This window comes from Agrobacterium sp. NPDC090283, from assembly GCF_044769685.1.
GTDB lineage: Bacteria > Pseudomonadota > Alphaproteobacteria > Rhizobiales > Rhizobiaceae > Agrobacterium.
In genome coordinates this window covers 57162-172159 of the sequence record NZ_JBIVYG010000009.1, presented here as the reverse complement: position 1 = coordinate 172159, position 114998 = coordinate 57162, and the positions used below count along the sequence as shown (strand labels likewise).

Below are 114998 nucleotides of genomic sequence, written 5' to 3'. Positions count from 1 at the left end.
TCGCCTCCGGCACCTCATCCGCTGCCACCAAGCTCATCCACGGCGGTTTGCGTTATCTCGAACATTATGAATTTCGTCTGGTGCGCGAAGCGCTGATGGAGCGTGAGGTGCTGTGGGCCATGGCGCCGCACATCATCTGGCCCATGCGTTTCGTACTGCCGTTTCAGAAGGGTGGCGTGCGCCCGGCCTGGCTCGTGCGCCTCGGACTATTTCTCTATGATCATCTCGGCGGCCGCAAGCTTCTGCCCGCGACACGCTCGCTCGATCTGCGCCGCGATCCCGCCGGGAAGCCTTTGAAACCGATTTTTGCCCGCGCCTTCGAATATTCGGATGGCTGGGTGGACGATGCCCGCCTTGTGGTGCTGAATGCCCGCGATGCCGCCAATCGCGGCGCGCTCATCCTCAACCGCACGCAGGTGGTTTCGGCCCGGCGCGAAGGCGCTTTCTGGCGGGTCGAAACGAGAAATGCGGACGGAGACGCCAAGACCTACCGGGCGCGCATGCTGGTGAATGCTGCGGGTCCCTGGGTGGACAAGGTGCTGTCTTCGGCATTCGGCAAAAACAATGTCCATAATGTCCGCCTCGTGCAGGGCAGCCACATCATCGTGCGCAAGAAATTTTCCGATCCGCGAGCCTATTTTTTCCAGAATCCGGACGGGCGGATCATCTTCGCCATTCCCTATGAACAGGACTTTACGCTGATCGGCACGACGGATCGCGACTATACCGCCGACCCCCGGGCTGTTAAGATCAGCGACGAGGAGATCAGCTATCTTTGCAATGCGGCAAGCGAATATTTCGCTGAACCGGTGGAGCCGGCCGATATCGTCTGGACCTATTCCGGCGTGCGCCCGCTGTTCGATGACGGGGCGTCAAAAGCGCAGGAAGCGACCCGCGATTATGTGCTGAAAACCGAGGGGGAGGAGGGCGAAGCGCCGCTTCTCAATATTTTCGGCGGCAAGCTCACCACCTATCGGCGGCTTGCCGAACATGCTCTTGAAAAAATCGGCGATGCGCTGGGTGAAAAGGGCGCGCCATGGACGGCGGGCTCACATTTGCCGGGTGGAAATTTCGGTGCCGAGGCCTACACCGCGGAAGTTTCGGCGCTGCGGTCGCGTTACCCCTTTCTCGAAGAGCGTCATGCGAAGCGGCTTGTGCGCTGCTACGGAACGGATGCCGCGGCGCTGATCGGCAATGCGACGGATGCGGCGGCGCTGGGGCGGTATTTCGGCGGTACGCTCTACGAGGCTGAGGTTCGCTGGCTGATGGCGCGGGAATGGGCGCTGACGGCGGAGGATATTCTGTGGCGCCGCACCAAGCAGGGGCTCTTTTTTACCCCGGAGGAGGTGCGTGCGTTGGAGGACTATATCGGAGACATTGCAGGTGGACGCTTAAGGGCAATCTGACGATCCGGATAAAAGCGGAGGAGGCTTTGGATCACCATGCTTGAATTGCGAAACGTCTCGAAGATGGTTGGCGGTGAATATCATATTCACCCGACCGATCTGACGTTGCAGCGCGGAAGCCTGAACGTCCTGCTTGGACCGACACTTTCGGGCAAGACGACGCTGATGCGGCTGATGGCCGGGCTGGACAAGCCGAGCGCCGGCTCGATCTTTTTCAATGGCGAAGACGTGACGGGCTTTCCGGTGCAGAAGCGTAACGTCGCCATGGTCTATCAGCAGTTCATCAACTATCCGGCGCTGAGCGTCTACGAAAACATCGCTTCGCCCATGCGGGTTGCCGGCAAGGATCAGTCGACCATCGACCGGGAAGTGAGGAAGGCCGCCGAGCTTTTGAAGCTGACGCCCTATCTCGACCGTACGCCGCTCAATCTTTCGGGCGGCCAGCAGCAGCGCACGGCGCTTGCCCGCGCCATCGTCAAGAACGCCAATCTGGTGCTGCTCGATGAGCCGCTCGCCAATCTCGATTACAAGCTGCGCGAGGAATTGCGCGAGGAACTGCCGCGCATCTTCGCCGAGTCAGGTGCGATCTTCGTTTATGCCACCACCGAACCATCAGAGGCGCTGCTTTTGGGCGGCAATACCGCAACGCTCAACGAGGGCAGGGTAACGCAGTTCAGCCGCACCATCGAGGTTTACCGGCGTCCGGTGGATATCGTCACCGCGGAAATTTTTGCAGACCCGCCGCTCAACACCATCGAGGTCATCAAGGCGGGCGGCGCATTCACCCGTGCCGACCAGGCGGTGATTGCGGTGCCGGCGCATCTTGCCGCCGTGCCGGATGGACCTTTAACCATCGCCTTCCAGCCGCATCATCTTTTCCCGCATGCGAAGGGCGAGGCCCGGCAGTCGATCCGGGCGCGGACGCTGATTTCGGAAATCGCCGGATCGGAAAGCTTCGTGCATGTGGAATTTTCCGGCCGGCGCTGGGTCATGCTGGCGCATGGCATTCACGACATCGAGCCGGACAGGGACATAGAGCTGTTTCTCGATACAAAACACCTGATGGCCTTTGACGCGAATGGCCGCGCCATCGGCGAAGCGGCTTGAGGGAGATCGGTCATGGCACGCATCACGCTCGATCACATCCGACACGCCTATAACGCAAAGGCGCAGGCCGCCGGCGACTATGCGCTGAAGGAAGTCCATCACGAATGGGAAGATGGCGGCGCCTATGCGCTGCTCGGCCCTTCCGGCTGTGGCAAGACCACATTGCTCAACATCATTTCCGGGCTGCTGCGGCCGTCCGAAGGTCACATTGCCTTCGATGGAACCGACGTGACCGATTTCGCCACGGAAGACCGCAATATCGCACAGGTATTCCAGTTCCCGGTCGTCTACGACACGATGACGGTTTACGACAATCTGGCCTTTCCGTTGCGCAACCGGCATGTGCCGGAAGCCGAGGTAGACCGTCGGGTGCGGGAAATCCTCGAAATGACCGATCTTTCCGGCATGGCCAAACGTCATGCGCGTGGTCTGACGGCGGATCAGAAACAGAAGATCTCGCTGGCGCGCGGGCTGGTGCGGTCCGATGTCAACGCCATCCTGTTCGACGAGCCGCTGACGGTGATCGATCCGCATATGAAATGGGTGCTGCGCTCGCAGTTGAAGCGGCTGCACCGGCAGTCCGGTTTCACCATGGTTTATGTCACCCATGACCAGACCGAGGCGCTGACCTTCGCCGACAAGGTTGTGGTCATGTATGACGGGCAGATCGTCCAGATCGGCACGCCTGCCGAGCTTTTCGAACGACCGGGACATACATTCGTCGGTTATTTCATCGGCTCGCCGGGCATGAATGTTTTGCCCGCCAGTATCGATGGCGCGACCGCAATGGTCGGCGGCCTTGGCGTGCCGCTGGCCGGTGCGCCAAAGGTTGACGGAGCGCAACGCATCGAGATCGGCATCCGCCCGGAATTTGTCCGGCTGGAACGGGGCGGCATGCCCATCACGGTCGACAAGGTCGAGGATATCGGCCGACAGAAGATCGTGCGTGCCCGGTTCGCCGGCCAGAAACTCGCGATCGTCGTTGCCGAAGACGAGGAAATCCCGGCGGAAGCGGGTGTTCGCTTCGATCCGGCCGCCATCGGCGTTTTCGCCGATTCATGGCGTGTAAAGATGGGGGCCTGACCATGGAAAAGAGCTGGAACAACAAGGCATGGTTCATGGTGCTGCCGGTGCTGGTGCTGGTCGCCTTTTCCGCCGTCATTCCGCTGATGACCGTCGTGAATTATTCGGTGCAGGATACGTTCGGCAATAACCAGTTCTTCTGGGCGGGAACACAATGGTTCGAGGAAATTCTCGCCTCGGACCGTTTCTGGGATGCGCTGGGGCGCAACCTGCTGTTTTCCGGCATCATTCTGGCGATTGAAATTCCGCTCGGCATCTTCATCGCGCTCAAGATGCCGAAATCCGGCATTGGCGTGCCGATCTGCCTCGTCACCATGGCGTTGCCGCTGTTGGTGCCGTGGAACGTCGTCGGCACCATCTGGCAGGTTTTCGGCCGCAGCGATATCGGCCTGCTCGGTTATTACGCCAATCAGCTCGGGCTCGACTACAACTATGTCAATGATCCGATCGATGCGTGGATCACCGTCGTCATCATGGATGTCTGGCACTGGACGAGCCTTGTGGTGCTCCTGTGCTATGCCAGCCTCGTCTCCATTCCGGATGCCTATTATCAGGCAGCCAGGATCGATGGCGCGTCGCGTTTTGCGGTGTTCCGTTACATCCAGCTGCCGAAAATGAAGCGGGTGCTGCTGATCGCTTTCCTGCTGCGCTTCATGGACAGTTTCATGATCTATACCGAGCCTTTCGTCGTCACAGGCGGCGGCCCGGGCAATTCCACCACCTTCCTGTCCATCGATCTCGTGAAGATGGCGCTCGGCCAGTTCGACCTCGGGCCGGCGGCGGCCATGTCGCTGATCTACTTCCTCATCATCCTGCTGCTGTCCTGGGTGTTCTACACCGTCATGACCAGCCACGACGCGGAGACTTGAGACATGAGCGCCTCTGATGTCACCACAAGCGTGGAGCGCAACGGCATCGGCAATTCGCCGGTGAGAGCCGGGGCGGCGGGACGATCCGGCCTTGCCGTCAATGCGCGGCGCCGCCATCACGGGCCGTCGCGTTTTTCCTGGCTGGTGCCGACGATCTATATCCTGCTGCTGCTGGTGCCGATCTACTGGCTCGTCAATATGAGCTTCAAGACGAACACGGAAATCGTGTCATCCATGACGCTTTATCCGCATCAGCCGACGCTGCAGAACTACCGGACGATCTTCACCGATTCATCCTGGTATTCGGGCTACATCAATTCGATCATCTATGTCGTCATGAACATGGTGATCTCGGTGGCGGCAGCGCTGCCGGCGGCCTATGCTTTCTCGCGTTATCGCTTTTTGGGCGACAAGCACCTGTTCTTCTGGCTTTTGACCAACCGCATGGCCCCGCCCGCCGTCTTCGCTCTGCCCTTCTTTCAGCTTTATTCGGCTTTCGGGCTGATCGACACGCATATCGCGGTGGCGCTGGCGCATTGCCTGTTCAACGTGCCGCTGGCGGTGTGGATTCTCGAAGGCTTCATGTCCGGCGTGCCGAAGGAAATCGACGAAACCGCTTATATTGACGGCTATTCCTTCCCGAAATTCTTCGTGAAGATCTTCATGCCGCTCATCGCTTCCGGCATCGGAGTCGCCTGCTTCTTCAGCTTCATGTTCTCGTGGGTCGAACTTCTGATCGCCCGCACGCTGACGACCACGGACGCCAAGCCGATTGCCGCCACGATGACGCGCACCGTTTCGGCCGCCGGCATGGACTGGGGCCTGCTTGCCGCCGCCGGCGTGCTGACCTTGATCCCCGGTGCGCTGGTGATCTGGTTCGTACGCAATTACATCGCCAAGGGCTTCGCGCTGGGGAGGGTTTGACCATGATGCACATGCCCGATTTTTCATGGATGGCGTGGACCTGGCAGACGGCGGCCTTTTTTGGCGCCATCGCGCTGCTGCTCGTCGGCATGTGGTTCTGGGAATATCTCTCGCCCGGCGGCAATCCCCGTTTCGGCCTTCTGCGCTTCGAGACCACGCGCGGCGACAGGCTGTTCATCTCGCTGCTCGGCAGCGCCTTCATTCATCTCGCATGGCTCGGGCTGGTTGGCCCGAACCTGTGGTGGGCTCTCGCTCTATCCTTGGTCTACGCCATCGGCGTTTTCCGTTTTGTCTAGAGCAGGAAAATGGTGCGGCGGAGGAAAACCGCACCCGCAGACTTCATGCAATCGCAAACCCCTGGGAGGACTGATATGCGACGGCATCTGATGACGACGATGGCGGCCATGCTGCTGGCAATGACGGGTTCCGCTTTCGCCGGAATGGAGGAAGCAAAGCAGTTTCTGGACAAGGAAATCGGCGATCTCTCGTCGCTTTCGCGTGGCGATCAGGAAAAGGAGCTGCAATGGTTTGTCGATGCCGCGAAACCCTTCGCGGGCATGGAAATCAAGGTCGTTTCCGAATCTCTGACGACCCATGAATATGAATCCAAGGTTCTGGCTCCGGCCTTCACCGCCATTACCGGCATCAAGGTCACGCACGACCTGATCCAGGAAGGTGACGTCGTCGAAAAAATCCAGACCCAGATGCAGACCGGCCAGAACCTTTATGACGGCTGGGTCAACGATAGCGACCTCATCGGCACGCATTGGCGCTACCAGCAGGTGCGCAACCTCACAGACTTCATGGCCAATGAGGGCAAGGACGTCACCAATCCCGGCCTCGATCTCAAGGACTTCATCGGCAGCGCCTTTACAACCGCGCCGGACAAGAAGCTCTACCAGCTTCCCGACCAGCAGTTCGCGAACCTCTACTGGTTCCGTTACGACTGGTTCAACAACGAAAAGAACAAGGCCGATTTCAAGGCAAAATACGGTTATGACCTCGGCGTGCCGGTCAACTGGTCGGCCTATGAGGATATTGCCGAATTCTTCACCGGTCGCGATGTCGACGGCAAGAAGGTCTTCGGCCATATGGACTACGGCAAGAAGGATCCGTCGCTCGGCTGGCGCTTTACCGATGCCTGGCTCTCCATGGCCGGCAACGGCGACAAGGGCCTGCCGAACGGTCTGCCGGTCGATGAATGGGGCATCAAGGTCAACGACAAGTCGCAGCCGGTCGGCTCCTGCGTGGCGCGCGGCGGCGATACCAACGGCCCGGCTTCGGTGTATTCCATCGAGAAATATCTCGAATGGCTGAAGAAATATGCGCCGCCGGAAGCGCAGGGCATGACCTTCTCCGAATCCGGTCCGGTGCCGGCGCAGGGCAATATCGCCCAGCAGATCTTCTGGTACACGGCCTTTACCGCCGATATGGCCAAGCCCGGCCTGCCTGTTGTGAACGAGGACGGTTCGCCGAAATGGCGCGTCGCACCTTCGCCGCACGGCGTCTACTGGAAGGACGGCATGAAGCTCGGTTATCAGGACGTGGGTTCGTGGACGTTGATGAAATCCACCCCCGACGACCGCGCCAAGGCCGCCTGGCTCTACGCACAGTTCGTGACCTCCAAGACCGTGGATGTGAAGAAGAGCCATGTGGGTCTCACCTTCATTCGCGACACCACCATCCACCATAAGAGCTTCACGGATCGGGCGTCCAAACTCGGCGGTCTCATCGAGTTCTATCGTTCACCGGCCCGCGTGCAATGGTCGCCGACCGGCACCAACGTTCCTGATTATCCGAAGCTGGCGCAGCTGTGGTGGCAGGCGATCGGCGATGCTTCATCGGGTGCAAAAACCGCGCAAGCCGCGATGGACTCCCTTTGCGCCGAGCAGGAAAAGGTCATGAGCCGTCTGGAACGCGCCGGCGTTCAGGGTGATATCGGCCCGAAACTGGCGGAAGAGCACGATATCGAATACTGGAACAAGGATGCCGTTTCGAAGGGCAATTTGGCGCCGCAGCTGAAGATTGCCAACGAAAAGGAAAAGCCGGTCACCGTCAATTACGACGAACTGGTCAAAAGCTGGCAGAAGTGATGTCTGCGTAAAATCTGAAACCGGGGCGGCTTGCCGCCCCGGTCATTGCGTCTGAAAGGGAGTGGCATGATGGGCGGTTATATTCTGGCGATCGATCAGGGAACGACGTCGACACGGTCGATGGTCTTTGATCGCGACATGCGGGTTATCGGTGTCGGTCAGCGAGAATTTCCGCAACATTTCCCGGCCTCCGGCTGGGTCGAACACGATGCCGAGGATATCTGGAAAAGCGTGCTCGAAACCATCCGGCTGGCACTTGCCGATGCCGGCATCGCCGCCTCCGATATCGAGGCCATCGGCATCACCAATCAGCGCGAAACGACTGTGTTGTGGGACCGCAACACGGGCGAGGCGGTGCACCGCGCCGTTGTCTGGCAGGATCGGCGCGCCGCGCCGATTTGCGAGGATTTGAAAAGAAGGGGGCTCGAGCCGCTTTTTTCGAAAAAGACCGGACTGCTGCTCGATCCCTACTTTTCCGGCACGAAGCTGAAATGGCTTCTCGATAGCGTCAGCGGCCTTCGCGAAAAGGCGGTGAAGGGAGACATCTGCTTCGGCACCGTCGACAGTTTCCTGATCTACCGCCTCACCGGCGGCCGGCGCCATGTGACCGATGCCACCAACGCCTCGCGCACGTTGATCTACAATATCGAAGACAATGCCTGGGATGACGAACTCCTGTCCATCCTCGACATTCCCCGCGCCATGTTGCCGGAAGTGCTGGATTGCGCCGCCGATTTCGGCGTGACGGACAAATCGCTGCTGGGCGCGGAAATTCCGATCCTTGGTGTTGCCGGCGACCAGCAGGCGGCGGTGATCGGCAATGCCTGCTTCGAGCCGGGCATGATGAAATCCACCTATGGCACCGGTTGTTTTGCCCTGCTCAACACCGGCACCGACCGGGTGGCCTCCACCAACCGGCTGCTGACGACAATTGCTTATCGTCTCGATGGCGTGACGACCTATGCGCTCGAAGGCTCGATCTTCATTGCCGGCGCCGCCGTGCAATGGCTGCGTGACGAGCTTGGTTTCATCTCGGTTGCGTCCGAAGTCAGCGCGCTTGCCGAAAAGGCCGATCCCAGGCAGCGTGTTTATCTCGTGCCGGCCTTTACCGGTCTTGGCGCGCCCTATTGGGATGCCGAGGCGCGCGGCGCGATCTTCGGCCTGACGCGCGGCACCGGCCCTGCGGAATTCGCGCGCGCGGCGCTGGAAAGCGTTGCCTACCAGACCTTCGATCTTCTGGATGCCATGCGCAAGGACTGGGCGGGTGACAATGGCAAGACGGTGCTGAGGGTGGATGGTGGCATGGTCGCTTCCGATTGGACCATGCAGCGACTGGCGGACATTCTCGCGGCACCGGTCGACCGGCCGGTCTTTCTGGAAACGACTATTCTCGGTGCGGCCTGGCTTGCGGCTTCCCGCGCCGGCATCTGGCCGGACCGCAAGGCCTTTGCCGACCATTGGCGGCGTGACCGCCGCTTCAGCCCGGAGATGGAAGAGGGCGAGCGAAAGAACGCCATCGCCGGCTGGCGCGACAGTGTCGGCCGCTGCCTCTCGAAGCGGGAAAACTGAGCATTTCCAGTAAAACTGCGTAGCGGTTTTACGTCCGGACAATGCGCAGGGAAATCTATACGAAGCTGCCGGGTGCGATGCTCTTGCTCGATACGAGATCGGAAAGGGCGCGCACCAGCTTCGTATCCGTACCCTTGCTCGGCTGAAGCACGAATTCCACATCTTCCAGAGCTGGCAGCACATCCGCTGCAATTTCCTTGAGACCGGCGGGTGCCATGCTGCGGGGTTGCACCAGAATGCCCATGCCCGCCCTTGCCGCAGCGGTAAGTCCACTCAGGCTGCCGCAGGTGCAGACGATCCGCCATGCGAGACCGGCCCGATCCAGTGCTTCCTGCGCCGCCTTTCTGGTAATGCTCGGCGGCGGAAAGGCAATCAGCGGCAGGGCATCTGGCTGATTGAGCATGCGTTCGGGGTCGCGCGCCAGCCAGACGAGCGGTTCGCGGTAGAGGAAATGGCCGAGCTTGTCGCCAAGACGGCGTTTGGCCAGCACCACGTCCAGCTCGCCATTATCCTGCATCTGGTAAAGCACGCCGCTCAGCGAAACGGTCAGTTCAAGGTCCACCAGGGGATAGAGGCGGATGAATTCCTCCAGAATGGCCGTCAGCCGGCTGGCGACGAAATCTTCCGACACGCCGAGCCGCAGTCGGCCACGCAGACGGTTTTCGCTGAAGAGCGATGAAACCTTGCTGTCGATGTCAAGCATGTTGCGGGCGTAACCCAAAAGCGCCTCACCCTCACCGGTCAGTTTTACCTGATGGGTGCTGCGTGCGATCAGTCGACGGCCAAGGGCTGCCTCAAGCCTTTGAATATGCTGGCTGACAGTGGATTGGCCAATGCCCAGCCGTTCGGCAGCCAGCGTGAAGCTGCCGGTCTGCTGAAGCATCACGAAGCTGGCAAGATGTTGAAGGTTCAGCATTATCTCAAATCATGATAACTGTTAATCTTTGCATCCGAAATCATGATGAGCGATAGTAGCGCGCGTTTCAAGCAAAACCGATGCCGGAAAGACCTCCCATGACCCGTTTCCTACCTGATCGCTTCACCATGATGCTGGTGGCCACCGTGATTTTGGCCTCCATTTTGCCGATCAGCGGTCAGCCGGCGGAGTATTTCGGGCTGGCGACAAAACTCGCGATCGCTTTGCTGTTCTTCCTGCACGGCGCGCGGCTTTCGCGGGATGTGGTGATTGCCGGTATCCTGCACTGGCGCCTGCATCTGGCGATCCTTCTCGTCACCTTCGGCCTGTTCCCTCTGCTCGGCGTGGCGATTGGTTTCATTCCCGAGAATATTCTGCCTGCCCCGCTTTATATGGGTGTGTTGTTTCTCTGCGTGCTACCATCCACCGTGCAGTCCTCCATCGCCTTCACCTCGATGGCGGGCGGAAATGTGCCGGCTGCGATCTGTTCGGCCTCCGCATCGAATATTTTCGGCATGTTCCTGACCCCGCTTCTGGTCGGCCTGCTGTTCACGGTGGGAGGTCATGGCGGTGGATTTTCGCTGGATGCTTTCCTGCAGATATTCCTGCAGCTGCTTCTGCCCTTCATCGTCGGTCAGGTGCTGCAGCCGTGGATCGGTGACTGGATCAGGGCGCGCAAGAAATTGCTGGCCCCGGTCGATCGCGGCTCCATCCTGATGGTCGTTTATCTCGCTTTTTCCGATGCGGTCATCGAAGGCATCTGGCACACGTTTTCGCTCAGGGATATCGGCGTGGTCATCGTCATCAATATCCTGCTGCTGGCGCTCGTTCTGTGCGTGACGATGTTCGGCAGCCGCTTGCTGGGTTTCGACAAGGCCGATGAAATCACCATCACCTTCTGCGGCTCGAAAAAGAGCCTTGCCAGCGGCGTGCCTATGGCGGGCGCCATCTTCGCGGGCCAGAGCATCGGCGCAATCGTCCTGCCGATCATGCTTTTCCATCAGATTCAGCTGATGGTCTGTGCGGTTCTGGCCCAGCGTTACGCCCGCAAGGCTCATGAAAAGGCAGCAACAGCGGAAACGGCCGCCGCAGAAGGCGCGGCGGTTTCGACGCGCTGACGCACGCAGGTCCCCAAATAAAAACGGCCCCGCAAGGGGGCCGTTCGTTTTGCATGTGAGAAAAGTTTAGTTGACCTGTGCCGGCGCAATCTGGGCTTCAATGGTCTTCGGCGCTTCGGCGCTGTCAGACGAGATCGCAATTCGGCGTGGCTTCATGGCTTCCGGAATATTGCGGACGAGATCGATGTGAAGCAGGCCGTTCTTCAGCGAAGCGGTCTGGACTTCGACATGATCGGCAAGCTGGAAGCGGCGTTCAAAGGCGCGCGTGGCGATACCGCGATACAGGAATTCGCCTTCGGTCGTTTTTTCGTCCGTGGCCTTCTCGGCCTTCACCGTCAGCGCATTGGCGCGGGATTCGATGCTGAGTTCGGTTTCATCGAAACCGGCAACGGCCATGGTGATCCGATAGGTGTTTTCACCTGTTCGTTCGATATTGTAGGGCGGATAGGACTGGGCCTGTTCGGGCTGGCCGAGGCCGTCGAGCATCGAAAAAAGACGGTCGAAGCCGACGGTGGAACGATAGAGGGGGGAAAAATCAACGTGACGCATGGTGTCCTCCTTAAGAAGCGACTGTTTGCGGTTAAGCCCGGCGTCCCGTTCTGGCGACGGCCGGACATATGGCGCGGTCCCGTTCTGGCGACCGCATGAATGAGATGGGAATGGCTTGCCGCCGCGTCAAGGGGCGCGAAAAGGCGAAAGCAACATGAACCATGGCTGAACGTCAGGTTCCGGCATCGTTCAGTTTGCGAGCCATAAAACATCGGTCATCGGAGATATTCTCCGTGGACAGAAGCAATAACGTCCCTTCTTCTTCTGTCTTATTCGCCGGAACCGCGACTGCTTTAACCGACGGTTCCGGCAATTTTTTCTTTGACCTTCCCGCGCCGCCGACCTATCCCGAAAAGGCAGAAAAGCCGGAAAAGACCGATGATCGAAGCCACATTGCGCGCCAGCGAAGACAACCCGGTTCCCGGCAACCATACCGTCGGATATTTTACCGGCGATCGCGGTAAACAGCTTCGATACGCTATCTTTCGTTCCAGCCGCCAGGTGGCCCGCGGAACGGTGGTTCTGCTGCATGGCAGGAACGAATGTATCGAGAAATATTTCGAAACGGTCGGTGACCTTACCGCCATGGGTTTCTGGGTTGCGACCTTCGATACGCGCGGGCAGGGCGGCTCCGAAAGATTGCTGAAAAAACCGGGTGCCGGGCATGTGCGACGGTTTTCCGACTATCAGCATGATATCAGCCTTTTTCTTGAGCAGGTGGTGTTGCCGGATACGCGGCTGCCATTCTTCATGATCGCGCATTCCACCGGCGCGCTTGCAGCCCTTGCCGCCGCCCCCGGCCTGTCGAACCGGATCGACCGTCTGGCGCTTTGTTCGCCCTTTATCGAGCTGGACAGCCAGCAATCCGTCCCCTCATCCGTCATCCGGCTGGTGGCCACGGCTCTAAGCCTCGTTGGCCTTGGACGGGTTCAGCTCGGCAAGGATCAGCGGGAGCGGGATTTCGACGGCAATCCGCTCACCTCGGATGCCAAGCGTTTTGCAAGAAATCTCTCACTGCACAGGCAATTTCCGGAACTTTTCATCGGTGCGCCGACGGCGCGCTGGGTCTATGAGGCGCTGAAGACCATGGGGCGGGTAGTCCGTCAGGACCATCTGACTGATATCACCATTCCGACCCTCATTCTGGCGCCGATGCTGGATACCATCACGCCCTATAAGGCGCAGGAAGAACTCTCACGCAATTTCCGGGCAGCGCAACTTCTTCCGATCACCGGAGCGCGCCATGAATTGCTGCATGAGCGTGATGTTTTCCGCAAACAGGCGCTGGCGGCCATCGACGCTTTTTTTGCGCCGGAGTGATGGCCACTCAAGCGGGTTGCCTAGAGCTTCGAGAGAATGGCGAGGGCCTGTTCGTGTACCGCCTTTGAGCCGGCCGCGAGAATGCGGCCACCATTTTCCGGACGTCCGCCATCCCAGGTGGTCATGATGCCGCCAGCCTGTTCGATCACGGGAATCAATGCGCCAACATCATAGGGCTTCAGGCCGGATTCAATCACCAGATCGACATGGCCAGCCGCAAGCAGGCAATAGGCGTAACAATCCACGCCGTAGCGGAAAAGGCGGACCTGATCCTGCACTTTTTCGTAACAGGGCTTTTCCTCCGCAGTGAAGATGTGGGGGCTGGTGGTGAACATCACGGCATCCGATAACGAAGCACAGTCGCGCGTGCGTATTTTCCGCTCGCCATCCGGCCCGAAATACCAGGCTGCTTCGCCATCGGCGAAATAACGCTCTTTGGTGAAGGGCTGGTCCATGATGCCCATAGTGGCCCGGCCGGCCGACTGAAAACCAATCAGCGTGCCCCAGACCGGCACGCCGGAAATGAAGGCGCGGGTGCCGTCAATCGGGTCTATGACCCAGATATGGTCACGGTCGAGGCCGATATTGCCGTGTTCTTCGCCCAGAATGCCATGCTGCGGAAAACGTTCTTCGATAAGCGCGCGAATGGCGGTTTCCGCTGCCTGATCGCCTTCCGTCACCGGATCGTAGCCACCATCCTGTTTATTGGTGACGGCAATACCCGTGCGGAAGCGGGGAAGCGTTTCAGCGCTGGCGGCATCGGCAAGTTTGAAGAAGAAATCCCGGTCGGGCAGCATGCGAAACCTCATTGCCTGAATATTGGGTCTGAATTCTGTGGCGCAATGCATAGACCGGAATCACATCCGCCGTCCACTCATACGGTTAAGGGGGTCGGCGTTTCCATATTTTCAGCATAAGCCTAAAAAATATGCATAAAATAAAATGATTGACAATTGTGCACTTACTGCGTAGCGTGATTCTACAGTCTTTGACTGTAAATACCCTCCTTGGGTGTTTCCTCCCTAGACTTGACCGCGCCAAGGCGCGGTTTTTTTTGTCCGGCGGGCCGCCAGATGATCTTGGGTAAAGGTTGAAAGAGCGGGTAATTCGAGCCGTTATTCGGCAGCGAGCGACGTTTCTATCGCGTATTCGGAAACGAAGGCGCCGAGCTGGCGCATGAAGATTTCAAGCGATGCCTGTATGGCGGGAAAATCGGCTTTTTTCAAAAGCGTCTTTTCATCCACGTAAAGCGCCCGGTTGACTTCGATCTGCAGCGCATGGAGAGAGCGGATGGGCCGGCCATAATGTTCGGTGATGAAGCCGCCGGCATAGGGTTTGTTGCAGACCGCGATGAAACCCAGTTCCTCAAGAAAATGCAGGGCGGCGCGGGAGACTTCCTGGGATGCGCTGGTGCCATAGCGATCACCGATAATCACATCCGGCCGCAGATTAGAGCCGGCAACGCGGATATTGCCCGGCATGGAATGGCAATCGATCAGCACCGCCATTCCGAAATTGGCGTGGGTGCGGGATAAAAGGCGGCGCAGGCAGGCATGATAGGGCTTGTAGATCGTCTCGATCCGCGAAAGCGCCTCGTCGACCGGCAGACGGTGGGCATAGATATCCATATTCTCGGCGACGATGCGCGGCACGGTTCCGAGACCGCCGGCGACCCGCATGGAGCCGATATTGGCATAAGGCGGAAGCGTGCCTTCGAACATGCGGGGATCGAGTTCGTAGGGCTCGCGATTGACGTCCAGATAGGCGCGCGGAAAATTCGCTTTCAGAAGCGGCGCGCCGATCTCCGGTGCTGCCGCGAACAGCTCGTCGACGAAGTGATCTTCCGAGCGGCGAATCTCATGCGAATCGAGTCGCGCCGATTCCAGGAAGGAAATGGGGTAGCAGCGGCCGCTATGGGGGGAATTATAGACGAATGGCAGGGTTTGAACGGCAGGTTCCGTTACTTCAAACAGCTCATATTCACCCGTTACCCAGTCCATTCAGTGCCATTTACCATGTCGCAAACAATCGGGATGTTCATGTTGCCAGTTACGGTGCGGCAAGTCCATACTATCGCCCAAGCAGCGCTATACCGATTCACACGTTCACAGGATATTTACCGTGAAAATCCTATAATCGGGCTAGGGTATTCCAAACATTGAGCAGTTACGGTCACTTATGATGAATCAGAAAATTCTTCTCGCTGAAGACGACAACGATATGCGCCGCTTCCTCGTCAAGGCGCTGGAAAAAGCCGGTTACAAGGTTTCTTCCTTCGATAATGGCGCAAGCGCCTATGACCGGCTTCGCGAAGAACCATTTTCGCTGCTGCTGACCGATATTGTCATGCCCGAAATGGATGGCATCGAACTTGCGCGGCGCGCGACCGAACTCGATCCCGACCTCAAGGTGATGTTCATCACCGGCTTTGCAGCCGTTGCACTGAACGCCGATTCGAAGGCTCCGAAGGACGCCAAGGTGCTTTCCAAGCCGTTCCATCTGCGCGATCTGGTGGATGAGGTCAACAAACTCCTTGTGGCGTAAGGCCTCTCAAAAAACCTTCACAAAACCGAAAAAAAGCAGTTGACGCATGAACCGGTTTTGTGGTCTATCCGCCGCCACGGAGGGCGTGTAGCTCAGCGGGAGAGCACTACGTTGACATCGTAGGGGTCACAGGTTCAATCCCTGTCACGCCCACCATCCGAATTTTGAGTATCAAGGCCTTGCAAGATATTGCAGGGCCTTTTTACATTTTGGCCTTTGGATTTGGCGGGTCTGCCGAAAATGTTTTCCCGAACATGCGATCCAGCACCTGCGTGACTTGCCACCATCAAGCCGTCCCGAATATTTCGCTTATGGCCGGATGAAGCATGGCTATCCATGTCACTGCGGTGCGGCCTGCGAGCCGGATACAATTCCCCAAAAACCGGAAAAGTTCTGAGATAAAGGGCGATCTAAATGCCGGTTATGCAACAATAAATTACAAAATCCTCATTGCCTGTCACGCCTTCCGAAGCTTAGATTTTATCGGGGGGGGGGGGTAGAAATGAGAGAGCAATGTCGAACCTGGGTAGCCTCATATCCCTTGTTGTCCTCGCAATGGGAATTTTCGTCTTTTATCGGTGGATGTCGGATGACGTCAGCAGGGAAGACAGCAACTCGGAGTCGAGATGGTGAGTTTTTCGGTCACGACAGATACCGCAATATCCGAGATAAGAAACCGGGTGACAAAAATCATCGGCGAGCAGCTCGGAATAGCGGATGATAAAATAATCGATACGGCGAATTTTTCCGAAGATCTGAATGCGGATTCGCTTGAGGTCGTTCAGATCGTCATGGAGATCGAAGAGGAATTTGGCATCGAAATTCCCGATGCCGCCGCAGACAGTCTTTCCACTGTCGGTGATGCCATTCGCTTCATTCAGCTGGCAACGACTTAGTCCGATCTCGAAAAAGTGCGTTCGATATGGCGATAGTCCATCCCTTCATCTATTTCGTCCCCGCCATTGCCGGCGCTTATGTCCTCCACAAATTCATCCTTTATTTGCTCGATGCCGATTAGGCGCTGTTCACCGCTGCCGCTTCTGGGCCGGTTCCCACCTGATATCCCTTCTTCTCTGAATAGGTCGCAATAAATTTCACGTTATAAAATAAAATTCAAAGGCATTGACGGCTGCTCGGTTTCCGGCTATCCCAATTGACATGCAATAAATTACATCCAATAAAATTTATTGCGGACTAAGTCATTGTCCTTGGGAGGGGAATATGTTGGCTTTTCTGAAATCGACCGCTGCCGCGGGTGTTTTAGCCGTGGCGATTTCCGCTGGTGCCGGTTCACAGGCCGTTGCTGCGGGCAAGTTTGCCTGCGAGCCGGGTGAGACCTATGTGATGAACGTCATGGTTTCCAGCCACCCCTATTGGGTGCCGGTCTTCGAGGGGTTCAAGCAGGCCGCAAAGGCGCTCGGCTGCGAGGCCGTTTTCACCGGCACCCCGGAATATGACATCACCAAGCAGATCGCATCTTTCGAGCAGGAACTGGTGAAGAAGCCGAAAGGCATTCTGCTGCACCCGATGCAGGCCGATCCCTTTATCGAACCGATCAACAAGGCGATCGGCTCCGGCGTTTCGGTGACGACTTTTGCGGCGGATTCTCCGAAGTCGAAGCGCACCGCTTATATCACCTCTGACAATGTTGCCGAGGCGAAATTCGCGGCTGACGAAATCGTCAAGAAACTCGGCGAAAAAGGTGAATATGCCGTTCTGGAAAATCCGGGACAGAGCAACCACGATCTGCGCGTCACGGCCCTCATCGACTATATGGGGCGCACCTATCCGCAGATGAAGCTGGTCGGCCGTCAGGCGACCAATCAGGATTCGAACCTTGCCTACCAGGCGGTCGGCGCATTGCTGCAGGCCAACCCCAATCTGGGTGCCCTGTGGATTCCCGAAGCCGGTTCGGCCGAAGGCGCGACGGCTGCGGTCCTTGAGGCGAAGAAGAAGGTCCTGATCCTGCATGCGGATATCACCCCGGCCACGCTGGAGCATATCAAGCAGGGCAATATCTACATGTCCATCAATCCCAATCAGGGGGTTCAGGGCTTCATGGGCTTCATGAACACGTTTCTCGGCGCCCATTCGGATCTGATCGACCCGTTCAACGACTACAAGGTTTCCGGCTTCAACCCGATGCAGGTTCCTTCGATGGACAATGGTTTCGCCGTCATCACCAAGGCGAACGCCGCCTCCTTCGATCTCAACGACTATATGAAGGGGCGCTGACGCGTCGCTCTGGACCCGGCGAGGTTTGCGCCTCGCCGGCCACAAGGGGAAGCAGGTTCGGGAGGGCGTTATGGGTGAGGTCATCCTCAGCATGACGAATATTCACAAGGCGTTTGGCCCCGTGCGGGCGCTGCGCAATGCGGCGCTGGAGCTGCGGCGCGGCGAAATCCACGCGCTGGCGGGTGAAAACGGTGCCGGCAAGTCGACGCTGATGCATATCATCGACGGCATTCTGCAGCCGGATGGCGGGGAAATCGTGCTGGATGGCAAAACGGTCAAGATATCCTCGCCCAATGCGGCGAACCGGCTCGGCATCGGTTTCGTGCATCAGGAGATCGCGCTCTGCCCGGAGATTTCGGTCGCCGAAAACATGTTCATGTCGCAGACCGGCCAAAGCCGTTCCTGGTTCATGAATTATCGCGATCTGGAAAAGCGGGCGGCAAAGGTGCTGCGGGAGATCGGCGATATAGATCCCGCCCGAAGGGCCGGCGACCTGTCGATTTCGCAGCAGCAGATCGTCGAGATCGCCAAGGCACTGACGCTCGATTGCCGTATCCTGATCCTCGACGAGCCGACGGCGGCACTCACCGAGACCGAGGCGCAGACGCTTTTCAAGATCATGCACCGGCTGGCGGCGCGCGGTATCGCCATCATCTATATTTCTCACCGCATGGCGGAGATTTTCGAGCATTGCGACCGCATCACCGTCATGCGCGACGGCTGCCATATCAGGACGGAGAATATTGCCGATATTTCCCCGGAAGAAGTCGTCAACAGCATGGTCGGGCGGGTTCTCGACAAGCTCTATCCGCCAAAGCTTTCGGACGATGAAAAATCGGACGACGTCATTCTCTCGGTTCGGGGCCTGAATGAAGGAAGGCGCGTTTTCGATGTCGATTTCGACCTGCGCCGGGGCGAAATTCTTGGGCTCGCCGGGCTGATCGGCGCGGGCCGCAGCGAGATTGCGCGGGCCGTCTGTCGGCTGGAGGGAAAACCGAGAGGCGAGGTTACGCTGCGTGGCCGGCCGCTGAAGCTGAAAGACTATCGGGACAGCATCCGCGAGGGGCTGGTCTATCTCTCCGAGGATCGCAAGGGTGACGGACTGTTCCTCAACATGTCCATCGCTTCCAATGTTTCCGCACTCGATATCGGCAGGATATCGAACGGCATGGGCTTCATCGAGCGGCGCAAGGAGATGAAGCGCGCCGACGAACTCGGGCGCCGGCTGAAATTGCGCGCAAACAGCGTTGGTGATGCCGTCTCGACCTTGAGCGGCGGCAACCAGCAGAAGGTGGCGCTGGCCAAGATGCTGTCGGTGGAGCCGGAGGTCATCTTTCTGGACGAGCCGACACGCGGGGTGGATGTGGGCGCCAAAGCGGAAATCCACCGCCAGATACGGGAACTGGCGCGTGAAGGGGTCGGCGTGGTCGTCATCTCCTCGGAATTGCCGGAACTCATCGGCGTCAGCGACCGCGTGCTGGTCGTGCGCGAGGGGCGGATCACGGGTGAGGTCGAGGGCGACGACATGACGGAGGAAAAGATCATGCAGCTCGCATCGATCAATATTGTGCATAGCCCGGAAAGGGCCTGAGGGAGCGGGAAAATGGCAACATCGGAAACACCTTCAAGCCTTGCCGAGACGGCGGTTCGCCGCGCGGCCTGGTGGGAGCCGGCGCTCAAGGCGCGGGAAACCGGGCTGATCGTTATCATCCTCGCGCTTTTTGCGGTGATGTCGTTCATATCGCCGTATTTTCTGACCGTGGACAATCTACGGGCCATGGCCATGGTCTTCGCCATCGAAAGCATCGTCGTGGTGGGCATGACGATCCTGCTGATCTCCGGCGGCATCGATCTTTCCGTCGGCTCCGTGACGGCGCTTGCGATGGTGGCGGCCGGCTGGCTCTTCCTCAACGGCATCGACCCATGGGTGGCGGCGGGCCTCGCAATCTGCCTCACGACGCTGATCGGCATGGCCATGGGATTCCTGACCACCGTCATCGGCCTGCATCATTTCATCGTATCGCTCGGCGTCATGGTGATTGCGCGCGGTGTATGCCTGCTGGCAACGGGCGGGCGGCCGCTTGGGCTCTATTCCCTGCCGCCGGAATTCAAGTTCATCGGTCAGGGCGCGCTTGGCGGCATTCCGCTGGTTCTCATCATCTTCGCGGTGGTGGTTGTCGCTTTCGATCTGCTGCTGCGACGCACGACAGCCTTCCGCAAGGTGTTCTATACCGGCAGCAATCCGAAGGCCGCGGCTTATTCCGGCATCCGCGTCGGCCGGGTGGTGTTTGCCACCACCACGCTCTGCTCGATGCTGTGCGGTGTTGCAGGCGTTATCTATATGGCCCGTTTCGGCTCTGCCCAGCCAAGCTTCGGCGTCGGTATGGAACTTAACGTGATTGCGGCGGCGGTCATCGGCGGCGCGAGCCTTTCGGGCGGCTCGGGCACCATTCTCGGCGCGATCCTTGGGGCGATCCTTCTTTCGGTGGTTTCCAGCTCGCTTGCCTTGCTCAATGTGTCTGTCTACTGGCAGGACATCATCAGGGGCAGCATATTGCTGACTGCGGTCCTGTTCGACCACTATCTGGTCAGGCGCCGCCGTTGAGCGCGCGTCGCTCGCCCGAGGGTAACTGGAGAAAGACGACCATGCTGGATATCAAGGACGATTTCGATCAACAGAGGCAGATGTATTCCGTCCTGGTGCTGCATTTCATCGAGGGTGTGAAGCAGTCGGAAATCGCCGAACGGCTCAATCTTTCCCATACCAAGGTGAACCGCATGATTGCAGCCGGCCGCAAGGCGGGCATGGTGAAGATCACCATCGCCAGCCCCTATCAGAGGCTGGTGGACCTCGAAAACGAGATCACCCGCCGTTTCGACCTCAGGCAGTCGGTCGTAACGCCAACGGTCTCCGATAATTCGGAAACCGTCTTGCAGATGGTCGGGCGGGTGGCTGCCAACCATTTGCTGGAGACCATTCGTGATGGTGACGTGATTGCGATTACCGGCGGCAAGGCGGTAAGTGCCGTTGTCGATAACCTGGAAACGGAGCGCCGTTTCGATGTGCGGGTGGTGCCGCTGACCGGCGGCGTGCAGGGCAAGCACTACACGGACGTCAATCATCTCGCCACGCAACTGGCGGAGAAACTCGGCGGCAGCGCGTCGCTCGTGCATGCACCGCTGTTTGCCGAGGATGAGGAACAGCGCGACCTCCTGATGAATGTCGCATCGATCCGCGAGGTGTTCGATCTGGCGCGGCAGGCGCAGGTGGCGCTGGTCGGCATCGGCTCGGTGGAGGCACCCGGTTCCGGCTATTACGATCTTCTGCCGGATGCGGCCCGTGGCGGGCAGGCGCTGGTGGATGCGGGCATTGCCGGCGAGTTTCTCGCCCATCTCACAATGGCGGACGGACAGCTGGCGCGCATCGATCTCAACTCACGTGTGGTGGCGCTGGACCCCGGGCAACTTGCCCGGTGCCCGAATATCATCGGTGTGGCGGCAGGCGCCATCAAGGCCGGACCTGTAGCGGCCACGCTTGCCGGTCGCTATCTGACCTCGCTCGTCGTGGATGAGGCGATAGCCGGCTATTTACTGGATCATGAAGGAGGGGAAACCTCGTGACGGACAATGCAATATTGACCCGGACGATCGGCGGCAGCGGCATCAGCGCTTCCGTGGTGGGGCTTGGCACCTGGGCCATTGGCGGCTGGATGTGGGGCGGCACAGACGAACGGCAATCCATCGCCGCCATTCAGGCCTCCATCGATGCGGGTATTTCCCTCATCGACACCGCGCCGGCCTATGGCATGGGGCTTGCGGAAACCATCGTCGGCAAGGCGATAGCCGGCAGGCGCGACAAGGTGGTGCTGGTCACGAAATGCGGGCTCGTCTGGCATGTGAATGAGGGTGCCTATTTTTTCCATCAGGACGGCAAACCGGTTCACCGTTATCTCGGCGCCGCTTCCATTCGTTACGAGGTCGAAGAAAGCCTGAAGCGGCTCGGAACTGACTATATCGATCACTACGTGACCCATTGGCAGGATGCCACGACGCCGATTGCCGAAACGGTCGGGGCTTTGGTGCGGCTGAAGGAGGAGGGGAAGATCCGCTCCATCGGAGCAAGCAACGTCTCGCCCGGCGATCTCGAGGCCTATATCGCCACCGGCGCGCTGGATGGCATTCAGGAAGAATATTCCATGGTGAAGCGGGATATCGAGACGACGCTGCTGCCGCTTTGCCGGAAGAATGCCGTCTCGGTTCTCAGCTATTCATCGCTGGCGCTCGGTCTCCTGTCGGGCAAGGTCGGGCCTGAGCGGGTCTTTGCAGAAGACGACCAGCGCCACGGCAACCCGCGCTTCAGCCAGGCGAACCGTCAGAAAATCGCGCGGTTGATGGGCGTGCTGGAACCGGTGGCGGCCGCCCACGGGGCCTCGGTCGCGCAGGTGGTGATTGCCTGGACGATTGCCCAGCCGGGCATAACATTTTCGCTGTGCGGCGCACGCGATCCGGATCAGGCGGTTGAAAACGCCGCCGCGGCGCGTCTTCGTCTCACGGAGAGTGAGCTGGCGCTCATCCGTGCCGGTGTCGCGGAGCATCTTGGGGGGGCTCGATACCTGATTATGTAGCTGGGACGGGATTTCAGGCGAGCAGCGCATAATTTTCGTCCCGTCTCTCACGTCGCTTTAAACGGTCAACAACATTGGGACGCTGGTCATCCGCCAGCGAACGGTATTTCTATGCCCAGTTTTCGCGAGGACGCTCTGCGCCGCATCCGGCTCGATGGTGATTTTGATGCCGTCGTTATCGGCGGCGGCATCAACGGAATTGCCGCCTATCGCGATCTCGCCTTGCAGGGGCTGCGGGTGCTGTTGGTCGAGCGCAACGATTTCTCCTCCGGTTGCAGCGCCGCACCCTCGCGCATGATCCATGGCGGCCTGCGTTATCTCGAAAATGGTGAATTCGGCCTCGTGGCAGAGTCTTTGCGGGAGCGGGATGCACTTTTGAGGCTCGCGCCGCATATGGTTCATCCGCTGCCGACCACGATCCCGATCTTTTCGACTTTCAGCGGCCTGTTCAATGCGGCGGCAACCTTTGCCGGCTCCGGCGGAAAACCCGCAAGCCGGGGCGCTCTCGCCATCAAGGCGGGTCTGATGCTCTATGATTTCGTCACCCGCAAAAACCGTATCCTGCCCCGTCACACATTTCGCGGCGCACCGGCGACCTTGCAGCATTGGCCGGATCTGACGCCGGACATCAGATATTCCGCTACCTATTACGATGCGTGGATCAGCCAGCCCGAACGGCTTGCACTGGAGCTTCTGATCGACACCTGTGCCGATGCGCCGCAAAGCATTGCGCTCAATTATGCGGAGCTTGTCCGTTTTGACGATGAATATCGTCTTCGGCTGGAGGACAAGGATGAAACCTTCACCGTGCGCCCAAGGATCATTGTCAATGCGACCGGCGCCTGGATCGACGAGACGATTGGCGCGCTGACCGTTGCCCCGGCGGCGGAGACAGTAAAAGCAACGGTTTCCGGAACCAAGGGTTCACATCTGATCATCGCCAACGAGGCACTTTTGAAGGCCCTGAATGGCCATATGATCTTCTTCGAGAATGACGATAATCGCGTCTGTATCCTCTTTCCCTATCTCGGCCGGGTTCTCGCAGGCTCCACCGATATCAAGGTGGATCGCCCCGAGCGGGTGCGCTGCGAGCCCGAGGAACGGGATTATATTCTGGACGCGATCCGCCAGGTCTTTCCGCAGATTACCATCGCCCATTCCGACATCGTCTTCAGTTTCAGCGGCATACGCCCGTTGCCGCGCAGCGACGCCGCCTTCACCGGAAGAATATCCCGCAGTCATTTCATCCACCGCGTTGCGGGTGATCCGCCGCAGCTCTGCATGATCGGCGGCAAGTGGACCACTTTCAGAGCTTTTGGCGAACAGGTGACCGACGAGGCTCTGGCCTTTCTCGGACGCAGACGGCTGACCGGCACCATGGATCGCCCGATCGGCGGCGGCAGGAATTTTCCCATTGACGCCGGTAGCCTGCCCGCCTTGCTGATGGAAGAGTTTTCGATTGCCAGAGACCGGGCGGAGCATCTGGCTCTGGCTTACGGTTCCCGCGCCTTCGATCTGATGGGCTTTTGCCAGGACCGTGCGGATGATGCGCCGCTTTCAGAAAAATCGCCGATCACGGCCGCGGAGGTGGCCTGGCTGATCCGCTTCGAACACGTGCGACACCTGACTGATCTCGTCCTGCGGCGCACGACGCTCGCCATCACCGGCGTCATCGATGCCGATCTTATCGACGCGATCCTCGCCGTTGCGGCCCGCGAGCTGGGCTGGCCGCCCGCCCAGGCGGCGGCGGAACGGCAGCGGCTTATCCATGAGCTGGAGACTTTTTATGGGGTCACGCCGGCAATGCTTCAACACAGATGCAAGGAGAATGCATGATGATGCGGATTTCGAAAAAGGCGCGCATGAACCGGCTGTTCCGTAATGGCGGCTGCCTGGATGTGGCCATTGATCACGGGGTTTGCAACGAGCCGAGCTTCCTCGTCGGGCTGGAGGATATGGCGCAGACCGTGGACAGGCTGGTCGAGGCTGGTCCCGATGCCATCCAGATGGCCTATGGGCAGGCGGATCTGCTGCAGCAGAGGCCGGAGCGCGACAAGCCGGCTCTCGTCATGCGTATCGATATGGGCAATCCCTATAATTCCACGCGCCACAGAACCATGTGGTCGCAGCTCCAGAACCATCATGATCCGATCATCGGTGCGTTGGAAATGGATGCCGCCTGCGTTGTCGTGAACCTGTTCATGCTGCCGGACGAGCCGGACCTGTTTCGTCAATGCGTCGAAAACATCAGTCGTGTGCGGGCCGATTGCCATCGTTTCGGCATGCCGCTGATGATCGAGCCGCTGGTGATGCTGCCCAACGATGTGCGCGGCGGTTATCAGGTGGATGGCGACGCGGAAAAGATCGTGACGCTGGTACGCCTTGCCTCGGAAATGGGAGCCGATATCATCAAGGCCGATCCGACCAGCGATCCGCGTGATTTTCACAGGGTGATCGAAGCGGCGCGGTGCCCGGTGCTGGTGCGGGGCGGGGGACGTGAGGACTTGCGTAATGTGCTGGCGAAATCGGCGGCTCTGGTGGCCGAGGGTGCGAACGGAATGGTTTACGGGCGCAATATCTACCAGCACGACAATCCCAAGGCCGTCGTTGCGGCGTTGATGGCCATCATCCATCAGGGTGCGGGTGGTGAGGAAGCATGGGATATCTATAATCGTGGCTGATAAAAATCACATATTGGGTCTCGATGTCGGCAACACGGTTATCAAGGCGGTGTTGTTCAACACGGCAGGCCGGCAGGTTGCGCAACACGCCATCGATGGACAGTCGACATTCCCCCAGCCCGGCTATGTCGAGCGCGATCTCGAGGAATTGTGGCGGAACGGCTGCGAGGCGATCCGCCAGCTTCTGGTGAAATCGTCCGTCGATCCCCGCAGCATCCTGGCTGTGGGCTGCGCCGGCCACGGCAATGGCCTTTACCTTCTGGACAGGGACCGGCAGCCTCTGATCGGCATCCAGTCGCTCGACAGCCGCGCTGCCGATGTGGCAGCCGAGCTTGACCAGAAAAGCGGAGCACAATTGCAGGCCCGTTGCCTGCAGCGGCCATGGCCCGCGCAAACACCCAGCCTTCTGGCTTGGGTGAAGCGACATGCACCCGATCTCTATGCCCAGACCGGCACGGTCCTGTTCTGCAAGGATTTCGTCAATTTCCGTCTGACGGGGTGCCTTGCCAATGATATTTCCGATCTCAGCGGGGCGGGGCTGCTTGCCTTGCCGGAAGCGCAGCTCGACCGCGCGCTTCTGTCGCTTTACGATCTTGAGGACGCGTTCGCGTTTTTCCCCCGTCACGTGGAATCGGCTGACATTGTCGGCCATGTCACGAGCGAGGCTGCGGCTATGACGGGGCTGTCCGAAGGCACGCCCGTCATCGGCGGTTTCTTCGATGTGGTCTCCAGCGCCATGGGGTCGGGCGTCATCAATGCCGGGGAAGCCTCCATCATCGCCGGCACCTGGAGCATCAACCAGGTTTTCGCGGATAAGCCGGTCATCAGTCCCGATGTCTTCATGGTCACGACCTTTGGCTGTAACCGCTATGTCAATATCGAATCCAGCGCCACTTCCGCCGCCAATCTGGAATGGTACGTGCACCGTGTTCGCGGTGACCATGGCGACCACGCCTTTGAGCGCTGCAACGAATTGGTCGGCTCCGTCACGCCGCGCGCTGACGATCCGTTCTTTCATCCGTTCATTTTCGGCTCGCGACTGGGTGCGGAATTCCGTGGCGGCTTTTACGGTTTGGCGGGGTGGCATGGCGAAGGCCATATGTTGCGCGCCCTGTTTGAAGGCGTGTGTTTCGAACACCGCCGCCATATCGGTGTCCTGCGCGACGCGGGAGTGCCGGTTGAAAGCGCCGTGATGTCCGGCGGCGGTTCGCGCAGCCAGCATTGGCCGCAGATCATGGCGGACGTTCTGGAAATTCCGCTGCGCGTCGCGGAGGCCCGCGAGACGGGCGCGCTCGGGGCGGCCATTGGTGCGGCTGTGGCGATTGGGCTTTATCCTGATTATGAGGAGGCGGTTGCGGCGATGACACGGGTCGCAAATGCTTACCGGCCGGATGCCGCGCAAGTCTCGCACTATCGGCGACGCTACGGTCTCTATCAGGAATTGACCGGACAGTTGCGTGGCTTCTGGAGCGCTTTGCGGTTACCGCAATAGTTCCCGGCTTCGGTAGGGCGCAATCGCGTGCGCCCGCATCAAGCAGAGCCCTGCGCAGAGAGCAAATATCTGCGCAGGACAAGAAAAAATCGCGCAATAGTTTGTATATACTCTAATATTACAACTTTATAAAGTATTGATGCTTTCTGTGCCGATTAAAAGATAAAATAGAAAGTAATTTTTAAACATAACTTCATAATCTTATCCTCCAGCCCGGTCGCCAACAGTTGCGTACGCACCCGTAACTCTCGCTACCGTCGCGGCACAGTTTTTGGGGGATGGGGCATGCTTTTTAAATCGACAACAGGGCGGAATATTTTTGCGGTCGCCGCATGCGGTGTCTTTGCTACGATCGCGGCCTCGGCCGTGCTGTTTTATCGGTCGCTTGAGGATACGAGGGCCAACAGTCTCGAGCGTATGCGGCAGATCGCCCATACTGAAGCTCTGGTGACCGAAAAGAATATCGGCGGCACCATTCATATCGTCAACAGCCTTGCCTCGGTTCTGGAATCGATGAAACAGTCAGGTGATGCCGACCGGGGTAAGGCCGATCGGATCATTCACCACATGCTGGCAAATAACCCCGATATCCTGGGTCTCTGGACGGGATGGGAGCCAAATGCGTTTGACGGCAAGGATGCGGATTTCGCCAACAGGGAAGGGCATGATGCGACCGGTCGGTATATACCCTATTGGGTGCGCAGCGGAGGTAAAATAGGCAATACCGCATTGACCGACTATGCCACTGCAGGCCCGGGCGATTATTATCAATTGCCCTTCACCCTGAAGAAAACGGTGGTCGTGGAACCCTATCCTTACGCAATCGACGGCAAGGAGGTTCTGATTACTTCGATTGCCAAGCCGGTTATGGTCGACGGCAAGCCTGTGGGGGTTGCCGGCCTCGACCTGTCGCTCGATGAAACGAGCAAGGCGCTTTCGACCGTGCGGCCCATGGGAACGGGTTTCGTCAGTCTGGTCAGCGGCGGCGGCAAGATCATCAGCCATCCGGATGCGGCGATCATGGGGAAAAGCCTCGCGGATGGCGGTGCGCAGACCGCTGACTGGGACCAGTTGATTGCCAATCCCGGTGCGGAGCGTGAGGTCGCTGCACCGGACGGAACGGCGTCCTTTGCCATCGCCTTGCCCGTCATGCTTACCCAGGACATGAAATGGTACGCAATCATCTCGGTGCCGGAAGAAACGGTGTTTGCGCAGCTGCATGCCATGATGCGTGACGCTGCGGTCACGATCGTCACGGCCACCGTGCTGTTGGCGCTGGCGGGATGGTTCATTGCGCGGCGGTTCATCGCGCGCATCGCCAATATCATCGATGAGACCGCCCAGATTGCACAGGGAAATCTTCAGCTGACGTTGAAGGATATCGGGACAAGGGACGAAATCGGCGATCTTGCCCGCTCGCTTGATGTTCTGCGCGAAAACAATCGGCAAAAGGCCTCGCTGGAGCAGCAGGCCGAAACCAACCGCACGCTTGGCGAAGAAGAACGTGCGGCCAGGGAACGCAAGGCTGCCGATGAGGCGGGCAGCATCCGCTTTGCCGTCGACAGCCTGGCTTATGCTCTGGCGAAGCTTGCCGACGGCGATGTGTCCTGTCGGATCGACGATCCCTTTGTCGAGCAGCTCGACGCGGTGCGGAGCGATTTTAACGGCTCGGCCGGAAAATTGCAGGATGCGCTTCTGCGGGTATCGGAAAATGCCTCCGGCATCGACGCCGGCGCCAATGAAATCAAGGCGGCGTCCGATGATCTGGCGCGGCGAACCGAGCAGCAGGCGGCGGCCGTTGAAGAAACCGCCGCGGCCCTCGAGGAGATTACGACAACGGTAAAGGATGCCGCGAACCGCGCACATGAGGCGGGCCGGCTCGTTTCCCGCACACGCATCGGGGCGGAACGGTCGGGCGAGGTCGTGCGTCAGGCCGTGCTGGCGATGGAGCGGATCGAGAAATCGTCGAGCGAGATTTCCAGCATCATCGGCGTGATCGACGAGATCGCCTTCCAGACGAATTTGCTGGCGCTCAATGCCGGGGTGGAAGCGGCGCGTGCCGGCGAGGCGGGCAAGGGTTTTGCCGTGGTGGCGCAGGAGGTGCGTGAACTTGCCCAACGCTCCGCCGCTGCGGCGAAGGAAATCAAGTCGCTGATTACCAAGTCGAACCAGCAGGTCGAAGAGGGCGTGCATCTCGTCGGCGATACCGGCAAGGCGCTCGACGTCATCGTCGCGGAAGTGCGGGAGATCAACCAGCATGTCGCCGCGATCGTGGAATCCGCGCAGGAACAGTCGTCCGGCCTTCAGCAGATCAACGTCGCCGTCAACCATATGGATCAGGACACGCAGAAAAATGCCGCGATGGTCGAGGAGATGACTGCCGCAAGCCACACGCTGGCAACGGAGGTTGACGCGCTGAACCGGTTGCTCGGCCAGTTCGAGCTCGGTCAGCGAATAGATACCCATCGGGGTTCTCTGAGGGCGGCCTGATTGGCCGCCTTGTGCGGTTCTCACGGCCGGCGCGCTGGTGGGGATGACAGGGAAATGGAAGATGGACTTTGTCTGCAAATTGAGCATCTTATTCCTGCAAGCAGTAATGGGATGATCAACAGCAGATGGATATCAGGCGCCTGAAATCGTTTATCACGATTGTCGACATGGGTAGCATCACAAGAGCGGCCGATGTGCTGCATATTGCCCAGCCGGCGCTTAGCCAGCAGCTGGCGAGCATCGAGGAGCATTTCCGCCAGAAACTGCTGACCCGAAGCCAGCAGGGTGTCGTCATGACCGATGCCGGCAAGGTCGTGTACCGGCACGCGCAGGTGATTTTGCGGCAGATGGAGCAGGCGCAGGCGGAGGCGCTGGAAGCGGGCGCCGTGCTTTCCGGCAAGGTATCGGTGGGCCTTGCGCCCTTCAGCAGCGCCGCCACGCTTTCGCTGCGTCTGATGGAGGAAACCAAGCGGCTTCATCCCGGCATTCTGCTGCATATCACGGAAAGCGTCAGCCAGCCCTATAGCCAGATGATCATGAACGGGCGTCTGGAAATGGGCTTGATCCACGGCACCGGGCCGATCCGGGGCGTCAAGTTCACGCCGCTATTGCGGGAGGAATTTGTGTTGGTCGTGCATCGCAGCTTCGGTGTGGAACCGGGCGATGCGCCGATCACGGTCGCCGATCTGGCGTTTTTGCCCTTCCTTCTACCGCCGACCTATAATTTCGTGCGTCGCGCCATCAATCTCGCCTTCACCCGCAGCCGCAAGGATCTGATCGTCATGGCGGAGCTGGAATCGGTCAGGACCATCGCACGCGGCGTGGATGCCGGGCTCGGCGCGACCATAACGCCCAAGGCCATTGCCGACCGTATCGTGGCGGAATCCAATGAGGAAATCGTCGTCAGGCAGATCGCCAGCCCAATGATCGAGGAAACGCTGTCCTTCTGCGTATCGGACAATACGCCGCTCTCCGAGCCTGCGCTTGCCGTGAAGGAGATATTGCTGCAACTGGCGGAGACCCTGAAATAAAAGGGTCCGGTCCGGCTTTCAAACCACGCGCGGGACCAGTCGCTTGGTCCCGCGCATGGAAAAGATCAAAGCATTGATTCCTTGCGGCAGTTCACCAGCAATTCGGCCACCGAAAGGTTGTTCGGCAGGCGAAGCAGGGTTTCCACCATTTCGGCGAGATCTTCCGGCTGGGTCATGTCCTCGCGGCTGACTTCCGTTTCGCCTGCTGTCATGTCTGTTGCGATATAGCCGGGGCAGAGGGCGGTGGCGCGCACGCCGCTGTCCCACAATTCCTGGCGGATGCCATGGGTGAGGGCGACGACGGCGAATTTCGTCATCGCATAACCGACATTGGAGCCAACGCGGCGTCCCGCCAGCGAAGCGACATTGATGACCCTGCCTTGCCCTGCCCGGACCAGGTGTGGGATGGCGGCGCGGGTGACCCTGAGCGGGCCCTTGACGTTGATGCGCCACATCTGGTCGAGGCTTTCTTCGCCCGCATCCATCACCCGCACCTTGGGGTTTATGCCGGCACAATTGACCAGCCCGTCGATCCTGCCATATCTGGCCGCAACGGCGTCAACCCAAGCCTCCGCCGATCCCGCCTCTTCCGCATCGTAGCGATCGGCCGAGAGCCGGTCCTTCACCGCAACGGCGGCAGGATTTCGCGCTCCCGCCGCGACGGTGAAACCGGCTTCGTGAAGCCTTTTGGCGATCGCGAGACCAAGACCCCGCGATGCGCCTGAAACCATGATGACACGGCCACTTCCTCCCAACATGCTGTTCTCCCTATTTCATTCCATTGCAGAATTCGGCGATACGGGCGCAGCCTTCGGCAAGATTTTCCATGCTGGTGGCATAAGAAAGCCGGAAGAAGGGGCTCAGGCCATAAGCCGCGCCCTGCACCGTCGCAACGTGATGTTCGGCGAGGAGCGCCATGACGAAATCGGTATCGTTCTCGATCTTCGTGCCGCCCTTCGTCGTCTTGCCGATCAGCGCTGCGATGTTCGGGAAGATATAGAAGGCGCCTTCCGGCTTATGGCAGCGGAGCCCCTCGATTTCCGAAAGCTTGCCGAGCACGAAGTCGCGGCGCGTCTTGTAGATATCGGCGCGCTCCTTCAGCAGATCCTGCGGACCGTCGAGAACCGCGACGGCGGCAGCCTGCACGATGGTCGCGACGCCGCCGCTGTTCTGGGTGTTGACGTTGCTGATGGCCTTGATGAGATCCTTCGGGCCGCCGCAGAAGCCGAGGCGCCAGCCGGTCATGGCATAGGCCTTCGATGCGCCGTTGACGGTCAGGACGCGGTCATAGAGGCGCGGCTCGACTTCGGCGATGGTGCAGAATTCGAAGTCGTCATAGATCAGGTGCTCATACATGTCGTCAGTCATGATCCAGACATGCGGATGCCGCAGCATGACCTCGGCAATTTCCTTCATTTCCTCGCGCGAGCAGGCGGCGCCTGTGGGGTTATTGGGGAAGTTGAAAAGCAGCCATTTGGTTTTCGGGGTGATGGCGGCTTCGAGATCTTCGGCGCGCAGGCGGAAACCGTTATTCTCCGGGCAAACCACCGGCACCGGCACGCCGCCCGCGAACTTCACGATATCCGCATAGCTGATCCAGGACGGTGCCGGGATGACAACCTCGTCACCCGGGTCGCAGGTGGCCATGATGGCGTTGAAGATGATCTGCTTGCCGCCGCCCGCCACCAGAATCTGGCTCGGATCGTAGTCGAGATTATTGTCGCGCTTGAACTTCCGCTGGATCGCGGCTCGCAAAGCGGGTGTTCCATCGGCCGGCGGATATTTCGTATCGCCGGCAAGGGCCGCCGCATGCGCCGCCTCGACCGCGTGGGCGGGGGTCGCAAAATCCGGCTCGCCGGACGACAGGCTGATGACCTTGATGCCCTGGGCTGCGAGGTCGCGGGCTTTCTGGGTCATGGCGAGCGAAGCTGACACGGTGACGTTGTTGAGGCGTTGGGCGATAGTGGGCATGGATTATTTCCGATTGTAACGGTGAAGGCAGGCATCGTCGCGACGCCAGTGCATGCAAAGAGGTTACGGGAATTTTCCGCCATTTCCCCAATACGACTTCGATGTGAGGTCATACGGGATTTTGATGCATCGCCGTCAAAATGGGGCGGGCAGTCCATATGCGTATGCGATGACCTCAGAGGAATAAAATATTATGCAGCCCGTCGGCTTAGCCCCTAAGCTCGGCGTAACAACAAGGGAACGACGCGTCGGGCAATGTTACCCAGAGAGGTAACCGGCGCGAAAATGCAGAAATATGCGACGGGTGCCGGCATAAGACCGAGTACCTCGACAGGGAGAACACCCAGCAAATTCTAGTCATAGGGCTTGGACGATCTCGTTCGGCTCAACGCGATGCCTCGTGCCGTATTCAACGCGACGGGAGTATAGATGTCGGATATTGCGATCATGGAACCACATGCCCCGCCACGCCGTGGAGTTTCCGGCTGGAAAGCCCTCGAGCGCCGGCTGTTTTCGCCCGGCATCCTCATCCTGCCGCTGCTGATCTTTCTCACGATCTTTTTCTTCTGGCCGGCCGTCCGGTTGATGACCTTCAGCGTCATGACGCAGAATTCGCAAGGGTTGATCGGCGCCCCCTTCACGCTTGCCCACTATGTCAGGTTCTTTGAGGTCGATCTTTACCAGAAGGTACTCTGGGCGACGATCCGCATCAGCCTCATCACCTCGGTTCTTGCGGCGATACTGGCCTATCCGGTTGCGACCGTTCTCGTGCGCGGCAATATCGTCACGACCCGCATCATCACGCTGATCGTGATTGCACCGCTGGCCGTCAGCGTCGTGGTTCGCGCTTACGGCTGGCAGCTCATTCTCGGCAATGGTCCGACCGGCCTTCTGAACTACGTCCTAATGAATCTCGGCATCATCGATAGTCCGCTGACGCTGCTGTTCTCGGACGCCGCCGTCATCATCGGCTCCCTGCACATTTTCTTCCCGATGATGGTGCTGCCGCTGTCGTCCGCGCTTGGCAAGATCGATCCAAATCTGCAGCAGGCCGCGCGCACGCTCGGCGCGCCGGCCTGGAAAGTGTTCCTGCGGATTACCTTTCCCCTCAGCCTTCCCGGCCTGGTGGCGGGTTTCACGCTGGTGTTTTCGCTCGCTTCCGCATCCTATGTCATTCCCGCTTTGATCGGCGGTCCCGGCTCGCAAATGCTCGGCAATATGGTCGAACAGCAGGTTCTCGCGGTCTATGACTGGCCGTTCGGCGCCACCATCGCCACCATCCTCGTCTTCATCGTCATTCTGATCAACGCCGTCTCGATGCGGCTGCTCGGCGGGCGTCGTATCAAGGCAAGCGCGTCATGAACAACAAGCTGACAGGCACGTCCGCCATCGTCCTCTACGCGATCACCGCCGCCATGATGGTCTTCATCCTGGCTCCGATCGTCCTCGTCGTCGCCATCTCGTTTTCCGACAGCTACTTCGTCACCTTCCCGCCGCAGGGTTTCACCTTCCGCTGGTATGCGGCGGTAATGCAGAACGAGGAATTCACCGCCGGCCTGACCTTCAGCGCGGCGCTGGCTGTCGCTACCACCATTCTTTCATTGGCGCTCGGTGTTCCCGCAGCCTTTGCGCTCTCACGAGGAAAATTCATCGGCCGCTCGCTGATGAAAGGGCTGCTGCTTTCGCCGCTGATCTTTCCCGTGCTGGTGACCGGCCTTGCGCTGCTGCAGCTCTTTTCCGGCTATGGCTGGATGGATACCAAGCTGAAGCTTCTGATCGCCCATACCGTCGTGACGTCGCCCTATGTGATCCGCACGGTGCTGACCAGCCTCCAGCTCGTCAATGTCAGCCTCGAGGAGGCGGCCCGCACGCTTGGCGCCACCCGCTGGAAAACCTTCACGCGGGTGATCTTTCCGCAGATCGCGCCCGGCGTCGCCTCCGGCTCGATCTTCTGCTTCATGGTTTCTTTCGACAATTATCCCGTTTCGATGTGGCTGGCCGATTCCGCGAACCTGCCCGTGCCCATCGTTCTCTATCGCCAGATCGGCACGGTCTTCGATCCTTCGGTCGCGACCATGTCCACCATCATCATCCTTCTGGCGGTGACCGTTGTGCTCGTCCTCGACAGGCTGGTGGGTCTGCGCCGGGCAATGGCTATGTAAATCAACAACAAGAGGGGTACCGGAAATGACAGACAAGACCATCATCATGAAACGGCGCAGTTTCCTGACAGTCACCGCAGGCGCGCTCGCCACACCCTATTTCTACACCGCGGCCTCCGCACAGGACCGCACCATGTATGTCGGCGTCTATAATTCGGCGCAGGGAGGGCTGATCAAGAAGGAAGTGATCCCGGCTTTCGAAAAGGAATATAAGTGCCGGGTGCTGACGACCGAGGGTGCGACGCTCGCCAATATCGCCACGCTGCGCGCCACTCGCGAAAATCCGCAATATAGCGTGATGTCTATGGACGATGTCGGTGTTCCGCAGGCCAAGGAGGAAGGTCTGATCGAACAATTGCCGATGGACGAAATCCCCAACCTCAAAAATGTCTATTCGCGCTATCTCTTCGAAGACAATTTCGGCGTCGGTTTTGCGATTTCGATTGCCGGCCTGTTCTACAATCCGACGACGGGCAAGCCCTTCGAAAGCTACGAACAGATGTTCGACAAGAAATATGCCCGCCGCATGCTGCTCAACACACCGAAGAACACCCAGAGCGTTCTGATGCTGATGGTGGCGGCCGCCCTTGCAACCGGCAAGCCGCTGAAAGAAGCGCAATACGACACGGATGCGGGTTGGGCGAAACTCGCCGAGCTGAAGCCGAACGTGCTCTCGATCTATGACGCGGAAGCGCAGACGATGATGGTGGCGCAGGGCCAGGCGGATTTCGGCGGCATCGAATATTCCAAGGCGGTTTATCCGCATACCAAGAAGGGCGTGCCGCTGGACATGACCTTCCCGAAGGAAGGTGCTTTCACCGGCATCAATTCCATCGCGCTGGTGAAGGGCGGGCCGCACCGCGATCTCGCGCTTGCCTATATCAACCGCATTCTCGATCCGGGCGTGCAGAAAATGCTTTCGGAAGCGACGCTGAGCGCGCCTTCCGTCAAGGGCATCGAGTTCGGCGCAGATACGGCGAAGTTCCTCGCTTATCCGGAAGCGAAGATGGAATCGCTCAACCTCTTCACGCCGGACTGGAAATACATCATTCCGCGTCGCGCTCAGTGGCTCGAAAAATACAACCAGACCTTTAACGGCTGAGGAACGCTGATGAAATCCGTAGAAGTCCGCCTGGAAAGACTGACCAAACATTACAGCGGTCAGGTCGTTGCCGTCGATGATGTTTCGCTTACCGTCAAGGCAGGGGAAATCCTGGCGCTTCTCGGTCCGAGCGGATGCGGGAAAACGACGTGCCTGCGCATGATTGCGGGGCTTGTCGATCCCACTTCGGGTGAAATCGTGGTCGGCGGCAAGCCGACCACGCGCACCCCGGTTCACCGCCGCAATGTCGGCATGCTCTTCCAGAACTACGCCCTGTTTCCCCATATGACGGTTGCCGAAAATGTCGCCTTCGGTCTGGAGATGCGGGGTATCTCGAAGGCTGATCGAGAAGGGCGCGTGAAGCAGGCGCTCGATCTCGTTCAGCTGCACGCCTTCGGTGACCGGCTGCCGGTGCAGCTTTCCGGCGGCCAGCAGCAGCGTGTGGCGCTGGCGCGCGCGCTGGTGATCGAGCCTTCCATGCTGCTTCTCGACGAGCCGCTCGGCGCACTCGACAAGGGCCTGAGGGAAAGCATGCAGGTCGAAATCCGCAGCCTGCAGCAGCGGCTAGGGCTCACCACCATCATGGTGACGCATGATCAGGACGAGGCTTTGACCATGGCGGACCAGATCGCCGTGATGCGGGATGGAAATCTCGAGCAGATCGCACCGGCCGGCGAAATCTACCAGAAACCGCTGACGCGCTTCGTTGCCGGCTTCATCGGCGCCTCGAATTTCTTCGAGGCGACGGTGGAGGAACGTCGGGGCCGCTCCGCGCGGCTGGTGACCGGTTCCGGCGTTCGGCTCGATGTGGATGACATGGGTGCGGTCAAGGGCGACAAGGTTGTCGTCACGGTCCGTCCCGAGGCCGTTTCGGTTTCACCACTAGCGGCCGATGCCGCTGAAAACCCCGGCAATTCCACCACGGCGCGGGTGGAGCAGGTCGTCTATCGCGGTTTCATGCTGCATTATTATCTGCGGCTGGACAATGGTGAGCCGATGATCGCCTACCGGCAGACCCAGACGGAAGGTTTCACCAATGCCGTCAGCGCCGCCGGTGACCGGGTGAGACTGAGCTGGACGAGCGACAGCAATCACGTGATCCAGCTGAATTGACGCTTCCGCAGCCGGGTCGCTCAGGCGGCCCGGCTGGCGACGGATCGTATTCCATAGCCGGCAAAATTTCGGCACCGCGCTCCTGATGTGGAGTGCGGTGCCGTGCTTTTTTGTTTCAGGATATGACAGCGCGCCCCGCTTCAGGCGACCACTTCACGTGCCGGCACGACGCTGCCGCCACAGGCTTCCACTTCGCTGCGCACCGTGCGGGCAAGCTCCAGCGAGCCGGGTGTGTCGCTGTGAACGAGGATCGATCTGGCGCGAACGGGAATGATCTCGCCTTCGATCGTCGTGACGGTGCCTTTTTCCAGAAACTGGCGCACCCGCGCGCGCACTTTCGCCTCTTCCTTGATGACGGAATTGGGTAACTTGCGTGGCACGAGCTGGCCTTTCACATCATAGGCGCGGTCAGCGAGAAAGAGGTTCAGCACCTTCAGACCGCAATCCAGCGCGGCCTTTTCAATCAGCATGTCCTGCATCGAAAAGACGATGAGATCGGGATCGACCGCCCTGATCTTTTTCATGATCCGTTCGGCGAGCGCCGCATCGCGGTTGATCATGTTGCCCATGGCGGCATGGAAACTGATATGGGAGAGCGCGACATCCTGCGCCTTCGCAATCGCCGAAAGCGCGCCGAGCTGGTAGAGAACCTGCTGTTCCATCTCTTCCGCATCGACGGGAATTTCGCGGCGGCCGAAGCCGAGACGGTCGGCAAGGCCCGGATGGGCGCCGACGCCGACACCGTTCTGTTTGGCCTGACGCACCATGCGCGCCATCATTTCCGGATCGCCGGCATGGAATCCGCAGGCGATATTCGCCGAAGAGACGACTTCCATAAGCTTCTCGTCGTCGCAGACCTTATAGACGCCGAAACCTTCGCCCATATCGGAATTAACATCGATCTTCATGGTCCCTCTCCTTGTTTTTTTGGATTATCGTTTTGTCAGCGTGCCGAGTGCGGCGGTAACCAGCGGCAAGGTCTTGCGGATATCCGCGAAGTAGGCATCAATCGCCTGTTCGACCTCCAGCGCCTCCTGAACGGTTGCCTGCACGAAGCGGATGCGGCTGCCGATGCGGGCCTGGCCGAGCCGCCATAGATCGCTGTCGATGATGCCGGCCATCTTGGGATAACCGCCGGCCGTGTTGGCGTCGCTCATCTGGATGATCGGCTCGCCGCTCGGCGGCACCTGAACCACGCCAGGGATGACGCCATAGGAACGTAGTTCCACGGGAGCCGAAAGCGTCAGCGGTGTTCCGGCCAGCCGGTAACCGGTGCGGTCGCTTTGTGAGGTGATTTTCCAGGCTTCCGACCAGAAACGTTCGGCGCTGTCGCCGAAAAGATCATGTTCGGCGGCTGGGATGGCCCTCAGCAGCAATTCGCCGGTGTCGGACACCGGAAACATGTCCGGCATCGCCTCGGCAAGCGGCATAAGGCCAAAACCGCTTGCAGGCAGAGCGAGTGACTCGGATGGCAGAACGGGCAGCCTGTCGCCGGTGGTGAGATGCCGTCCTTCGTGACCGCCGAAGGAGCCGCGAAGAGAGGTGCTGCGCGATCCCATCACCAACGGAACATCGACGCCGCCCTGAAGGCAGAGATAGGCCCGCGCATTTTTCAGCGGGGTCGAAAGCTTGAGGATTTGACCCTTCTCGGCCCGCACACACCAGTAAGGCGGCAGATCTGCGCCATCGAGCCGTGCGGCGCAATCCGCACCGGTTACCGCGAAGGTCAGCGCTTCTTCGAATTCGATGCGGAACGGAAAGGTCTGGATTTCAATCGCCGCGGCATCTTCGCCGTTGCCGGCGAGAAGATTGCCGACCCTCAGGGCAATCGGGTCCATCGCGCCCGTGGCGGTGATGCCGATATTGCGGTAACCCGCGCGGCCGAGATCCTGCACGGTGTTCAGCGGTCCGCAGGCAAGAATATGGATCATAGTTCGATCCTTTCGGGAAGGAAGCGAACCCGGTCGCCGGGCGCCAGCACCGCCGGTTGCTCGGCTGTGGCGTCGAACATGGTGATTTCGGTGAAACCCAGCGAGTTCCAGCCATTTGGCCCGGTCAGAACCGAGATGCCGGACTGCATGCCGCCGATCGTCACCATGCCCTTCAGCATGCGGAGCGAAGGGACTTTCTTGCGCGGCATGAAAATGCGCGGATCGAGACCGCCGAGATAACCGAAACCCGGCGCGCTGCCGACGGCGAAAACCGTATAGGTACGCTCGAAGTGAAGGCGCACGACCTCCTTATCGGGTAGGCCGGAATAATCGCAGATCGCGGCAAGGTCGATGGCGTGTTCGCCGCCATAGGTGGTCGGCACCTCGATGGTCTTGCCGAGAAGATCGAGTTCCGCGGTCCTTTGCCAGATGTCGAGAAGCTCGTCCTGCAAGCGCCCGGCATCTTCAGGCGTGCCGCGCAGCACGATCAGCAGATTGGTCATGCCGGGTATCAGTTCCAGTACCTCCGGGCGATCTTTCAGCGCGCGCGTCAGCGCCCAGATGCGCCGCTGGGCGGGAAGATCCAGCTCGCCGGGCGCTTCGATCAGGAAGGTCCTGTTGCCGATCATCGAGATTTTCGGCAGGCCCAGATGGGCGGGGGTGAGGTGGGGCGTTTTCAGCGGGAGGTTGCTCATCGACGTCACCATCATGTTTCGGTCTTGAGAAGGGTGGAGCCATAGCCGACCAGCGCGCCGGCTTCCGCCACGATTTCGCTGACGGTGCCGGTTTTTTCGGCGATGATCGGAACGATCACGGGCCATGCCGCCACGAAGGCGACGATCTCGCCTTTTGTTACAGATTGTCCTGTCTGGACCGCCCGGTCGGAGCGCTGCGGATGGGCGGGTGTGAAGATGCCGGCCATTGGTGCGCGGGCGAGAATATCCCCCGCCTTTACCTGCACTTTGGCCGCTTCAATCGGCCGCTCGCCGGCAGGGGCCTGCCCGCCTGCCATGGCAACGATCTTCAATGACCCATCGGGGGTCTCTATCTCGATGGCGGAGACGTTGTTGCGCTCGAGGTGAGCGGCAAGATCGGCAATCGTGCCGGGCTCGCTATAGCGGGATATGGAAACAGGCTGTCGCTTCACTTTGCACTCCGCGCTGCAAGCCAATGTTCGAGGTAATGAATATCCGTGCCGCCCTCGGAGAAGGCCGGGTCCTGCAATATTTCCCGATGCAGCGGCAGGTTGGTGGAAACACCTTCGATGCGCATTTCGCCAAGCGCGCGCCGCATGCGCAGGATCGCCTGTTCGCGCGTCGGCGCATGGACGATGAGCTTGGCGATCAGCGAATCGTAATGGGCGGAAACCCGATAACCCGCCGTCACATGGGTATCGACCCGCACGCCGGGGCCGCCCGGCAGGTGAAGGGCCGTGATCAGACCGGGGCAGGGAATGAAGCTATAGGGGTCTTCGGCATTGATGCGGCACTCGATCGAATGGCCTTCGCAGACGATATCTTCCTGCGAAATCTCGAGCGGATGGCCGAGGGCGACGAGAAGCTGCTGGCGCACCAGATCCACCCCTGATGTCATCTCGGTGACCGGATGTTCGACCTGCAGGCGGGTATTCATTTCGATGAAGTAGAACTCGCCGTTTTCATACAGAAACTCGAAGGTGCCGACGCCGCGATAACCGATCTGGCGGCAGGCCTCGACGCAGCGATTGCCGACGAAAGCCGCGACATCGGGCGGGATGCCGATGGCCGGGCCTTCTTCGACGACCTTCTGGTGCCGGCGCTGCATCGAGCAGTCGCGCAGCCCCACCCAGACCCCGCCGCCCTGACCATCGCAGAGAACCTGAATTTCGACATGGCGTGGATGTTCGAGGAATTTCTCGATGTAAAGTTCCGGCGTGCCGAAGGCCCGGCTCGCTTCTTCACGCGTGACGAGAACGGCATCCTGAAGGGTGGAAGCCTCGCGCACAACGCGCATGCCGCGCCCGCCGCCGCCGCCGGCCGCCTTGACGATGACGGGATAACCGATTTCGGCGGCAATTTTCGAAACCTCCGCCATATCGTCCGGCAGGGCGGAATCGGGGCCGGGCACACAGGGCACGCCGGCCTCCATCATCGCGCGCTTCGCCGCGATCTTGTCACCCATGGTGCGGATGGCGTCGGCGCGTGGGCCGATGAAGACCGCTCCCGCCGCCTCCACGGCTTCCGAAAAAGACGCTCTTTCGGACAGGAAACCATAACCTGGGTGAACCGCGCCGGCGCCGGTCAGCTCCATCGCGAGCAATATGGCTGGCGCGTTGAGATAGCTCTGGCCGGGAGAGGCCGGGCCGATGCAGATGGCGGTATCGGCCGCCTTCAGGTAGTCAGCATCCTTGTCGGCTTCCGAATGGATCATGACGGTCTTCAGACCGAGTTCACGGCAGGCGCGCTGTACGCGCAGCGCGATCTCGCCGCGATTGGCGATAAGGACACTGTCGAATGCCCTTTGTTCGTCCGATCCGGCCTTTTTGGTGAGTGATGCATCCATCATTCGAACTCCAGCACCGGCTGTCCGAGTTCGACGTCTTCGCCGTCATTGGCGATAAATCTGGCGATCCTGCCGCTTCTCTCGGCCCTCACGGTGTTGAACACCTTCATCGCTTCGATGATGAAGAGTTCCTGCCCTTCCTTAACCGCGTCGCCGGCCTCGGCGAAAGGGGCGGCACCCGGGCTCGGGGCGCGATGGAAAAGGCCGAATGAGGGTGCTGCGACGATGCCGGATGGCGCCGGCGCCACTGCGGCGGATGCCGGCGCCTGTTCTTCGGCACGGATTATCTCGGATGCCGTTTCCGCCCCCGAAACAGCGCGTGGTTGCGGCGATAGAGATTGCGGCAAAACGGCATTGTTTTCACGGATGATCCGGACCGTGGTTCCCTCCTGGCTCACGGTCAATTCGGACACTCGCGAAGAGCCGACAAACTCGATCAGTTTCTTGATCTTTTCCAGATCCATATTGGTTTCCAACGTCTTTTTTGTCCCCACGGCGGCGGGCAAGCGGAGCGGATTCCGCACCCTGTCCATCAGCAATAGCTACCATGGAGGCGCGATTGATGGGGTCAGACGAAGTTCCTATGGACACGGGTTTGAGGTTTGATATCCCGCCGCCGCGTGGTGAAACGGTTCGAAGACGTCCGAAGGAACGAACCATGGATTCCCGCAAAGGCATTCTCCTCAAAATCTCCGCAGCGCTCGCTCTGGTGCTGATGGGCGCCTGCATCAGCGGCCTCAGGGGCGAAATACCCATCGGGCAGGTCGTTTTCTTCAGATCGGCGGTGGCCATGCTGCCGCTCTGTCTGTGGATGGCGTCGCAGGGCGGTTTGCGAAGGCAGGTGGCCACAAGTCACATTGGCGGCCATCTGGTGAGGAGTTTTTCCGGCACCGGCGGCATGGTTTTCAGCTATCTGGCGCTGGCCTATATCCCGCTCGCCGACGCGACGGCCATCAGCTATGCCACGCCGCTCTTCACCGTCATTCTGGCGGTCCTTCTTCTCAAGGAGGTCGTCAGGATTTATCGCTGGACGGCGGTGGTTGTCGGGCTCTGCGGCATCGTGCTGATCCTGTCACCGCATTTTTCCTTCGATGTTGCCGACATTACTTCCGGCACGAGCGTTGCCATGCTCGGTGGCCTGTTTGGTCTGGCGGCCGCTTTTTTCTCCGCCATATCGATGATCCAGATCCGGCATTTGACGCAGACGGAGAATACCGGCGCGATCATCTTCTATTTTACCCTGCTTACAACGGTCATTGGTTTCGCGAGTATCGCCATGGGCTGGAAAATGCCGACCGCGTGGCAATGGACCCTGCTGATCGGCACCGGTCTCATTGGCGGAACTGCGCAGATATTGGTGACGCTCAGCCTGCGTCATGCCGAGGCTTCGCTGCTGGCGCCCTTCGATTACACCACGATGATCTGGGCGTTGTTGATCGGGTATGCTTTCATGGATCAGGTGCCCGCGCTGACAACTCTTCTCGGAGCCTCGATCGTGGTTGCCGCCGGGCTGTTCACGCTGTGGCGGGAAAGGCGGCTGCACAAGAAACGCGTCACCGATGAGCTTACTTTATCGGCTCCCTGAGGGCCTGCTTCGCCAACCGGTTTTCGCGCCACATGGCAAAAAGCCCGGCGGCGATGACCGTGAGCGCGCCCGCAATCGTGGCAGCCGTTGGCACTTCGGCCATGAAGAGGTAGCCCAGCGCTATCGCCCATATCATCGTGGTATAATCAAAAGGTGCGAGCAGCGAGGCTTGCGCATGTCGCAGGCTGAGCGTCATGGCGATCTGGCCGATGCCGCCGGCAAGACCCCCTCCGGCGAGCAACAGGAATTGGTTGAAATCCGGCATCTTCCATCCGAACCCGAGCGTGGCGAAGCCGGCGACGACGCCCGTCAATGTATAGATGAGCACGATTCGCGATGGTTTTTCGATACTGTTCAGATGGCGGACGGCGATGGAGGAAAACGCCGCGCACAGCGCACCGGTCAGAGCCAGTGCGGTTCCGATCATGGCGATGCTGTCTATTTGGGCGGGACCTGACGCGGCGTCAAAGACCAATTTGGGCGAGAGCGTGATGAAGACGCCGATGAAGCCGGTCAGCACGGCGGACCAGCGATATATCCGCACTTTTTCGCCAAGCAGCAGCGCCGCCAGCATGATGGTGAAAAGCGGTGTCGTGTAGCTCAGCACCGTGACATTCACCAGCGGCAGATAAGCGAGCGCCAGAAAGCCGAAGAACATGCCGCCCAGCCCAGCCGAGCTGCCCGCGAGCAGGCTGCCAATGTTCTTCGCGGCCGGCACGGTTATCCGCTCCGAGGAGGCGATAAACCAGAGACAGAGGGGAATGAGGGCAAAAAATCCCCGGCAGAAGACGACTTCGCCGACGGGTATCGCCCCGTCCAGGCCCTTCACGCAGGCGGACATGACTGTGAATGCCAGCATGGCCGTCAGCTTGAGCAAAATTCCGGTCCTAGGATTCATCCCGCTCCCCATCGCCGCCAGACCGTGTCATGGGCAAGACGTTGAGAAAAGCCTTAGCCGGCTGTCATAAGAATCTTGTCTTACCCCATCACTCCCTTGAAGACCGGCAGGACCGGCGGACGGCGCTTTTCCCCTAGGCCCCTGCGGTGATTTGGTGTCATGATCGCATCTCGAACCGGTGGGAGGTTTATGCGGGCATGTTGGATTTGCGCAGGCTGCGATATCTGGTCGCGATTGCCGATTGCGGCTCCATGTCGGCGGCGGCGCGGCAATTGGGGATAGCCCAGCCGGCGCTTAGTCACCACATCACGGAACTGGAAAGGCTGGTGGGGTTCCCCGTGCTACACAGGCTGGCGCGCGGCGTGAAGGCGACGGAGAAGGGGGAAGTGCTTCTCGCCCATGCTCGGGAGATCACCGAGAAGGTCAGGCAGGCGGAGGCGGAAATCCGGGCCATGGCCTATCTGGATGAACGGGTGATCCGGCTGAGCCTCATCCCCTCCTGGGCGACTGCCTTTGCGCCGAGCATCATCAGCGAGGTTGCCGCTTCGATGCCCAAGGTCTCGCTGCGGCTGATAGAGGCGCGCAATGACGAATCGCTGCGGCTCATCCGTCTCGGCAAGGTGGATATGGCCGTCGCGCTGGTCGGCGCGGAGGAGAAGGCCGACGATCTTATCGTCAAGGAGAGCCTGTTTGCGGTGTCTTCAAGGTCTGTCGCCCGGTCGATGTCCCTGGAAGCGGTGGCGAAGCTCGATCTCATCCTGCCGCCCAAGGACAATCCGCTGCGCGTATCGATCGACAAGGCGGCCACTCGCGCCGGCATCACATTGAATGTGACTATGGAGATCGACGGCCAGGATACGATCAAACGCGCCGTCAGTGCCGGTATCGGTGCGACGATCCTGTCATGGAATTCGGTGCAGCAGGAGCAGGAGGCCGGGCACCTTCACGCTGCCCATATCACCCACCCCGTCATTTATCGTTCCATCCATCTGCTCAAAAGCAGGGAGGCGGATGAGCGGACGTTCAGGTTGTTCCGCGACCTGTTGCGGGCCGTCGCGCGACGTGAGCCGGCGCTCAACCCATAAATGATTTGTATGGGTAAGTTGAAAACTCGGTATTTGTGTTATTGATGGCTTCTTTCTAGCCTCCCCTTTGAAAGCGTATCGGGGAGGAAAAGATATGCGTTTGAAGACATCTCTGTTTGGCGTGCTGGCGGCTGCCGCAATATTGGCTGCGGGAGGGGCCGCGGCGGAATATCCGGAGCGGCCGGTGACGCTCGTCATCGGGTATCCGGCCGGCGGCGGTACCGATATCCAGTCGCGGGCGCTGGTGCCCTATCTCGAAAAATATCTCGGCACATCCGTCGTGGTGGAAAACCGCGAAGGCGCCGGGGGGTTGATCGGCGCGACTTATATCGCCAATGCCAAGCCTGACGGTTACACGATCGGAGCGCTGAATTTCCCGTCCATGTATTCGCCAATCGTGCAGGGCAATGCCAGCTATAAGGAGGACGCCTTCACGCCGCTCGCCAACCAGATCGGCGGCGATCTGGCGCTGACCGTCAACAAGGTGTCGCCGATCAAGACCGCCAAGGAGTTTGCCGAGGCGGCCAAGGCGAACCCGGTCGTCGTCGGCGTGACGGGCATCGGCCATCCGAGCCAGATCACCGCCCTGCTGTTTGAAGACGCAGCGGGCGTGAAACTCAATTTTGTTCCCTTCAATGGCGGCGGTCCAGCAAGGCTCGCCATGCTCGGCAACCACGTCACGCTCGGTTTTATGAACTTGAACGAGGTCTTCGCCGACAATCGCTCAGGCGCGCTTCGTGTGCTCGCGACGTCAGGTGCCGAGCGTTCGCCGCTCTCGCCTGACGTGCCGACCTTCAAGGAAGCCGGCTACAATGTTCAGTTCAGCCTGCTTGCGGGTTTCGGCGCACCGAAGGGTTTGCCGGCGGATGTCGAGGCGAAGCTGGTCGATGCCTTCCAGAAGGCGCTGAAGGACCCGGATTATCTTGCCGACGCCAAAAAGCGCGAACTGACGACGCTGCCGCTGACCCAGGCCGAGTTTGCCGAGGCGCTCAAGAAGGGCAACGCCAATCTGGCCGAGCTCTGGAAGAGCAGACCCTGGACGAAATAAGCGGCCGGCAACGACCGCTTCTCTCACCCCTAACCAAAATGACGCTTGGGCCCGCGCGTGGCCCAGGCATGACCCACTGTTGAAAGGAATCCGGCCAATGGCCCATGTCATCCGCAATTTCCAGCGTCCTGCCAGGGCCGATATCGAGGCGATCAGCAAGTTCAGCCCCGCCACCATTCACGAGGCGCAGGGCAAGCTTGGTGCGCTCGACTATCGTATCAAGCCGATCAAGCCCGGCCTGAAAATCTGCGGTCCCGCGATCACCGCGAAATGCCATATCGGCGATAATCTGATGATTTTCGAAGCCATCAATCTGGCAAAGCCCGGCGATGTGCTGGTCATCGATGGCGGCGACAATCCCAATCAGGGCGGCTTTGGCGATGTGCTGGCCGCCGCCTGCATCGGCAAGGGCATCGTCGGTTTCGTGGTCAGCGCCGCCGTGCGTGACGGCAAGGGGCTGCGCGAGATCGGTTTCCCGGTATTCTCGCTCGGGCTTTGCATGAAGGGCACCTCCAAGGACACGCTCGGTACCATCAATCATCCGGTCGTGGTGGGCGGTGAACTGATCAGCCCCGGCGATATCGTCTGCGGCGATGATGACGGCGTTGTCGTCGTTCGTGAGAAGGATATCGCAAAACTCGTCAAGGCCTGCCAGGAGCGCGACGATCACGAGAACCACATGATGGACCTGCACCGTCAGGGCAAGATGGATATCGAGGATCGTTATGAAATGATGCGCTCGAAGGGATGCGTCTGGGCCGATTGAGCCATCAATTCGGCATCTGAATACGCCGTGTCGGGAGGCGCGGCGTATTCCGTAATGAGGAGGGGAGATAATCATGGCCGGACACGGCTCGAAACTGACGGCGAATATTCTGTCCGGGGCCTTTTTTCTGGTGGCCGCCGCGGGGCTTTATTACGGCGCGCGACCGCTGAGCATGGGCACCAATTTCCAGCCCGGTCCGGGTTATATGCCGACGGTCATTGCGGCATTGATGTTCGCGCTCGGCATCGCGCTGCTTTTGCAGGATTTGCTGGGAAAGACACCGTCCGAAGTTTGGGTGGCGCCGAAAATGCGTCCGTTTCTGGCGGTGGCCGGCATTGCCGGATTTGCACTGCTGATCGAGCCGCTGGGCTTCATCGCGGCGGCCTTCGTGCTGATCCTGCTCGCCTGCATCGCCTATGGCAGGATCCGGCCGGTTGAGGTGCTGCTGCTTTCCGCCGCGCTCATCCTCGCCTGCATCCTCATTTTCGTTGTAGGCCTCGGACAGAGGATACCGCTGCTGCCATGACCGATCTTCTTTCCAATATCGTCCTCGGTTTCGGTGTGGCCGTCACGCCCGTCAATCTTTTCTATTGCCTGCTGGGTGTCACGCTCGGCACGATGATCGGCATCCTGCCGGGCATTGGCCCTTCCGCCACCGTCGCGCTGCTTCTACCCATCACCTATACGATGCCGGATACGGCCGCACTGATCATGCTGGCGGGCATTTTCTACGGTGCGCAATATGGTGGCTCGACAACGGCGATCCTCGTCAACCTGCCGGGCGAATCCTCGTCCGTCGTCACCTGCATCGATGGTTATGCCATGGCTCGCCAAGGCAGGGCGGGTGTGGCGCTGGCCACGGCGGCGCTCGGCTCGTTTTTTGCCGGCACGGTGGCGACGATCCTCATCGTGGTTGTCGCAAAGCCGCTGTCGGCCATAGCGCTTGCCTTCGGGCCGGCCGATTATTTCAGTCTGGTGATCTTCGGGCTATTGTTTGCCGTGTTCCTGTCGAGCGGATCGCCGGTCAAGGCGGTCGGCATGGTCGCCTTCGGCATTGCCCTCAGTCTGGTCGGCATCGATCCGACATCCGGGGAGCAGCGTTTCACCTTTGGCATGGCCGAACTGTTTGATGGCATCGATTTTGTCGTGCTGGCCATCGGACTTCTCGGCGTCAGCGAAATCCTCTTTAATCTGCAGCAGGGTGTCGAGCGCGATGCGGGCACGGCAAAGACCGGATCGCTGATGCCGACGAAAGAAGATTTCAGGCAGGCCTTTCCGGCCGTGCTGCGCGGCACGGCGCTCGGCTCTTTCCTTGGCGTGCTGCCCGGCGGTGGCGCGATCATGAGTTCTTTCGCGAGCTATGCGCTGGAGCGCAAGATCGCCAAGGATCCATCCCGGTTCGGCAGGGGCGCGATCGAAGGGCTGGCAGGCCCGGAAAGCGCCAATAATGCCGGGGCGCAGACTTCCTTCATTCCGCTTCTGACGCTTGGCATTCCCGCCAACGGCCTGATGGCGCTGATGGTCGGGGCGATGATGATCCAGGGCATCACCCCGGGACCGGAAGTCATGCAGTCGCGGCCCGATCTCTTCTGGGGGCTGATCGCCAGCATGTGGGTGGGCAATCTGCTGCTTCTGGTGCTGAACCTGCCGCTGATCGGCATCTGGGTTCGTCTTCTCGGCATTCCCTACCGCTATTTGTGCCCCGCCATCCTGATGTTCTGCGCCATCGGTGCCTACGGGCTCTCCTATAGCGTCGTGGATGTTCTGTTCTGCGCGGTTTTCGGGATTGTCGGCTTCTTTCTGCGCAAGATCGGCTGTGAACCGGCGCCCCTGGTTCTGGGCTTCGTGCTGGGTCCGCTTCTGGAGCAGAACATGCGCCTCGGGCTGCTGATCTCACAGGGAAGTTTCTCGACATTCATCACCCATCCGATCAGCGCCACCCTGCTCGCTTTGTCCGGCATGGTCGTCATCATGATGGCGATGCCGGCGATCATGCGCCGCCGCGAGGTGGTGTTTCAGGGTGACGACGACTGACAATCAATCGAGCCGGCGCCGCCGGCCAAACAAAGGTGAAATAATGCATATTCTGATAATCGGCGCGGCCGGAATGATCGGTCGCAAATTGACCCAACGTCTTGCTTCTGACGGAACGCTTGGCGGCGAAAAGATCACCGATATGACACTGACGGATGTTTTCGAGCCGGTTGCACCGAAGGGATTCGGCGGCGCAGTGACCATCGAGCGCAGCGATCTGTCGAATGCCGGCGTCGCCGAAAAGCTGATCGCAAAACGGCCCGATGTGATCTTCAACCTCGCCGCCGTGGTTTCGGGTGAGGCGGAGGCCGATTTCGAGAAAGGCTATCGCATCAACCTCGACGGCGGGCGTTCGCTGTTCGAGGCCATTCGTCTGGAACATCAGAAGAACGGATACCGGCCGCGTGTGGTCTTCTGCTCGTCGCTTGCCGTGTTCGGATCGCCATTTCCAAAGGTCATCGGCGACGAGTTCCTGACCGCGCCGCTGACCAGCTACGGCACGCAGAAGGCGATCGTGGAGCTGTTGCTCGCGGATTATAGTCGCCGTGGTTTGTTTGATGGCGTCAGCATTCGTCTGCCCACCATCTGCATCCGTCCCGGCAAGCCGAATGCGGCGGCTTCCGGCTTCTTCTCCAATATTCTGCGCGAACCCCTGGTGGGCCAGGAAGCGGTGTTGCCGGTTGCCGATACGGTGCGCCACTGGTTCGCCAGCCCACGCTCGGCCGTTGCCTTCCTGCTGCGCGCCGCGACTGTCGATCTCTCCGGGCTTGGCGTTCGTCGCAATCTCATCATGCCGGGGCTTTCGGCCACGGTGGCTGACGAGATCGAAGCCCTGCGCGCCTTTGCCGGGGAAAAGGCCGTGGCGCTTATCAAACGCGTTCCCGATGAGCGGATCATCCGGATCGTCGACGGTTGGGCGGAGGATTATGATCCGCAGCTCGCGCTGTCACTTGGCTTCCGGGCGGAAACATCCTTCGCCGAAATTATTCAGGCGCATGTGGAAGATGAGCTGGAGGGGAAAGCAGCATGAGTGCCGGAAAGATCGCGCTCGTCACGGGCGGAGGAACAGGAGTCGGCAAGGCGATTGCCAAAGCGCTTCTGGAAGATGGGTACAGTGTCGCGGTAACGGGCCGGCGGCGGGAGGTTCTCGATGTTGCTGTCGCCGAATGGCGCGAACATGGAGACCGTGTTCTGGCCGTCGCGGCCGATATTTCCGTTCCAGCCGATGTCGAACGGCTGTTTGCGGAGGTGATCGGGCGTTTCGGCCGCCTTGACCTTCTGGTCAACAATGCCGGCATGTCGGCACCGGCGGTCCACATCGAAGATGTGCCGTTCGAAACCTGGAATGCGGTGGTCGGGGCCAATCTCACGGGCGCTTTTCTCTGCACCCAGGCGGCGTTTCGCCAGATGAAGGCGCAGTCGCCGCAGGGCGGACGCATCATCAATAATGGCTCGATTTCGGCCACCACGCCGCGACCGCGATCCGCGCCTTACACCGCGACCAAACACGCGATCACCGGGCTTACGAAATCGGCCGCACTGGATGGCCGGCCGTTCAACATTGCCTGCGGGCAGATCGATATCGGCAATGCCAGCACTGAGATGACGCGGGCCATGGCGACCGGCGTGCTGCAGGCCGATGGCAGCACGGCCATCGAACCGACGATCGATGCCGGCATCGTCGCCAAGGCCGTGGTGCACATGGCCTCGCTGCCTCTGGAAGCAAATGTGCTGACCATGACCGTCATGGCAAGCGGCATGCCTTTCGTCGGTCGCGGATAAGGAGCGCGCATGAAGCCCGATCTTTTGCAAACCTACCCGCTTCAGCCGCAGATCGAAGCCGAACTGCAAAAGCGCTTCCGGGTCCATCGCTGGCATGAAATATCCGACAAGCAGGCATTTCTGCAGGCCGAGGCGGCGTCGATAAAGGCCGTCGTTACCGGCGGCCATATCGGTGTCGCACCTGAACTCGCCGCCTGTCTGCCCGCTCTCGAAATCGTCGCCATCAACGGTGTCGGCTTCGACAAGGTCGATCTCGATCAGGCCCGCGCACGCAGCTTCCGGGTGACGAATACGCCGGATGTTCTGACCGAGGATGTGGCCGATCTGGCCATTGGTCTCTCCGTCATGCTGCTGCGCCAGCTTGTGCGCGCCGATCATCACGTTCGGTCCGGGGAGTGGAAAAAAGCCGAGATGCCGCTGGGCAACAAGGCCTCGCGGCGGCGCTACGGCATTTTCGGGCTTGGCCGCATCGGTCGCGCCATCGCGGCCCGGCTTGAGGCGTTTAATGCGGAGATTTCCTATTTCAGCCGGCAGAAACAGGATGTGGCCTATGAATATCATTCGACCGCCGTGTCGCTCGCGAGCGCCTGCGACGTCCTGATCGTCGCGGCCGCGGCAACGCCGGAGACGAAACATGCCATCAACCGTGAGGTGCTGGAGGCGCTCGGGCCGGACGGGGTTCTGGTCAATGTCGCCAGAGGGTCGCTTGTCGATGAAAAGGCGCTGGTCGATATTCTTATGGCGGGCGGGTTGAAAGGCGCGGCGCTCGATGTCTTCGAGAACGAACCGCATGTTCCCGAGGCGCTGATCGGCATGCGCAATGTGGTTCTCGCGCCGCATATCGGTGCTGCGACCCATGAGACGCGGCTGGAAATGGGCGCTCTGGTTCTTGCCAATCTGGATGCGCATTTTGCCGGGAAAGATTTGCCAACGCCGGTTGTCTAAACGGCTCCGCTACTCCGGCCGGTGGCGGGGCGGTGGATATCGCCGCAAGTCGGACCGCCACATCACCGAAAGCGATGCCTGCATTTGCCATCCATACAAGTTGCTTATTACTCCAAAAAAAATCGGTCTTAGGCAAGCGATGAAAGCTTCACTAATGTTTGCTCAACGATAGGGGACAAACATGCCATTCTCAGACTACAAGACCGCACTCGTAACCGGCGCATCTTCCGGAATTGGCGCCGCCGTCGTTGAGCGCCTTTGCCGCGAAGGGCTGGAAGTGCATGCGGTTGCCAGAAGTGCGGATGCTCTTAATCAGCTGGCGAAGCGCACGGGTTGCTTCGCACATGCCATCGACGTGACGGACCGGCCGGCGCTCGCGAAACTGACCGGCGAGGTTGCTTTCGATGTCCTCGTCAACAATGCCGGTGTCGACCGCCCGAAGAAATTTCTGGAAGCGGATGAGAGCGACATCGATCTGCTGATCGACGTCAACCTGCGCGCCGTGCTGCATCTGTGCCGCATGGTGGTGCCGGGCATGGTGGCGCGCGATCGCGGCCATGTCATCAACATCTCCTCCATTGCCGGCAATTATAATTTCGGCGGCAACTCCACCTATCACGCCAGCAAGGCGGGCGTGGCGATGCTGTCCAACCAGTTGCGCATCGATGCTTTCGGCAAACGCGTGCGGGTGACGGAAATCTGCCCCGGCCGCGTCGCGACCGATATCTTCAACCATGTTCACGGCGATGATCCAAGCATTCGCGAACGTTTCATTGATGGTTTCGAGCTGCCGCAGGCTTCCGATATCGCCGATGCGATCGCTTTCGCCATCGCCGCACCCGTGGCCATGAATATCGGCCACATGGAAATCACCCCGACGCTTCAGGTCATGGGCGGGCTGCAGACGGCCAAGCCCCAAACGGCTGAAAAGCAGAGCGCGGCGGGCGGAGCCGGAGGAAAAGTCGCGTGAGCGGTTTTGACCTCGGCGCAATTTTGAACAATGCGGACTATGTCTCGATGCTTTTGCATGGCATCCAGATGACGTTCATCATCTATGCCGGCTCATGGCTGCTCGCCATGTCGCTCGCCATCGTGCTGCTTGCCATTCGCCTCTCGCCCTTCCGCTTCGGCGATCCGCTGGTGGCGGCCTATGTGTCCTATCACCGCAACGTTCCGACGCTGGTGCAGCTCATGCTCTGGTATTTCGGCGTGTTCACGCTGCTGCCGAGCGGGCTTGCCAGCTGGCTTTCCAGCCACAATGCGGAAGCGATCTTCGCCATTATCGGCCTCGGCCTCTGTCAGGCAGCCTATTTCAGCGAGGATCTGCGTTCGGGCGTTCGTTCCATCAATCCCGGCCAGATGGAGGCCGCACGTGCGCTCGGGCATAGCTATGTCTCGGCCATGCGGTTCGTCATCATGCCGCAGGGCGTCCGCAACGCGCTGCCGCCGCTGATCAATCACAGCACCTCACTGTTCAAGAACAGCAGTCTCGGCGTTCTGATCGGCGCACCGGAACTCACCCATGCGGTCAAGGAAGTCGAGAATCTGAGTTTCCGGACGTTTGAGGTCTATCTGGTCGCCACCGTGCTTTATCTGTTCTTCTCGCTGCTGATCATGGGTCTCGGGGCCTATATCTCCATGCGTGCCAATCCTCTCCGGAGGGCACGGGCATGATCCACGACATGATCGCAATCATAAAGGATTATTGGCTGCTGCTCCTCATCGGCCAATATCCCAACGGGCCGCTCGGTGGCCTTGCCAATACGCTCATCCTGTCGGCGCTCAGCATCGCGCTCGCCTTTCCCGTCAGCATCCTGATGGCGCTGGCGCGGCTGTCGAAATGGCGGGCCCTGCGCTGGCCGGTGACCGCGGTGGTGTATTTCACCCGCGGCGTGCCGCTTCTGATGCTCATCCTCTGGAGCTATTTTCTCGTTCCGCTCTGGACCGGCGCCGACGTGCCGAGCTTCGTCACCATGCTCACCACGCTCGTCATCTATCAGGGCGCCTTCATGAGCGAAGTCGTCCGCGCCGGCATCGTATCGTTGGGCACGGGGCAGATGGACGCGGCACGGGCACTCGGCCACGGTTATTTCGGCGCGATGCGTTATGTTATTCTGCCGCAGGCGCTCTACAACATGATCCCGAGCCTGATCTCGACCTTCGTATCCACCATCAAGGATACGACCCTCGGCTACGTCATCAATGTGCCTGATCTGACCTTCGCGGCAAACCAGGTGAACAACCAGCTTTTGACCCAGCCCTTCCAGGTCTTCCTCATTCTGGCGCTGGTTTATTACATCATCTGCTGGTCGCTCACCCATGTCGCCAATCTTCTCGAGCGGCGTATCGCCCGCCGCCGGGCCGGCCCGCGTGGCAAGCTTGCCGCTGACACGGCACCGGCCCCAGCCAATATCGTTACGGAGCAGCTATGACCGCGCCAGTTTCCGCCACTCAGGATTATACCATCACGCTTTCGCAGGTCTGCAAAAGCTATGGTGATTATCAGGTGCTCAAGGATGTCAATGAAAACGTCACCCGTGGCGAAGTCGTTGTCATCTGCGGGCCATCGGGCTCCGGCAAGTCCACCCTCATCCGCACGATCAACCGCCTTGAGGAGATCAGCAGCGGCTCGATCACGCTGGATGGCAGGAATATCCATGCCCAGATGCGCGCAAAAGAGCTGAACGCGCTGCGCAGCCGGGTGGGTTTCGTCTTCCAGAGCTTCAACCTCTTCCCGCATCTTTCGGTGGTCGAGAATGTCTCCATGTCGCCGATCCGGGTGAAGGGCGTTTCTCCGGCCGTTGCCCATGACAAGGCGCTGAAGCTTCTCGATCGCGTCGGCCTTGCCGACAAGGCCGGTTCCTATCCCGCCCAGCTTTCCGGTGGCCAGCAGCAGCGCGTCGCCATCGCGCGGGCGCTTGCCATGGAGCCGCCGGTCATGTTGTTCGACGAGCCCACCTCAGCGCTTGATCCGGAAATGGTCGGCGAAGTGCTCGCCGTCATGAAGAGCCTCGCCGCCGAAGGCATGACCATGCTCTGCGTTACCCACGAAATGGGCTTTGCCCGTGAAGTGGCCGACCGCATCTGGTTCATCGATGCCGGTCGCATTCTCGAAACGGCAAAACCGGACGAGTTTTTCAAAAATCCGCAACATCCCCGTGCCCAGCGGTTTCTTGCCGATCTGAGACACTAGGACCAACCTCTATAATAACAGGGAGAACTGAAATGAACTGGAAGTGCATTACTCTTACCGCCGTATTGGCCACCTCGGCTGCGGTCCTGCCGGCCAAGGCTGACCAGCTCGATACGATCATTGCGAACAAGACGCTGCGTTGCGCGACATTCGCAGACGTGCCGCCTTTCGCCTCGCCGGATCCGAAGACGCGCGAGATGGCCGGTTTCGACGTCGATCTCTGCGGCGCCATCGCCAAGGAACTGGGCGTCAAGGCCGAGATCAAGCCGGTGTCGGTCGAAGCACGCGTTCCCGAAGTCAAGCTCGGCCGCGTCGACCTCTCGGTCGCCAACCTCGCCTATACCCAGAGCCGCGCCGAACAGATCCAGTTCAGCGATCCATATTATCTGGCTAAGGAAATGCTGATCGTTCCGGTCGATGACCCCGGCACCAAGAAGTCCGATTTCATCGGCCAGCGCATCGCGTCCAGCAAGGGCTCGACATCGGAACTCTCCGTCAAGCTCAACAAGTCCGAGCCGCTGACGTTCCAGGACACGGCGTCCGCCTATCTCGCCGTGCAGCAGGGCAAGGCGCGCGGCATCGTCGGCAACACCATGACGATGACGAAGTTCGTCAACGAATCCAAGACCAAGGGCAAGCAGATGCGGATGATCGAAGAGCCGATGCTCTTCCAGCCCATCGGCATCGGCATGGCCAAGGACAATCCGGCGCTGACCGCCAAGATCAACGAAATTCTCCGCAAGCTCGATGCGGATGGCGAGATCAACCGCATCTGGGACAAGTGGCTTGGCCCGAACACCGAATACAAGATGACGCGCACCGATAAGGTCGTGCCTCTGTCCGAACTGAAGTTCGACCCGATCCCCTGAGCTCCGGCTCAGCCTCGGCCATTATTCCATCCATTCAACACCATCATCGGTCGGCGAGACGTTCTCGCCGACGGTTTCAACGTGGGAGGTTTTCATGATCCACATTAAAGATATCGCTCAGCGTCCGGCCAAGGCGGATGTCGACGCCCTTGCCAAATTCTCTCCCGCCACGATCCATGAGGCGCAGGGACGTCGCGGCGCATTGTCTTCGCGGCTGAAGCCGGTCGATTATCGCATGAAGCTCTGCGGCCCGGCCTTTACGGTCAAATGCGCGCCGCGCGACAACATCATGCTGCAGCTGGCCATCAACTATGCCAAGCCGGGTGACATCATTGTCGTTTCCGCCGGCGAATATGAAGAAGCCGGTTCCTTCGGCGATGTGCTCGCCAATGCCTGCCTCGCAAAGGGTATCGGCGGTCTGGTAACGGATACCGGCGTGCGCGACACGCTGCAGCTGCGCGACCTCGGCTTCCCGGTCTTTTCGCTCAGCGTCTGCATCAAGGGCACGGTCAAGGAGACCATTGCCGCGGTCAACGATCAGGTGATCGTCGGCGGTGAGATCATCAATCCAGGCGATATTATTGTCGGTGATGCCGATGGTCTTGTCGTCGTCAGACGCGATGAAGCGCAGGAAGCGGCCAAGCTTTCGCAGGCGCGTGAAGATGCCGAAGCCGGTTACATCGAAGCCTACAAACAGGGCAAGTCGGTGATTGAGGTCAGCAAGCTTGAGGCTGTGCTGAAAGCCAAGGGCCTCGTGGTCGATATCTGAGACAAGTCCGGACAATGGGCAACGGCGGCGACTGCCGCCGTGTGAGCCTTATGGGAGGAGAGATTATGAAAGCGGTTGTCATCCACGCGGCGAAGGATCTGCGGATCGAGGAACGGGAGACCGAGCAACTCGGCCCGGGGCAGGTCGAGGTGGCCATCGAGGCGGGTGGCATCTGCGGCTCCGACCTGCATTATTACAATCATGGCGGCTTCGGCACCGTGCGCGTACGTGAGCCGATGACCCTTGGCCACGAGGTGGCCGGCACCATCAAGGCTCTTGGGGAGGGTGTCTCCCACCTTGCAGTCGGCGACCGCGTTGCCGTATCGCCGAGCCGGCCCTGCAACCATTGCGAATTTTGCCTGAAAGGCCAGCAGAACCAGTGCCTGAACATGCGCTTTTATGGCTCCGCCATGCCCATGCCGCATATTCAGGGTGCATTCCGGCAGCGCCTCGTTGCCGAGGCCTATCAGTGCCACAAGGTGCGGGATGGTGTCTCCATCCATGAAGCGGCAATGGCCGAACCTTTCGCGGTAACGCTGCATGGCGTCAACCGCGCCGGCGCATTAACCGACAAACGCGTTCTGGTCACCGGCTGCGGGCCAATCGGCGCGTTGGCCATCATCGCCGCCCGCGCCCATGGCGCCCGGGAAATCGTCGCGACCGATGTCATGGATGCGGTTCTGCAAAAGGCGCTCGCCATCGGTGCTGATCGCGTCATCAATGTCGCCAGCGATCCGGATGCGCTCTCCGCTTATTCGGTGAACAAGGGTTATTTCGATGTGCAATTCGAGGCATCCGGAAATGAAAGAGCCGTCCGCTCGGGCCTCGAGGCGCTGAAACCGCGCTCCACCGTGGTTCAGCTCGGTCTCGGCGGCGATGTGTCCATTCCGCAGAACATGGTGGTGGCCAAGGAAATCGAGATGAAGGGCACCTTCCGGTTCCATGAGGAATTTGGACTTGCCGTCGATTTCATCAACCAGCGCCGCGTTGATTTAAAGCCGCTGCTGACCGGCACCTTCCCGCTGGAGGAGGCGGTTGCGGCATTTGAAGCCGCCGGTGACAGAAGCAGGTCGATGAAGGTTCAGCTCGCCTTTTAACGGGTGCCGATCCCTTGATTTGGAAACGGCCGCAGGAAGATTCCGGTGGCGGCCGTTTAGGCGTCACGGTTGAAGGATCATTCGGGCCGCGGCCGGACAAAGCGCTGTTCCAGAACCTCGCTTCCCCATTGGCTGCCCGGATGTTCCTCGACGCATGTGAAACCATGGGCTTCGTAAAGGTGCCGTGCGGCCAAAAGGCCGTTGAATGTCCACAGATGGGTTTCGGCAAACCCTTTTTCATCGGCGAAGGCCAGCGCGGTCGCCAGAAGCCTGCGTCCGACACCGCCGCCGCGCACGCCGTCATCAACGATGAACCAGCGCAGATGCGCAATATCCGCTCCGAGATCCTCGCCATCGATAGCGACGGAGCCGATGATCTCCTGTCCGCGCATGGCTACCCAGATCGCATTTTTCGGGCTTTCGAGCCGGTTACAAAAAACGGCGAGGCCTTCGGCCACGACGGATTCGAAACGCTGTCCGAAACCGGATGTCCGGGCGTAATAAAGCGCATGCATCTGCGTGATCCGGGCAATGATGCCAGGTCTGTATCCCTCCCTGATCTCTACGGAGGGAGCAGCAGCATTGCCCTTCTCTCCCAGCGCATCGGCGTAAAGACGAAGCCCTTCGAGGATCGTTTGGGCATCCGCTGACGTAAGTTGCGTCAGGGCACCGGAGACCTGCCGGTTCGCGAAGCCGTGAATGGCACTCGCCTTTTCCAGCCCTTTTTCCGTGAGACGCAGCCGCTTGATGCGACTGTCCACTTCATCCGTTTCTTCGCGAACATCGCCCGACAGCACGAGTTTGCGCAGCATGCGGCTGACACTCGATTTTTCAAGCCGCAGAAGCTTTCCCAGATCCCGTGCCGTGATGCCGGGGCATGCCTCGATCTCGATCAGGGCATGCACAGCGGAGGGTGGCAGATCGGTGCCGGCAAAATCTCCGCCCATGAAGCCGAGTTCGCGGACAAGCCGACGCGAGGTGGAACGGATGTCATTTATGGGGAAAGCTTGTTGGGGCACGTTCAATCCATTATAGTTGCATCGTGCAACCATAATCACATTCTGCTTTGTTTGCCAAGATTGCCGTCGGCGTAAAATGCTGGCTTTCTCAGCAAAAGCGGGCAATCTGCTCTTACGGTTGCCGACAATGGTGGCTGAACCAATATCATCGGCAAGATGGATATTCGCTGGGACCGCACGGTGGAATCTGCCTGCGGCATTTGCGATAGTTGATTATCCGGCTATGGAGCAGGAATGCCAGACACGCCCCGATTTTTCCGCTATGCGGTTTTAGCCGCCATGTTTCCCGTGGCCGTGCTCGGTCTGGTGGCAACCCCGAACGAATATCGGGCCATCGGCATCGAGGCCGTCGATTGCGATGGCCCGATATCCGTTCTGATTGCCGCCGTACCGGCGCTTGCGGTTTATGCAATCATCGGCTGGATGTTTATGTCTGGAGCCAAGCGCCATCGGTCATTGATTTCAGCCTGCTTTTGCGGACTTGTCTGCTTGGCGCTCGTCTGGAATATCGGCATGGCGCTTCAGGAGCAGCGACGAAACGCGGCTGAAATGGCATGCGGTTTCAGTGGCCGATTGTGACCGGACTTCGCCCAAGTTCTTCTATAACCGCCCCACCTGCTCAACGGAACCGAAGGTTCCGGCGTGTGAGCTGATCGACGGAGGTGCAACCCATCAGCTTCATGCCGCGTTCGAGTTCGATACGCATCAGTTCCAGCGCCCGTTCCACGCCCGGCTGCCCGGCGGCGGCAAGGGGGAAAAGGTAATAGCGGCCCAGCCCCACGGCTTTCGCACCGAGGGACAGTGCCTTCAGAACATGGGTGCCGCGCTGCACGCCGCCATCCATCATCACATCGATCCGGTCGCCGACCGCATCGACGATCTCGGCCAGCTGATCGAAGGCGCTGCGGGAGCCATCCAGCTGGCGGCCGCCGTGATTGGAAAGCACGATGCCGCTGCAGCCGATTTCCACGGCGCGTCTGGCGTCATCCACTGACATAATGCCTTTAAGGCAGAATGGCCCGCCCCATTCACGCACCATCTGCGCCACGTCGTCCCAGTTCATCGAAGGGTCGAGCATGTCGGTGAAATAGCGGCTGATGGAAAGAGCGCCGCCGTCCATTTTAATGTGGTCGTCGAGCTGCGGCAGGCTGAAGCGCTCATGCGTCAGGTAATTGATGCCCCAGGCCGGCTTGATGGCGAATTGCGCGATGCCGGAAAGATTGAGCTTGAACGGAATGGCAAATCCGGTGCGCTTGTCGCGTTCGCGGTTGCCGCCGGTAATACTGTCCACCGTCAGCATCATCGTCTCGACGCCGGCGCTCTTGGCGCGCGCCATCATATCTCGGTTGAGGCCGCGATCCTTGTGGAAATAGAACTGATAGACTTGCGGGCCGCCGCTGATCCGGCGCGCTTCTTCCAGGCTCGTGGTGCCGAGCGAGGAGACGCCGAACATCGTGCCGTATTTCCCCGCCGCCGCCGCAACCGCCCGTTCCCCTTGATGGTGGAAGAGACGTTGCAGCGCCGTCGGAGAACAATAAACCGGCATGGACAGCTTCTGCCCCATGACGGTGACCGACATATCCACATCGGCCACGCCCCGTAGCACATCGGGAACGAGGTCGCATTTTTCGAAAGCGGCCGTATTCCGCCGATACGTCACCTCGTCGTCGGCAGCGCCGTCTATGTAGTTGAAGATCGGTCCGGGAAGACGCTGTTTGGCCATGCGGCGAAAATCGTGGAAATTATAGCAGTCCTTGAGTTGCATCTTTTACTCGACCGGTCCGGTTTGAAGGCTTTCAAAAGAGTGTCGGAAACCTATACCGGAGATCTGGAGCGGGCAATCAGGCCACGGACGATTTCCGCAGGTTCAAAGCGATGGATGCCTCGAGGTTGAAATGGCAGGAGTTGTTCCGCACCGAGAAGCTTCGCTGCAAGCCAGAGAACCGACACCCACATTTCCGTGCCCTGCAACCCGGCCGGATGCCCATCGGCGAAAGCAAATCCCCTGTTCCTTTGCCAGCGTCCCTCATTTCGGCGCAGAATGTCCCGGGCGATTTCCTTCGCCTCCTCCTGCCGGTGATCCGTCTGTTTCAGGCACAGAAGAAGCGGATGGATCGTATCCAGCAGGTTGCAGGCATTAAAATCCTCGCCATGGAAACCGCCATTGGCACGATAATGGGCGATGACGGAGTCTATTGCTGCTTCCGGATAGGGAACGGGCAGGCCGAACTGGGCATAAGAGCCGCGGGTAAGCCGGTAAAAACCGTTGACCGGCTGCAGCAGGCCCTGTGCGGCAGTCGGCTCACCCCAAAGGCCGGTGGTTTTACCCGCTTTCATCGCCAGCCAGCCGAAGAGAACGGCGAGGTTGTCGCCGGATGTGAAATAGCGCCTGTTGAAATAAAGCGCGGTGGCGATGGCGTCTATGGTGGCGCCGCAATGCCATGCCCGGTTTTGCCATGGCAATTCTTCCAGCAGGAGGATGAGTTCGTCGGTGCGGATATGCTCCACAAAAGCAATCGGCTGTTTCGGCCCGGCGCCGAAACATTCCAGTGCATATCCGACAGCCAGAATGTTGTAGAGAACGGCAGGATCCTTCTCGGGACGCGTCGAGGGGCGGTGGTTGCGGGCGAAGAACAGCCCCGTTTTGGCATCCTGCAGGGCCTGCAAGTCGGACACGGTTTTTCCGGCATCGAAAGCGATTTTTTCCTGTCCGAAGGCGGCTGCGATTTCGACGGCATCGCATAGATGCCTGACGCTTTCCACCTCATGTCCGGATGCATCGGCGGAACGATAGATGCCGTCTTCGCCATAGGAGCGGATGGCTGCAAGCCAGTCGTCGGCGATTTCCCTGCCGAGTTTTTGCAGCAGGCGATCGGGTTGCGTCAGTTTCGGTGCGGTCGCTTTTTCTCCGCGATATCGCAGAACCCGGGCGGGAACACCGCCGGCAATGGCCATGGCGGGAATATCCTTCGCCACAACTGCGCCTGCGGCGATAACAGCTCCGCATCCTATCTTCACGCCATCCAGCACAACCGCATTGGCGCCGATCCAGACGTCGTCGCCGATCTCTATGCCAAGCGAGGTCAATGGTTGGCGATAGATCGGAGTTTCAATGTCATCGAAGCCATGGTTGAAGCCGACGATGCTGACGTGCGAGGCGATGCGCACGCCATTGCCGATCCTCACTTTGCCGGAAAGACAGGCATAGGGGTTGATCGAGACATGTTCGCCGAGTTCGATATCGCCGCGCACGATTGCGTAACCGGCGATCCACGACTGCGCACCCATCAATAGCCGGTCCGTATGCACCTTTGCCTTGTCGGCAATGTAAACGTTCTGCCCGAAAACGGCGTTGGCAGAGCGCTCAAGGCCACGCAGCCGCGCCTGATGGTCAGGGCTGTCGATATCCTCCTGCTTCCGCTCCCAGGTCAGGATGTTCAGTCGATCCGGTTTCTGGGAAACACCCGATGTGTCGTCGGTCATCTCCGTCAGCCTGCGCGGTTTTCATCGAGAGCATAAGCGGGAACACGTCGCCCCTCCCGCTTGAACATCTCTTCCAGCCTCGGGAGATCGGGACTTTCGGGGAGGACAGCCAATGCGCCCTCTGCTTCTTTGCCGGCCGGCAGTGCCATGGCCGCCGTCACCAGCAGCGTTTCGCCGGAGGCGATGGTGCCGCGCAATTGCGGAACGAGGGTTCTGGCGTGGATGAGATTGGTGTTGGCGATTGCCTGATGGCACACGCCTTCACGCCGCATACCAGCCGAAAGATCGGCGATGGCGCTTGTGTCGGTCTGTCCGTAACAGGCGGCACGACCTTCTCCCGCTTCTGTTCGGTCACGGTTGAAATCCATGCGTTCGATGGCAAATCCGCCTTCGGATGTCTGCAACGGGCGTGGGGTGCGGATGCGGTGCAGCCTTATGTGCCGGGGATTTTGTGGCACGAGCCAGGTCTCGATCTCGACATCCGCCCATGGCCGCCAGCGGGAATAGAGGCAATCCCTGGCGATCAACGCCTCTTCCATCGTCTCGCGGGTGCGGAAGTGCACGCCATCGTCGGAAAGGCCGAGCATGCCGTCGAAACTTGCGGCGGTGAAATGCCGGTCATCCGCCTCGATATTGAAGGCATAACGGGTGGAATAGACGAATTTCGAATATTTCTCCTGCGCGCCACGCATCCTGTCGTGCTGCTGCCCGGAGGACAGGACCACGATATTGCCGGGCGTATGAAAGGCGACCATGCCCGGCTCCGCCAAGGGAACCGGTTCGGTAAACTCCTGCGGCTCGGCTTCTTCCGCGGTCCAGAAGGGATGATCGGCGGGCAGCGCCAGCGGCAGGAAGAATTTAAGCGCCCAATAGGGCGAGCAGGGAGAATTGTAGCTCTCGCTCATCAGAAGGTTTGGATAGCCATATCCGACGGACAGGACGCCGTCGCGGTCCGCGATTGGCCGCTTTGACCACCAGCGGATGTGGCGCATGTAATAGCCCTTGATCTCCGGCCACGGCAGCGCCTCCAGACCGGAAAAGGCGAGAGCGCCCCAGAAGCCGCCCGCCGCAAAACGGTAGGTCTGGCTGCGCCCGAAGGCGAGCGAAGCCCCATCTGGCCCGAACCAATGGCGTATGTCACGGGCGAAAATGCGGGAGCGTTCAATGAACCGCGCTTTTCGTGTTTCGTCACCTTTCGCCAGCACCGAATAGATCAGGCCGTAAAAATGCATGGCGAAGGGAATATAATGATCGACCCGGCGCACCGGCCCGTCGCGATACCAGCCGTTGCCGATATCGAAAGCCTCGAGTTCATCGAGATAGGCCAGGGTCTTGGTGCGGTCGAATTCCACACCCACCCGCTCCAGCCCGAGATCGATCAGGACGCGGAAGAATTTCCAGTTATTGTCGACGAACTCCCGCTCGCGGGCGGCCAGAAGATAGGCGGCGACAGCCCGCCTGTCCGTTTCGGCTAGCGGCTCCCAGATATGTTCGGGAACCATGGCGAGCGCAAACCCTATCGCTGCCAGTTCGACCAGCCGCTGGTGCCGATCAGCCGTATCGCCCCAATATTCGGGGTGGGCTGGGTTGGTGCCATTGGCCAGTCCACGCCTGTAGAGATCCCAGTGCGGAAAGTCATGACCGCCGGCGGCAAGCGGAACGATGCCCCATAAGGGCCGGGCAAACCCCTCCAGTTCCGCCGCAGGAAAATCGAAAATCGCTCCCGTCGCTCCGAGCCGGACCCGCGCGCCGCCGGGTGAAAAACAGGCCAGCAGCGGATTGAAGAGGTCGATCACCGCCTTTGCGAGATCGTCCCGGCTGCGAAGCGGATTGTGAAAGAGCGGATTGGCTGTGGCGCTGTCGTGAGGCACGATTATCAATTTCCGGTCGTGATCAGAGAAAGGGCCGCAGGCTCACCGCCCGCGGCCCTGCGGCAACTATTTGATGGCTTTGACGCCGTCATTCATGTCCTTGATGCCGTCATCGATGGAGATGTTGTCGGTCATCAGCGCGTCATGCACGCGGTTCAGAACAACTTCGATCTTGGCCGCATTCGGGTTGACCGCCATTTCCAGATAGGCCTTGCCTGCCTGCAGCGCGTCCTTGCTGTTCTGGTCCTGCGGGAAGCCCGGCAGCGCTGCGATCTTCTCAGCCACATCGTCGGTTCTGAGCGCAGGGAAAGTGCCGGTGGAGGCGATGATCGCCGCACCCTCGGGCCCTGTCACGAAATGAATGAAATCCAGCGCCGCTTCCTTGTGCCCGGAATTGGCATTGACCGACAATCCGGCAATCTGCGCGGCCGTCGCCCCTGCCGCGACGCCATCCGGGTGGGGGAATTTCACGATGCCCCAATTGACGCTTTTCGACTCGCCGGATTTCACCTTGGCGATCTGGGTTCCGACGAACCATGTGCCCATGGGCAGCATGCCGATCGTTCCGTTGAAGAACAGAGCGGAATAATGGGTGTTCGAGGTTTTCAGCGAGGCATAGGACGGTATCGCGCCGCTCTTCTGCAGGGCAAGCGCCCGCTCATACCAGGGTTTCAGGAATTCATAATTGCCGTCCACCAGCGTGTGCTTGCCATCCTGAATACCGGGTAGCTGCACCGTCGAGCGCCAGGTGTGCAAGAGTGCGCCATAGGTGCGGTTGGCGCCCATGCCGCCCTTCAGCTTGCCGGCGATTTCATCGAACTGCGCCCAGCTCATGTCATTGGTGGGGTAAGGCACGCCGGCCTTGTCGAAAATATCCTTGTTATAATAGACCACCCAGAAATCCGAGCGGAACGGCAGGGCGTAAATTTTGCCGTCGATGGTCAGCTCCTCGATCAGGCCGCCATAGGGTGCCGTCTCGATCTTCTGGTCCTTGATGAAGCCGCTGAGATCGGTGATGTTGCCGGCGCGCACCAGATTGGCATAGCCGGGCACATCCTTGATGGTGACGACATCGATATCCTTGGAGCCGCCGGTGAGCTGCGTGGATATCATCTGCGTATAATCCTGCGAGCCGAGGTCGACCACCTCGAACGTCACATTCGGATGCTTCTGCTTGTAGGCCTCCATCAAGGGTTTGAAATAAGCGCCCTTGTCCAGATCCCAAAGCGCCCATTTTAGCGTTACGGGCGCATCACCCGCAGCGAACGCCGTTCCCCCCATGCCCATGGCAATGCCGAGACCGGCGGTTGCGAGAGCGAATGCTCGTCTGGTTGTCTTAAACTCCATAGCCCGTTTCTCCTTCCCTGACTGATGTCGTTTGATTTTCGGTATGCCTTAAGTGCTTCTCCCCGCCGGTTCGGGTATCGGCGCTCGCTTTTGCGCCGCGGTTCGTGCCGCGAAACACAGGGCGAACATGCCGAGCGAAAAATTGATGGTTGCCGGCATGAAGACGGACACCGGATAAAACAGGATATGCGCGACCCAGAGTGCCGTGACGAAACCGAGTGCCGTCAGCATGGGCAGCGGCGTGATGAGCGCAGAAAATGCCGCCTGCCGTAAGGTTTCCCGAAGTGGCAGGTCCTGTCTCGCCATGAGAACAATGGCGTAGGCGTTGAGGACGATAAGAAACAGCGTCACTGCCAGACTAATCGCAAAAGGCAGGCTGTAGACGAGTTGAAGTCGGGCCGCCCCGGCGTAGCTGACAGTCGCGTAAACACCAGCGCCCACCAGAAATGCGCTTAAAACGACAAGCGCGGTGCCGCGCAGGGCGAATTTTCGAAGGGCCTCGAGGAAGTCGCGCAGCAGATAGGTATTCTCGTCATTTGCGAAGGAAACAGAGATGCGGGCCATGGCCAGCATCGCCGCCGGCATCGTCACCACCGGCAGGCTGGCGATGATGAAGAGGAGGTTGAGCTTCACCATCTCCCACCATTCGCGCTTGATGATATCGAGGAACAGGGCAAGGCCGGTCAGCGGCGGGGCGTTCTTGTCGATCCCGGCCCCTTCCTTCGTCCATAACCCTTCCAGCCATTGCATCGCGTTTCTCCCCGTCGCCTCAATAAAGGATCGATCGTTCGGTGGCGGGATCGAAAAGCTGCGCATTCGTCAGATCGGCCACCAGTTCGACGGGATCGCCGATCTTTGCCCTGAAACGCGGTGAGACGCGCGCAACAAGGTTTCTGCCGCCGGAAACGAGGTTGAGATGCACTTCCGATCCCATCGGTTCCGCCAGTTCCACCGTCGCCCTGAAGGGGGAGACATTGGCGGCATCGATATCCGCCGGGGCGAATTCGTGGAAATTTTCCGGACGGATGCCGAGAATGATGTCCTTTCCTTCATAGGGGAGCAGGCGTGCGGTATCGATGCCCGCCGGCAAAGGCAGTAGGGTGCCGTCGAACAGGGCAACGAAGCGGTCAGCGTCGCGGCGCAGTGTTACGGGCAGCATGTTCATCTGCGGTGCGCCAATGAAACCCGCGACAAACATGTTGACCGGCCGGTCGTAGAGATTTTGTGGCGTATCCACCTGCTGGATATGGCCGTCCTTCATCACCACGATGCGGTCCGCCATGGTCATGGCTTCCACCTGGTCATGGGTGACGTAAATGAAGGTGGCGTCGAGCCGTTTGTGCAGCTTTGAGATTTCCGACCGCATCGTGCCGCGCAGCTTGGCGTCCAGATTGGAAAGCGGCTCATCGAGCAGGAAGACTTCCGGGTTGCGCACCATGGCCCGGCCGAGCGCGACACGCTGGCGCTGACCGCCGGAGAGCGCTTTCGGCTTTCGGTTCAAGAGATGGGTGATGTCGAGAATTTTCGCCGCATCCTTGACCTTGGTGTCGATGAGATCGCGCGGCGCCTTTCTGAGTTCGAGGCCGAAGGCCATGTTCTTATAGACCGTCATATGCGGGTAGAGCGCATAGTTCTGGAACACCATGGCGATGTCGCGATCCTTGGAGGGCACGTCATTCATCACGTCCTCGCCGATGCGCAGTTCGCCGCCGGAAATTTCCTCCAGCCCGGCGATCATCCGAAGCGTCGTGGATTTGCCGCATCCGGAAGGGCCGACCAGAATGATGAATTCCTTGTCGGCAATATCCAGATCGATATCGTGAACGACCTTGAGCGCGCCGAAGGTCTTGTTGAGTTTTTTCAGGGAAATGCTGGCCATCTGTTCCTCGCGCTCACCAATAGGAAGACCAGTTGCGCGAAAGCCTGATCAGCGCTTCCAGATAATAATAATCGCCCCAGGAGACGCACTCATCGACGCCTTCGCCCCGGCAGGTATTGTGCGGCGTCTTCTTGGAATAGGTACCGTGCAGAAGCTGCCCGTTGGAGATTTCCGGATCCCGGACGGCGTAGATATCGGCCAGACTTTTCACCATGCGCCTCGCGAGATCGCGGTATTCCGCCGCCTTTTCCGGCGTCTCAAGCTCCGCCATTTCCAGAAGACCGCAGGCGACGATGGCCGCCGCCGAGCTGTCGCGCGGTTCGCCATCGCCATCCGCAAAAATCAGGTCCCAATAGGGCACGAGATCATCGGGCAGGCGTTTGAGATAGAAGGCGAGAAGCCGCTCGAAGGTGTCGCGATAGGCGGGCAGGCGTTCATAGCGATAGGAAATGGCCATGCCGGCAATGCCCCAGGCCTGCCCGCGCGCCCAGTAGCTCTCATCGCTGTAACCCTGCTTCGTCACGCCGCGCACCGGTGCCCCCGTCTCCGGGTCCATGTAGAATGTATGATAGGTGGAATCATCCGGCCGGACGGAATGGGCAAGCGTGGTGCGGGCGTGGGCAAGTGCCACGGCGCGGTACTCTTCCCGGCCCGTTTCACGGCTTGCCCAATAAAGCAGCGGCAGGTTCAAAAGGCAGTCGATGATGTAGCGATATTCGTTGGGGTTATCCCTGCGACCCCAGGCCTGGATGAATTGCCCGACCGGCTGGAACCGCTCCATCAGCTGATCGGCGGCCATCAGCGCCGCGCGTCTGCCATCCTCGTCCCCCACCAGTTTCCATGCGGCGATGCAGGAGGGTGAATAGAGAAAGCCCATATCGTGATGGTCGGTCTCGATGCGGTTTTCGATACGATGCAGGAAGCTCTGTACCTGAATTTGCGCCGCATGCTGCAAGGTCCTGTCGCCGGTATGTTCGAAGGCGAGCCATATCTGGCCCGGCCAGAAACCGGCGGTCCATTGGTCGTTGGCGACTGCAGGGTAAAAGTTCTTCACGCTCGAATGGTTCTGCGCCGCATAGGTGAACTCAGGCAGGTTGCGCCTGACCTGCGCGACGGCCACGGCCAGCGCCACATCGATTTCGGCGTCTGTGATCGGGGTTGGGAGGGACGTGGTCAAATCGAGCATGAAATCAACCCTTGAGGCCGGTGGAGGCGACGCCTTCGACGAAGAAGCGCTGCAATGCTAGGAAAACGACGAGAACCGGAATGAGCGCCACGACCGAGGCGGCCATGATCAGCCCGTATTCCGCCGAATATTGCGAAATGAACATGCGCAGGCCGATCTGGATGGTCTTCAGCTCGGTCTTGGTGAGATAGATCATCGGACCCATGAAGTCGTTCCAGGTCGTGACGAAGGTGAAGATCGTCAGGGTGGAGAGCGCCGGCTTGGAAAGCGGCAGCATGATCTTCGCCCAGATCTGGTATTCGTTCATGCCGTCGATGCGGGCCGCCTCGCACAGCTCGTTCGGGATCGACATATAGAACTGCCGCATCAGGAAGACGCCGAAGGCGGTAAAGGCCTGCAGGAAAATCAGCGCGAGATGGGTGTTGTTGAGCCCGAACTCGCGCATCAGCAGGAATTGCGGCACCATATAGACCTGCCAGGGCATGGCGATGGTGGCGATATAGCCGAGAAACAGCGTGTTTTTATAGGGAAAATGCAGCTTGGCGAAGGCATAGGCCGCAAAGCTTGACGTCAGCAATTGCAGCAGGGTGACGATGATCGTCAGCTTCGAGGTATTGTAGATGAACAGCGCCAGCGGGATTTTCGTCCAGATTTCCACGTAGTTTTCCCAGCGCGGTTGCGAGGGGACCCACTCGATCGGAAAGGCGAAGACGTCGCGGCTGAGTTTCAGCGAGGCCGACAGCATCCACGCGAAGGGCAGAAGCATGACGATGGTGACGACGATGACCGTCAGATAAATGCCGATCGTGGCGGTGGGGATTTTCCGGCCCATGATGCGCATGGATCAATCCTCCCGCTGCCGTTTGAACTGGACGATGGTGACCATCAGAACCAGGAAGAACAGGACGAGCGCGATCATGCTGGAATAACCGAGATCCCAGGAAATGAAGGCCTCATTGTAGATGTGGTAGACGAGAACCAGCGTCGAGGTGCCCGGGCCACCCTGTGTGATCATGTAGACCTGATCGAAAACCTTGAAGGACTGGATCGTCAGCATGACGGTGACGAAGAAGGTCGTCGGCGCCAGCTGCGGCAGGGTGACGTGGATGAATTTCTGCCAGGCATTGGCGCCATCCAGCCCCGCCGCTTCATAAAGCTCCGAATTGATGCCCTGCAGCCCGGCGAGATAGATGACCATGTAATAACCCATGCTCTTCCACACGCCGAAGAGGATGACCGTGACCATGGCCCAGTGCCGGTCCGCCGCCCATCCCGGCATGTCGGCGGGATCGAGGCCGAGCGTATAAAGCAGCATGTTGACCGGACCCATTTCCGGATTGAAAATCATGTTCCAGACGACGGCCACGGCGACCAGTGACGCGACATAGGGAAAGAACATGGCCGTTCGGAAGAAATTGCGACCGCGGATTTTCTGGTTGAGCAGGATCGCAAGCCCGAGCGCGCAGGCGAGCGTGGCCGGCACCGATGCGACCGTGTAAATGACCGTGTTCCAGAAAGCCGCGATGAAGGCCTTGTCTTCGAACAGCCGCCAGAAATTATCGAGACCGGCAAAACGCATCGCGTTGGAGCCGTCCCAATGCATGAAGGCGAGCGCGAAGGCAAAGAGGATGGGTCCGAGTGTGAAAATCGCAAAGCCGAGAAAATTGGGTGCAATGAAGGAATAGGCGACGAGCGCATTTTCTATTCCGCGCCGCCGTTTGGAGACGATCCGGACTTTTTTCCTGCGATACGGAGTCGCCTGCTTGTCGGACATGGTCGCGGTTGCGATTGCCACAGCATATCTCCCATTGCCGCCATTTCACCGCTTTATCGGTACCGGCTGCCTGCATTTTCCATTGCGGCCCGGCTCTTCGCCCTGCCGCCTCCCGCGCTCTGGATAACACAATATCGATATTGGTCAAACAACTTTGCATAAAGTCAGACAAATTTTCTGGTTTTTCAAAAATACGTATGATAGGAGGCCCATATGGGATTACGGAACGCGCGGGAGGTCTCAGGGCGTGTTTGTCGAAAGGATGCAGCTTCTTCCCGATCGGTTCGCCGATTTCGGCGTGGAGCTTGCGGCGGAAAAAATTCGCTCTTCAGCTACGGAGGCGGTTCGCGGCAGTCTCGTCGAGGCGGCGGAGCAGGCTCTTGGCGAGCCCTGGTCCGTCATTATGGCGGGCGATTACCGGGAATATAGCCTGAGCGGCAATCGTGACCGTTTCGAAGGACTTTATTTTTCCCGCCGGCTGAAGCTGAACGCGCTGGTTCTGGGAGAATGCGCGGAAGGGCAGGGCCGTTTTCTTGATGCCATCATCGATGGTCTCTGGCTGATATGCGAGGAAAGCGGCTGGCAATTGCCCGCCCATAATTCCCATATTCGCGGTGGCCCACGAGACGCTCTGCCCGATCCGCAAAATCCGGTGATCGACCTGTTCGCTGCCGAAACGGGCGCCAATCTCGCTTTGTGCCTGCATTTGCTTGCACCGGAACTGGAAAAGGCAAATGCCAACCTCGTTTCCCGCGTCCGCGCCGAGATCGACCGGCGCATCACGAGGCCTTATCTCGCCCGCCATTTCTGGTGGATGGGGAATGGCGAAGAGCGGATGAACAACTGGACGGCCTGGATCACCCAGAATGTTCTCCTCTCCACCCTGCTGTTGCCCACCGATCAACCGGCGCGGCGTTCGGTCGTGGAAAAGGCGCTCAAGAGCCTCGACGCGTTTCAGAAGGATTATGCGGAAGATGGAGCCTGCGAGGAGGGCGTCCTTTATTACGGCCATGCGGCACTTTGCCTGTTCGGGGCGATGAGCATTCTCGAGGCCTCCGCGCCCGGCTCCATGGCGCCGCTCTTCGAGACGCCGAAACTACGCAACATGGCGGAATTCATCTTCAACATGCACGTGGCGGGAGAGAGTTTTTTCAACTTCGCAGATGCGCCGGCGAAGGTCGAGATATCGGGCGTGCGGGAATATTTCTTTGGCAAAGCCGTCTCTTCCCCGCCGCTCCAGGCTTTTGCCGCGGCTTGCTGGCGTCGCTCATCGGACCGGCTGATGCGGAGGGAGTGGAACCTCTGGTATCGCGTCCAGGCGGTTCTCGCCATGCCAGAACTGTCTGCGCTTGCTGTTGCAGAACCGGCGAAGACCGAGATCGCCTATCCCGGCATCGGGCTGGCGATTGTCCGCGACCGGGTTTTCGATCTTGCCGTGAAGGCGGGCAATAATGGCGAGAGCCATAATCACAACGATGTCGGCAGTTTCACGCTTTATAAGAAGGGCCGGCCGTTCATCATCGATGTCGGGGTCGAAACCTACACCGCAAAAACCTTCTCGCCACAGCGCTACGACATCTGGACGATGCAGTCGGCCTTTCACAATCTGCCGACTTTCGGCGGCGTCATGCAGGCTGCCGGGACAGAGTTTACGGCAAGGGACTTTGTGACCGCATTCTCTGAAGAACAGGCGGAGGTTTCTTTCGATATAGCCGGGGCCTATCCCGCCTCGGCCGGTGTCGAGCATTACCGCCGCTGCGTTCGGCTGCTGCGTGGCAGCCATGTGGAGGTCGTTGACGATTATCAGGGCAGCCGGGAGGCGGTTCTGTCGCTGATGGTTGCCGAAAAGCCCGCCGTCACGCCGGGCGGCCTGAGCTTTGTGGGTCTCGGAGAGATAGCCTGCGAAGGTGCCGGGGAGCTTGCCATCGAAGCCATATCGATCGAGGACGCCCGCCTTCGCCAATCCTGGCCGCCGGCACTCTATCGCATTCTCATCCCTATCAAAGCCAAATGTCTGTGCCTGAGGATCAGTTAAGGAAGTGCCGATGAAGCTTACACTCAAGGTCGTCAATGCGGCCGGCGCTGTTCTGGCGGAGGCCGGAGCGGAGGACGAAGTTTTGCTGGTCTATCGCGCAGAATATTGCGAAGGAGACCGACTTGTCGTCGAGGTGTCGCAGCCCGGTCATATCTGGCTTGCGCTCGATGCCGGCATGCCGCCGACGCTGGTCTTTTTGCAGGGCACCGAATTCATTCTGCCCGTTCCTTCTGTTGCAAAGCGCAAATCTTACCCACCGCAGGCCTTCAGCGGAAACCTTCACCGGATCGCCGCCCGCGGCACGCTTGCCGGCGAAACCGGGGTTCGCAGAAACCTGGCCCTGAACCCGTTCGACGATCATGAAAATACCTCGCTGTTTCCGCATGTCTATGCGAGCACTGAAACGCGCGGGGAGGCGGCCTTTGCGGCCCGCAATGTCATCGACGGCGAAAAGGCCAGCGCGGGTCACGGTTTCTGGCCCTATACAAGCTGGGGCATCAACCGCGATCCCGAGGCTTCGCTGACGCTGGTATTCGGCCGCGCGGTCCTTATCGACCAGCTGACCTTTTACCTGCGGGCGGACTTCCCCCATGATGCCTGGTGGGAAAAGGCGAGCGTCACCTTTTCCGATGGTGAAAGCGCAAGCTTTTCACTGCAGAAAACCGGAACGGCCCAGACTTTCCCGGTCGTACCGCGCCGGGTGGAATGGATCCGCCTGCATGACCTTAAAAAAGCCGACGATCCGTCGCCCTTTCCCGCGCTGACGCAAATCGAGGTCTGGGGGGCTGATCTGCGGGAAGCGCCGTAGATTCCCGGTCGCGTCTTTCAGGGCGCAGAGCTGCGAGGCCGTTTATCGGAAATCCTCTAGCTGTGTGCGATGCCGCGCAGGTCGCGCATCATGTCGCGGTAGCGGTGCTGACTGCCACGCAGATGCGCCTGCATCGCCAGCTTTGCCGCCTGCTCATTTCGGTCCGATATGGCGATGACGATGGCTTCGTGCTCCTTGTGGATCAATCGCCGGTAAGCTGTCTGGTCGTTCTCTCCAGTTTCGGAAACCACGCGTGACTGTGGAATCACGGCCTGACCGTGCAATTCGAGGAACTGCGTGAAGAGTGGATTGTTGGTTGCTGCCGCAATGGCCAGATGCAGCGCCAGATCCGCCTCGCGAATGGAGCGGTTCTCCTCGATACATTGGAGAAGCCGGGCGTGACAGTCGAAAATCGCCTCTTCCTGCGATGGCGAGCGGCGAAGAGCGGCGAGGCCCGCCGCTTCGATTTCAAGCGGCGTCCTGATTTCCAGCACTTCCAGATCGGAAGAGAGACGGGCGCGGTCGATACCGGGTGCCTGCGACGCCTCCTTTTCCCGTTTCAGCACGAAGATCCCGGCACCCTGACGAACCTCCACCAGCCCGTCGCAGCGTAACGCCGTGACTGCCTCGCGCACGACGGTGCGGCTGACGCCATGGGTTTCCGTCATTTCGATCTCGCTGGGCAAGCGGTCGCCGGGTCCATATTGCCCGGAGGCAATCGCATTTCTCAGACTGAGGCTAACTCTGCTGACCAGAGAACCGGAGGATTTGCTGCGCTGTTTTTGCTGTTCAGGCACGTCGGTCACCATGCATTAAAATCGAGGCAGGCGTGGAGCCTGTCAAATATGTATGATGAATTTCAATAAAACTCAATGATCATACCAATTTTACCCGCCATCATGCGGAAGACGCGCAGAATGGTATTAAAAATCTTCTCGACTCTGGCCGGAGAGGTTAGGCGGGGCCGGCAAGCTGCTGCGTGGAAACGGCATGTAACGCCCTGCCGGTCCTGGAAAAGCTTTCGATATTGCCGATCGTGGTGTCCGCGATGTTCTTGAGGGCTTCCTGCGTGAAGAAGCCCTGATGGCCGGTCACCAGAACATTGGGGAAGGTCAGCAGTCGCGCGAAAACATCGTCACGCAGCACGTCGTTGGAAAGGTCCTCGAAAAAGAGATCGGCCTCTTCTTCATAGACATCGATGCCGAGACTGCCGATCGTGCCGTCCTTCAGACCCGCAATCGCGGCCTGCGTGTCGATGATGGCGCCACGGCTGGTATTGACGAGCATCACGCCCTTTTTCAGAAGCGGCAGTGTCTCCCCACGAATGAGATGACGGGTCTCCGGCGTGAGCGGGCACATCAGCGCCAGAATGTCCGATGTTCGGAAAAGCTCCTCGCGCGTGACGTAGACCATGCCCAGCGCTTCGCAATCGGGATTTGGCCGGAGATCGTGGCCGACGAGACGGCAGCCGAAGCCGGACGCAATGCGCGCAAAAATCGCTCCGATCTTTCCCGTACCGACAATGCCGACCGTCTTGCCGTGAAGGTCGAAGCCGAGCAGGCCGTCAAGGGCGAAGTTGCCTTCGCGGACACGGTTATAGGCGCGGTGAATCTTGCGGTTGAGCGACAGGATGAGCGCCATCGTGTGTTCGGCGACCGCATAGGGCGAATAGGCCGGGACGCGCGCAATGGTCAGGCCAAGTTTTTCGGCGGCGGCGAGATCGACCTGATTGAAACCGGCGCAGCGCAGGGCGATGAGCCGAACACCCATTTCCGCCAGTTTCTCGAGCACGGGTTGCGACAGGTCGTCATTCACGAAGGCGCAGATCGCCGCCGCTCTCTCCGCCAGCGCCACCGTTTCAAGAGACAGGCGCGCTTCGCAATATTGCATTTGCATATCGGGCCGGGCGGCGGCCTCAAGGAACTGCCTGTCATAGGGTTTGGCGCTGTAAACCACGATCCGCATCTGTTTCTCCAGTTCCGAAACGAAAGCTGCCGTTACAGGGCGATGCGTCCGGCAGGTAGCTTAGCTGCGAAGACCCGGTGCTTCCTGTCCCGTGCTTTCGACATATTCGGTATAGCCGCCGCCATATTGGTGGATACCTTCAGGTGTCAGTTCCAGTACCCGGTTCGACAGGGCGGCGAGAAAGTGGCGATCGTGGGAAACGAACAGCATCGTGCCTTCATAATCCGACAGGGCCTTGATCAGCATTTCCTTGGTGTCGAGGTCGAGATGGTTGGTCGGTTCGTCCAGCACGAGGAAATTCGGTGGGTCGAACAGCATGGCGGCCATGACGAGACGGGCTTTTTCACCGCCGGAAAGAACGCGGCAGCGTTTTTCCACGTCGTCGCCGGAAAAACCGAAACAGCCGGCAAGAGCGCGCAACGGCGCCTGGCCGGCTTTCGGAAAACGCTCTTCCAGCCATTCGAGAATGGTGCTGTCGCCATCCAGAACATCCATGGCATGCTGGGCGAAATAACCGAGTTTGACACTGGCGCCGAGGGTGACATTGCCGGAGTCCGGTTCCGCCGTGCCCGTCACCAGCTTCAGTAGCGTCGATTTTCCAGCGCCGTTGACGCCCATGATGCACCAGCGCTCCTTGCGCCGCACCATGAAATCGAGGTCGCCATAGATCGTGCGGCTGCCATAGGCCTTGTTCACCTTCTTCAGCGCGACGACATCCTCGCCGGAGCGGGGAGCAGGGGCAAATTCGAAAGCAACCGTCTGACGCCGTTTTGGCGGTTCGACGCGGTCGATCTTCTCGAGTTTCTTTACGCGGCTCTGCACCTGCGAGGCGTGCGAAGCGCGGGCCTTGAAGCGTTCGATGAACTTGATTTCCTTGGCGAGCATGGCCTGCTGGCGTTCGAACTGCGCCTGCTGCTGCTTTTCGTTCTGCGCGCGCTGCTGTTCGTAAAAGCCGTAATCACCGGAATAGGTGGTGAGGTTGCCGGCATCGATTTCGATGATCTTGGTGACGATGCGGTTCATGAATTCGCGGTCATGCGAAGTCATCAGCAGCGCGCCGTCATAATTCTTCAGGAAGTCTTCGAGCCAGATCAGGCTTTCGAGATCGAGATGGTTCGATGGTTCGTCGAGCAGCATCACGTCCGGACGCATCAACAGGATACGCGCAAGCGCCACGCGCATCTTCCAGCCACCGGACAGTTTTGAAACGTCTCCGTCCATCATCTCCTGGCTGAAGCTCAACCCGTCCAGCACTTCGCGTGCACGGCCTTCCAGCGCATAGCCATCCAGCTCCTCATAACGCGCCTGCACTTCCCCGTAACGTTCGATGATGGCGTCCATCTCGTCCATCCGGTCAGGGTCGGACATGGCGGCTTCCAGTTCCCGGAGTTCCGCAGCCACTTCGCTGACCGGGCCTGCGCCCTCCATGACCTCGGCGACGGCGGAGCGGCCGGACATTTCGCCGACATCCTGATCGAAATAACCGACCGTCATGCCCTTTTCGACGACGACCTGCCCTTCATCGGGCTGCTCTTCGCCGGTGATCATCCGGAACAGCGTCGTCTTGCCGGCGCCGTTCGGGCCGACGAGACCGATCTTCTCGCCACGATTGAGCGCGGCGGAGGCTTCGATATAGAGAATGCGGTGGCTGTTCGACTTGCTGATATTTTCGATACGGATCATGACGGGGCCTGTGAATGGGAGCGGCCCTCCTATGCCACGGGCCGCCGCCGCTGTCACCTGTCGTGCTGTCCTGTCAACCATGCAGGGAGAACAGGCGCGCTGATACCCCGGACGGTTTCGGCGATTGCCGTCAGTTCGTGAGTGTGGCTATGCTGCCAGCGGCCTTGCGGGCGATTTCGCCGAAGGCTGTCACGATCTGCTCCATGTTTTCCGGCGCGTAATAATTATCGGCGCTGGAGGCGCAATATTGCAGCAGCGACTTGCCCTTGTCCGGCGCCATGAAAGCGACGCTGAAAATCTTGATCCCGTCTTTTTTGGCGGTCTCGCAGGTGGTGCGTACCGACTGGTCGATGCTGGAATTCCATGAAGCGCTGTTTCCCGTCATTTCGCCGTCGGTCATGAGAACGATGTAGCGCTCGAAGGATTCGTTCCCCTGCGTTTTATGGGCTTTCGCCTCGTCGGGGTTGGCTTTTTTCAGGGCGTTATAGGCGGCGTTCAGGCTGCTGCGGGCATCCGTGCCGCCGGTGGGAAACTCCGGGATTTGTTTGTCCACGTAGCTGACAACGCTGCTCGTACCCCAGCTGATGGGCTGGGCCGCATAGGTCTCATGTGTATAGACGGAGGCACCCGTGCGAACGAGTTCGGAACCGCCGCTGGCGGTATAGGTCGGGTCAGCCTTGTTCAACGTCGTGACGAGGAACGCGACGGCGGTTTTGAGCGACGTGGCCTTGTTGACATAGCAGGGTGATGTCTTGCCCAGATTGGGATATTTGATCCAATTATCGGCCGTATAATTCTGGCACGACGTTTTTTTGGTGTCGACCGTATCCGTCTTGAAGGACATCGAACCGGAGCGATCAAGCGCCAGATACATGGAGATCGGCGCGCCCTTGTTGACGGTGCTTTTTGCGGTGCCGGTGACCGAAAGATCGAGCGTTTTTGCGCCAAGGAATCCCAGCAGCGGATTGAGGTCTATCCTGCGGTTGATCGTGGTCTCGACGGTGTAGGTCTTGCCACGCGCATTTTCCGTTGTCGTGATGTTGGTTGGAGAATTTTGCTCCAGTTCCTTTTTCTCCTGCTCGGTCAGGGCCTTTTCCATCTGGGCGGCGATGAAGGCCTTGGCGATTTGCTTGAGCTGTTCGTCGCTTAGCTCGCCTTTTTTCAGACGGGCCTCGGTGGCCGCTGCAAGCGCTGCAGAATCCGCCGTATTCTGCATGTCCGCCTTCGCCTGCATGACATTGGCAAGCTCCAGTCCGGCACCGGCAACACCCAGCAACACCGGCAACAGGATTGCCGTCATCATGCCGAAATTGCCGCTGGTATCGGCAAGAAAACGACGCTTCGGTTTTTGATGTGCGGAGGCGATCATGACGGGCTCACGGATTAGAATATTCGACTGGGCGCAGGAAACCCGCAAACGATGTAGAATCCGCTAACGTGATCGGTTTAATTTTATATAGCGTTCAAATTGACGCAGTTTTCGAAGTATTTTCAAGAATTGTTTTGCGCGATGTCTGCAATAATACACATCGTGTCATTATTGGACGGGGATGACGTCGACGGCCTGTTTTATCTGCTGGTTGCCATAGCTCTTCAAGACACCGATAACAGGCGCGACATCGGAATAATCCCGGCCATAACCGACGACGATGTGGTCGCTTCCAGCGACGATATCATTGGTGGGATCAAGTTCCAGATAACCGGCTGCCTCGCCGCACCAGATGCGAACCCAGGCATGCATGGCATCGGCGCCTTCCAGCCGTTCCTTGCCCGGCGGAGGAATGGTGCGCAGAAAGCCGCTGACATAGCCGGCGGGAATGCCGAGGCTGCGCAGCGCCATGATCATGATATGCGAAAAATCCTGGCACACGCCGCGCTTCAGCTTGAAGGCTTCCGATGGCGTCGTATCGACAGTCGTCGCCTCGCCGTCATAGATGAAGTCCCTGTGGATGCGTTTGCACAGAGACAGCGCGATTTCGCGAATGGTCATTCCGGGTTTCAGCAATTCCCGGGCATAGGCGGATATGGCCGCGTCCATTCCGATCCTTGGGCTCGCGCCGATGAAATGGTGCGGTGACTGGAAATCGAGTGACCAGACATCGGCCAGATCTTGCGGCAGGCGGGAAAGCTCGGGAGAGAAATCCGCCGTCAGCGCCGGCGCTTCCACCATCACGCGGGCCTGCATGCGGATATCCAGCTTCTCGTGCGGCGCGCGCAGATGCACTGACGTGGCCGATTGACGAAAGAAATCCTCAAAGACGGCCCGTTCTTCCGGCGTGGGCGAAACATCAATGGAGCCGGCGACAAGCCGCTGCCGGCCCGGGATCGAGAGTGGCAGCACGCGGATGATGTGGCGCGCGCCGTGGGCCGGCGTATCGTAGGTGTAACCCATATGCAGGGAAAGATCATAAAGCATAGGATTATCCGAGATAGGTCCGGGCCAGAACATCGGAGAGATGTTCCATGTCGGTTTCAAGCTGGCGATAGATCGCACCGTTCATGTTTTCAGGTGTCATGACGGCGAGCCCTGAATGCAGGCGCATCGCCTCGCGATAAAAGGGGGACATCTGGCCGTTGACGAAGGCATTTGGAAGCTGTTCCACCTCGGTGCGGATCTCGTTCAGCTGGAACAGGATCGAGCGGGGGTTGAGCGGGTCGAGCGCCAAAAGATCGGTCACGGTCAGCCCGGCCGTATTGACGTTGTAACGACGGCGATGGGTCATGACGCTGTCGCCGATCTCGAGCAGCATGTCATAGGAGCCGTCAGGCGCATCCGGGCCGGTCATATGGCCGAGAAGACGCGTCATATGCAGGCCGCGCTCCAGGTAACGGCCGATCGACAGGAAACGCCAGCCGGTAAAACGATACATGTTTTCATGCACGAGACCGGCAAAGCCCGCAAGCTTGCGCAAGAGGATCGTCATGGCGTGGGTGGCGTCGTCGCCGGGGGCCACTTTCGCATGGAAGCGGCGGGCCGTCTTGGCAAGGTCGTTCAGCGCCAGCCATCCGTCGGGCGAAAAGCGGTCGCGGATGTTGCTGGCGGAATAAAGTGCGCTGTTGATGTTGTTCAGCAGGCTTTCCGGTACGGCATCGCTCATCTCCACATCGAGCGCTTCGAGATATCGCGTCACATGCGCGAGCAGAGGCTGGCGCGGATCGGCGGATTCGGCAAAACGCCCATGCCAGGCGCGTAAGATTCGCAAGGCGCCTTCGGAGCGTTCGATATAGCGGCCAAGCCAGAAGAGATTGTCGGCCGCGCGGCTCGGCAGGCTGCCCGGCATATTGCGGGTGAAGCTTTCTTCCGCCGGCAGAAGTGTGGTGCGTTCCACCGGCTTGTCGCTGACGATCCAGACATCGGCCGCGCTTCCGCCCGATTGCATGGCGATGGCGGAGACATCGTCGCCGCTGCCGATGCGGGCGAAGCCACCCGGCATGATCTGCCAGCCATCCTGGGTGCGGGCGGCAAAAACGCGAAGGCTCATCGGGCGCGGCACGAGCTTGTTGTCTATATAGGCGGGCGTTGTCGAAAGCGTCACCACTTCCTGTCCCACCAGCCTGTGGCCGTCGGAGGCGAGCCAGTCGCTGATCGATTCCTTTGCCGTTTCACGCAGGGACGATCCGAGCACGGATTGTCCGTTGTCGTCAAAGAAGGGCAGCCGGGAATAGGCGGGGCCGATAACCATGCCTTCGATATTGCCGGCGACGTGGCGGCGTTCCGATTCCTGCCCGCACCACCAGGTCGCGATCGATGGCAGTTTCAGCTCCTCGCCCAGAATATGGCGGCAGATACGCGGCATGAAAGCGAGCAGCGCACGCGTTTCGAGAATGCCGCTGCCGAGCGCATTGACGACGGTGAGTGCCTCATTGCGCAGCGCCTGCACCATGCCCGGCGTGCCGATATGGGATTGCTGGTTCAGTTCCAGCGGATCGGAATAGGAGGCATCGAGACGCCGCCACAGCACGCCGATCGGTTTCAGCCCTGCCACGGTCCTGACCATGACGCGACCGTTGACGACGGTGAGGTCCTCGCCTTCCAGCAGCATGAAGCCGAGATAACGGGCGATATAGGCATGTTCGAAATAGGTTTCGTTGGCGGGGCCGGGCGTCAGCACGGCGATCCGGTCGTCGGGATGTTTTCTCTGCGCCTGCAGCGTGTCGCGGAAAGCGCCGAAAAACGAGGCCAGACGGTGCACATGGGTTTCGGCATAGATATCGGAAAGCGCACGGGTGGTTGCCACCCGGTTTTCAAGCGCGAAACCCGCACCGGAGGGCGCCTGCGTCCTGTCGGCCAGCACCCACCAGTTGCCATCAGGGCCGCGCCCGATCTCGAAGGAACAGAAATGCAGATAATGGCCGCTTGCCGGCTTCACGCCGACCATGGGCCGCAGATATTCCGGATTGGAGGCGATCAACGCCGGCGGCACGAAGCCTTCCTTCACCAGCCGGTTCTCGCCGTAAAAATCGGCGACCATGGCTTCCAGAAGATTGGCGCGCTGTTTCAGCCCCTCGGAGAGAACCGCCCATTCCCTGTCATCGATCAGCACCGGAATATGGGAGATCGGCCAGTTTCTTTCGCTGCTGCCCTTGCCGTAATCGCGGTAGAACACGCCGGCATCGCGCAGATAGCGGTCGGTGCGGGCAAAGCGCTCGTGCAATTCCCGTTCCGACATGCGCGACAGGGCGTCGAGCAGGGTTTTCCAGACCGGTCTGACCTTGCCGTTGGTATCGAGCATTTCGTCGGCAACGCCCGGCAAAGGGGAATATTCAAGCCCGCGTGGTTGCGCGCTCGGTTCCGTCTTGCGTTCCGTTGCCGGGGCTTTGGACAATTTACACTCCGTAAGGCCGACGCAGATCGAGCGTCAGCGGAAATTCTGGCGACATGGTTTCCGCGTGAAGCGGATATTGCCCTGCCGTATGTCCCCATGGTTCGAAACGGGCAAGGCGGCGCGCCTCGGCCTCATTGCCGTTGACGGGAAACGTCTCGTAATTGCGCCCGCCCGGATGAGCAACATGGTAGATGCATCCGCCGATCGATCGCCTCGACCATGTATCATAAATGTCAAAGGTCAAGGGTGAATTGACGGGAAGGACGGGATGCAGGCCGGAGGCGGGCTGCCATGCCTTGAAGCGGACGCCGGCCACCGAAACGCTGCGGTTTTCCGTGGGCGTCAGCGGAACGGCCCGGCCGTTGCAGGCCACGGTGTAGCGGGCGGGATTGGAGGTTTCCAGCCGCACCTGCAGGCGCTCGACGGAACTGTCGACATAACGCACGGTGCCGCCGATCGCTCCCTGTTCGCCCATCACATGCCAGGGCTCCAGCGCCTGACGTAACTCCAATTTTGCGCCCTCATATTCCACCTCGCCGAAGAAGGGGAAACGGAATTCCTGCTGGGCAGTGAACCATTCCGGTTTCACGTCGAAGCCGTTTTCCTTGAGGTCGGCAAGCACATCCAGGAAATCCGCCCAGATATAATGCGGCAGCATGAAACGGTCCGCGAGCGCCGTGCCCCAGCGCACGAATTTGCCGGCGGCCGGATTTTTCCAGAAGCGGGCGATGAGGGCGCGCACCAGCAATTGCTGGGCAAGCGACATACGCGCGTTGGGCGGCATTTCGAAACCGCGGAATTCCACCAGCCCGAGACGGCCGGTCGGCCCGTCGGGCGAAAACAGCTTGTCGATGCAGATTTCGGCGCGGTGGGTATTGCCCGTCACATCCGTCAGCAGATTGCGGAACAGCCGGTCGACCAGCCATGGCAGCGGCGGCACGCCTTCTCCGGGGGCAGGCACCTGCGCAAGCGCGATCTCCAGCTCGTAGAGACTGTCGTGGCGGGCCTCATCGATACGCGGCGCCTGGCTTGTCGGGCCGATGAACAGGCCTGAGAAGAGATAGGAGAGCGAGGGATGCCGCTGCCAGTGCAGCACGAGGCTTTTGAGAAGGTCGGGCCGGCGCAGGAAGGGGCTGTCATTGGGGCTCGCGCCGCCAACCACCACATGGTTGCCGCCGCCGGTGCCGGTGTGGCGGCCATCGATCATGAACTTGTCGGCGCCGAGACGCGACTGGCGCGCCTCCTCATAAACAGCCGTGGTGATGTCGACGCAATCCTTCCAGCCCGCGGCGGGGTGGATGTTGACCTCGATGACGCCGGGATCGGGTGCGACGCGGATGACATTGACGCGCTCGTCATGCGGGGGTGCATAACCTTCGATATGGACGGGCAAGCCAAGATCGGCGGCTGCCGCTTCTGCTGCTGCAATCAGTTCGAGATAGTCCTCGATGCGCTCGACCGGCGGCATGAAGACGCAGAGCCGGCCGTCACGCGGTTCCACCGACATGGCGGTGCGCACTGCGCCGCCGATTTCACCGAGCGTCTGTTCTATGCGCTCCTGCCCCGGGGCCTCGCTGGCATGGAAGGAGGCTTCCGGCATGGCGCGGCCCGATGGTGTGAAGACATCGGGAAGCGGACCGCGGGGGATCGAAGGATCGGCCTCGTGAATATAGGGATAGGCGGATGGCGGCACATAGGGCAGGGTGCCGAGCGGCAGACGGTAACCCACCGGGCTGTCACCCGGAACAAGAAATATTTTGCCGCGCCGCGTCTTCCATTTTTCGCTGATCCAGCGCTTGCCGCCGGCGCGCGCATTCCACGCCTGAACGGGAAGAATATAGCCGGTCGGTGTCGTCAGTCCCCGCTCGAAGACGCGGGCAATGCGGTTTCGCTCCTCCGGGTCCTTTAGCTTGGAATTGGACGGGTCGACATTGTCGGGAAGGCTGCCTTCCTTGATGATCCATTCGGCCGGGTCCTCATAGGCCGGCAGCACCAGATCCGGCTCGATGCCAAGATGGGAGGCTATGCCGCCCAGCAGTTTCTGCGCATCTTCCGCCTTGACCCCTGTATTTGCGCCCTCCTCGGCGATCAGCGCCGGATTCTGCCAGATCGGCAGGCCGTCCTTGCGCCAATAGAGCGAGAAGGTCCAGCGCGGCAGGCTTTCGCCCGGATACCATTTTCCCTGCCCGTAATGCAAAAAACCGCCCGGTGCGAAACGTTCGCGCAGGCGGCGGATCAGGGCATCGGCCTTTTCACGCTTTGTCGGCCCGACCGCGCCGGTGTTCCATTCGTCGGATTCGAAATCGTCGATGGAAACGAAGGTCGGTTCGCCGCCCATGGTCAGCCGGACATCATGGGTGTTCAGAACGTCATCGACCTCCTGGCCGAGCGCGTTGAGTTCCTCCCAGCTTTCATCCGAAAATGGTTTGGTGATGCGCGGCGTTTCGGCAACCCGCCGGACCTGCATGTCGAAGGCGAATTCCGTGTTGGCATGGCCGTAATAACCGCCGGAAATCGGCGCCGCATTGCGGTAATGCGGCGTTGCCGCCAGCGGAATATGGCTCTCACCCGTCAGAAGCCCGGAGGTGGGGTCGAGGCCGATCCAGCCGGCGCCGGGCATATAGACTTCGGCCCAGGCGTGAAGATCGGTAAAATCCACCTCCGTGCCGGACGGGCCATCCAGCGCCTTGAGATCGGGGGTGAGCTGAATGAGGTATCCCGACACGAAACGGGCGGCGAGGCCAAGATGCCGCAGAACCTGCACGAGCAGCCAGCTGGTATCGCGGCAGGACCCCTTGCCGGAAGCGAGCGTCTCCTCCGGTGTCTGGACGCCCGGTTCCATGCGGATGACGTAACCGATCTCCTGTTGCAGGCGGGCATTGAGGCCAACGACCATGTCCACCGTCGGCTGCTCCGGTGTGCGGTCGACGGTGGCCATGAAGGCCGCGAGCAGCGGGCCGGTCGGTTCCGGTTTCATGTAGATGGACAGGTCGTCACGCAATTCCTGCGGATAGTCGAAGGGCCATTTGGTCGCCTCTTCCTCCACAAAGAAATCGAACGGATTGTAAACCGTCATATCGGCGACAAGATCGACCTCGATCTTAAATTCCGTCGCCGGTTCGGGAAAAACGAAACGGGCGAGGTAATTGCCGTAGGGATCCTGCTGGAGGTTCACGAAGTGATTGGAGGGTGAAACCTTGAGCGAATGGCTGATAACGTGGGTTCTGGAGTGCGAGGCGGGCTTTAATCTGATGATCTGTGGTCCAAGGCGAACCGGATTGTCGTATTTATAATGCGTCAGATGATAGATGCTCGCTTTGATCGCCATTAATCTGCCTTGCCCGGTTTTCCGGCTTATGCGGTTTGTCCGCCCCTCTGAAATTATTCGGATTTTGTGCAATGCAGGAAAAGAAAGCAAGGATCATTTCCGGTGGCAACCGCATTGTTGGTGGAGGCCGCGATATTTGCCCGAGGTAAGAATTGTCCGGGCTTTTCAATCATCGCCGCTGAGATTTCGCCGGGATTGTGGACAAGGTTGAACGGCGTGTTATTGCTTGGCATCGAAAGGCGCAGAATCGCGACCCGCTTTCTTTGCCGACTGACGTTTCGGAATGGAATGAATGGCAACAACGGTGACCGACGATCAGCGCAAGAGCGCGGCTAATCTTTCGGGTTTCGATCTCGATTTCCCGGCGCAGCTGCGCATGATGGGGCGTGCCTTCTGGACCTCGCCGGTGCGCACCCGGCTGATCCTGCTGTCGATGGCGCTGCTTACGGTGATATTGCTTACCGCCTATGGGCAGATCAAACTCAATGAGTGGAACGCTCCGTTTTACAACGCGCTGGAGCGGCGCGATCTTGCCGCCTTCATTCACCAGCTCGAGGTCTTTGCCGTCATCGCCGGGCTGTTGCTTCTCCTCAACGTCATCCAGACCTGGCTGAACCAGATGACGGCGCTGAACATGCGCGAGGGTCTTGCCAAGGATATGGTGGATCAATGGCTGAAACCGGGTCGCGCCGCCCGTCTTGCCGGTTTCGGCACGATTGCGATCAACCCTGACCAGCGCCTGCATGACGATGTCCGCAACCTTGCGGAAAGCAGCACGGCGCTTTCCATCGGTCTGGTGAACGCGACGATTTTGCTTGTCAGCTTTATCGGCGTTCTCTGGTCGCTCTCGGCCGGCTTTGCCGTCACCATCAGCGGCGAGACCTATGCGATCCCCGGCTATATGGTCTGGGCGGCGATCCTTTATGCCGGTTCGGCTTCCCTGCTCAGCAATCTCGTCGGTTATCGGCTGGTCGGGCTGAATGCCGAACGTTATTCCAAAGAGGCGGAGCTTCGCTTCTCGCTGATGCGGGCCAGCGAAAATCTTGCCGCCATTGCCCTTGCGCGTGGTGAAAAGAACGAAAGGCGGCGAATCGGTATCGACATCGATGCGGTGCTTGGCGTTATTCGCGGGCTCGCCATGGCGCTGACGCATCTGACATGGGTTTCGGCAGGATATGGCTGGCTGGCGGTGGTGGCGCCGATCCTGATTGCGGCTCCGGTTTATTTTTCTGGTAACCTCACCTTCGGCGGGCTGATGATGGCCGTCGGTGCGTTCAACCAGGTCAACACGGCGCTGCGCTGGTACATCGACAATTTCGGCCCGATCGCCAGCTGGAAGGCGACGTTGCAGCGCGTTTCGGTGTTTCGAAACGCCCTTATCGAGATGGACAGCGTCGAACAGCATGGCCTCACGATCGATCTGCAGCGGAGCGCGGAAAATGAAAAAGTCCGCCTACAGTCGGTGACGATCTGCCGCGATGCGGGTGGACAGGATCTGGAGCGCGGCTTCCAGCTGCGCGAGAGCGAAATCGAGGTTGGGCCGGGCGAACGGCTGATGATCAATGGCGAGCAGGGCGTGAACCGGCGGCTGCTCTTTGCGGCCATGGCAGGCCTGTGGCCCTGGGGGCAGGGCAGGATCGAGATGCCCGAACAGTCCGACACGCTTTTCATTGCCCAGCACGGTTATCTGCCGGCGGGATCGCTGCGTGAAATCCTCGCCTATCCACGTGCGCCCCAGCGTTTTGCCGATGCGGACTATGTTGCGGCGCTTGCTGCCTGCGGGCTTGGCGAGATGGCCTCCCGCCTCGAGGAAAATATTCGCTGGGACAAGAAGCTGGATTCGGACGAACAGGCCAGCATCCGGGTTGCCAATGCCCTGCTGCTGAAGCCGAAATTCATCGTTGTCGACGATTTGCTCGAAGGGCTGGAAAAACAGACGCAGGATACGCTGGCGGAGGTTTTGAACGGGATTGACGGTGCGGCGATCATCTATATCGGCCGGTCGGAAACATTCCTGTCGGTTCTTGCTCCGGCCGTGGCGCATCTCGACCATACCGCCCAGAAGGAAAATATCTCCGGGAACGACAACGCTCCGCAGTAATTCAAGGGGCTATGGGACTGATCGGAGCGGACTAGAGCCGCAAATGCCATTTGTCCGAATCGAGCCGCTGCTGTTTGGCCAGGCTTATGGTGGTGTCCGGCTCCACCTGCGAACGCAGGGCAAGGGTGCCGGTCGCCAAGCTGATGGCGACGACGCTGGCGACCGCCAGGACGATACGGTCGTAGCGCTGCTGTATTGTGTTGTTTCCACTCCAGTCATAGGCCATTCGCACGCCCTCGCGTTTTTTGGAATCGTGCCTCATCATGGTTAACCGAAGCTTACGATGGCTCTGTGATTCCTTGCTGTTTTGGAAGGGCTGCCGCGACAAATCGGCTATTGGCGGATGGGGTGCGGTTGTTTAAGTCCGGCAGCGGGAGGCTTGTGAAAGGACTTTGAGACATGGACCAGCAACCGCCCGCCGATATGGAACTCACGCTCAGAACGCTTGCCATGCCCGCCGATGCCAACCCGGCCGGCGATATTTTCGGCGGCTGGGTCATGTCGCAGATGGACCTTGCCGCTTTCGTCCGCGCCAATGATGTGGCCGGCGGCCGCACCGTTACCGTCGCAGTCAATGAGATCGTCTTCAAGAAGCCGGTCAAGATCGGCGATACATTGTGTGTCTATACCAAAATCGAAAAGATCGGCCGCACCTCCGTTACACTGAAGATCGAGGCCTGGACCCGCAGGCATTATCAGGATTCCCGCGAAAAGGTAACCGAGGCCGTCTTCATCATGGTCGCGGTGGACGAGAGCGGCGAACCACGCCCCGTCCGCAAGGAAGCATGACGCGGCACCCTCATTTTCTTTCCAAAGAAAATTCCGAAGCGCCCGCGAAAGAGTAAAAGCACAGGCGTTTCGGATTTTTCGCAATTCGATATCCGTCCGCTCAATACTTTAGAAATATCCAATTTATTTATCAATTTTTGCGATCAAGATATGGAATAGGACGGGGATCAGGCTTTGACCATTCCAGGTGTTGTTATTGTCGGCGGCGCTCACGGCACGCTCGCCCTTGCCCGCAGTCTCGGCGCCCTGAATGTGCCTGTCTATTATCTCACCCATGATTCCCCTTTGCCGGGCTGGTCGCGTTTCGTGCGGAAAACGATCCGCTGGGCCGGCCCGCATGATGCAGGGGCAATGCCGTTCCTGCGTCAGATGGCCGACAAGCATGGTTTGAAGGGCTGCCTGCTGGTCCCGTCCGGCGACGGCGAGGTCCAGCTCGTTGCGCAGCATCGTGAGGAACTGTCCGCCCTCTATAAAATCATCCTGCCGGATTGGACGGCCCTGCAATGGCTTTGTGAAAAACCGCTGCTTTACCAACGCGCCGCAGAACTGGGCGTCAGTATTCCCCGAACCTATGCACTGACATCGGCCGCTGACATCGATACGCTGGACATATTGTTTCCCGTTATTCTCAAGCCGAATATGGGGGGTGGCGATACCACCATCGCCCGGGCGAAAGTCATTCGCGCCGATGACCGGCATGCCCTGAAAACAGCTTTTGCCGATGCGAGTGGAGAGATCGGTGCCGGCAATGTCGTCGTGCAGGAACTCATTCCGGGCGGGGGAGAAAGCCAGTTCTCCTATGCGGCGCTGTGGCTGAACGGAGAGCCGGTGGCGGAGTTCACCGCCCGGCGCGCCCGGCAATATCCCGTCGATTTCGGCTATACCAGCACCCGCGTCGAGGTCGTCGATAACGGGCAAGCGGTGGATGCGGCCCGAAAAATACTGAAATCGGCCGGTCATAGCGGGCTGGTCGAGGTTGAATTCAAGCTGGATGGCCGGGACGGGAAACTGAAGCTTCTCGATATCAATCCACGCCCATGGTCATGGTTTGGCCTTTGCTCGGCGGCGGGCATCGACCTTGGCGCCCTGCTATGGCGGGTCGCCAATGGGGAGCCGGCCGGCCAGCCCGCCAATGTGCGGCAGGGCGTCTCCTGGTCCTATCTTGTCCGCGATACCGTTGCCGCTTTCACATTGGCCCGGAGGGGGCAGGCGAGACCTGGCGACTATTTCGCTTCTCTGGGCAAAATCCGCAGCTGGGCCGCCTTTGCGCCGAACGATCCTTTGCCGGGCCTGATCGATCTGCCGCTGACGGCCTTGAGGGTTGTGAAGAAGCGTCTTCTTCCTGGTCTGGCGTCAGGGCAATCGGGGAGGGTGTTCTTTCCGCCGATAAAGCGCCTTGTAAAATATGGAGCCATAAGGGCGGGGCTGGAGGTGAGCTCTCTCACGGCCGTCCGTTCGGCATTTCCGTCTTTTGCCGGTCGCGGTGTGATCTTTACGCTTCACCATGTGCGGCCGGGTGGGGCTGCTTCGGCTTTTGCCCCGAATGTGCAATTGTCCGTCACGCCGCAATTTCTGGAAGAGGCGATACAGGCTGCGCTGGAATGTGGTCTCGTTCCCGTCCATCTGCACGATCTGCCGGCCCTGCTTGCCGATAATCATGAAGGCCGGTCTTTTTGCGCCTTCACGCTCGATGATGGTTATCGCAACAATGCGGAATATGCCGCGCCGATCTTCCGCAAATATGCCGTGCCTTACACGATTTTCATCACGCCGGGTTTTGTCGAGCGGACGCGAAGCCTCTGGTGGGAAACCGCCGCGGCCCTGACGCAGAAGGCTGCGTCATTCGAATTCGATTTCGGGACGGGGTCGAAGCAGGTGGCTTGCGCCAGCCCTTCGCAGAAAGCGGAGGCATTCACGCGCCTTGAAGATTTCGTCCAGAATTTTTCGGAGGATGAGGCGGTGGACAGGATCGATCGTGCCGCGAGGCAACACGGCGTCGATCCCATCGCGATCGTGGACGAACTTGTCATGAATGAGGATGAGCTCAGAATGCTGTCGGAAGACCCCCTGGTGCATTTCGGCGCGCATACCATGACGCATGTGAATATGCGAAAGATCGATGCCGCGCGTCTGGCTTATGAGATTGCGGAATCGACGCGCCAGGTGGAAGCTTATACAGGCCATCGGCCACTGTCCTTTTCCTATCCCTATGGCTGGGTAAAGGCAGTGGGAGAACGTGAAGCGAAAGCGGTTCACGATGCAGGATTTTCCGCGGCTGTGACCACACAGGCTGGCGTTATCGGTCCCCACAGCCTTAAAAAGCCGACGCAGTTGCCGCGCGTATCGCTGAATGGACGCTTTCAGAAGAAGCGCTTCGTCAAGGCGCTCATCTCGGGTCTGCCCTTCCGGTTCATCTAGCGACGTTGTTCGTTCGCCATCTCTCGACCACCTCGCCATATATGGCTGCGGCCTGCGTTTGGCGTTCTCTTTTCCCGTTTCCGATTTCTTCTCTCGTTCTTTGAACCTCTTTGCGGCTGATTGGCCAATCCGAGAGGCTGCGAAAAAATTTTTGTTATTCACATCTAGTTATCTATTGATTATAAATAAATTTATTGACGAAAAACATTACAACTTTTCTGAAGGCTTCGCCCGTGCTGCTGATTTTTGCCGATGATCTGACCGGCGCCCTCGATGCTGCCGCCCCCTTTGCCGGGCGTGGGCTGGCGACCGAGGTTGCGATCGGGCTTGATGGTGTGCGTGCGGCGCTGGCGGATGCGCCTGCCGTCCTCAGCGTCAATCTCGGCTGCCGCGATGGCGGGGCGGATGAAGCTCGCCGCCGCACGCAGGAACTGTTGGCGCTGGTTCCGGCCGATACCATTCTTTTCAAGAAGATCGATTCCCGCCTGAAGGGGCATATTGCAGCGGAAATGGACGCGATTTCCTATCGGCACGCGCTCGTCGTACCCGCAATTCCGGATTTCGGACGTGTCGTTGTTGACGGAGCCGTTTCCGGCTTTGGCGTCGACGTTGCCATTCCCGTCCATGAAAGGCTGGGCGGACATGCCGGCCGCTGCACGATACCCGATACGCGGTCGAAGGGCGATATCGGGGAAGCCCTCGCCGCCGCGCAGGCGGAAGGGGCCGATCTTCTGGTTGGCGCGCGTGGGCTTGCCGAGGCGCTGGCTGAAGCGATGACGGCGCAGGTTGTTCCCAAGGCCGCGATCATTCCAGCCGGAAAGGGGCTTTTTGTCATCGGGTCTCGCGATCCGATCACGGTGGAGCAGATTGACGGTCTCAAAAGTGTCGGGCCCGTCTCGGTCGTGGAGGCACCGAATGGTGTCCTGCCCCGTCACGCTTATGACGATGCCGGCCTGACGCTGGTTCAAGCAACGCAGGGTACGGAAAATCTCTCGCCGCTTACGGTTTCAGACCGGCTGGCGGAAGGCGTCGTGCCGCATTTTACCGCCAGGGCGGCCAGGCTGTTGTTGTCGGGTGGAGCCACGGCCGAAGCCGTGCTGCGGGCCATGGGCATTTCGCGTTTGCGTCTTGCCGGCGAATGCCTGCCGGGTCTCGGGGTCGGCTGGGCCGGCGACCAATGCATCATTGCGAAGTCCGGCGGTTTTGGGCAAGCTGACACGTTGAAACGGATCGCGAAAATGATGCTTGGCGACAATGACGCTGGAGAGAGCTGACCAGATGGGGCTGATGAAAGAAACGGCGCGCAAGGCACTTCCGGACATTATTTTCGAGAGAATGCACCGCGCGATCAAATCCGGCGCCTACAAGCCGGATGAGCGGCTGCCGACCGAACATGAACTCGCGATGGAATTCGAAGTATCGCGACCGGTGGTGCGCGAGGCTTTGCGGCGGCTGCGCGAGCAGGGGTTCATTTATTCCCGCAGAGGTTCCGGCAGCTATGTCAGGGCTTTTGGCCTGCGCGAGCCGCTCGGTTTTGGCCAGCTTGAAAACGTCGCGGACCTTCTCAACTGTTACGAATTCAGGCTGACGCTGGAACCGGCGGCGGCCGCCGCGGCAGCTTTGCGGCACGATGGCGAGAGACTTGCAGCGATCCGGAAGGCGCTCGAACTGATGCGGGATGCGACCAATCGCCAGTCCCACCGTGAGGATGCCGATTATCAGTTTCACCTCGCCATCGCGCGGGCGGCGCGAAACAGTTATTTCTCCACCGCGATGGAAGCGTTGAAGGACCATATTGCCGTGGGCATGAAATTCCACGGCATGTCGGTGAAGCGGGAGGCATCCGGTCTGACGCGTGTTTTCGCCGAGCATGAGGCAATCGCAAAGGCAATCGCCGATGGGGACGCAGAGGCGGCGCGCCAGCTGATGCTCCAGCACCTGACCGGATCGCGCGACCGCCTGTTCGAGTCTTCGCACACGGACTAAGCGGGTGACCGAAGGCCGATGCGCGTGTCCGCGCACCGGATTTTTGCTCAAAAGGCGTGGCGGTAAATGCCGAGCACCTCCTCGACACTCATGTCGACGGGGTTATTGTCCATCAGCCGGCGGATGGCATGCGCATCTTCCGCATAGCGCGAAAGGTCAGCTTCAGTTGCGCCGTGCCGTGCAAGCGACATTTCAATGCCGAGCCCGGCGCAGAAGTCCGTTGCCGCCTTGCGCAGATCATCAGGCGAAAGATGCGCGCGAAGGCCGAGCGCTCCCGCCACTTCCGCCGTCTTCGCCGAAACCGCGGGCTGGTTGAAGGCCAGGACATGCGGAAAGACGATGGCGTTCGCCAGCCCGTGCGGCAGGTTGAGAAGCGTGCCGAGCGGATAGGCGATGGCGTGGCCGGCCGCCGTATTGACCGGGCCGAGGCAGATGCCGCCATAATAGGAGGCGAGCATCATGCCTTCCCGCGCTTCAGTATCCGCGCCATCGCGGACGGCGCGCGCCAGATATTTGCCGACCAGCGCAAAGCCCATGCGGGCGAAACCGTCGATCATCGGGTGGGCCTTGCGGTTGGTGAAGGCTTCGACGCAATGGGCCATGGCATCCACACCCGTCGCCGCCGTAACGGCTGGTGGAACGGAATAGGTCAGTTCCGGATCGAGTACGGCGAAATCCGCAATCAGATGAGGGCTTTCGACCGCGATCTTGTTGCCTTTCACCGGGTCTGTGATGAGCGAACGGATGCCGGCTTCCGAGCCGGTGCCGGCGGTGGTGGCGATCTGCACCAGCCGTGTGTCGCGCCCGGCAACCCTGTTTGGTCCGGCCACATCCTCAAGCGTCTGGCCGGAATTCCAGAGTGCCGCGACCAGCTTCGCCACATCCATCACCGAACCGCCGCCGAGGCCGACGACGAGATCCGGCTTGGCGGCGCGCGCCGCGGTGAGCGCCGCATCGAGCGTTGCGGTGTCCGGCTCGCCGGGAATGGCGTCGAAGATCGTGAAAGGGCCCTGCAATTCCAGCCGTTCGGCAAATTTCGCCGTCACCGGTGTGGCGATAATCAGGGTCGATGCGGTTTTTCCCGCCCAGGTGCCAACCTGTGAAACGGTGCCGGCGCCAACGGCGAGCCGGCGTGGCTGATGGATGAGAATGGGAGCTTTAGGCATGGTGCTCATCCCTTTCGGTCCTTGCCCGCCACGAGCTTGCGCGCATAGGCGATGGCGGAATTCATGTTGCCGTGATTGGCGATACCCTTGCCGGCAATGTCGAAAGCCGTGCCGTGATCGACGGAGGTGCGGTCGATCGGAAGATCGACAGAAACATTGACGGCGGTGTCGAAAGCGACAAGCTTGATCGGGATATGGCCCTGATCGTGATATTGCGCGACGACGAGATCGAAAGCGCCGGAATAAGCCCGGTGAAACACCGTATCGGCGGAAATCGGTCCCTGCACCTCGATGCCTTCAGCGCGTGCGGCGGCAACCGCAGGCGCAATCTGGTCGTCATCCTCGGTGCCGAACAGGCCGTTTTCACCACAATGCGGATTGATGCCGGCAACCGCGATGCGCGGCTGATCGTAACCGATGCGCTTCAGATGCGCGTTGCCGGCGCGGATTGTCGCCAGCACCCGCTCCGTCGTTGCGCGGCGAATGGCTTCCTGAAGGGAAACATGAGTCGAGACGTGAATGACCTTCAAACGTTCCGAGGCGAGCAGCATATAGGCGGCCGAGGAACCGGTTAGGCTTCTTAACATGCCGGTGTGGCCGTCATAATGATGGCCGGCGAGGTTTAGGGCTTCCTTGTTGATCGGCGCGGTGACGATGCAGCCGATTGCGCCGGCTTCGGCATCGCGAACGGCCTTTTCGATAAAGCGGAAAGCGGCGTCTCCGGCCACTGGCGACAGTGTACCCCAGGGCAGCGGTGCGCCTTCCACAGGCAGATCGACCACATGCTGGGAGAGATCGATATCAACGCCGAGCGCATCCCGCGCCGCTTCCAGCGTGGCGAGGTTTCCATAAATCCGCGTCGCCGCACGATCTGGGGCGGACATTTCGGCGAGCGCCCGCACCGTGATCTCGGGGCCGACGCCGCAGGGGTCCCCCATGGTGATGCCAATGATATTGCTCATCTTTGTCTCCCGTCGTTCTCGTCAGCCCAGCCGGGCGCCAGCCGGACATATTTGATTGCGCGGCGATGATAGGTGTAGCTCGCATGCAGCGTACCGTCCGGCGCTTCCAGAAGCCACGGATAGGACATTTCCAGATTGCGTCCATCGGTCGAATCGTTCGACAGGCAGGTGCCCGGCCCGTCTTCGATCAGGGTCCGGGTGGTAAAACTGCGCCCGCCATCCTCGGACAGGCAGATCGAAACCGGCGCGCGCGGCACGCCCCAGACCGGAACACAGCCACCATGCGGATCGGCATCCGGCCTGTCGTCTTCTTCTCCAAGCTCGTCATAAAGCGAGGCGCGGCGATCGCTCGACTGCGCGGCGCTGACGGGGTTGCAGATCATCGCCAGCCTGCCATCGCTGAGCCCGATCACGGCAATGGAAGAATTATTGTTGGGTACATCGGTCGGCTGTGGCTTCGACCAGGTGCGGCCACCATCGGCACTTTCGGTGCGATAAACGAAATCGGCCTGACGGCGGCGGAAGAAGGCGGCGTAGCGCCCGTTCGTCACCTTTACCGGGCTCATATGCACGCAGCCGGTCGATTCCTCCAGCCCCTGCAATTGCCATGTCGCGCCATTGTCCGTGGATATGCCGAGCGCTGCCGTATCATGGCTGCCGTTCCATTTCTGGCCGGGGCGCTGGACGCAGCGGAAGATCGGCAGCAGCCAGGCGCCGTCATCGCGAATGCGCAACGGCGCGCGGATGAAGCAGCCCCGCGGGAGATCGAGAAAGCGTCCTTCCTCGGACACAAGCTTTTCCGGTGCAGTCGCGTCGCGGCGGATTCGCGCCATGCGAATGCGGCATTCATCCTGATTGCCGGAGGGCTGGGCCGTGTGAAACAACCAGAGAGCGCCATCCGGTGCGGTGAACAGAACCGGGTTCTGTTCAGAATGGGCGGGGTCGTGGCTCAGACGCTGCGGCGGCCCCCAGCGGGTTGCACCGGCCGTGAGCACGGATGCGAAGATCGAAATATCCGATTTTCCTTCCAGCGTGCCGCCGAACCAGGCGCAGAGCAGGGTGCCGTCTTCCAGAAGGTGCAGGAAGCTCGCATGGTTCTGGATCATGGGCGACGGCAGGAAGGCTTCCTGCCGGTTTTCCGACACGGCATGGATGGCTCCGGTCATGGCGTGAGCGATGTCATCAGGGGTCATCGTGGTCTCCTCTTGTTCCGATGAAAATGACATATTTGAAAAGTTGTCAAGTTTATTTGATGAAAAAAGAGGATGTGTTATTTTTGGATATTGTAATTAAATATTTGTTTTTAATTGATAAAATTAAGAGATTTGGCTTGGGTAAAAATTGTTATCGAAAAATAAATTGACAAAAAATGCGATAGCGTCGATGCTCTGTTTACGGGTGGAGGAGACAGTCATCCGCACGCCATGCTCCTGATGCAGGAGACGGGGCTTTTTAGAGTGTCCCTTGCGGTGCGCCGCCATGTTGCTGAATTTCTGATCTGGGAGGAGAACGGAATGAAGAAGTCATTGATTGCGGGCGCCCTTGTCTTGGGTTCCTTCAGCGCCGCGGTTTCGCCGGTGCTAGCGGCATCGGGGCCGATCAAGATCGTGCTGGCGGAAGAGGCGGACCTGCTTGAGCCCTGCATGGCCACCCGCTCCAATATTGGCCGCATCATCATGGAAAATGTCAGCGAGACGCTGACCGAACTTGATGTACGCGGCAAGAAGGGCGTTCAGCCGCGCCTTGCCGAGAAGTGGGAGCAGAATGCCGACGGAAGCTGGCGTTTCCACCTGCGTGAAGGCGTGAAGTTTTCCGACGGCACGGCATTTGACGCCAAGGACGTCAAACACAGCTTCGAACGCATCATGAGCGACAAGAACGCCTGCGAGTCCCGTCGTTATTTCGGTGGCATGACCGTGACCCCGTCGATCGTCGATGATCACACGATCGATTTCAAGACCGAGCCGGCGCAGCCCATCCTGCCGCTGCTGATGTCGCTCGTCACCATCGTTCCCGAAGAAACCAAGATGGAATTCATCCGCGAGCCTGTGGGTACCGGACCTTACAAGCTCACCAACTGGACGCCGGGCCAGCAGATTGTGCTCACCGCGCGCGACGATTATTGGGGCGCCAAGCCGCAGGTGACGGAAGCGACCTATCTTTTCCGTGCCGATCCTTCGGTTCGCGCCGCCATGGTGCAGACCGGCGAAGCCGATCTTTCGCCTTCCATTTCGCAGCTCGACGCCACCAATGCGAAGACCGACTTTTCCTATCTCGACAGCGAGACGGTCTATATGCGCCTCGATCACAATATCGCGCCGCTGAACGATGTCAGGGTACGCCGCGCGCTCAATCTCGCCATCGACCGGCAGGCCTTCCTCGGTACGCTGGTTCCGGAGGGCGCCGTGCTGGCCACTGCGCTCGTTCCGCCGACCACGCTTGGCTGGAACCCCGACGTCAAGGTCTTCCCCTATGACCCCGAGGGCGCAAAGAAGCTGCTCGAGGAAGCCAAGGCTGCCGGTGTGAAGGTGGATACGCCGATCACCATCATCGCGCGCACGGCGAATTTCCCCAATGTCACCGAGATCATGGAGGCGATCCAGCAGCAATTGCAGGAAGTCGGCTTCAAGATCGACCTGAAATTCGTGGAAGTGGCCGAGCACGAAAGCTATTACTCCAAGCCCTTCAAGGAAGGCCGCGGACCGCAGATCGTCGCCGCCATGCACGACAATTCCAAGGGCGACCCGTCCTTCACCATGTTCTTCAAATATGCCACCAAGGGCACGCAGTCCGGCTTCTCGGACAAGAAGGTGGACGATCTGATCGAGCGTGCATCCACAGCCGTGGGTGACGAGCGCGCCAAGCTGTGGTCGGAGCTCATCGCCTATCTGCACGACGATGTGGTGGCGGATGTGCTGCTGTTCCACATGGTCGGCTTCTCCCGCGTCTCGGAGCGGCTGGACTTCAAGCCCACCATCGCCACCAACTCGATGCTGCAGCTTTCGGAAATCGGCATCAAATAAGACCCCGCGTCTTGTCAATTAAGAAGCGGCGGCGCAGCGAAAGCTTCGCCGCCGCATTGAAAAACCGGAGGCAACCATGCTGAGCTTCATCCGAAAACGTTCCGTTGCGAGCCTGATCTCCCTGATCGGCCTCATCGTCATGGTTTTCTTCCTGTCGCGCCTGACGGGGGACCCGGCCGCATTGTTTCTGCCGGTGGAGGCTTCGGAAGAGCTGAAGCAGCAGTTTCGGGCGTTGCACGGGCTGAACGATCCGCTGATGGTGCAGTTCCTGCGTTATGCGGGCGATGTGATGACGGGTGATTTAGGAGAATCGCTCAGAAAAGCCCGCCCGGCCCTGGATGTGGTGCTGGAGGCTTTCGTCTGGACGCTCTGGCTTGCGGTCATCACCATGTCGCTCGTCACCACCGCCGCCATCGTCATCGGTTCGCTTGCGGCTTTCCGCTCCGGCGGCTTCTTCGACCGCATGGCCTCCAGCATCTCGCTTATCGGTGCGTCCGTGCCGGATTTCTGGCTCGCCATCGTCGCCATCGTTGTCTTTTCCGTCAATCTCGCCTGGCTGCCCACGTCGGGCACGGGCTCCGTGCTGCATTGGATATTGCCGATTGCGGTTCTGTTCGTACGCCCCTTCGGCATTATCGTGCAGGTGGTGCGTGGCTCGATGATCGGCGCCTTGTCGTCGGCCTATGTCAAGACGGCGCGCGCCAAGGGCGTGAAGTCCGGTCCCATCATTTTCATTCACGCCTTGCGAAACGCCATGCTGCCGGTCATCACCGTCATCGGCGATCAGGCGGCAAGCCTTCTCAACGGCGCCGTCATCGTTGAAACCATTTTCGGTTTTCCCGGTGTCGGCAAGCTAATGATCGATTCCATTCTTCAGCGCGATTTCAACGTCGTGCTGGCGGCCATTCTCGTGACTGCGCTGGCGATCTTCCTGATGAATCTTCTGATCGATATCGCCTATGCGCTCCTCGATCCGCGTATCCGGCACTGAGGAGGCCGTTCAGCCATGAGCCTTTCCAACGCAGATACCGAGATCATCGCCGAGCCATCCTTCGCAACGCGCATGCTGCGCATGTTGTGGGCGGATAAATTCGCGCTCTGCGCCGCGATCTTTCTCATCCTTATCGTCATTCTCGCTTTTGTCGGCCCGGCATGGCTTGGCGATCTGGCGACGAAACAGAACCTGCGCGGGCGCAACCTTGCCCCGTTCGACTGGCAGCGCGAATGGTATTTCTGGCTGGGGGCGGATGCGCTCGGCCGCTCGCTTCTCGCGCGCATCGTCGCCGCCACGCAAAATACGATGATGATCGCGGCCGGCGCGGTGCTTCTTTCCGCCATCACCGGCACCGTGCTCGGGCTGATCGCCGGTTTTTCCTCCAACCGTGTCGGCCAGATCATCATGCGGCTCGCGGATGTGATCATGTCGTTCCCGTCGCTCTTGATCGCGGTCATCGTGCTTTATCTGCTTGGCTCCTCCATCCTCAATCTGATGCTGGTTCTCGCCATCACGCGTATTCCCGTTTACATCCGCACCACGAGGGCGGAGGTGCTGGAGGTGCGCGAGCGCATGTTCGTGCAGGCGGCGCGGGTGATGGGCGCATCGGGTAAACGCATCCTGTTCCGCCATATCCTTCCCGTCGTGTTGCCGACGCTGACGACGCTCGCAACGCTCGATTTCGCCTATGTGATGCTGGCGGAAAGTGCGCTGTCTTTCCTCGGTATCGGTATTCAACCGCCGGAAATCACCTGGGGCCTGATGATTTCGCAGGGACGGCAATATCTCACCAATGCCTGGTGGCTGTCCTTCTGGCCGGGGCTTGCCATCATCCTCACCACCCTGTCGCTCAACCTGCTTTCCAACTGGCTGCGCATCGCGCTTGATCCCGTGCAGCGCTGGCGGCTGGAAATGAAAGGCCGCAAGCATGGCTGACCATCTTCTCGACGTGCGCAATCTTTCCGTGGAGTTTCACACCGCAAGCGGTGTCGTCCATGCGGTGAAGGATGTTTCCTACCATATCGACCGTGGTGAAACGCTGGCTATCCTCGGCGAAAGCGGTTCGGGCAAGTCGGTTTCGTCCTCGGCCATCATGAACCTCATCGACATGCCTCCGGGCCGTATCAGCAGCGGCCAGATATTGCTTGACGGTCAGGACCTTCTGACCATGCCGGCCGAGGCGCGCCGCGAAATCAACGGCCGGCGTATCGCCATGATCTTTCAGGATCCGCTCAGCCACCTCAACCCCGTCTACACCGTCGGCTGGCAGATTCGCGAGGCGATGACCACCCATGGCATGGGCAAGACGGAGGCGGAAGCGGAGGCGAGGCGGCTTGTCGCCCGTGTAGGCATTCCCGATCCCGACCGGGCACTCACGAAATATCCGCATGAATTTTCCGGCGGCCAGCGCCAGCGCGTGATGATCGCCATGGCGCTGGCGCTTCGGCCCGATATCCTGATCGCCGATGAACCGACCACCGCGCTTGACGTGACGGTGCAGGCCGAAGTGCTTTCGCTGCTCAGGGAATTGCAGCGGGAGACCGGGATGGCCGTGCTCATCATCACTCATGATCTCGGTGTCGTCGCCGAAATCGCCGACCGGGTGGTGGTGATGGAAAAAGGCGTTCTGGTTGAGGCCGGCACGGTGCGCGAGGTCTATCGCAACCCGCAACACCCCTATACCCGCAAACTCATCAGCGCCGCGCCGGGCAGGGGCGCCATGCATGAGCCGCAGGCGGCGGGCGAAGCGCTGCTTAGCGTGCGTGATGTGCGCAAGCGTTACGGCGCCTTCGATGCGCTGAAGGGTATCTCCTTCGACCTCATGGAAGGCGAAACCATCGCGGTCGTCGGCGAAAGCGGTTCCGGCAAATCGACGCTGGCGCGTATTCTCTTGCGGCTCGACGAGCCGGATGCGGGCAGCGCGGTGTGGAAGGGTCGTGACCTCTTCAAGCTTTCGCCTGCGGAACTCTTCGCGCTCCGGCGGGATCTGCAGATGGTCTTTCAGGATCCCACCCAGTCGCTCAATCCTCGCATGACGGTTTTCCAGCTGATTTCCGAGGCGTGGATCATTCATCCGGAGATATTGCCTAAGGCAAAATGGCGTGAACGGGTTGCCGAATTGCTGCATCAGGTCGGTCTTTCGCCGGATCATATGCGGCGTTATCCACACCAGTTCTCCGGCGGCCAGCGGCAGCGGATCGCCATTGCCCGCGCATTGGCGCTGGAGCCGAAGCTCATCATCTGCGACGAGGCGGTCTCGGCGCTCGACGTCTCGGTTCAGGCGCAGGTCATCGCACTGCTGGACAAGCTGCGCCGCGAAATGGGCCTCTCTTTCATCTTCATCGCGCATGATCTGCCGGTGGTCCGGGACTTTGCCGATCACGTCATGGTCATGCAGCGGGGAGAGGTGGTGGAGTTCGGCACCGTCCGGCAGGTTTTCGAAGCGCCGCGCGAGGCCTATACCCGTGCCCTTCTGTCTGCGAGCCTCGATCCCGATCCCGACATGCAGTCCCGGCGTCATCCGGCCGTCGCCGGCGACACCGTCGCAAATTCAAGCGGAGTTCTTTCATGACCAAACAAGCTTTCGTCGCGCTCGTCACCTGTTTCAACGAGGACGAAACCATCAATTATCAGGCGACCCGTGCCCAGGTGCGTCGCCAGGTGGCCGCCGGCAACAACATCATGTGCGCCGGCACCAATGGCGATTTCACCGCGCTGACGCATGAGGAAAAAATCCGGCTGACGGAAGAGGTGGTAGACGAAGTTGCAGGTCGCGCCAAGGTCATCGTCAATGCCGGCATGCCCGCAACGTTTGAAACCCTGCAATTGGCTCAAGCCTTCGACCGCATCGGCGTTGACGGCATCGCCGTGATCACGCCTTTCTTCATCGCCTGCACGCAGGATGGTTTGATCCGCCATTTCTCGACGGTGGCCGACGCCGTTGAAACGCCGGTCTATCTCTACGACATTCCCGCCCGCACCCAGAACCATATAGAGCCGGAAACCGCGCGCAAACTTGCTACCCATGGCAATATTGCCGGTATCAAGGATTCCGGCGGCGCACAGCAGACGCTGGAAGCCTATCTTCAGGTGGCGAAGGAGATGCCCGGTTTCGAGGTCTATTCCGGCCCGGATCACCTCGTCCTCTGGTCGTTGCAGAACGGTGCCGCAGGCTGCATTTCCGGCCTCGGCAACGCGCTGCCGGATGTACTTGCCGGCATTCTCAACGCTTTCAACGCCGGCGACATCACCGAGGCCGAACGCCAGCAGGCAATCTACGCCGATTTCCGTACCGATCTCTACGCCCTCGGTTTCGCGCCGGCCATGGTCAAGCGCTCGCTTTATCTCCAGGACGCCTCCGTCGGCGCCAGCCGCCAACCGGCCCTTCTGCCGGACAAAGAGCAGGATGAAAAAATTCTGGAGATCTTGCGGCGTTATCAACGGCTTTGACGCCGCTACCGAATGTGACGCGCAGCGGTGCGGATCGCGTGCGTCATCTCAAAAATATCTGCGAAAACGGCCAGAAGCCGAAGCGTTTCGCCCGCCTCATCCATGACGAATAATTTGTGACATAAACACGAAATTTCCCTTGTCAGTCACGCCATTGATGTTTAAGAGGAGCGCGCAACGTAAGCGTTCGCGCATGCGGAGAGGTGGCAGAGTGGTCGAATGCACCGCACTCGAAATGCGGCATACCTGCAAGGGTATCGTGGGTTCGAATCCCACCCTCTCCGCCATTCTGAACCTGAGTAGCCAGTGTTTCCCTCGATAACGTATAGCCAGGCCAAACTAGCTGCCGCTTTCAGATAAAATATTTAAGCGAAGTGCCACATTCAAGGCACTTCGTGGTTCTCGATGGTGCTCACGATGATCGAGCCGTGCTAAGCGGGATTGAGCTGGCTAAAGCGAGCTAAAACTGGGGCATAGAACGCTTGAACATCCGCGTCATCCGATATCCATCCAACTTGGGAATTGTTGTGGAGAATGTCCACTAACTCGTTGATGTGCGCATCAGTAAATTCGGGGTTCTCAGGGAATCTCGCGATAACTGTATGGGTTGTCGCGAAACTACCGCTTCCCGCCAATTCAGCAATTAGCGCGGCGAGCTGCTGCTGCATTGCCAAATGAATTGTTGGGACATGCTTGGAAAAGAAGCTCGGCAAATCTCTGTAAAAGAAAATCTCAGAACTTTTCTTCTCCCTCCATTCGTTGTGCATAAACAAATTCAATCTGTCTTGGCCGAGGGGTGAAGAATAATCCCCATCAGCTGATACAAGATGTAAATCCTCACCGTCCGGAGCTTCAGAAAGGGCGAACTCCCAATTAATTTCATCTCCACATGTATGGGACTTTTTCCCCGGTGGGTTTCCTACCCTGAACCTATTTATGGCGGCGTTAAAAACCTTCTCGCTAATCTCTTTTATCCCGGCCGCTTGTAGAAGCGCATCAATCATTCTGTCTGCGTCAAGTTCATTGGCTTCTATGGAAGCTTCGACTTCATTGATGAGCTGCGAGTGCTTTTTGTTGGCTTCTTTCAGAATTTCCTGAAGCTGTAGAAATGCTTCGAGGTTCTTAACAAATGCAGGCGCTTGGCATTTTAAAGCGGTCTCTCGTAAAGCTTTAAACGATTCTCGAATTTTGTTTTCTCTGTTCCTGCGAATCTCGTCGCGCAACTGAGTGCTTGCAAAAAGACGGACTTCCCCTTGAGCAACGAATTGTCGGAGTTTGTCCAGTTGTGCAACGTCAGCATTCGATAGCGAATAAAACGAAAGGTAGATGTTTGTGTCTAGAAAGAGGTTTAGAGGCATTGATCAGCTTTTTGATTACAGACATTTCAACCATTGAATGTATATAACCTTCCCACCCGCCGGTTAAGAAATCTTGCTATGCCGCTTCCAGGGGGAACCATCAGATTTGCCTAGTGGAGGTAACACTGACCGGGGAGGAGCGGGAACCGGCTTGAACCGGCCTATCCGCGTTTTCAGATCAGCCTTTTGCGCAGCCAGGCCGATGCAGCGTCTATCAGGTAGACCATGGCGATGATCAGGAAGATGATCGACCAGGCTTCCGGCCAGCGGAAGGCATGCATGCGGTCTGCAAGCAGGAAGCCGATGCCGCCGGCGCCGACGATGCCGAGGATGGTGCCGGAGCGGGCGTTGGATTCGAAATTATAGAGGATGATCGACAGGATGACCGGAAGCGATTGCGGGATGATCGCATAGCGGATCGCCTGGAAGCGGCTGCCGCCCGAGGCCTTGACGCCTTCGACCGGCCGGCGCGACGTATTCTCGATCGCTTCCGCGAAGAGTTTTGCGAATGTGCCGATTTCCGACACCGCGATCGCCAGGATGCCGGCCATGGGGCCGAGGCCGAAGGCGCGGATGAAGATCAGCGCCAGGATGATCTGCTCGACGGCGCGCAGCGCATCGAAGCCGCGCCGCGAGATGAGCCGCAGCCAGCCGAGCGGCATGATGTTCCTGGCGCCGAGAAGGGCGAGCGGCAGGGCGGCGACCGCGCCGAGCAGCGTGCCGAGAAAGGCCATGACGGCGGTTTCGCCGAGACCCTCGAGGATTTCGCGCCATTCTTCCCACCTGGTCCAGACATGCGGCGGGAACATGAAGGCGATGATATTGCCGAGCCGCGTCAGGCCCTGGAGAATGCGCGACGGCGTCATGCCGAAGGCGACGACTGCATAAACCACAGGGGTAAGTAGCAGAACGATGATGGCGTAAGGCAAAAGGCGCTTTGCGAGCGGCTTGTCGAAGGCTTCGGGCAGCCGCAGCCTTGCGGTCTTCACGCTATCGGCTTGCGCCGCGATGGTTTCTGCGGTCATGCCCAGCTCTCCGAAAGGCCGATGATGCGGTGGCGCAGCTTTTCGCTGGCGAAGTCCATGATTGTCACCGTCACCAGAATGATGACGAACAGCGCCGAGAGGTCGGTATATTCCTGCAGCGACATGGCGGTGCGGATTTCCTGGCCGAGGCCGCCGGCGCCGACATAACCGATGATCGAGGACGAACGGACGTTGATCTCGAAACGCAGCAGGGTATAGCTGATGACGTTGGGGATGACCTGCGGCACGGCGCCGTAGCGCATCTGCTGGAACCAGTTGCCGCCCGACGCCCTGATACCTTCGATCGGCCGCATGTCGATATTTTCGTTGGCCTCGGAATAGAGCTTGCCGAGCGAGCCGGTCGCGTGCAGCCCGATCGCCAGCACGCCCGCGAGCGGCCCGATGCCGAAGCAAAAGACGAAGATCAGCCCCCAGACCAGCTCCGGCACGGTGCGGATGATTTCGAGATAGCGGCGGGTCACAGTGGAGACGAGCTTGCCGGGGCTTAAGTTGCGGGCGGCGAAGAAGCTCAAGACGAAACCGCCGAAGACGCCGAGCACGGTCGCCGCATAGGCGATCAGGATCGTCTCCAAAAGCAGGTTGAGCCAGGTTTTCCAACGCCAGAACCATTCGGCGAGATCGGAGCCGAAGGTCGCAAAACGCAGTTTCGGAACGGTCTTTTCCAGATATTCGCCAAGCCGCGGCAGGCCGGCCCAGATCTTCAGCATCGAAACACGCTCGCCGCCGGGCAGAGAGACGTCGGTGAAGCCGAAAAAGCCGCCGACATAGGCCGAAAACAGCACGGCCGCGACGAAAAGCAGCGTCGAGACGATCTGCACGCGCCATGCGCTTCGCCGTGCCCGCGCATAATCGGCGTGGAAATTGCCGATCGCCAGAGATTGAACGGCTATTGATTGATCGGTCATCGCTTGAACGGTCATTGTCTGAACAGCCTCGGCCTACCCGGAAAAGAAGTGACGCCGGCGAAATCCGGCGCCACGTTGCATCGAACGCGGTATCAGCCCTGGCGGCGCTGATTGCGCAGCCATTCGCGCATTTCGACGATCCATTCGTAACGCTTGTGATCGACCTCGATATAGCCGACCTGGGATTCGTTGCCGGAGGTGATTTCCTTGTAGACGGCCGGGTCGTTCTTCGGCAGCGCCTTGATTGCGCTCTTGACGGCGGCGATGAGGTCGGCCGGCAGGTTCTTGCGGGTGGTCAGCGGGCCGTTGGTTATTTCCGGCGACTGCCAGATGCGGCAGATCTGGCCGGCGGGAATCATGCCCTTTTCTTCCATGCGCTGCGGAATGCCGTTCTTCTCGGTGTTGATATAGGTCGCCGCCGCGTCGAACTGCTTGTTGAACACGCCCATGACGCCCGTCTCATGCGAGCCCGAGAAAGGGACCGCCGAGAAGTAGGTCTTCGGATCGTAGCCCTGCTTGACGAGGTTGAAGAACGGCACGGCATAGCCGGAGGTGGAATCCGGGTCGGCGAAAGCGAGAACCTTGCCCTTCAGGTCTTCGATCTTCTTGTAGCCGGAGTCGCAACGCACGGCGACGACCGAGTAATAGCCGCTGGCGCCGTCCTTGTCGACCTGGGCGAGAAGGGGCTCGACGCCGCCGTTGCTTTCGGTATAGGCGGCGGCATAGGCCGACGAACCGAGATTGGCGAACTCGATCTGGTTGGAGGAAAGCGCCTGGACGACGCCGTCATAGCTGCCGGCGGTGAAAATCTCGACCTTCACGCCGAGCTGGTTTTCCAGATAGGCCGTAAAGCCCTTCCAGCGGGCGATACGGTCCCTTTCGTTTTCGGCGGAGGTGATGCCGAAGCGGATCGTCTTGTAGGTCTGCTTCCATTCCTGCGCCTGGGCGGTGCTCAGGCCGGAAAAGGCAAGCGCGGCCGTCACGGCCACTGTCATGAGGACGTTTTTCATTGATCTCTCCAGGGATGAACTTGCGGCCCGGCGCCATTGCCGGTGCCGAAGGGTCGTCAGGCCATCGCCGCCTGCCGGCTCTCATTTTCCGCCGGGGCGCGAATGGCCGTCGATGTCACGGTTTCGTCGAGTTCGAATTCGCCGCCCTCGTCGCCGTAGATGCTGTTCAGTCGCTCGCGGGTCAGTTCCGCCGGCGTTCCTTCGAAAACCACGCGGCCGAAGCGCATGGCGATGATCCGGTCGCAATAGGCGCGCGCCGTATCGAGCGTATGCAGGTTGACGAGGACGGTTATCCTGTCCTCGCGGTTGATGCGGCGCAGCGCCTCCATGACGCGGGTCGCGTTGGCGGGGTCGAGCGAGGCGATCGGCTCGTCGGCCAGCATGATTTCCGGGCGCTGCACCAGCGCCTTGGCGATCGCGACGCGCTGCTGCTGGCCGCCGGACAGCGTGCCGGCCTTCTGAAGGGCCTGCGGCAGGAGATCGAGGCGCGCCAGCGCCTGGACCGCCATGGCGGTTTCCTCTTCCGTGAAGCGGCGTGCAACGGTCGGGAAGACACCCTGGTGGGCGATGCGGCCGATCAGGACATTGGTCAGAACGTCCATGCGCTCGACCAGATTGAACTGCTGGAAGATCATGGCGCAGGAGGCGCGCCATAGCCGCAGATCGCGGCCCCTGAGCCTGGTAATGTCGCGGCCGTCGAACATGATGCGGCCGTTGGTCGGCTCTATCAGCCGGTTGACGAGCCTGAGCAGGGTCGATTTTCCGGCGCCGCTGCGGCCGATAATGCCGACCATCTGACCGGCATCGACAGTAATCGTTACGTCATCGACAGCATTCGTCTGACCAAATGTCTTCTTGATAGAGTATAGTTCCAGCATCAATCTCGCCCTTGAAGCAAAGAAAGTTTCTCCCCGCCATCTATCGAGATGGAGGATGCTCGGTTTCTGAGGTAAATTATTAAGCCGTGTACGTGACAGAATTATTTATAAGTCGTTTATCTTTGGAAATTTATTCTGGTATTGCCGAAATATGTTCGAGTTTTCCGAACGATTGCAGGATTTTTTGGAATGGCAGACCATTTCGGGCCGGAAATCGCCTCCAGCCCGCAGGGTGTTTTCGAAACTTTCTTATGCCGCTACCGGGCGTGCGACCCTCACGGCGCCGTCGGACCAGATTTTCCGGCCGCCCCTTATGGTGGCGCGCAGGCGCGGCATGCGGCTGCGTTCGGCGATCACGAGGTCGGCGCGCAGGCCCTCGGCGATCCGGCCGCGGTCGGTGAGACCCAAGGCCGCCGCCGGGTTGGCGCTGGCAAGCGCCACGGCGGCCGGCAGACCGCCATCGCTCAACTCCGCGAGAGCGATCACCGCCGGCAGGATGGCCGAGGGGTGATAATCGCTGGCCAATATATCGAGCACGCCGGCCTCGAAAGCCTCGCGCGCCGAGAGATTGCCGGAATAAGAGAGACCGCGCAGCGCGTTCGGCGCGCCCATGGCTGTCGCCAGTCCCAGCCGCTTGGCTTCCGTCGCCACTTCGAGCGTGATCGGGAATTCGCTGATCGCGGCGCCGATGCCATGCATCAGCGCAACCTTTTCGAGCGTATCGTCGTCGTGGGAGGCGATTGCCACGCCCCTTTCCCGCGCCAGTTCGGCCAGGCCGGTCACGACATGCATGGCGTCGCCATGGGCTTCGCGCTGGGCAATGCGCTCCTTCACCATCTCGACGGCGGTGGCATAATCGATCTTTCTCGCCTTCGCCATGTTGCGGGTGTGGATTTCGAGGTCGCGATACTGGCCCTGTCCCGGCGTGTGGTCCATCAGCGAGATCATGCCGAGCGCACCTGAAGTCATCAGTCTTTCGGCGACGTCTATCGCCGAGGGATAGGTGATCTCGAAACGGGCATGGACGCGGTGGTCGATCAAAAGCTCGTCGCGCATGTCGGTGAGCGCCGAAATCAGCGCCGTCGTATGCTCCACGGAGCGGACATTGCCGTAGGTCGCCGGTGTGAAGGCGAGCGCCGCATAGGCGGTGGTGATACCGTTCGCCGCGAGCTTCTTGTCGAGGTCGTAAATGCCGAGTTCGAGCGGCATGCGCACATTGGCGCGCGGCTCGACTTCCTTCTCGATCATGTCGCCATGCATATCGACGAAGCCCGGCAGGAGCAGCCGGCCTTCGCCATCAATATCCGCATTGGCGACCTGCTTGTCGCTGATCTCGGCGATCAGGCCGTTTTCGATCCGCAACGCGCCGCGCTCGATGACCCGGTCCTTCAGGACGATTTCGAAATTAGTCAACCACATTGTCTGCCTCATCCGCAATCTTGATGGTTTCCAATTGAATTTCCCGATCGATGAGATGGGCGACGTCTTCCGGGTGATGGAAGACGCCGATCATCGCCACACCGGAAGCCTTGAGTTCGGCAAGCCGGTCGACCAGGGCCTTGCGCGCCGAACGGTCGAGCGAGGCGGTCGGCTCGTCGAGCAGCAGCAGGCGCTGCGGCAGGATGAGGGCGCGGGCCAGATTGACCTTCTGCTGCTCGCCACCGGAGAAGGTGGAGGGATAGGCCGGCCAGAGCTGCGGCTTGACGCCGAAGGCCGAGAGCCAGCGGCGAGCCTCCGCCAGGGCTTGCCCATGCGCCATGCCGGCAAGACGCAAGGGTTCGGCGACGATTTCCTCGGCCGCGACGCGGGGACGGGCATTGAGAAACTGGGTGACGAAGCCGATTTCCCGACGGCGCAGCACGGCGATATCGACATCGGCGGCCGATGCCAGATCGATCGCGCCTTCCTTCGTGTAATACCAGGCATGGCCGGCGCGCGGCAGGTAGGAGCGGTAGATGGTGCGCAGCAGGGTGGATTTGCCCGCGCCGTTTTCGCCCCTCAAAAGGATGAATTCGCCTTCGCCGAGTTCGAATTCGATATTCTCGAACGCGTAGAGGGTGCGCTTGAGGTGGTGCATCTCGAACTGCTTGGCGAGACCTTCGATGCGCAGCACGGGCGCGCGCTTGGGAGACGCTTGAATATTCATGGATCCCATCTCCCTTTCAGAGTTTCGCGTGAACGAGTTGCTGGGTGTAGCTGTGCTGCGGGTCCTGGAAAATCTGGTCCGCAAGGCCCTGTTCCACCACTTCACCCCGGCGCATGACCATAACCCGGTCAGCCATCGTGCGTATGACGCCGAGATCGTGGGAGACGAGAACCATGGTGATCGCGCGGTCGCGCTGCAATCTTTTCAGCGTATCGAGCACCAGCGCCTGGACGCTGACATCGAGGCCGGTGGTCGGTTCGTCGAGCAGCAGCACGGCCGGTTCCAGCGCGATCGCCTTGGCAAGCTGGACGCGCTGCTGCATGCCACCTGAAAGCTCGCGGGGGCGGGCGTCCATGCGGTCGATGGGGAATTCCGACGCATCGAGGGATTCTTTCGCGCGGGCGCGCAGTTCGGCGAAGTTGCGTTTTCCGGCGATCAGCAGGCGCTCGGCGACATTGCCGCTGCTCGTGTGGTTCATCAACAGGCCGAGATGCGGGTTCTGGTAGACGATGCCGATATGGTGGGCGCGCAGCATACGCCGCTCAAAGCGGTCGAGCGTGAAGAGGTCGCGGTCCGCATGGCCCGGCAGCGCCAGATTATAGGTGCCGGTATCGGGCGTATCCTCGAGATTCATCATTCTGAGAAGTGTCGACTTGCCGGAGCCGGATTCGCCGACGATGCCGAGCACTTCGCCCGGATAGACGGTGGCGTCGACGCCGGCGAGAGCCGTGACATCGCCGTAATTCCTGGCGATGCCGCGCATCGTCAGGATCGGCTCTGCCAGCATGAGTTTCGGCGGCTGGCGCTTCAGACCGGCCGTGTTGTCGAAATTAAGCGCCGCCATCAGTCCATCTTTCCGTTTTTGTACCAGGCATCGCCGATCTCGACCGTCCCGCCTTCCGATTTCTGGATGTGCTTGACGCCGAAATGGCTGTCGGAGAGTTCGTATTGCGACGAGCCGTCTTCCTGCGGCAGCTCGTTCATGAAATAGCCGGTGACATGGCTGCGGTAGCAGGTCTTGTCCTGATGATCCTCGACCCGGTAGGGCACGTCGTCGAAGACCAGCGGTTCGACGCTGGTATAGGGCGGCACGGCGAAAATGCGCTTTTCGCGGCCGGCCGAGAGGATCGTCAGATGATCGGCCTGATTGAGTTTCGGCACGTCCCAGCGCGGGATCGGCGATGGCGTCATGACGTGACGGCCGTTGACCATGCTCGGATAGCTCGACCCCTGCATGATGCGGCCGGAGCGGACGAGCTGTTCGTAGAGGATCAGCCAGAGCTGGCCGTAATCGGCGTCACCGTGCATTTGCCGGGCAACCGACATGTCCGGCTGGACGGGGCGCAGCGGCTCCGGGTTCGGCACCTGCAACACGAGGATCTGGTCTTCGCGCAGCTTCTCTTCCGGAATGCGGTGGCGCGACTGGATGATCGTCGCCTGCCTCGTATCCTCGGTCTCGACAGCGCCGCCGACGCGGCCGACGAATTTGCGGATGCTGCTGGCATTGACCGAATCGTCTGCGCCTTGGTCGATGACCTTGACGATCGATGCCGGCTTCAAAAGCGTCAGCGTCACCTGCAGGCCGCCGGTTCCCCAGCCGCGGGCGATCGGCACTTCGCGGCTGGCATAGGGCACCTGATAACCCGGCACCGCGATGGCCTTCAGAATGCGGCGGCGCAGTTCGCGCTTGGCCGATTCATCGAGAAAGCCGTAATTGAAGGCCGCCCAGGGCCTGGTGAGTTCCTGTAGCGTCGTCACAGCGCGACCTCTTCCTCGTCTTCTTGTTCGAAAAGCGCCGCCTCGGCCGCCGGCCTGGAAACCGCGGCCTCCCCGTCCGCCTTGACGCGGCGGATCGCGTCGAGGCTCGACTGGAAGGTGACATAGTGAGGCAGCTTGAAGTGGATGCAGAAGCCGGAGCTTTCGACCGGCTCGGTATGGTAGAGCACGAATTCCTCGTTGGAGGCCGGATGCGCGTTCGGCTGGCTGGAGGCGATATCGAGCGTGGCGGCGGCGATCACCTTCACCTCGTTCCAGCCGAAAGTGGCCGAGAAGCCGAGCTGCAATTCATGGGTCTTGGTGATGACCTCGGTCTGGCTGACACGCACGCGGCCGGCGCTGAAGACGGTGCCGCGCGGGTGGCGGAGCCGCACCGGCGCTTCGGCGAGACGCAGCTCGTTGACGGTCGGGTGGACGTCGCCGTAGCCGCGCATGGTGGCGTAGCCGAGCGCCAGCGTGCCGCCGGTATCGGCGCGCGCAAGGCTTTGCAGCTTGTGGGCGCGCTCGGCCGGGAAAAGCAGCGGCTGGCGGGTGAGGTCGGGAATATCGTCGGGCGCGATTGCCTCTGAGGGGTAATCCTTGATCAGGCCCTGCGCCTTCTGCCAGGCGGCGAGCGACGGCTGGGTCGCCGGCGCCGGTTCGGTGGCCGGGATGACCGGATCGGGCGTGTAGTCCTCACCCATCAGCACGCCGACCTGTAGCAGGCGGTGCGAATAATCGAGCGTCGGCCCAAGGATCTGGCCGCCGGGGATATCCTTGAAAGCGGCCGAGATGCGGCGGAGGGTGAAGAGGTCCGTCTGGGCGACCGGCTCGCAGACCGCAAGGCGCGGCTGGGTGGTGCGATAGGCGCGCAGCAGCAGCACCGCTTCGTAAATCTCGCCGCCGGCCTGGGCGATGGCGAGTGCCGCGAGATCCGGCTCATAGAGCGATGCCTCGCCCATGACGCGATCGATCAGATAAGGCAGACCTTGTCTGACGGCATCGATACGGGCGCGGGTGATCGGGCCGAGATCGTCGCGGAACAGGTTTTCGGCCTGTTCGATGGCGCGTTCGCCGCCACGGGTTGCTACATAGGCCATCAGAGCACCTCGATTTTCGTGGAACGGGGCAGACCGACCAGCCGGTCGGCATCGACGAGATAGAGATCCCAGCCGAGCGGATAGCGGATCGCCTTTTCGCGCATCGCCCAGAAGGACGGGTCGATGCCGCCGATTTCGATCGTCAGCGACCCCTTGATGCCGGGGCCGGTAAGGCGAAGGGCCTGGCCGGAACCGATCCTGGCCGGCGCAAACAGCGTCGCGGCTTCGTCCGGATAGGCAAGCGAACCGCTGCGCAGCGCCGACAGCGCCTCGACCTCGGCTGCGCAGCCGAGCGGGGCGAAGACATATTCGGCCCTGTCGAGGAGAGCGCGGTGAGCGCCGGTGTCGGCGAGCCGCCGGTCGAGCGCGGCGTCATCGGCAACGTAGAAGGTGCATTCGCGGTCGAGCAGGCTTTCGGCCAGCGTCTCGAAGCCGGCGAAGGGCAGGGTGCGGATGAGGCCGGGGCGGCCGAGCGCCCACATCAGCGCGTCGAATGCCGCATTGGTGCGGCTGTCGTCGGCGGTCGGGGTCAGGGAGAGCGACATGGTCAGAAGGTCTCCATCTGCACGCGGGTCGCCTCGACCTTTTTCAGCCGTTCGCGGTCGGTTTCCTCCTGGTGGCGGCTTTCGGCATCCAGAAGTTCGAGGATCGGGCCGGGCCGGTGCTCGGCGGCGATGGCCGCGTCGATGACGGCCATCGCCATCGCATGTTCGAGATCGCGGCCGGTGACGGCGCCGTAACCTTCGACATCGCGCTCCGGCACACGGATATGCGCTTCCGCCACCAGAACCTCGCCGAGATGGAAGGCGGTGTTGCGCACCGTATCCATGAAGGGCAGCATGGCGAGCCCGGTGCGGTTGGCGACGACGGAAACAGCGCCGAGATCGGTCAATAGGGTCTCGGCGCAGGCCTTGATGGTTTCGGGGCGGCTTGCCGCCAGAATGTCGAGCGCCTGCCCATGGGTATAGGCCGCGATGACCGGCTCGCCGGTCGCAACGTCAGTCATTGGTCTTCCTCTCTGCGGGTATTGCCGTTGCCCGGCTTCCGGGCGCTTCATCGTTATCGATGACGAACTGCATTCTCTCGCCGGCCCAGACCACTTCGGAATAGGCGATCGGCCGGCCTTGCATGTCGACGTCGACCTTCTGGGTGACGAGGACCGGCTGTTCCGGGGATTGCGCCAGAAGCCGGGCTTCCTCGGCGATCGGCAGGCGGGTCAAAATGGTGGTGGCTTGGCGCATATAGTCCGGAATGCCGAATTCCCGATAGATTTCGGTGATCGAGGCGCCGATGCGGCGACGCGCCGGCATGTCCGGAAAGCGCTCGACCGGATAATAGCTTCGGCCGACCGTTATCGGCACGTCGTCGGCAAAGCTGCGCCGCAGGATCATATAGACCTTCGAGCCTTCCAGAATGCGCAGCGCCGCGGCGACGACCGGCGGGACGGCAATCTCCATCTCGTCGATCGGCTGGCCGGAAGGGACGCGCCCCTGTTCCTTCAGGTTGCGGCTGAAACGCGTGCGCCTGGCGATCGCATAGCGGATGACCGACTGTTCCTCGACAAAAGTGCCGCGACCCTGTTCGACCCGCACCTTGCCGGCCGCCGCAAGTTCGGCGATGGCACGCCGCACCGTGTGCCGGCCGACGCCGAAGCGCCGCATGATCTCCAGTTCGGTCGGCAGCTGGCTGCGCGGCGCCAGGACCCCGGACGCGATGTCCCGGCTGATCTGCTTTTCGATGGATTGCCACTGGCCCCATTTGGGGCGTTCGGTCTGCACCATGGCCAGCCTATATGTTCGGACGACTTCAAATTCATTCGGATGAATGTGCTTATAGCTGGCCTCAATGACAGTCGTATGTCCGAATGGGCATTTGCCGGGATTTCTAACGGCGGGCGCTTGCCGCAGTTCAGCCGCTCGTGCGGCGCAACCAGTCGGCGGTCTGGCGGCTGGCCCGGGTTGCAGCGGAAGCTGCGGTCTCACCATCGAGCAGGGCATGGAGGAAAGCGCCGCTGAAGCGGTCGCCGGCGCCGATCGTGTTTTTGACATGGACGGTTGGCGCCGGAGCGACTTCAACGACGTTACGTCCGTCGAACAGGGTGACCGGGCGGGGGCCGTCGGTCAGCACCAGCATTTTCAACCGCGGACCCGCGATCGCCCGGGCGCGCCGCCAGGCGATCTCGATCCCGTCGTCCGCATCGTGGCGCGACGAGATGACGTAGTCGGCGGGGCGAGGTGTGGCCGGGCGCAGCGGCAGTTGCGAGATGATGAGCGGTATCGTATCGAGCTCCGCGACGAGGCCGGCGTCGAGATTGAGCGCGTTGAGATAGGCCGCATCGCCGCTGAATGGAGCGCTGGCCGCAAACAATGGACTGCTGCGATCCCCGCAATAGAGGATCGTTCGCTCGCCGTTCGGTTCGAGCAGGATTTCCAGCGGTCTGGTTTCGCCGGGATGCAGCGCCACCTGCCGCGTGTCGAAACCCATTTCCTGAAGCACCTTGAGTGCGCGGAGGCCGTGTTCGTCCTGCATCAGCCGATTGACGAAGGCGACTTCGGCGCCAAGCTCGAGAAGCTGGCAGCCGGTGAAAAAGCCACCGCCGCCAAGATGGATTTCGCGTGAGGAAAACCGCAGCCGCCCGCCCGCAACCAGCGGATCGTCGAGCTGCCAGATGCGGTCGTGGTTGACCGAGCCGATGACGATCACGTGATACATGCTTGCCTTATCTTTCGTCGATACCGCGAATTTTCCGCTACTGAAAGGAACGATAGACACCCCATTTTACGGAGGCATGACGGATATTTGAGCAAGTATAGCCATTGAAAGCGGACAGGCCGAAAGCTACCGAACATTCGACGGGTCATCTCATTGATTGTGACTTTCTGATCAACGAGACGATGAAAAAGACGGCGATCGGCCCGGCGCGAACTTGAACGGTTCACCTTAGTCCGTGGTTAAGGCGCTTGCTGGTTCATCCAGCATTGTTCGGTATCGATTGAGGCTCTCTTCAAGATGTGCCGCAATTGCGTTCTTTGCAGCCTTCGCATCGCCCTGCGTTATAGCAGAAAGGATAGAGGCGTGTTCCTTGTTTATTTTCTTGAGATAGGCTTGGTAAGCTCGCGATGATTGGCGATGTTTCAACACGAGTTCGAAGTTGATACTCTCCATCACCGCTTCCAGAAAACTTGGAAAATGAGGGTTTCGCGTTGCTCTGGCAATTGCAAGGTGGAACTCGAAATCTGCACGTGCTTCGATTTCGGCGTCGTCAGTTTCAAGGGCGTCGAGATGATCATAGGCTCGCGCGATTTCGGCCAAAGCTTCCGGCGTCCTGCGGGTTGCCGCGAGTGCTGCAGCCTGCATCTCAACACCGAGCCGCAGTTCGAGTATTTGCATCGCGGAGCGGATATCGTCGATCCGGTTGATCTCGAAGTTCAGTGTCTTTGCGTCTTTTTCCGTAACAAATACACCAGCACCCTGTCTGGCAGTGACCCGGCCGCCGACTTTAAGCGACATGAGGGCTTCGCGAATGACGGTGCGCGACACCCCGAACTCCTCGCAGAGCTGAGCGCTTGATGGTATCTTTTCTCCCGCAGAATAAAGCCCCGAATCGATGCGTTCGCTGAGCTTTGCAACAACGATTTCTGCGAGATTGCCGCGTTGCGTGATAATCGACAAAAGATGCCCCGTCTTGTTATGGAGTTGGATTTATCACATATCACATATCATTCTACTTGGCGACGCCCGGTTTGAGAAGGTCGCACAATGTC

The 114998-nt window shown here is 59.9% G+C and carries 105 protein-coding genes and 2 tRNA genes (2 of these 107 cut by a window edge); 57 read left to right on the top strand and 50 right to left on the bottom strand.

The genetic code is table 11. The annotated features are described in order from the left end of the window. The 8 genes from ACIQUH_RS15310 to glpK form a co-directional block, all read left to right on the top strand. A protein-coding gene (locus ACIQUH_RS15310) for a glycerol-3-phosphate dehydrogenase (RefSeq protein ID WP_400816503.1) crosses the window boundary here: on the top strand, nucleotides 1–1406 show its 3' portion. 118 nt of this gene lie to the left of the window's left edge; only the last 1406 of its 1524 coding nucleotides appear in the window; its start codon lies beyond the left edge, outside the window; it ends in the stop codon at nucleotides 1404–1406. 36 nt (nucleotides 1407–1442) lie between these two features. Beyond that, entirely contained in the window at nucleotides 1443–2513 is a 1071-nt protein-coding gene (locus ACIQUH_RS15305; protein ID WP_400816501.1) for an ABC transporter ATP-binding protein, read from the top strand. A 12-nt stretch (nucleotides 2514–2525) separates the two neighbouring features. Next, a complete protein-coding gene (locus ACIQUH_RS15300; RefSeq protein ID WP_400816499.1) occupies nucleotides 2526–3596 on the top strand; it encodes an ABC transporter ATP-binding protein in 1071 nt (356 codons plus the stop codon). Between the two features lie 2 nt (nucleotides 3597–3598). Beyond that, on the top strand, nucleotides 3599–4465 hold the full coding sequence (locus ACIQUH_RS15295; RefSeq protein ID WP_400816497.1) for a carbohydrate ABC transporter permease: 867 nt from the start codon (nucleotides 3599–3601) through the stop codon (nucleotides 4463–4465). A gap of 3 nt (nucleotides 4466–4468) precedes the next feature. Further along, the gene (locus tag ACIQUH_RS15290; protein WP_400816495.1) at nucleotides 4469–5389 is read left to right on the top strand and encodes a carbohydrate ABC transporter permease; all 921 of its coding nucleotides are present in this window, start codon (nucleotides 4469–4471) and stop codon (nucleotides 5387–5389) included. A gap of 2 nt (nucleotides 5390–5391) precedes the next feature. Then, nucleotides 5392–5685: a DUF2160 domain-containing protein gene (locus tag ACIQUH_RS15285; protein ID WP_400816493.1), complete on the top strand. Its 294-nt coding sequence runs from the start codon at nucleotides 5392–5394 to the stop codon at nucleotides 5683–5685. Between the two features lie 75 nt (nucleotides 5686–5760). After that, entirely contained in the window at nucleotides 5761–7482 is a 1722-nt protein-coding gene (locus ACIQUH_RS15280) for an extracellular solute-binding protein (RefSeq protein ID WP_400816491.1), read from the top strand. A 69-nt stretch (nucleotides 7483–7551) separates the two neighbouring features. After that, complete coding sequence (glpK, locus tag ACIQUH_RS15275) at nucleotides 7552–9051, top strand: glycerol kinase GlpK (RefSeq protein WP_400816593.1); 1500 nt, start codon at nucleotides 7552–7554, stop codon at nucleotides 9049–9051. A 55-nt stretch (nucleotides 9052–9106) separates the two neighbouring features. Here the strand turns inward: glpK and ACIQUH_RS15270 are convergent, their stop codons facing one another. Further along, nucleotides 9107–9967 carry a LysR family transcriptional regulator gene (locus ACIQUH_RS15270; RefSeq protein WP_400816489.1) on the bottom strand — a complete coding sequence of 287 codons (861 nt, stop codon included), beginning with the start codon at nucleotides 9965–9967 and terminating at the stop codon, nucleotides 9107–9109. 98 nt (nucleotides 9968–10065) lie between these two features. Between ACIQUH_RS15270 and ACIQUH_RS15265 the strand changes: the two genes are divergently transcribed. Further along, on the top strand, nucleotides 10066–11085 hold the full coding sequence (locus ACIQUH_RS15265; protein ID WP_400816487.1) for a bile acid:sodium symporter family protein: 1020 nt from the start codon (nucleotides 10066–10068) through the stop codon (nucleotides 11083–11085). Between the two features lie 66 nt (nucleotides 11086–11151). On the opposite strand, the gene hspL is transcribed toward ACIQUH_RS15265, so the two are convergent. Continuing rightward, nucleotides 11152–11634, bottom strand: coding sequence for a heat shock protein HspL (hspL, locus tag ACIQUH_RS15260; RefSeq protein ID WP_400816485.1), 483 nt, complete (start codon nucleotides 11632–11634; stop codon nucleotides 11152–11154). Nucleotides 11635–12012: 378 nt separating this feature from the next. Between hspL and ACIQUH_RS15255 the strand changes: the two genes are divergently transcribed. Next, nucleotides 12013–12954: an alpha/beta fold hydrolase gene (locus tag ACIQUH_RS15255; RefSeq protein WP_400816483.1), complete on the top strand. Its 942-nt coding sequence runs from the start codon at nucleotides 12013–12015 to the stop codon at nucleotides 12952–12954. Nucleotides 12955–12974: 20 nt separating this feature from the next. Here ACIQUH_RS15255 and hisN read toward each other — a convergent pair whose 3' ends face one another. Together hisN and ACIQUH_RS15245 are read right to left on the bottom strand one after the other, a co-directional pair. Further along, nucleotides 12975–13751: a histidinol-phosphatase gene (hisN, locus tag ACIQUH_RS15250; RefSeq protein WP_400816481.1), complete on the bottom strand. Its 777-nt coding sequence runs from the start codon at nucleotides 13749–13751 to the stop codon at nucleotides 12975–12977. A gap of 318 nt (nucleotides 13752–14069) precedes the next feature. After that, nucleotides 14070–14954 (bottom strand): N-formylglutamate amidohydrolase, encoded by an 885-nt coding sequence (locus ACIQUH_RS15245; RefSeq protein ID WP_400816479.1) that lies wholly within the window; start codon nucleotides 14952–14954, stop codon nucleotides 14070–14072. A 181-nt stretch (nucleotides 14955–15135) separates the two neighbouring features. Here ACIQUH_RS15245 and cpdR point away from each other — a divergent pair, with 181 nt between their 5' ends. From cpdR to ACIQUH_RS15180, 13 genes are all read left to right on the top strand, one after another. Then, entirely contained in the window at nucleotides 15136–15498 is a 363-nt protein-coding gene (gene cpdR / locus ACIQUH_RS15240; protein ID WP_003497910.1) for a cell cycle two-component system response regulator CpdR, read from the top strand. 81 nt (nucleotides 15499–15579) lie between these two features. Then, nucleotides 15580–15654, top strand: a tRNA-Val gene (locus tag ACIQUH_RS15235). A 503-nt stretch (nucleotides 15655–16157) separates the two neighbouring features. Continuing rightward, nucleotides 16158–16394, top strand: coding sequence for an acyl carrier protein (locus tag ACIQUH_RS15230; protein WP_400816590.1), 237 nt, complete (start codon nucleotides 16158–16160; stop codon nucleotides 16392–16394). Between the two features lie 325 nt (nucleotides 16395–16719). Next, entirely contained in the window at nucleotides 16720–17733 is a 1014-nt protein-coding gene (locus tag ACIQUH_RS15225; protein ID WP_400816477.1) for a substrate-binding domain-containing protein, read from the top strand. Nucleotides 17734–17803: 70 nt separating this feature from the next. Continuing rightward, nucleotides 17804–19324 carry a sugar ABC transporter ATP-binding protein gene (locus ACIQUH_RS15220; RefSeq protein ID WP_400816475.1) on the top strand — a complete coding sequence of 507 codons (1521 nt, stop codon included), beginning with the start codon at nucleotides 17804–17806 and terminating at the stop codon, nucleotides 19322–19324. 12 nt (nucleotides 19325–19336) lie between these two features. Beyond that, entirely contained in the window at nucleotides 19337–20338 is a 1002-nt protein-coding gene (locus ACIQUH_RS15215) for an ABC transporter permease (RefSeq protein WP_400816473.1), read from the top strand. 41 nt (nucleotides 20339–20379) lie between these two features. Beyond that, nucleotides 20380–21354: a sugar-binding transcriptional regulator gene (locus ACIQUH_RS15210; RefSeq protein WP_400816471.1), complete on the top strand. Its 975-nt coding sequence runs from the start codon at nucleotides 20380–20382 to the stop codon at nucleotides 21352–21354. After that, a complete protein-coding gene (locus ACIQUH_RS15205) occupies nucleotides 21351–22358 on the top strand; it encodes an aldo/keto reductase (RefSeq protein ID WP_400816469.1) in 1008 nt (335 codons plus the stop codon). The genes ACIQUH_RS15210 and ACIQUH_RS15205 overlap by 4 nt, the downstream gene beginning before the upstream one ends. A gap of 111 nt (nucleotides 22359–22469) precedes the next feature. Then, a complete protein-coding gene (locus tag ACIQUH_RS15200) occupies nucleotides 22470–24194 on the top strand; it encodes an FAD-dependent oxidoreductase (protein ID WP_400816467.1) in 1725 nt (574 codons plus the stop codon). 2 nt (nucleotides 24195–24196) lie between these two features. Then, nucleotides 24197–25039 carry a class I fructose-bisphosphate aldolase gene (locus tag ACIQUH_RS15195; RefSeq protein WP_400816588.1) on the top strand — a complete coding sequence of 281 codons (843 nt, stop codon included), beginning with the start codon at nucleotides 24197–24199 and terminating at the stop codon, nucleotides 25037–25039. After that, on the top strand, nucleotides 25032–26531 hold the full coding sequence (locus tag ACIQUH_RS15190; protein ID WP_400816465.1) for an FGGY-family carbohydrate kinase: 1500 nt from the start codon (nucleotides 25032–25034) through the stop codon (nucleotides 26529–26531). The genes ACIQUH_RS15195 and ACIQUH_RS15190 overlap by 8 nt, the downstream gene beginning before the upstream one ends. Nucleotides 26532–26816: 285 nt before the next feature. Further along, nucleotides 26817–29021, top strand: a complete 2205-nt coding sequence (locus ACIQUH_RS15185) for a methyl-accepting chemotaxis protein (protein WP_400816463.1) — start codon at nucleotides 26817–26819, stop codon at nucleotides 29019–29021. A 125-nt stretch (nucleotides 29022–29146) separates the two neighbouring features. Next, nucleotides 29147–30052, top strand: coding sequence for a LysR substrate-binding domain-containing protein (locus tag ACIQUH_RS15180; RefSeq protein ID WP_003505935.1), 906 nt, complete (start codon nucleotides 29147–29149; stop codon nucleotides 30050–30052). Nucleotides 30053–30117: 65 nt separating this feature from the next. On the opposite strand, the gene ACIQUH_RS15175 is transcribed toward ACIQUH_RS15180, so the two are convergent. Beyond that, nucleotides 30118–30810, bottom strand: coding sequence for an SDR family NAD(P)-dependent oxidoreductase (locus tag ACIQUH_RS15175; protein ID WP_400816460.1), 693 nt, complete (start codon nucleotides 30808–30810; stop codon nucleotides 30118–30120). 10 nt (nucleotides 30811–30820) lie between these two features. After that, nucleotides 30821–32023, bottom strand: coding sequence for a pyridoxal phosphate-dependent aminotransferase (locus tag ACIQUH_RS15170; RefSeq protein WP_400816458.1), 1203 nt, complete (start codon nucleotides 32021–32023; stop codon nucleotides 30821–30823). Nucleotides 32024–32452: 429 nt separating this feature from the next. Here ACIQUH_RS15170 and ACIQUH_RS15165 point away from each other — a divergent pair, with 429 nt between their 5' ends. Genes ACIQUH_RS15165 through ACIQUH_RS15150 form a run of 4 tightly spaced genes read left to right on the top strand, consistent with a single transcriptional unit; the run spans nucleotide 32453 to nucleotide 36400 of the window. Continuing rightward, a complete protein-coding gene (locus ACIQUH_RS15165) occupies nucleotides 32453–33385 on the top strand; it encodes an ABC transporter permease (RefSeq protein WP_400816456.1) in 933 nt (310 codons plus the stop codon). Continuing rightward, the gene (locus tag ACIQUH_RS15160; RefSeq protein ID WP_003519698.1) at nucleotides 33382–34185 is read left to right on the top strand and encodes an ABC transporter permease; all 804 of its coding nucleotides are present in this window, start codon (nucleotides 33382–33384) and stop codon (nucleotides 34183–34185) included. Before ACIQUH_RS15165 ends, ACIQUH_RS15160 begins: the two co-directional genes overlap by 4 nt. Nucleotides 34186–34210: 25 nt before the next feature. After that, a complete protein-coding gene (locus ACIQUH_RS15155) occupies nucleotides 34211–35287 on the top strand; it encodes an ABC transporter substrate-binding protein (RefSeq protein ID WP_035225087.1) in 1077 nt (358 codons plus the stop codon). Between the two features lie 9 nt (nucleotides 35288–35296). After that, complete coding sequence (locus tag ACIQUH_RS15150) at nucleotides 35297–36400, top strand: ABC transporter ATP-binding protein (RefSeq protein ID WP_400816452.1); 1104 nt, start codon at nucleotides 35297–35299, stop codon at nucleotides 36398–36400. 140 nt (nucleotides 36401–36540) lie between these two features. Here the strand turns inward: ACIQUH_RS15150 and ACIQUH_RS15145 are convergent, their stop codons facing one another. The 6 genes from ACIQUH_RS15145 to accB are packed head-to-tail and all read right to left on the bottom strand — an operon-like array spanning nucleotide 36541 to nucleotide 41336. Further along, entirely contained in the window at nucleotides 36541–37308 is a 768-nt protein-coding gene (locus ACIQUH_RS15145) for a 5-oxoprolinase subunit PxpA (RefSeq protein ID WP_400816450.1), read from the bottom strand. A 24-nt stretch (nucleotides 37309–37332) separates the two neighbouring features. Beyond that, complete coding sequence (locus tag ACIQUH_RS15140; RefSeq protein ID WP_400816448.1) at nucleotides 37333–38331, bottom strand: biotin-dependent carboxyltransferase family protein; 999 nt, start codon at nucleotides 38329–38331, stop codon at nucleotides 37333–37335. Further along, nucleotides 38328–39041, bottom strand: a complete 714-nt coding sequence (gene pxpB, locus ACIQUH_RS15135; protein ID WP_271361996.1) for a 5-oxoprolinase subunit PxpB — start codon at nucleotides 39039–39041, stop codon at nucleotides 38328–38330. Before pxpB ends, ACIQUH_RS15140 begins: the two co-directional genes overlap by 4 nt. Next, nucleotides 39038–39478: an acetyl-CoA carboxylase biotin carboxyl carrier protein gene (locus ACIQUH_RS15130; protein WP_400816445.1), complete on the bottom strand. Its 441-nt coding sequence runs from the start codon at nucleotides 39476–39478 to the stop codon at nucleotides 39038–39040. Before ACIQUH_RS15130 ends, pxpB begins: the two co-directional genes overlap by 4 nt. Beyond that, entirely contained in the window at nucleotides 39475–40875 is a 1401-nt protein-coding gene (gene accC, locus ACIQUH_RS15125) for an acetyl-CoA carboxylase biotin carboxylase subunit (RefSeq protein ID WP_400816443.1), read from the bottom strand. The genes ACIQUH_RS15130 and accC overlap by 4 nt, the downstream gene beginning before the upstream one ends. Next, on the bottom strand, nucleotides 40872–41336 hold the full coding sequence (gene accB, locus ACIQUH_RS15120; protein ID WP_400816441.1) for an acetyl-CoA carboxylase biotin carboxyl carrier protein: 465 nt from the start codon (nucleotides 41334–41336) through the stop codon (nucleotides 40872–40874). Before accB ends, accC begins: the two co-directional genes overlap by 4 nt. Nucleotides 41337–41530: 194 nt before the next feature. Between accB and ACIQUH_RS15115 the strand changes: the two genes are divergently transcribed. Next, a complete protein-coding gene (locus ACIQUH_RS15115) occupies nucleotides 41531–42457 on the top strand; it encodes a DMT family transporter (protein WP_400816439.1) in 927 nt (308 codons plus the stop codon). Here ACIQUH_RS15115 and ACIQUH_RS15110 read toward each other — a convergent pair. Then, nucleotides 42438–43355 (bottom strand): DMT family transporter, encoded by a 918-nt coding sequence (locus tag ACIQUH_RS15110; protein WP_400816437.1) that lies wholly within the window; start codon nucleotides 43353–43355, stop codon nucleotides 42438–42440. The two genes, ACIQUH_RS15115 and ACIQUH_RS15110, sit on opposite strands and share 20 nt — an antisense overlap. 197 nt (nucleotides 43356–43552) lie before the next feature. On the opposite strand from ACIQUH_RS15110, the gene ACIQUH_RS15105 reads away from it, so the two are divergent. The 15 genes from ACIQUH_RS15105 (at nucleotide 43553) to ACIQUH_RS15035 (ending at nucleotide 56943) form a co-directional block, all read left to right on the top strand. Next, nucleotides 43553–44440, top strand: a complete 888-nt coding sequence (locus ACIQUH_RS15105; RefSeq protein WP_400816435.1) for a LysR family transcriptional regulator — start codon at nucleotides 43553–43555, stop codon at nucleotides 44438–44440. 94 nt (nucleotides 44441–44534) lie between these two features. Next, nucleotides 44535–45488, top strand: coding sequence for a tripartite tricarboxylate transporter substrate binding protein (locus ACIQUH_RS15100; protein WP_400816433.1), 954 nt, complete (start codon nucleotides 44535–44537; stop codon nucleotides 45486–45488). A gap of 97 nt (nucleotides 45489–45585) precedes the next feature. Further along, on the top strand, nucleotides 45586–46254 hold the full coding sequence (locus ACIQUH_RS15095) for a 4-carboxy-4-hydroxy-2-oxoadipate aldolase/oxaloacetate decarboxylase (RefSeq protein ID WP_400816431.1): 669 nt from the start codon (nucleotides 45586–45588) through the stop codon (nucleotides 46252–46254). Between the two features lie 73 nt (nucleotides 46255–46327). Further along, a complete protein-coding gene (locus ACIQUH_RS15090; RefSeq protein WP_400816429.1) occupies nucleotides 46328–46780 on the top strand; it encodes a tripartite tricarboxylate transporter TctB family protein in 453 nt (150 codons plus the stop codon). Next, complete coding sequence (locus ACIQUH_RS15085; protein WP_400816427.1) at nucleotides 46777–48288, top strand: tripartite tricarboxylate transporter permease; 1512 nt, start codon at nucleotides 46777–46779, stop codon at nucleotides 48286–48288. Before ACIQUH_RS15090 ends, ACIQUH_RS15085 begins: the two co-directional genes overlap by 4 nt. Nucleotides 48289–48331: 43 nt before the next feature. After that, a complete protein-coding gene (denD, locus tag ACIQUH_RS15080) occupies nucleotides 48332–49318 on the top strand; it encodes a D-erythronate dehydrogenase (protein WP_400816425.1) in 987 nt (328 codons plus the stop codon). Further along, nucleotides 49315–50070 (top strand): SDR family oxidoreductase, encoded by a 756-nt coding sequence (locus tag ACIQUH_RS15075; RefSeq protein ID WP_400816423.1) that lies wholly within the window; start codon nucleotides 49315–49317, stop codon nucleotides 50068–50070. Before denD ends, ACIQUH_RS15075 begins: the two co-directional genes overlap by 4 nt. Before the next feature lie 9 nt (nucleotides 50071–50079). Then, nucleotides 50080–51015 carry a 2-hydroxyacid dehydrogenase gene (locus ACIQUH_RS15070; RefSeq protein ID WP_400816421.1) on the top strand — a complete coding sequence of 312 codons (936 nt, stop codon included), beginning with the start codon at nucleotides 50080–50082 and terminating at the stop codon, nucleotides 51013–51015. Between the two features lie 181 nt (nucleotides 51016–51196). After that, on the top strand, nucleotides 51197–51985 hold the full coding sequence (locus tag ACIQUH_RS15065) for an SDR family oxidoreductase (RefSeq protein ID WP_400816419.1): 789 nt from the start codon (nucleotides 51197–51199) through the stop codon (nucleotides 51983–51985). Next, nucleotides 51982–52689: an amino acid ABC transporter permease gene (locus ACIQUH_RS15060; protein WP_400816417.1), complete on the top strand. Its 708-nt coding sequence runs from the start codon at nucleotides 51982–51984 to the stop codon at nucleotides 52687–52689. Before ACIQUH_RS15065 ends, ACIQUH_RS15060 begins: the two co-directional genes overlap by 4 nt. After that, nucleotides 52686–53447, top strand: coding sequence for an amino acid ABC transporter permease (locus ACIQUH_RS15055; protein ID WP_400816415.1), 762 nt, complete (start codon nucleotides 52686–52688; stop codon nucleotides 53445–53447). The genes ACIQUH_RS15060 and ACIQUH_RS15055 overlap by 4 nt, the downstream gene beginning before the upstream one ends. Further along, entirely contained in the window at nucleotides 53444–54208 is a 765-nt protein-coding gene (locus ACIQUH_RS15050; protein ID WP_400816413.1) for an amino acid ABC transporter ATP-binding protein, read from the top strand. Before ACIQUH_RS15055 ends, ACIQUH_RS15050 begins: the two co-directional genes overlap by 4 nt. Before the next feature lie 32 nt (nucleotides 54209–54240). After that, nucleotides 54241–55077, top strand: coding sequence for an ABC transporter substrate-binding protein (locus tag ACIQUH_RS15045; RefSeq protein ID WP_400816411.1), 837 nt, complete (start codon nucleotides 54241–54243; stop codon nucleotides 55075–55077). 94 nt (nucleotides 55078–55171) lie between these two features. Beyond that, entirely contained in the window at nucleotides 55172–55846 is a 675-nt protein-coding gene (locus ACIQUH_RS15040) for a 4-carboxy-4-hydroxy-2-oxoadipate aldolase/oxaloacetate decarboxylase (RefSeq protein ID WP_400816409.1), read from the top strand. 65 nt (nucleotides 55847–55911) lie between these two features. Next, nucleotides 55912–56943, top strand: coding sequence for an L-idonate 5-dehydrogenase (locus ACIQUH_RS15035; protein ID WP_400816407.1), 1032 nt, complete (start codon nucleotides 55912–55914; stop codon nucleotides 56941–56943). 77 nt (nucleotides 56944–57020) lie between these two features. On the opposite strand, the gene ACIQUH_RS15030 is transcribed toward ACIQUH_RS15035, so the two are convergent. Next, nucleotides 57021–57995 (bottom strand): GNAT family N-acetyltransferase, encoded by a 975-nt coding sequence (locus ACIQUH_RS15030; RefSeq protein ID WP_400816405.1) that lies wholly within the window; start codon nucleotides 57993–57995, stop codon nucleotides 57021–57023. Between the two features lie 201 nt (nucleotides 57996–58196). Between ACIQUH_RS15030 and ACIQUH_RS15025 the strand changes: the two genes are divergently transcribed. Then, nucleotides 58197–58541 (top strand): hypothetical protein, encoded by a 345-nt coding sequence (locus ACIQUH_RS15025; protein WP_400816403.1) that lies wholly within the window; start codon nucleotides 58197–58199, stop codon nucleotides 58539–58541. Between the two features lie 40 nt (nucleotides 58542–58581). Here the strand turns inward: ACIQUH_RS15025 and ACIQUH_RS15020 are convergent, their stop codons facing one another. The 9 genes from ACIQUH_RS15020 to ACIQUH_RS14980 form a co-directional block, all read right to left on the bottom strand. Next, nucleotides 58582–59727, bottom strand: coding sequence for an alpha-hydroxy acid oxidase (locus ACIQUH_RS15020; RefSeq protein ID WP_400816401.1), 1146 nt, complete (start codon nucleotides 59725–59727; stop codon nucleotides 58582–58584). Nucleotides 59728–59777: 50 nt separating this feature from the next. After that, a complete protein-coding gene (locus tag ACIQUH_RS15015) occupies nucleotides 59778–61445 on the bottom strand; it encodes an acyltransferase (protein ID WP_400816399.1) in 1668 nt (555 codons plus the stop codon). A 5-nt stretch (nucleotides 61446–61450) separates the two neighbouring features. Next, the gene (locus tag ACIQUH_RS15010; protein WP_400816397.1) at nucleotides 61451–63316 is read right to left on the bottom strand and encodes a DUF2264 domain-containing protein; all 1866 of its coding nucleotides are present in this window, start codon (nucleotides 63314–63316) and stop codon (nucleotides 61451–61453) included. A gap of 66 nt (nucleotides 63317–63382) precedes the next feature. Continuing rightward, a complete protein-coding gene (locus ACIQUH_RS15005) occupies nucleotides 63383–64663 on the bottom strand; it encodes an ABC transporter substrate-binding protein (protein WP_003519651.1) in 1281 nt (426 codons plus the stop codon). A 48-nt stretch (nucleotides 64664–64711) separates the two neighbouring features. Continuing rightward, nucleotides 64712–65413, bottom strand: a complete 702-nt coding sequence (locus ACIQUH_RS15000) for a DUF624 domain-containing protein (RefSeq protein WP_400816395.1) — start codon at nucleotides 65411–65413, stop codon at nucleotides 64712–64714. A gap of 19 nt (nucleotides 65414–65432) precedes the next feature. Further along, complete coding sequence (locus ACIQUH_RS14995; RefSeq protein ID WP_400816393.1) at nucleotides 65433–66542, bottom strand: ABC transporter ATP-binding protein; 1110 nt, start codon at nucleotides 66540–66542, stop codon at nucleotides 65433–65435. Between the two features lie 13 nt (nucleotides 66543–66555). Further along, nucleotides 66556–67728 carry a glycoside hydrolase family 88 protein gene (locus ACIQUH_RS14990; RefSeq protein WP_400816391.1) on the bottom strand — a complete coding sequence of 391 codons (1173 nt, stop codon included), beginning with the start codon at nucleotides 67726–67728 and terminating at the stop codon, nucleotides 66556–66558. Between the two features lie 4 nt (nucleotides 67729–67732). Continuing rightward, entirely contained in the window at nucleotides 67733–68569 is an 837-nt protein-coding gene (locus ACIQUH_RS14985; protein ID WP_400816388.1) for a carbohydrate ABC transporter permease, read from the bottom strand. Between the two features lie 3 nt (nucleotides 68570–68572). Continuing rightward, complete coding sequence (locus ACIQUH_RS14980; RefSeq protein ID WP_400816586.1) at nucleotides 68573–69502, bottom strand: carbohydrate ABC transporter permease; 930 nt, start codon at nucleotides 69500–69502, stop codon at nucleotides 68573–68575. 247 nt (nucleotides 69503–69749) lie between these two features. Between ACIQUH_RS14980 and ACIQUH_RS14975 the strand changes: the two genes are divergently transcribed. Then, the gene (locus ACIQUH_RS14975; protein WP_400816386.1) at nucleotides 69750–71537 is read left to right on the top strand and encodes a heparinase II/III family protein; all 1788 of its coding nucleotides are present in this window, start codon (nucleotides 69750–69752) and stop codon (nucleotides 71535–71537) included. 10 nt (nucleotides 71538–71547) lie between these two features. Then, the gene (locus ACIQUH_RS14970) at nucleotides 71548–72345 is read left to right on the top strand and encodes a carbohydrate-binding protein (RefSeq protein WP_400816384.1); all 798 of its coding nucleotides are present in this window, start codon (nucleotides 71548–71550) and stop codon (nucleotides 72343–72345) included. Nucleotides 72346–72401: 56 nt separating this feature from the next. On the opposite strand, the gene ACIQUH_RS14965 is transcribed toward ACIQUH_RS14970, so the two are convergent. From ACIQUH_RS14965 to ACIQUH_RS14935, 7 genes are all read right to left on the bottom strand, one after another. Further along, nucleotides 72402–73154, bottom strand: coding sequence for a FadR/GntR family transcriptional regulator (locus ACIQUH_RS14965; protein WP_400816382.1), 753 nt, complete (start codon nucleotides 73152–73154; stop codon nucleotides 72402–72404). A 145-nt stretch (nucleotides 73155–73299) separates the two neighbouring features. Beyond that, entirely contained in the window at nucleotides 73300–74310 is a 1011-nt protein-coding gene (locus ACIQUH_RS14960) for a 2-hydroxyacid dehydrogenase (protein WP_400816380.1), read from the bottom strand. Nucleotides 74311–74370: 60 nt separating this feature from the next. Then, on the bottom strand, nucleotides 74371–75993 hold the full coding sequence (locus tag ACIQUH_RS14955; RefSeq protein ID WP_400816378.1) for an ABC-F family ATP-binding cassette domain-containing protein: 1623 nt from the start codon (nucleotides 75991–75993) through the stop codon (nucleotides 74371–74373). Nucleotides 75994–76123: 130 nt separating this feature from the next. Next, a complete protein-coding gene (locus ACIQUH_RS14950; RefSeq protein WP_400816376.1) occupies nucleotides 76124–77362 on the bottom strand; it encodes a pilus assembly protein TadG-related protein in 1239 nt (412 codons plus the stop codon). A 168-nt stretch (nucleotides 77363–77530) separates the two neighbouring features. Further along, nucleotides 77531–78409, bottom strand: coding sequence for a transglutaminase domain-containing protein (locus tag ACIQUH_RS14945; protein ID WP_400816373.1), 879 nt, complete (start codon nucleotides 78407–78409; stop codon nucleotides 77531–77533). A 4-nt stretch (nucleotides 78410–78413) separates the two neighbouring features. Further along, nucleotides 78414–80819 (bottom strand): circularly permuted type 2 ATP-grasp protein, encoded by a 2406-nt coding sequence (locus ACIQUH_RS14940; RefSeq protein ID WP_400816371.1) that lies wholly within the window; start codon nucleotides 80817–80819, stop codon nucleotides 78414–78416. A gap of 1 nt (nucleotide 80820) precedes the next feature. Beyond that, on the bottom strand, nucleotides 80821–84147 hold the full coding sequence (locus ACIQUH_RS14935; protein ID WP_400816369.1) for a DUF2126 domain-containing protein: 3327 nt from the start codon (nucleotides 84145–84147) through the stop codon (nucleotides 80821–80823). 292 nt (nucleotides 84148–84439) lie between these two features. On the opposite strand from ACIQUH_RS14935, the gene ACIQUH_RS14930 reads away from it, so the two are divergent. After that, nucleotides 84440–86248 (top strand): ABC transporter ATP-binding protein/permease, encoded by a 1809-nt coding sequence (locus tag ACIQUH_RS14930; RefSeq protein WP_400816367.1) that lies wholly within the window; start codon nucleotides 84440–84442, stop codon nucleotides 86246–86248. A 31-nt stretch (nucleotides 86249–86279) separates the two neighbouring features. Here ACIQUH_RS14930 and ACIQUH_RS14925 read toward each other — a convergent pair whose 3' ends face one another. Beyond that, on the bottom strand, nucleotides 86280–86474 hold the full coding sequence (locus tag ACIQUH_RS14925; RefSeq protein WP_003519634.1) for a hypothetical protein: 195 nt from the start codon (nucleotides 86472–86474) through the stop codon (nucleotides 86280–86282). Between the two features lie 173 nt (nucleotides 86475–86647). On the opposite strand from ACIQUH_RS14925, the gene ACIQUH_RS14920 reads away from it, so the two are divergent. The 4 genes from ACIQUH_RS14920 to ACIQUH_RS14905 all read left to right on the top strand — a co-directional run bounded on the left by ACIQUH_RS14920 (nucleotide 86648) and on the right by ACIQUH_RS14905 (nucleotide 91441). After that, nucleotides 86648–87037 carry an acyl-CoA thioesterase gene (locus tag ACIQUH_RS14920; protein ID WP_400816365.1) on the top strand — a complete coding sequence of 130 codons (390 nt, stop codon included), beginning with the start codon at nucleotides 86648–86650 and terminating at the stop codon, nucleotides 87035–87037. 174 nt (nucleotides 87038–87211) lie between these two features. After that, nucleotides 87212–89455: a polysaccharide deacetylase family protein gene (locus ACIQUH_RS14915; RefSeq protein WP_400816363.1), complete on the top strand. Its 2244-nt coding sequence runs from the start codon at nucleotides 87212–87214 to the stop codon at nucleotides 89453–89455. Between the two features lie 233 nt (nucleotides 89456–89688). Continuing rightward, entirely contained in the window at nucleotides 89689–90729 is a 1041-nt protein-coding gene (locus tag ACIQUH_RS14910) for a four-carbon acid sugar kinase family protein (RefSeq protein WP_400816361.1), read from the top strand. A 4-nt stretch (nucleotides 90730–90733) separates the two neighbouring features. Continuing rightward, nucleotides 90734–91441, top strand: a complete 708-nt coding sequence (locus ACIQUH_RS14905) for a FadR/GntR family transcriptional regulator (protein ID WP_003506041.1) — start codon at nucleotides 90734–90736, stop codon at nucleotides 91439–91441. A gap of 47 nt (nucleotides 91442–91488) precedes the next feature. Here the strand turns inward: ACIQUH_RS14905 and ACIQUH_RS14900 are convergent, their stop codons facing one another. Genes ACIQUH_RS14900 through ACIQUH_RS14890 form a run of 3 tightly spaced genes read right to left on the bottom strand, consistent with a single transcriptional unit; the run spans nucleotide 91489 to nucleotide 94762 of the window. Next, on the bottom strand, nucleotides 91489–92616 hold the full coding sequence (locus tag ACIQUH_RS14900; RefSeq protein ID WP_400816359.1) for an iron-containing alcohol dehydrogenase: 1128 nt from the start codon (nucleotides 92614–92616) through the stop codon (nucleotides 91489–91491). After that, nucleotides 92613–93569 carry a 4-hydroxythreonine-4-phosphate dehydrogenase PdxA gene (pdxA, locus tag ACIQUH_RS14895; protein WP_400816357.1) on the bottom strand — a complete coding sequence of 319 codons (957 nt, stop codon included), beginning with the start codon at nucleotides 93567–93569 and terminating at the stop codon, nucleotides 92613–92615. The genes ACIQUH_RS14900 and pdxA overlap by 4 nt, the downstream gene beginning before the upstream one ends. Then, nucleotides 93566–94762 (bottom strand): exo-alpha-sialidase, encoded by a 1197-nt coding sequence (locus tag ACIQUH_RS14890; RefSeq protein ID WP_400816355.1) that lies wholly within the window; start codon nucleotides 94760–94762, stop codon nucleotides 93566–93568. The genes pdxA and ACIQUH_RS14890 overlap by 4 nt, the downstream gene beginning before the upstream one ends. Nucleotides 94763–95083: 321 nt before the next feature. Here ACIQUH_RS14890 and ACIQUH_RS14885 point away from each other — a divergent pair, with 321 nt between their 5' ends. The 6 genes from ACIQUH_RS14885 to ACIQUH_RS14860 all read left to right on the top strand — a co-directional run bounded on the left by ACIQUH_RS14885 (nucleotide 95084) and on the right by ACIQUH_RS14860 (nucleotide 101323). Next, complete coding sequence (locus tag ACIQUH_RS14885) at nucleotides 95084–96592, top strand: ABC transporter substrate-binding protein (RefSeq protein ID WP_400816353.1); 1509 nt, start codon at nucleotides 95084–95086, stop codon at nucleotides 96590–96592. 76 nt (nucleotides 96593–96668) lie between these two features. Next, complete coding sequence (locus ACIQUH_RS14880) at nucleotides 96669–97583, top strand: ABC transporter permease (RefSeq protein ID WP_035262398.1); 915 nt, start codon at nucleotides 96669–96671, stop codon at nucleotides 97581–97583. 15 nt (nucleotides 97584–97598) lie between these two features. Beyond that, on the top strand, nucleotides 97599–98522 hold the full coding sequence (locus ACIQUH_RS14875) for an ABC transporter permease (protein WP_400816350.1): 924 nt from the start codon (nucleotides 97599–97601) through the stop codon (nucleotides 98520–98522). Continuing rightward, a complete protein-coding gene (locus ACIQUH_RS14870) occupies nucleotides 98515–100158 on the top strand; it encodes an ABC transporter ATP-binding protein (RefSeq protein ID WP_400816348.1) in 1644 nt (547 codons plus the stop codon). The genes ACIQUH_RS14875 and ACIQUH_RS14870 overlap by 8 nt, the downstream gene beginning before the upstream one ends. After that, nucleotides 100155–101036 carry a dihydrodipicolinate synthase family protein gene (locus ACIQUH_RS14865; RefSeq protein WP_400816346.1) on the top strand — a complete coding sequence of 294 codons (882 nt, stop codon included), beginning with the start codon at nucleotides 100155–100157 and terminating at the stop codon, nucleotides 101034–101036. Before ACIQUH_RS14870 ends, ACIQUH_RS14865 begins: the two co-directional genes overlap by 4 nt. A gap of 197 nt (nucleotides 101037–101233) precedes the next feature. Then, nucleotides 101234–101323: transfer RNA gene (locus ACIQUH_RS14860), tRNA-Ser, on the top strand. Nucleotides 101324–101467: 144 nt separating this feature from the next. Here the strand turns inward: ACIQUH_RS14860 and ACIQUH_RS14855 are convergent. The 16 genes from ACIQUH_RS14855 to ACIQUH_RS14780 form a co-directional block, all read right to left on the bottom strand. Further along, entirely contained in the window at nucleotides 101468–102394 is a 927-nt protein-coding gene (locus ACIQUH_RS14855; protein ID WP_400816344.1) for a PIN domain-containing protein, read from the bottom strand. Between the two features lie 173 nt (nucleotides 102395–102567). After that, nucleotides 102568–103419, bottom strand: a complete 852-nt coding sequence (phnE, locus tag ACIQUH_RS14850) for a phosphonate ABC transporter, permease protein PhnE (RefSeq protein WP_400816342.1) — start codon at nucleotides 103417–103419, stop codon at nucleotides 102568–102570. Beyond that, complete coding sequence (phnE, locus tag ACIQUH_RS14845) at nucleotides 103416–104360, bottom strand: phosphonate ABC transporter, permease protein PhnE (protein ID WP_400816340.1); 945 nt, start codon at nucleotides 104358–104360, stop codon at nucleotides 103416–103418. Before phnE (ACIQUH_RS14845) ends, phnE (ACIQUH_RS14850) begins: the two co-directional genes overlap by 4 nt. A 77-nt stretch (nucleotides 104361–104437) precedes the next feature. Next, nucleotides 104438–105355, bottom strand: coding sequence for a phosphonate ABC transporter substrate-binding protein (gene phnD, locus ACIQUH_RS14840; RefSeq protein WP_400816338.1), 918 nt, complete (start codon nucleotides 105353–105355; stop codon nucleotides 104438–104440). A 56-nt stretch (nucleotides 105356–105411) separates the two neighbouring features. Further along, nucleotides 105412–106233 (bottom strand): phosphonate ABC transporter ATP-binding protein, encoded by an 822-nt coding sequence (gene phnC, locus ACIQUH_RS14835; protein WP_400816336.1) that lies wholly within the window; start codon nucleotides 106231–106233, stop codon nucleotides 105412–105414. A gap of 249 nt (nucleotides 106234–106482) precedes the next feature. Next, nucleotides 106483–107652, bottom strand: a complete 1170-nt coding sequence (locus ACIQUH_RS14830) for an alpha-D-ribose 1-methylphosphonate 5-triphosphate diphosphatase (RefSeq protein ID WP_400816334.1) — start codon at nucleotides 107650–107652, stop codon at nucleotides 106483–106485. Then, a complete protein-coding gene (locus ACIQUH_RS14825; RefSeq protein ID WP_400816332.1) occupies nucleotides 107639–108379 on the bottom strand; it encodes a phosphonate C-P lyase system protein PhnL in 741 nt (246 codons plus the stop codon). Before ACIQUH_RS14825 ends, ACIQUH_RS14830 begins: the two co-directional genes overlap by 14 nt. A gap of 16 nt (nucleotides 108380–108395) precedes the next feature. Beyond that, entirely contained in the window at nucleotides 108396–109223 is an 828-nt protein-coding gene (locus tag ACIQUH_RS14820; RefSeq protein ID WP_400816330.1) for an ATP-binding cassette domain-containing protein, read from the bottom strand. Then, on the bottom strand, nucleotides 109223–110137 hold the full coding sequence (locus tag ACIQUH_RS14815) for an alpha-D-ribose 1-methylphosphonate 5-phosphate C-P-lyase PhnJ (protein ID WP_400816328.1): 915 nt from the start codon (nucleotides 110135–110137) through the stop codon (nucleotides 109223–109225). Before ACIQUH_RS14815 ends, ACIQUH_RS14820 begins: the two co-directional genes overlap by 1 nt. Further along, the gene (locus tag ACIQUH_RS14810) at nucleotides 110134–111234 is read right to left on the bottom strand and encodes a carbon-phosphorus lyase complex subunit PhnI (RefSeq protein WP_400816326.1); all 1101 of its coding nucleotides are present in this window, start codon (nucleotides 111232–111234) and stop codon (nucleotides 110134–110136) included. The genes ACIQUH_RS14815 and ACIQUH_RS14810 overlap by 4 nt, the downstream gene beginning before the upstream one ends. Continuing rightward, complete coding sequence (gene phnH / locus ACIQUH_RS14805) at nucleotides 111234–111779, bottom strand: phosphonate C-P lyase system protein PhnH (RefSeq protein ID WP_400816324.1); 546 nt, start codon at nucleotides 111777–111779, stop codon at nucleotides 111234–111236. The genes ACIQUH_RS14810 and phnH overlap by 1 nt, the downstream gene beginning before the upstream one ends. A 2-nt stretch (nucleotides 111780–111781) precedes the next feature. Further along, nucleotides 111782–112240: a phosphonate C-P lyase system protein PhnG gene (locus ACIQUH_RS14800; RefSeq protein ID WP_400816322.1), complete on the bottom strand. Its 459-nt coding sequence runs from the start codon at nucleotides 112238–112240 to the stop codon at nucleotides 111782–111784. Beyond that, a complete protein-coding gene (gene phnF, locus ACIQUH_RS14795; RefSeq protein ID WP_400816320.1) occupies nucleotides 112233–113015 on the bottom strand; it encodes a phosphonate metabolism transcriptional regulator PhnF in 783 nt (260 codons plus the stop codon). The genes ACIQUH_RS14800 and phnF overlap by 8 nt, the downstream gene beginning before the upstream one ends. Nucleotides 113016–113142: 127 nt before the next feature. Then, nucleotides 113143–113946, bottom strand: a complete 804-nt coding sequence (locus tag ACIQUH_RS14790; RefSeq protein WP_400816318.1) for a PfkB family carbohydrate kinase — start codon at nucleotides 113944–113946, stop codon at nucleotides 113143–113145. Between the two features lie 228 nt (nucleotides 113947–114174). After that, complete coding sequence (locus tag ACIQUH_RS14785; protein ID WP_400816316.1) at nucleotides 114175–114906, bottom strand: FadR/GntR family transcriptional regulator; 732 nt, start codon at nucleotides 114904–114906, stop codon at nucleotides 114175–114177. A gap of 52 nt (nucleotides 114907–114958) precedes the next feature. Continuing rightward, nucleotides 114959–114998, bottom strand: partial view of an FAD-binding and (Fe-S)-binding domain-containing protein gene (locus ACIQUH_RS14780; RefSeq protein WP_400816314.1) — the 3' portion only. 3008 nt of this gene lie beyond the right edge of the window; only the last 40 of its 3048 coding nucleotides appear in the window; the start codon falls outside the window, past its right edge — the gene reads right to left on this strand; its stop codon occupies nucleotides 114959–114961.

Coding starts and splice junctions, on each gene's coding strand:
- ACIQUH_RS15305 (WP_400816501.1), top strand. CDS start 1,443: ATGCTTGAATTGCGAAACGTCTCGAAGATGGTTGGCGGTGAATATCAT.
- ACIQUH_RS15300 (WP_400816499.1), top strand. CDS start 2,526: ATGGCACGCATCACGCTCGATCACATCCGACACGCCTATAACGCAAAG.
- ACIQUH_RS15295 (WP_400816497.1), top strand. CDS start 3,599: ATGGAAAAGAGCTGGAACAACAAGGCATGGTTCATGGTGCTGCCGGTG.
- ACIQUH_RS15290 (WP_400816495.1), top strand. CDS start 4,469: ATGAGCGCCTCTGATGTCACCACAAGCGTGGAGCGCAACGGCATCGGC.
- ACIQUH_RS15285 (WP_400816493.1), top strand. CDS start 5,392: ATGATGCACATGCCCGATTTTTCATGGATGGCGTGGACCTGGCAGACG.
- ACIQUH_RS15280 (WP_400816491.1), top strand. CDS start 5,761: ATGCGACGGCATCTGATGACGACGATGGCGGCCATGCTGCTGGCAATG.
- glpK (WP_400816593.1), top strand. CDS start 7,552: ATGGGCGGTTATATTCTGGCGATCGATCAGGGAACGACGTCGACACGG.
- ACIQUH_RS15270 (WP_400816489.1), bottom strand. CDS start 9,967: ATGCTGAACCTTCAACATCTTGCCAGCTTCGTGATGCTTCAGCAGACC.
- ACIQUH_RS15265 (WP_400816487.1), top strand. CDS start 10,066: ATGACCCGTTTCCTACCTGATCGCTTCACCATGATGCTGGTGGCCACC.
- hspL (WP_400816485.1), bottom strand. CDS start 11,634: ATGCGTCACGTTGATTTTTCCCCCCTCTATCGTTCCACCGTCGGCTTC.
- ACIQUH_RS15255 (WP_400816483.1), top strand. CDS start 12,013: ATGATCGAAGCCACATTGCGCGCCAGCGAAGACAACCCGGTTCCCGGC.
- hisN (WP_400816481.1), bottom strand. CDS start 13,751: ATGCTGCCCGACCGGGATTTCTTCTTCAAACTTGCCGATGCCGCCAGC.
- ACIQUH_RS15245 (WP_400816479.1), bottom strand. CDS start 14,954: ATGGACTGGGTAACGGGTGAATATGAGCTGTTTGAAGTAACGGAACCT.
- cpdR (WP_003497910.1), top strand. CDS start 15,136: ATGAATCAGAAAATTCTTCTCGCTGAAGACGACAACGATATGCGCCGC.
- ACIQUH_RS15225 (WP_400816477.1), top strand. CDS start 16,720: ATGTTGGCTTTTCTGAAATCGACCGCTGCCGCGGGTGTTTTAGCCGTG.
- ACIQUH_RS15220 (WP_400816475.1), top strand. CDS start 17,804: ATGGGTGAGGTCATCCTCAGCATGACGAATATTCACAAGGCGTTTGGC.
- ACIQUH_RS15215 (WP_400816473.1), top strand. CDS start 19,337: ATGGCAACATCGGAAACACCTTCAAGCCTTGCCGAGACGGCGGTTCGC.
- ACIQUH_RS15210 (WP_400816471.1), top strand. CDS start 20,380: ATGCTGGATATCAAGGACGATTTCGATCAACAGAGGCAGATGTATTCC.
- ACIQUH_RS15200 (WP_400816467.1), top strand. CDS start 22,470: ATGCCCAGTTTTCGCGAGGACGCTCTGCGCCGCATCCGGCTCGATGGT.
- ACIQUH_RS15195 (WP_400816588.1), top strand. CDS start 24,197: ATGCGGATTTCGAAAAAGGCGCGCATGAACCGGCTGTTCCGTAATGGC.
- ACIQUH_RS15185 (WP_400816463.1), top strand. CDS start 26,817: ATGCTTTTTAAATCGACAACAGGGCGGAATATTTTTGCGGTCGCCGCA.
- ACIQUH_RS15180 (WP_003505935.1), top strand. CDS start 29,147: ATGGATATCAGGCGCCTGAAATCGTTTATCACGATTGTCGACATGGGT.
- ACIQUH_RS15175 (WP_400816460.1), bottom strand. CDS start 30,810: ATGTTGGGAGGAAGTGGCCGTGTCATCATGGTTTCAGGCGCATCGCGG.
- ACIQUH_RS15170 (WP_400816458.1), bottom strand. CDS start 32,023: ATGCCCACTATCGCCCAACGCCTCAACAACGTCACCGTGTCAGCTTCG.
- ACIQUH_RS15165 (WP_400816456.1), top strand. CDS start 32,453: ATGTCGGATATTGCGATCATGGAACCACATGCCCCGCCACGCCGTGGA.
- ACIQUH_RS15160 (WP_003519698.1), top strand. CDS start 33,382: ATGAACAACAAGCTGACAGGCACGTCCGCCATCGTCCTCTACGCGATC.
- ACIQUH_RS15155 (WP_035225087.1), top strand. CDS start 34,211: ATGACAGACAAGACCATCATCATGAAACGGCGCAGTTTCCTGACAGTC.
- ACIQUH_RS15150 (WP_400816452.1), top strand. CDS start 35,297: ATGAAATCCGTAGAAGTCCGCCTGGAAAGACTGACCAAACATTACAGC.
- ACIQUH_RS15145 (WP_400816450.1), bottom strand. CDS start 37,308: ATGAAGATCGATGTTAATTCCGATATGGGCGAAGGTTTCGGCGTCTAT.
- ACIQUH_RS15140 (WP_400816448.1), bottom strand. CDS start 38,331: ATGATCCATATTCTTGCCTGCGGACCGCTGAACACCGTGCAGGATCTC.
- pxpB (WP_271361996.1), bottom strand. CDS start 39,041: ATGATGGTGACGTCGATGAGCAACCTCCCGCTGAAAACGCCCCACCTC.
- accC (WP_400816443.1), bottom strand. CDS start 40,875: ATGATGGATGCATCACTCACCAAAAAGGCCGGATCGGACGAACAAAGG.
- accB (WP_400816441.1), bottom strand. CDS start 41,336: ATGGATCTGGAAAAGATCAAGAAACTGATCGAGTTTGTCGGCTCTTCG.
- ACIQUH_RS15115 (WP_400816439.1), top strand. CDS start 41,531: ATGGATTCCCGCAAAGGCATTCTCCTCAAAATCTCCGCAGCGCTCGCT.
- ACIQUH_RS15110 (WP_400816437.1), bottom strand. CDS start 43,355: ATGAATCCTAGGACCGGAATTTTGCTCAAGCTGACGGCCATGCTGGCA.
- ACIQUH_RS15105 (WP_400816435.1), top strand. CDS start 43,553: ATGTTGGATTTGCGCAGGCTGCGATATCTGGTCGCGATTGCCGATTGC.
- ACIQUH_RS15100 (WP_400816433.1), top strand. CDS start 44,535: ATGCGTTTGAAGACATCTCTGTTTGGCGTGCTGGCGGCTGCCGCAATA.
- ACIQUH_RS15095 (WP_400816431.1), top strand. CDS start 45,586: ATGGCCCATGTCATCCGCAATTTCCAGCGTCCTGCCAGGGCCGATATC.
- ACIQUH_RS15090 (WP_400816429.1), top strand. CDS start 46,328: ATGGCCGGACACGGCTCGAAACTGACGGCGAATATTCTGTCCGGGGCC.
- ACIQUH_RS15085 (WP_400816427.1), top strand. CDS start 46,777: ATGACCGATCTTCTTTCCAATATCGTCCTCGGTTTCGGTGTGGCCGTC.
- denD (WP_400816425.1), top strand. CDS start 48,332: ATGCATATTCTGATAATCGGCGCGGCCGGAATGATCGGTCGCAAATTG.
- ACIQUH_RS15075 (WP_400816423.1), top strand. CDS start 49,315: ATGAGTGCCGGAAAGATCGCGCTCGTCACGGGCGGAGGAACAGGAGTC.
- ACIQUH_RS15070 (WP_400816421.1), top strand. CDS start 50,080: ATGAAGCCCGATCTTTTGCAAACCTACCCGCTTCAGCCGCAGATCGAA.
- ACIQUH_RS15065 (WP_400816419.1), top strand. CDS start 51,197: ATGCCATTCTCAGACTACAAGACCGCACTCGTAACCGGCGCATCTTCC.
- ACIQUH_RS15055 (WP_400816415.1), top strand. CDS start 52,686: ATGATCCACGACATGATCGCAATCATAAAGGATTATTGGCTGCTGCTC.
- ACIQUH_RS15050 (WP_400816413.1), top strand. CDS start 53,444: ATGACCGCGCCAGTTTCCGCCACTCAGGATTATACCATCACGCTTTCG.
- ACIQUH_RS15045 (WP_400816411.1), top strand. CDS start 54,241: ATGAACTGGAAGTGCATTACTCTTACCGCCGTATTGGCCACCTCGGCT.
- ACIQUH_RS15040 (WP_400816409.1), top strand. CDS start 55,172: ATGATCCACATTAAAGATATCGCTCAGCGTCCGGCCAAGGCGGATGTC.
- ACIQUH_RS15035 (WP_400816407.1), top strand. CDS start 55,912: ATGAAAGCGGTTGTCATCCACGCGGCGAAGGATCTGCGGATCGAGGAA.
- ACIQUH_RS15030 (WP_400816405.1), bottom strand. CDS start 57,995: ATGGTTGCACGATGCAACTATAATGGATTGAACGTGCCCCAACAAGCT.
- ACIQUH_RS15025 (WP_400816403.1), top strand. CDS start 58,197: ATGCCAGACACGCCCCGATTTTTCCGCTATGCGGTTTTAGCCGCCATG.
- ACIQUH_RS15020 (WP_400816401.1), bottom strand. CDS start 59,727: ATGCAACTCAAGGACTGCTATAATTTCCACGATTTTCGCCGCATGGCC.
- ACIQUH_RS15015 (WP_400816399.1), bottom strand. CDS start 61,445: ATGACCGACGACACATCGGGTGTTTCCCAGAAACCGGATCGACTGAAC.
- ACIQUH_RS15005 (WP_003519651.1), bottom strand. CDS start 64,663: ATGGAGTTTAAGACAACCAGACGAGCATTCGCTCTCGCAACCGCCGGT.
- ACIQUH_RS15000 (WP_400816395.1), bottom strand. CDS start 65,413: ATGCAATGGCTGGAAGGGTTATGGACGAAGGAAGGGGCCGGGATCGAC.
- ACIQUH_RS14995 (WP_400816393.1), bottom strand. CDS start 66,542: ATGGCCAGCATTTCCCTGAAAAAACTCAACAAGACCTTCGGCGCGCTC.
- ACIQUH_RS14990 (WP_400816391.1), bottom strand. CDS start 67,728: ATGCTCGATTTGACCACGTCCCTCCCAACCCCGATCACAGACGCCGAA.
- ACIQUH_RS14985 (WP_400816388.1), bottom strand. CDS start 68,569: ATGCGCATCATGGGCCGGAAAATCCCCACCGCCACGATCGGCATTTAT.
- ACIQUH_RS14980 (WP_400816586.1), bottom strand. CDS start 69,502: ATGTCCGACAAGCAGGCGACTCCGTATCGCAGGAAAAAAGTCCGGATC.
- ACIQUH_RS14970 (WP_400816384.1), top strand. CDS start 71,548: ATGAAGCTTACACTCAAGGTCGTCAATGCGGCCGGCGCTGTTCTGGCG.
- ACIQUH_RS14965 (WP_400816382.1), bottom strand. CDS start 73,154: ATGGTGACCGACGTGCCTGAACAGCAAAAACAGCGCAGCAAATCCTCC.
- ACIQUH_RS14960 (WP_400816380.1), bottom strand. CDS start 74,310: ATGCGGATCGTGGTTTACAGCGCCAAACCCTATGACAGGCAGTTCCTT.
- ACIQUH_RS14955 (WP_400816378.1), bottom strand. CDS start 75,993: ATGATCCGTATCGAAAATATCAGCAAGTCGAACAGCCACCGCATTCTC.
- ACIQUH_RS14950 (WP_400816376.1), bottom strand. CDS start 77,362: ATGATCGCCTCCGCACATCAAAAACCGAAGCGTCGTTTTCTTGCCGAT.
- ACIQUH_RS14945 (WP_400816373.1), bottom strand. CDS start 78,409: ATGCTTTATGATCTTTCCCTGCATATGGGTTACACCTACGATACGCCG.
- ACIQUH_RS14935 (WP_400816369.1), bottom strand. CDS start 84,147: ATGGCGATCAAAGCGAGCATCTATCATCTGACGCATTATAAATACGAC.
- ACIQUH_RS14930 (WP_400816367.1), top strand. CDS start 84,440: ATGGCAACAACGGTGACCGACGATCAGCGCAAGAGCGCGGCTAATCTT.
- ACIQUH_RS14925 (WP_003519634.1), bottom strand. CDS start 86,474: ATGGCCTATGACTGGAGTGGAAACAACACAATACAGCAGCGCTACGAC.
- ACIQUH_RS14920 (WP_400816365.1), top strand. CDS start 86,648: ATGGACCAGCAACCGCCCGCCGATATGGAACTCACGCTCAGAACGCTT.
- ACIQUH_RS14905 (WP_003506041.1), top strand. CDS start 90,734: ATGGGGCTGATGAAAGAAACGGCGCGCAAGGCACTTCCGGACATTATT.
- ACIQUH_RS14900 (WP_400816359.1), bottom strand. CDS start 92,616: ATGAGCACCATGCCTAAAGCTCCCATTCTCATCCATCAGCCACGCCGG.
- pdxA (WP_400816357.1), bottom strand. CDS start 93,569: ATGAGCAATATCATTGGCATCACCATGGGGGACCCCTGCGGCGTCGGC.
- ACIQUH_RS14890 (WP_400816355.1), bottom strand. CDS start 94,762: ATGACCCCTGATGACATCGCTCACGCCATGACCGGAGCCATCCATGCC.
- ACIQUH_RS14885 (WP_400816353.1), top strand. CDS start 95,084: ATGAAGAAGTCATTGATTGCGGGCGCCCTTGTCTTGGGTTCCTTCAGC.
- ACIQUH_RS14880 (WP_035262398.1), top strand. CDS start 96,669: ATGCTGAGCTTCATCCGAAAACGTTCCGTTGCGAGCCTGATCTCCCTG.
- ACIQUH_RS14875 (WP_400816350.1), top strand. CDS start 97,599: ATGAGCCTTTCCAACGCAGATACCGAGATCATCGCCGAGCCATCCTTC.
- ACIQUH_RS14870 (WP_400816348.1), top strand. CDS start 98,515: ATGGCTGACCATCTTCTCGACGTGCGCAATCTTTCCGTGGAGTTTCAC.
- ACIQUH_RS14865 (WP_400816346.1), top strand. CDS start 100,155: ATGACCAAACAAGCTTTCGTCGCGCTCGTCACCTGTTTCAACGAGGAC.
- ACIQUH_RS14855 (WP_400816344.1), bottom strand. CDS start 102,394: ATGCCTCTAAACCTCTTTCTAGACACAAACATCTACCTTTCGTTTTAT.
- phnE (WP_400816342.1), bottom strand. CDS start 103,419: ATGACCGCAGAAACCATCGCGGCGCAAGCCGATAGCGTGAAGACCGCA.
- phnE (WP_400816340.1), bottom strand. CDS start 104,360: ATGACCGTTCAAGCGATGACCGATCAATCAATAGCCGTTCAATCTCTG.
- phnD (WP_400816338.1), bottom strand. CDS start 105,355: ATGAAAAACGTCCTCATGACAGTGGCCGTGACGGCCGCGCTTGCCTTT.
- phnC (WP_400816336.1), bottom strand. CDS start 106,233: ATGCTGGAACTATACTCTATCAAGAAGACATTTGGTCAGACGAATGCT.
- ACIQUH_RS14830 (WP_400816334.1), bottom strand. CDS start 107,652: ATGTGGTTGACTAATTTCGAAATCGTCCTGAAGGACCGGGTCATCGAG.
- ACIQUH_RS14825 (WP_400816332.1), bottom strand. CDS start 108,379: ATGAATATTCAAGCGTCTCCCAAGCGCGCGCCCGTGCTGCGCATCGAA.
- ACIQUH_RS14820 (WP_400816330.1), bottom strand. CDS start 109,223: ATGGCGGCGCTTAATTTCGACAACACGGCCGGTCTGAAGCGCCAGCCG.
- ACIQUH_RS14810 (WP_400816326.1), bottom strand. CDS start 111,234: ATGGCCTATGTAGCAACCCGTGGCGGCGAACGCGCCATCGAACAGGCC.
- phnH (WP_400816324.1), bottom strand. CDS start 111,779: ATGTCGCTCTCCCTGACCCCGACCGCCGACGACAGCCGCACCAATGCG.
- ACIQUH_RS14800 (WP_400816322.1), bottom strand. CDS start 112,240: ATGACTGACGTTGCGACCGGCGAGCCGGTCATCGCGGCCTATACCCAT.
- phnF (WP_400816320.1), bottom strand. CDS start 113,015: ATGGTGCAGACCGAACGCCCCAAATGGGGCCAGTGGCAATCCATCGAA.
- ACIQUH_RS14790 (WP_400816318.1), bottom strand. CDS start 113,946: ATGTATCACGTGATCGTCATCGGCTCGGTCAACCACGACCGCATCTGG.